Consider the following 110,164-nt stretch of genomic DNA (forward strand, 5'->3'; position numbering starts at 1 on the left):
GCGCAGCGGCGGGGGCGGGGGCGATGGCGGTTTCCGCAGCCCTTATGGCGCCGGCCCGCGTGGCGGCGGCCGCAGTGGTGGTGGCGGAGGCGGCTACGGCGGGGGCAGCAGCAGCGGTTACTGAATCCCCCGGACATCCTGAAAAAGGCTCCCATGGGAGCCTTTTTGCTTTCCGGCCCCCGCAAGGTGGTATTTGTATGCTATCGAATCCGGAGCATCAAGGTTCGCTTTCGCGCCGCTTTCGAGGCCGCCCGGCCAGCGCCCTGTCGAACAGCGCGTTCGGCAGCAGGCGCAGCAGTTTGGCCGCGACGCCCATCTGCCATGGAATTACCCGGTAACGGACACCGGCCTCGATGGCCCTGAACGCCTGCCCGGCAAAGTCCTGCGGCGGCATCAGGAACGGCATGGCATAGCGATTCTTCTGCGTCAGCGGCGTGTCGATGTACCCCGGACAAAGCGTGACGACCTTGACGCCGCTGGCGCGCAGTTCGCCGCGCAGGCTCTCGCAGTAGGTGATGACGGCCGCCTTGCTCGCGCAGTACGCGCCGTGCCCGGGCAGGCCGCGGATACCGGCCACGCTGCCGATGCCGACCAGGGTGCCGCTGCCGCGCTGCACCATGGCGTCGATGAAGGGCTGGAACGTGGCGGCCATGCCGATGTTGTTGGTGGCAAAGGTGCGTGCCATCACGTCGATATCACCGCGCACGGCCGAGTCGATACCGATGCTGATGCCGGCGTTGGCGATCACCACATCGGGCACCCCCTGGGCCGCGATGCAGGCGTGGCCCGCGCTCACGATGCTGTCCGGCAGCGCCACGTCGGCACTATAGATTTGATAGCTGCCTGCGCTGATCCCTTGCCGGTTAGCCCATGATTCGATCTCTGAAGTGCGGCGCGCCACCAGCGCCAGCCGATAGCCCGCCCGGGCAAAGCGCGCCGCCAGCGCCTGGCCAATACCGCTGGAGGCGCCGGTGATGAAGACGAGTCCGGTCATGCCCTATTTCGCGACCGGGGGCCTGGCCGGACTCGGCACCAGCAGCCCCTTGACACGCCCCTTGAGATCGAGCACGCCTTCGTAGTTGTCGTAGTCCATCGAGTCGCCCGTGAACTGATCATTGCCCCGCGTCAGGGTGACGGGTTTGTTGGAGGAGACGCGCTCGCTGTTGGTGTAGGCGTTCAGGAATTCGCCGCGGAATTCCAGACGCGGCAGGACGTGACCGGCGGCGTCGGTAGCGGGCTCGCGCACCACGATGGCGTTGCCAAACAGCTGCACCTGCGAGGCGTCGCTGTTGCTCAGCGCGCGGTTGCCGGTAGCCACGGTGATGCGCCCCTGCGGGCTGATCGAGCGGATGCGCGCATTGCTGATTTCCAGCGTGTCGGTGTCGGGATAGTGGCGCCCCTCGGTGCCGAACACCTCGCTCTTGAGGTGGCCCGCGCCATCGAAGGTCTTGACCGCAAATTTGCGCATGAAATAGTCGGGCTCGTGGCGCACCGGCGCCGCAGGCTCGGGCGCGCCAAAAATGGGCGTGTTGCGCACCAGCCAGTAGGTGCCCAGCGCCAGCACCGTCATCAGGATGACGGGCAGGTAGATGGCCACGCGCTCCCACAGATCGCGCAAAACGGCAACCGGCCTGTTCACGCGCGCGGCTCCTGCCCCGCCAGCAGCGCCGCATACTGGCCGCTGGCGACCAGCAGCAGGTCACAAAATTCGCGCGCCGCGCCCTCGCCGCCGCGGGCCTGCGTCACATACTGCGCGGCGGCCCGCACCTCGATGTGGGCGTTCGCCGGGGCGCAGGCGAAGGCGCAGCCGCGCATCACCGCGAGATCCGGCCAGTCGTCGCCGATGGCGGCGGCCTGGGGCCAGTCCAGCCCGAGCGCGCGCAGCGTCGCCTCGGCGGCCGGGCGCTTGTCTTCCGTGCCGTAATGCACCTCGGTGATGCCCAGCGCCTGCAGCCGCGCACGCAGCGGCTTCGAATCGCGCCCGGTGATCACCACCGGCGTGATGCCGGCCCTTTGCAGCAGCTTGAGGCCGTGCCCGTCCAGTGTGTGGAAGCGCTTGAGGGTCTCGCCCCGATCGGAGAAATACAGGCCGCCGTCGGTCAGCACACCATCCACGTCGAAAAAGGCGACGCGGATGCCCTGCGCCAGCAGCAGCAGCCCGGGTGCGAAGGACAGCGTGGGGGTCATATCACTTTCGCGCGCATCAGGTCGTTGCTATTGAGCGCGCCGCACAGCCGGCCCTGCGCGTCCACCACCAGCACGCTGGTGATGCGGTGCTGCTCCATCAGCTCGACCGCGTCCACCGCCAGTGCATCGCCGCGGATGGTGCGCGGCGCGGGATGCATGACATCGCGCACGGCGGCGGTGCGCAGATCGGCACCTTTTTCGATCAGGCGGCGCAGGTCGCCGTCGGTGAAGATGCCCAGCACGCGGTCCTCGCCATCCACCACGGCCGAAGCGCCCAGTCCCTTGGCGCTCATCTCCCGCATCAGGTCGCTAAAGGTTGTGTGCAGGCCCACGCGCGGCACCGCGTCGCCCGTGCGCATCACGTCGCTCACATGGGTCAGCAGCTTGCGCCCGAGCGCGCCGCCGGGGTGCGAACGCGCAAAGTCCTCGGCCCGAAAGCCGCGCGCGTCGAGCAGCGCCACCGCGAGCGCATCGCCGAGCGCCAGCTGCGCCGTGGTGCTGGCCGTGGGTGCCAGATTCAAAGGGCAGGCTTCCTTTTCGACACCACAGTCCAGCGTCTCGTCGGCGTGCTGCGCCAGCGTTGACTGCAGGCCGCCGGTAATGGCCACCAATGGCACGCCGAGCCGCTTGAGCACCGGCAGGATCGAGATCAGCTCTTCACTCTCGCCGCTGTAGGAGATGGCCAGCACCAGGTCGATCGCCTTGATCATACCGAGGTCGCCATGCCTGGCTTCGGCCGGGTGCACGAACATCGCCGCGGTGCCGGTGGAGGCCAGCGTGGCGGCGATCTTGCGCCCGACATGGCCGCTCTTGCCCATGCCCATGACGACCACGCGGCCGCGCACCTCGAGCATCCTGCGCACGGCGCGCGCGAACGAGCCGTTCACGCGGGTCTTGAGGCCGAGCACGGCGGCGGCCTCGATGTCGAAGGTTTCGCGGGCCAGCCGGATCACCTGTTCGGTATCAAATGTCATAGCCTTCCATTATCCGCGGGCATCGTGCTTGCTAGTATCGGGACATGTCCGCGCTGCAACTCACGCTGTTATACCTGCTGGCCGCGGTGCTGGGGGTGGTGGCCTGCCGCTCCCTGAAGCTGCCGCCCATGCTCGGCTATCTGGCCGTGGGCGTGCTCATTGGCCCGCATGCGCTGGCGCTGGCGCAGGATTCGGAGGGCGTCAAGTACCTGGGCGAGTTCGGCGTGGTGTTCCTGATGTTCGTGATCGGGCTGGAATTCAACCTGCCCAAGCTGCGCGCCATGCGCCGCCATGTGTTTGGCCTGGGTCTGTTCCAGGTGCTGCTCACCATCGTGCTGGCGACGCTGGCCTCGCTGATGTTCGCCGCGATGGCGCCCACCCTGTGGCACATGCGCTGGCAGAGCGCGCTGGCGCTGTCCGGCGCCGTGGCGATGAGCAGCACCGCCATCGTGGTCAAGCTGATGGCCGAGCGGCTCGAGCTGGAATCCGAACACGGCCAGCGCGTGATGGGCGTGCTGCTGTTCCAGGACCTGGCCGTGGTGCCGCTGCTGGTGCTCATTCCCGCGCTCGGCTCCACCCCGGAAAGACTGCTGCTGGCCCTTGCTGTGGCTTCACTGAAGGCTATTGCTTTGATAGCGATCGTGCTGACCGGCGGGCAGCGCCTGATGCGCTGGTGGCTGACCCTGGTGGCGCGGCGCAAGAGCCAGGAGCTGTTTGTGCTGAACCTGCTGCTGGTCACGCTGGGGCTGGCCTGGCTGACCGAGCTGGCGGGGCTGAGCCTGGCACTGGGCGCCTTTATCGCGGGCATGCTGATTTCCGAGACGCAGTACAAACACCAGGTCGAGACCGATATCCGCCCGTTCCACGACGTGCTGCTGGGCCTGTTCTTCATCACCATCGGCATGCTGCTCGACTGGCACCCGGTCGTCGCACAATGGCCGCTGGTGCTCGTGCTGCTGACGCTGCCGGTGCTGTTCAAGCTGGTCATGATCACGGCCCTGGCCCGGGCCCTGGGCGCGACGGCCGGCACGGCCCTGCGCACCGGCCTGTACCTGGCGCAGGCCGGCGAGTTTGGTTTTGTGCTGCTCACGCTGGCCCGGGAAAACGCCCTGGTGCCACCGGCGCTGCTCGACCCGATCCTGGCCAGCATGGTGCTGTCGATGCTGGCCACGCCGTTGATCATCATGTACAGCAACCATATCGTGATGAAGCTGGTCAGCGGCGAATGGCTGCAGCAGTCGCTGCAGATGACCACGATTGCGCGCCAGTCGATCAACGCCAACCGGCACGTGATCATCTGCGGCTACGGACGCTGCGGCCAGAACCTGGCACGCATGCTCGAGCGCGAGAACATTCCCTACATGGCGCTGGATTTGGATCCGGACCGGGTGCGGCAGGCCGCCGCCGCCGGCGACTCGGTGGTATTTGGCGATGCCGGGCGCCTGCAGGCGCTGATCGCCGCCGGATTGGTGCGCGCCAGCGCCGTAGTGGTCACCTACCTCGACGTGCCGGCCGCCCTCAAGGTACTGGCCAACGCGCGCGCCCACGCGCCGCACGTGCCCGTCATCGTGCGCACCCAGGACGACCAGGCCCTGGACCAGTTGCGCCAGGCCGGCGCCACCGAAGTGGTGCCGGAATCCATTGAAGGCTCGCTGATGCTGGCCAGCCATGCGCTGGCGCTGGTCGGCGTGCCGATGCGCCGCGTGCTGCGCACGGTGCAGGACCAGCGCGATGCGCGCTACAACCTGCTCAAGGGCTATTTCCACGGCGCCGACGACGACACCGTGAACGAATTGAGGCAGGAGCGGCTGTCCACCCTGACCCTGCCGCCGGGCGCCCAGTCCATCGGCAAGGCGCTCGGCCAGCTGGCGCTGCAAGCCGTGGGCGTGCGGGTCGTCAGCCTGCGCCGCAGCAACGGCAAACCGGTGCCGCCCGACGACACGCTGGCACTGCAGGACAGCGACACGCTGGTGCTGTCGGGCACACCCGAAGCCCTTGCCCTGGCCACCGACAAATTTCTGAAAGGCTGAGACCCATGAGCTCCACTACCGATTTTCTGCGCGCCCACATCCGCACCGTGCCGGACTGGCCGGCGCCCGGCGTGCAGTTCCGCGACATCACGCCGCTGTTACAGGACCCCGCGGTGTTTCGCGTGCTGATCGAGGCTTTCGTGCAGCGCTACCGGGATGCCGCCCTGCATGTCGACGTGGTGGCCGGACTGGACGCGCGCGGCTTCATCCTGGGCTCGGTGGTGGCGTACCAGCTGGGGGTCGGCTTCGTGCCGATCCGCAAAAAGGGCAAGCTGCCGTTCACCACGGTGGAGGAAACCTACGAGCTGGAATACGGCAGCGCCACGGTGGAGCTGCATACCGATGCGGTCAAGGCCGGAGACCGGGTGCTGCTGATGGACGACCTGATCGCCACCGGCGGCACCATGATGGCGGGCAAGAAGCTGCTGGAAAAGCTCGGCGCCCACGTCATCGAGGGCGCCGCCATTGTCGATCTGCCCGAGCTTGGCGGCTCGGCCAAACTGCGCGCGAGCGGCATGCCTCTCTTTACGCTGCTGGATTTCGCCGGCCACTGAGGCAGATGCCCTCAGGTCACCGCCACGCGCCTGGGTTTGCTCGACATGCGCTTGGCGATGACCGCCCCCAGCGCCAGCGAGATTTCGAGCGCCAGCGCCGGCTGGCGGTTGGCCAGTTCGGCGAAGCGGATCGGGGTCAGGCACCACAGCTTGCAGGGGCCGGAGCCCACGGCGCTGGCGTTGCGCGGCTGACGCGAGAAGAACGCGCCTTCGCCCACCACCGAGCCGGCGCCGACCAGGGCCAGGCTCATGCGGCCTTCTTCATCCTCGTAATGCACGCTGAGCGTGCCGCTTTCGATGAAATACAGCGTGCGGTCCAGCGCACCCTGCTCGATCAGCACCTGGCCCTGGGCGAGCGCAAAGGGCTGCAGGTAGCTGCCCAGCACGTCCCATTGGGCCGTCGTCAGCGTCGGGTTGAACGCGTCATAGACCGAATCCAGGGCGATCGCCCGGATTAAATCCTGCACATTGAATTTGACGGAGGCAGACGGCGGAAAACTCATGGTGCGATGAAGTGGAACGTAAGTGTTGGGCCGGCAGGAAAACTAACGGGTTACAAATAATACGCCCGATTGTGCCATTGATGTGGCCGCCTACTTGCCGATGCAAAACTGCGAAAAGATCACGCCGAGCAGGTCGTCCGAAGTGAATTCCCCGGTGATTTCGCCCAGCGCGTTTTGCGCCAGCCGCAGCTCCTCGGCGAGCAGGTCCAGCGCCGGCGCGGCGGCTGCGAGATGGGCCGCCGCCTGCGCCAGATGCTCGTCCACCCGGCGCAGCGCCTGCACATGGCGCTCGCGCGCAATGTAAACCCCCTCGGGCGCCGACTGCCAGCCCGCGATGTCCAGCAGGGTGCGGCGCAGCGCGTCGAGCCCGGCGCCGGTTTTGGCGGACAGCTGCACGCCGTTGCGCGGCGCACCGTCACGCGCATGGGCCGGCACGGCGTCGAGCTTGTTCCAGACCTCGACCACCGGAATATGTTTCGAGAGTTTTGTGGCCAATGCCCTTGCTATGTCTGCATCGGCCGCTCTATATTCTGTAGCATCCGCACGCGTCAGGTCGTGCAGGAACAGCACGGCATCGGCGCCCTCGATCTCGGCCCAGGCGCGCGCGATGCCGATTTTTTCGACCTCGTCGGCGCTCTCGCGCAGCCCGGCCGTGTCGATCACGTGCAGCGGCACGCCCTCGATCTGGATGGTCTGCGTCACCTTGTCGCGCGTGGTGCCGGGCACCGGCGTGACGATCGCCAGCTCGGCGCCGGCCAGCGCATTCAGCAGCGAGCTTTTCCCCGCATTCGGTTGCCCCGCGATCACCACCTTGATGCCCTCGCGCAGCAGCGCGCCCTGGCGCGTGCGTTGCATCACGCGCACCAGCGTTTGCTGCAGTTTGACGAGCTGCCCATGCGCGTCGGCCTGAGCCAGGGCGTCGATGTCTTCTTCCGGAAAATCCAGCGTCGCCTCGACCAGCATGCGCAGGTGAATCAGCGCGTCGCGCAGCGCATGGATCTCGCTGGAGAATTCGCCAGCGAGCGAGCGGCTGGCGCTGCGCGCGGCTGCGGCGGTCGAGGCGTCGATCAGGTCGGCGATGGCCTCGGCCTGCGCCAGGTCGATCTTGCCGCCCAGAAAGGCCCGCTCGGTGAACTCGCCCGGCTGCGCCACGCGCAGGCCGGCGAGCCGCGGCCGACCGGTGGCCGGATCAACCTCGGCGCCGGCCGCCAGCACGCGCGCCAGCAGCAGCTGCAACACCACCGGTCCGCCGTGCGCCTGCAGCTCCAGCACGTCCTCGCCGGTATAGGAGTGCGGCGCCGGGAAGTGGATGGCCAGGCCCTGGTCGATGGCCGAGCCGTCCTGGTCGCGAAAAGCCAGGTACGTGGCTTCGCGCGCGCGCAAGGAGCGGCCGCACAGCGCTTCGATCACCGGCGCCAGCGACTTCCCGCTGAGCCGCACGATCCCCACGCCGCCGCGCCCGGGCGCCGTCGCGATGGCGGCAATGGGGTCCGAGTGGCGCGGCAGCGACACGGGCTCAGTCGCTGCCGGGCCGCCCCAAGGCGACTGCTGCCCCCTCGAGGGGCAGCGCAGTACGCGCAGCGACAAGCGTGGGGGCCATGTGATTTCAGAATTTGGGCAGGTGGAACTGCGGCGGCACGCCCATGCGGGTGTTGATGATCCACTGCTGCACGATCGACAGGGCGTTGTTGGTGATGTAGTACACCACCAGCCCGGCCGGGAAGAAGAAGAACATCACGGAGAACGCCAGCGGCATGATCCACATCAGCTTGGCCTGCATCGGATCGGGCGGCGCAGGGTTCAGCGCGGTCTGCAGCAGGGAGGTGGCCGCCATCACGAGCGGCAGGATGTAATACGGGTCGGGCGAGGACAGGTCGTGAATCCACAGGATCCAGGGCGCGCCGCGCATCTCGACGCTGGACAGCAGCACCCAGTACAGCGCGATGAACACCGGAATCTGGATCATGATGGGAAAACAGCCGCCCATCGGGTTGACCTTTTCCTCGCGGTAGATCTTCATCATCTCCTGCTGCATTTCCTGCGGCTTGTCTTTCAGCCGCTCGCGCATGGCCATGATCTTGGGGTTGATGGCCTTCATCTTGGCCATGCTCGCGTAGGCCTTGGCGTTCAACCAGTAGAACGCGGCCTTGAGCAGCACCACCAGCGCCACGATCGACCAGCCCCAGTTGTCCAGGAAGCGGTGGATGTTGTAGAGCAGCCAGTACAGCGGCTTGGCCAGGATCGTGACCCAGCCGTAGTCCTTCACCAGTTCCATCCCGGGAGCAATCGACTCGAGTTTCTTTTCTTCCTGGGGGCCGGTGAACAGCCGCGCCTGCACCGAGCGGCTGGCGCCCGGCGCGATACTGCCCAGCGGCGTGATCATGCCGACCGCGTACAGATTGGTATCGACCTTGCGCGCGAACAGGTCGCGCTGGATGCCATCGCCGAGCAGCCAGACGCTGGCAAAGTAGTGCTGCACCATCGCCACATAGCCGTTGTCCGACTCCTTCTCGATGTCGACCTTGTTCTCGTCGATTTTCTTGAAGTCGATCTTCTGGTACTTCTTGGCCTCGGTGTAGACGGCCGGCCCGGTGAAAGTGGAATAGAACTTCGATGACTTTTCGGGCATGTTGCCGTCGCGTACCAGTTGCAGGTACAGCTGCGGCGAGACGGCGGCCGTGCCGGTATTGACCACATCGAACTTGACCGACATGACGTAGGAGCCGCGGTGCAGGGTATAGGTCTTGACCAGCTTGACGCCGCCCACGTCGGGCGACTCGAACTGGATCACCACGTCACTGGCGCCGTCCTGCAGCGTGCGCGCGCCGGGCACGACCGTCATCAGGGTCTTGTGGGTCGGGAAGCTGCCGCCGCCGGCACCCGCGATCAGGCCGGTCTGGGCCACGTACACGTGCTGCGGATCGTCCTGCAGCAGCACAAAAGGCTTGCTCTTGTCCTCGTCGCCGGCATCCTTGAGCAACTCGGCACGAATTACCGAGCCGCCTTCGGTATCGAAGGTCAGCTTGAGCACATCGGTAGTCACAACGATCTGCTGGCGCGGCGCGGCGGCCGTGGTGGCAGCCGGCAATGGGGCTACAGTCCCCGGTACTTGTGCGACAGGCGCTACAGAACTCGTAGCGCCGCTGCTCGTGGGCAGGCTGTCATGCCCCGCAGGCGGGTTCCCCGACGCCGGTGCCCTGGCCGTGACGGCAGCGGGCGATGGGAAGAAGGTGGCCTTGTGGCCGTTGTAAACCTGCCATTGGTCCCACAGCAGAACCATGGAAAAACCAAAAATCACCCACAGGATGGTGCGGCGGATGTCGTTCATGAAGACTTCTTTTGTGAGGAGTGTTGCGCGGAGTGCACGGACAGTTGGGTAAACAACCGGAGTTTTGCCAGAGGCAAGGTCTTCAATGTGTCAGGCACCGGATCGTGCCCGCCTTCGCACCAGGGATGGCAGCGCACCAGCCGCCTGAGCGTGAGGTAGCTGCCGGCCGCCGCGCCGTGCTGTTGCAGCGCCTGCAGCGAATAGGCGGAGCAGCTGGGCTCGAAGCGGCACGACGAGCCCAGCCAGGGGCTGAGCAGCAAGCGGTAGCCCTTGACGAGGGAAATCAGCAAGGTTTTGATCATGCCGGCACCTGTGCCGCGGCGGAGGGCGCCAGCGCCTGGCCGAACAGCTGCTGCAGCTCAGAACGGACCGCCAGCTTGAGCTGCCTGGAGCTGGCGCTGATGAACTGCGCGCGGTCAAAGCCGGCGCGCAGCCGCACCACATGGGCGGCCAGGACCAGCCGCGGCTCGAAATCGGCACTCACGCTGTAGATCTGGCGCTTGATGGCGTTGCGGGTCACGGCACGCTTGGCCCAGCGCTTGGGCACCAGCGCCCCCATCCACACTTCGCGCCCGGGCACCGCTGCCGAAGAGGCTTCGGGCGCTGCGACAGGTGCGAGGATGGGGGGAGTGGGCATCAGGGACTCCAGGGCGCTGCGATGCAGCACAAAATGCGCCGTGCGGGAAACGGTGCCGCCTGCCATCACGGCCTGGAACTGCGCCCGCGTTTTCAGCCGCTGCACTTCGCCGCCAGGGCCTGGTTGCAAACGTGGCGCAAATTCGGGCAGGCGTGTAATTCGCGCCGGCTTAAACCGCCAGACGCTTGCGGCCCTTGGCGCGGCGTGCATTGATCACGGCACGGCCACCGCGGGTCTTCATGCGAACGAGGAAACCGTGGGTGCGCGCGCGGCGGACTTTGGAGGGCTGGTAAGTGCGTTTCATGTCAAATTCCTGTTGGGTTCAATAGAGCCTGTGCGGTGCACGCAGCAAGCCCTGCTTCGGTCATTAGCCCTGAACACAATCAGGGAAACCCGCGATTATCGCAAATTTTATGCGTCCCGGCAATGCGGTGCGGCTTCTTCACGCCCTGATACAGCAACTGCGCGGTGCATCTTGCGCGTTGTGGATAAGGGTTTGATAAATTACAATGGCAGGTTGCGAAAACCAAATCATATCCACAGAAGCCCACAAGAATAATGACCGAGGGACAAAACTCCAGTCTGGCCGGGCATGCCAGCCCGAACGCCGGCCCCAGCCTGTGGCTGGCCTGCATCGACCAACTGGCTCAGGAGTTGCCGGAACAGCAGTTCAATACCTGGATCAAGCCGCTGGTGGCGCAGGTGGCGGACGACCTCTCCAAGGTCACCATCTTCGTTGCCAACCGCTTCAAACTCGACTGGGTCCGGGCCCAATACTCCGGCCGTATTTCAGGCTTGCTGGAGAAGCTTTACGGCCAGTCGATCCAGGTTGAGTTAGCACTTGCTCCTCGGGAGATATCGAGCAAAAGGTACATTTCGACTACAACCCCTGAGTTGGGCAGCACGCCCGAGCCCGCCGGGCTGGGCGATGACGCCGCGCCGGGCCTGTTCAAGAACCGCCTCAATTCCGCGCTGACCTTCGACACCCTGGTGGAGGGCACGGCCAACCGCATGGCCCGCGCCGCCGCCATGCACGTGGCAACCACACCGGGCCAGCTGTACAACCCCTTGTTCATCTATGGCGGGGTCGGTTTGGGCAAGACCCACCTGATGCACGCGGTGGGCAACAAACTGCTGGCCGAGCGGCCCGACGCCAAAGTTCTCTACATCCATGCCGAGCAGTTCGTCTCGGATGTGGTTAAGGCCTATCAGCGCAAGACTTTTGACGAATTCAAGGAGCGCTATCACTCGCTCGATTTATTGCTGATCGACGATGTGCAGTTCTTCGCCAACAAGGACCGCACCCAGGAGGAATTCTTCAATGCCTTTGAGGCCTTGCTGGCCAAGAAGTCGCACATCGTAATGACCAGCGACACCTACCCCAAGGGCCTGGCCGATATCCACGAACGGCTGGTCTCGCGCTTCGACGCCGGCCTGACGGTGGCGATCGAGCCGCCCGAGCTCGAGATGCGGGTCGCGATCCTGATCAACAAATCGCGTGCCGAAGGCGCCGAAATGCCCGAAGAGGTTGCCTTCTTCGTGGCCAAAAACGTGCGCTCCAACGTGCGCGAACTGGAAGGCGCGCTGCGCAAGATCCTGGCGTACTCGCGCTTCAACCAGAAAGAGATATCGATCCAGCTGGCGCGCGATGCCCTGCGCGACCTGCTCTCGATCCAGAACCGGCAGATCTCGGTCGAGAACATCCAGAAGACGGTGGCCGACTACTACAAGATCAAGGTCGCCGACATGTACTCCAAGAAGCGCCCGGCCAGCATTGCGCGGCCGCGCCAGATCGCCATGTACCTGGCCAAGGAGCTCACGCAAAAGAGCCTGCCGGAGATCGGCGAGCTGTTTGGCGGGCGCGACCACACCACGGTGCTGCATGCGGTGCGCAAGATCGGTGGCGAGCGCCAGCAAATGACCGAGCTGAATCAGCAATTGCACGTGCTGGAGCAAACCCTGAAGGGTTGAAACCGATGACACAACACACTACACAGGCCCCCACGCTTGCCACTGCGTGTGCTGCGCTGCCCCCCGAGGGGGCTGAACTTGCTCGGGGACGGCCCTTCGCTGCATCTAACAACCCTGGGGACAGTTCTGGCACAACCATGCGCTTATCCACAGGCCGGCGCCAAACCCCGAAGTTGTTCATGCTGGCGAAGCATTCGGGGAGCAGGGCTGCGCACAGTCTTCAAAGCTATGCAAGTGCCTGATAAAAAAAGGGAAAATGGCGATATCCACAGCGTGCGGCTGCCCTTATCTACTACTACTAATCTAAATTAAAGAAATTAAGAAGAGGTTGACATGATCGTCCTGAAGGCAACACAAGACAAAGTGCTCGCAGTCCTGCAATCGGTCGCGGGCATCGTGGAGCGCCGCCATACCCTGCCCATTCTGGCCAATGTGCTGATCCGCAAGACCGGGAGCAGCGTACAGCTGACCACCAGCGATCTGGAAATCCAGATCCGCACCACCGCCGAGCTCGATGGCGACAACGGCAGCTTTACCACCACGGTGGGCGCGCGCAAGCTGATCGACATCCTGCGCACCATGCCGGCCGACCAGACCGTGTCGCTCGAATCGAACCAGAACAAGCTCATTCTCAAGGGCGGCAAAAGCAAGTTCACGCTGCAGACCCTGCCGGCCGAGGACTTCCCGCTGGTGCAGGAAGCCGCCAGCTTCGGGCCGACCTTCAGCGTGCCGCAAAAGACCCTGAAAGACCTGCTCGGCCAGGTCTCGTTCGCGATGGCGGTGCATGACATCCGCTACTACCTGAACGGGATTTTGTTTGTGGCCGAGGGCAAGCAGCTGAGCCTGGTGGCCACCGACGGCCACCGCCTGGCGTTTGCGTCGGCCACGCTGGACGTCGAGGTGCCCAAGCAGGAGGTGATCCTGCCGCGCAAGACGGTGCTGGAAATGCAGCGCCTGCTGTCGGATGCGGAAGGCGCGATCGAAATGCAGTTCGCCAGCAACCAGGCGCGCTTCAGCTTTGGCGGCATGGAATTCGTCAGCAAGCTGGTCGAGGGCAAGTTCCCCGACTACAACCGCGTGATTCCGCGCAACCACAAGAACAGCATCACGCTGGGCCGCCTGGCGCTGCTGGCCTCGCTGCAGCGCACCGCCATTCTGACCAGCGAGAAGTTCAAGGGTGTGCGGCTGAACATCGAGCCCGGCACGTTGCGCGTGGCGTCCAACAATGCCGAGCAGGAAGAGGCGGTGGACGAGCTCGACATCGACTACGGCGGCGACAGCATCGAGATCGGCTTCAACGTGACCTACCTGATCGATGCGCTGGCCAACATGCAGCAGGAGATGGTGAAGGTGGAGCTGTCCGATTCGAACAGCTCGGCGCTGCTGACCATTCCCGACAACGCGACCTTCAAGTACGTCGTGATGCCAATGCGGATTTGATGCTATTCAAAATATAGCGGATACCGACCAGAACCCGCGGACTTTCGCGGGTTTGGTCATTCAAGAGTTTGAGAAATGCAAGTCATGACCGAAGAAAACAAGCCCCTCCAGCCCGTCTCCATCGAAGCGGAGGTTGTCCACACGGGTGAGAGTGGCGAGAGCAGCTCCAACTTCCAGCCCACCATCGATGCACATCAGGCCGGGGCTTCCGAAGCGTATGGCGAAGGTTCGATCCAGATCCTGGAAGGGCTGGAGGCGGTGCGCAAGCGACCCGGCATGTACATCGGCGACACCTCCGACGGCACCGGCCTGCACCACCTGGTGTTCGAGGTGGTGGACAACTCGATCGACGAGTCGCTGGCGGGCCACTGCGACGATATTCTGGTGACCATCCATAGCGACAACTCCATCAGCGTGGTTGACAACGGACGCGGCATCCCGACCGGTATCAAGATGGACGACAAGCACGAGCCGAAACGCTCGGCCGCCGAAATCGCGCTGACCGAACTGCACGCGGGCGGCAAGTTCAACCAGAACAGCTACAAGGTCTCGGGCGGCCTGCACGGCGTGGGCGTCTCCTGCGTGAATGCCCTGTCGAAGACGCTGCGCCTGACGATCCGGCGCGACGGCAAGGTGCATGTGCTGGAATTTTCCAGAGGGGTTGTGCAAAACCGCATCATCGAGGTGGTGGATGGTGTCGAGGTGTCGCCCATGAAGGTCATCAAGGAGACCGAACGGCGCGGCACCGAGGTGCATTTCCTGCCCGACGCCGAGATTTTCAAGGAGAACAGTGATTTCCATTACGAAATCCTGTCCAAGCGTCTGCGTGAGCTGAGTTTCCTGAACAACGGCGTGCGCATTCGCCTGAAGGATGAGCGCACCGGCAAGGAAGACGACTTTGCCGGCGCCGGTGGCGTCAAGGGCTTTGTGAACTTCATCAACAAGGGCAAGACGGTGTTGCACCCCAACGTGTTCCACGCCATGGGCGACCGCGAGAGCGACCAGAACACCAACATCGGTGTCGAGGTGGCGATGCAGTGGAACAGCGGCTACAACGAACAGGTGCTGTGCTTCACCAACAACATTCCGCAGCGCGACGGCGGAACCCACTTGACCGGTCTGCGCGCGGCCATGACGCGTGTGATCAACAAGTACATCGACGAATCCGAGCTGGCGAAGAAGGCCAAGGTCGAGATCACCGGCGACGACATGCGCGAAGGCCTGTGCTGCGTGCTCTCGGTGAAGGTGCCCGAGCCCAAGTTCAGCAGCCAGACCAAGGACAAGCTGGTGAGCAGCGAGGTGCGCGGCCCGGTGGAAGACATCGTGAGCCGGCTGCTGGGCGACTACCTGCAGGAGCGCCCGAACGATGCCAAGATCATCGTCGGCAAGATCATCGAGGCGGCGCGCGCTAGAGAGGCCGCGCGCAAGGCGCGCGACATGACGCGGCGCAAGGGTGTGCTCGACGGCATGGGCCTGCCCGGCAAACTGGCCGACTGCCAGGAAAAAGACCCGGCGCTGTGCGAGATCTACATCGTCGAAGGGGATTCGGCCGGCGGCTCGGCCAAGCAGGGGCGCGATCGCAAGTTCCAGGCGATCCTGCCGCTGCGCGGCAAGATTTTGAACGTGGAAAAAGCCCGCTACGAGAAGCTGCTGACCAGCAATGAAATCCTGATCCTGATCACGGCGCTCGGCACCGGCATCGGCAAGGCGGGCGGCAGCACCGGCAACGACGACTTCGACGTGGCCAAGCTGCGCTACCACCGTATCATCATCATGACCGACGCCGATGTGGACGGCGCACACATCCGCACGCTGCTGCTGACCTTCTTTTACCGCCAGATGCCCGAGCTGGTGGAGCGCGGTCACATCTACATCGCGCAGCCGCCGCTGTACAAGGTCAAGTCCGGCAAGGAAGAGCTGTACCTGAAGGACGCCGCCGCGCTCGACAGCTTCCTGCTGCGCATTGCGCTGAAGGACGCCAGCGTGTTCACGGGCGGTGCGGCCGGCACCACCATCAGCGGCGACACGCTGGCCGAGCTGGCGCGCAAGCACCAGGGCGCCGAGGCCGTGATTGCGCGCCTGAGCCATTTCATGGATGACGAAGCGCTGCGCGCCATCGCCGACGGTGTGATCCTGAACCTCGAGACCGAGGCGGATGCGGCCGCGTCGGCGGCCGCCTTGCAGGCTGCGCTGCACAAGGCCGAAGTGGTGGGCGAGTTCGACACGCATCACGACAAACCCATCTTGCGCATCAAACGCCGCCATCACGGCAACATGAGAAGCAGTGTGATCACGCAGGACTTCGTGCATGGCTCCGACTACGCCGCACTGGCCGAGGCGGCGCACACCTTCCGCGGCCTGCTGAGCGACGACGCGCGCGTCATGCGTGGCGAGGGCGAGAAGCAGAAGGACGAACGCGTGAGCGACTTCCGCCAGGCCATGAAATGGCTGATCACCCAGGCCGAAAACGCCACCGCGCGTCAGCGCTACAAGGGCCTGGGCGAAATGAACCCGGCCCAGCTCTGGGAAACCACCATGGACCCCACCCAACGTCGCCTGCTGCGCGTGCAGGTCGACGACGCCATCGAGGCCGACCGCGTCTTCACCATGCTGATGGGCGACGAGGTCGAGCCGCGGCGCGAGTTCATCGAGACGAATGCGCTGCGGGCCGGCAATATCGACGTGTAGGGCACCGTCCTGCCGCCCCCGATGACGACTGCTGCGTCGCTGCTCCTGATCGTGCTGGCCGCCGGCCTGGCCAGCCAATGGGTGGCCTGGCGCATCAAGGTGCCGGTGATCGTGGTGCTGATCGCGGTCGGCCTGCTGCTCGGGCCGGTCACCGGTGTCGTCACGCTGCGCATGCCGCCGCAGGAGTTGACCGGCTTGATTGGCCTGGGCGTCTCCATCATCCTGTTCGACGGCGGCATGGCCCTGAAGCTGGGCGAGTTCAGGCGCGTCGGGCACGGCGTGGGCCGGCTGACCATTCTCGGGCCACCACTGGCCTGGCTCTTTGGCAGCATGGCCGCGCATTACTTTGGCGGCCTGAGCTGGCCGGTGGCGCTGGTGCTCGGCTCCATCCTGGTCGTCACGGGCCCAACCGTCATCCTGCCGCTGCTGCGCGGCGCGCGGCTCAACAAGGAGACCTCCTCGCTGCTCAAGTGGGAGGGCATCGTGAACGACCCGGTGGGCGTGCTGCTCACGGTGCTGACCTTTCAATACCTCACGACGGCCGGCAGTGGGCCTGCCAGGATACTCGCGGGTCTGGGCGGCGCCATTGCCGCCGCCGCGGTGCTCGGTGGGCTGGGCGGCTGGCTGACCGGCTGGCTGTATCGGCGCGGCGCGGTGCCCGAACACCTGAAGTCACCCATCCTCATGGTGCTGGTGCCGGTGGTTTACTGGGTCAGCAACCTGGCGCAACACGAGGCCGGACTGCTCAGCGTCACGGTCATGGGGCTGGTGATGGGCAACATGAAGCTGCCCGACCGCGAGACCCTGCACCAGTCGCAGGAGAACCTCAGCATCATTTTGCTGTCGGTGCTGTTCATCGTCATTCCGTCCCGGCTGGATGCGAGCCACCTGCACCTGCTGAACTGGCACACGGCGTTGTTCGTGCTGGCCATCGTGCTGCTCGTGCGGCCACTCACGATCGCTCTGGCCACGCTCGGTGCGCCGGTGCGCCGCAACGACAAGTTGCTGCTCGCCTGGATTGCGCCGCGCGGCATCGTTGCGGCCGCCACGGCCGGCATCTTCGGGCCGGCGCTCGTCGCGGCCGGCTACAAGGACGCCGACCAGTTGCTGCCCGTCACGTTCCTCGTGATTGTGGTGACGGTGCTGGCGCACGGCTTCACCATTGGGCGCATGGCGCGCCGCCTCGGCCTGGCCGCCAAAAATGACAACGGCCTGCTGATCGTCGGGGCGTCCCCCTGGAGCGTCGCGTTTGCCAGTGTGCTGAAAAAGCTGGACGTCGATGTGCTGCTGGTCGATGGCGCCTATCACCGCCTCAAGGAGGCCCGCATGGCCGGCATCGAGGTCTATTACGGCGAGATCCTCTCCGAACATGCCGAGCACACGCTGGAGTCTCAGCACGTGAATCACCTGCTGTGCGCCACCGACAACGATTTTTACAATGCGCTGGCCTGCAAGGCCCAGGGGCACAGGTTTGGCGTGCACCGCGTGTTCCAGCTCGCCACCGATGAGGCTTCCTCCCAGGAACTCAAACGCCTCACGCTGCAGCAGCGCGGCTACTTTGCGTTCGACGCGGTGGCGACGTTCGTCTTTCTGCACCAGCGGCTGCAGGAGGGCTGGACGGTGAGCACCTCGAAGTTCACCGCCAGCTATGGCTGGAGCGAATTCACGCAACGCATGGGTGAACGTGGGCGTGACTGGCTGCTGCTGGGCGGGATTTCTTCTGACGGCATGCTGCGCCTCTATGCCGCGGAGCAGTCCTTCAAGCTGGAAGCCGGCTGGACCGTCCTGTACTTCGCGCCGGCGCCGGCTCCGGTGGCTGCGCCGGAGGAGGTCAAGGGTGGGGTGAAGGGCGAGGTGGCCCATTGAGCGCCAGCGCCCCGCGGACCCCCATCGCCGTCATCGACTTCGAAACCACCGGCATCTCGCCCGAGCGCGGAGACCGCGCCACCGAGGTGGCCATCGTGCTGGTGCAGGACGGCCGGGTGGTGAACCGCTTCCAGAGCCTGATGAACGCGGGCGTGCGCATTCCCGCCTTCATCACCGGCCTGACCGGCATCACCAACGCCATGCTGGCCGCCGCGCCCGATGCCGCCACCGTGATGGGCGAGGCCAGCCGCTTCGTCGGCGACGCGCCCATGGTGGCGCACAACGCATCGTTCGACCGCCGGTTCTGGGCCGGTGAGCTGGCGCGCCTGGGCCAGCCGGCGCCGCAGCCCTTTGCCTGCACCATGCTGCTGTCGCGCCGGCTCTACCCCGAGGCGCCCAACCACAAGCTCGGCACGCTGGTGGACTACCACCACCTGCCGCGCGCCGGCCGGGCGCACCGGGCGCTGGCCGATGCCGAAATGGCGGCTGCGCTGCTGGCGCAGATTGAGCATGACCTGCGCACCCACCACGGCGTGGCCCGCCCGCACCATGCCCTCTTGATGGCGCTGCAGCGCTGCGCCAGGCCGGCGATGCGCGGGCTCGTGGCGCAATATGCGCGCATGTGAAGCGTGCTGGGTTGTGGCGTCCGCGCAAAGACGTCCATTCAAATTACTATCGATCTGATAGCTACCAGCGCAGATGGGATATGGGCTACAGGCCAAAAAGACTGAAAATATCAGCCTGTGCTCGGCGACGTGGAAAACTGCGCCTGCGTCCGTTATCGGATGAACCCGAAGCGCCGAGCGTGTGAGGCCAGAAACTCGGGCGAAGGCCGGAAACGCTCGGGTAATTGAATCGGTTGGTCGTCAAAGCGCAGCAACGACTCTGCAATGAAGCCATCGCCCGCGCTGGGCTTGAGTTGTTTCGACACGCGCACCTTGAAGTCGGGCATGACCGTAATCAAGCCTTGGTCATAAGCGCGGTCGTGCAGGGCCGACAGGCACAGTCCGTTTTGCGGGTTCAATCGGTTCTTGGTGTCTTCACTCCACGGAACGATGTGGCTGGCAATCACCAGCTTTTCGTGGCACAGGCCGCTGATGCAGCAGGTGGCGTTGTAGCTGGCGAGCACAGCCTTGCGAAAACGCGCTTGGTTCACGCGTACCTGCACGGTGGCGCTGCGGGTTCTGCCTTCTTCCAGCGGCGGTGCTTCCTCCAGTAAGTCTGCATCGGCCTCGACGCCATGGCTTGAGGCTAACTGCGCATACTCGGCGGCGGCTTCCAGCGCTACGGCATCCCAATTTTGTTGTAGCTCAGTCCAGATGGAACGGTCCAGCGCCGATGCCCCCTTCAAGCCAGCGCGCCCGCTGGCGACGATCAGCGGGTCCAAGCTGGCCAAGTTGGTCAACTTCATGGCGACCGAGCTGGGCGTGCGTCGCATCCACTCGGCCAATTGCTTGATCTTCGGATTGCCACGATGAAGCTGACCAAACGGCAACTGCATGTAGATGTGCAGTGCAGCCAGCGTTTGCGGGCGAGTCCAGTTAATGTGGGCGGCGGCTTCTGTGGCCATGGGTTCTCCCTCGGATATGAGGCTTGAGTATGCCCGCCGCACGAAGAGGCCTCAATGCTCAGGGAAAGAACTTGCGGTGTGCAATGAAGTCGTTTACTCGCGTGGTCTCGCGGAAGGTGTCGGCCGGCCGCTCGCAATTTTCGGGCGGGACGTAATAGACCGTCCAGTCGCCGTAGTACATGCCACCGAAAACCAGCAGGTCGGCATCCACCGACAATTCGAACGGATCTTGCGCGACGCCGAAATAGTTAACGGCATCGGCAGCACTTTCAAACTCGATCTTGATAATGGACGCGTAGGTGGTTTGGCACCATTTGAGCGGACCAATGGCCGGCCCATCAAAACCCCAGTCGCTCATTTGTTCGCGTCGGTCATGTCGGCCATGAAACAACCCGAGGTACAAGCCGGGCTTCTTGGGTTTGCTGCCGTATTGCGGCAGTGTTGAGTTGGCGGCTTCGGTCTCTATGTCGGCGGGAGTTTGCATCGTTAGCTCCTGTTGAAAAGTGGAGCCAAGCGTAGGCGCTGCGATGCGGGTTGTAACCCAGGGCATTGCCTGGGGTGACACGTGAAGCGCGCTTGGGCATGATAGGGCGCGGGGCGGCACATTGATGAGACCGAACGTAAGATCGATCAGTAGCCCTTTATTTGTAGGGACACTTTGCTATTAAAAGTGTAGTGATTGCGTCATTGAGCCGGGCAACCCAAGCGGGTTAATTCCTGATCTTGCGCGACGCTTTGCATTGGCTTCGTTTTCGGCGAGCGCCACCTTCCGTCGTGTGGAAGTCAGCGCCCCCCAGCGCGCGAAACTTGATCGATGAAAGCTGGCTCCGGCGTGCCGACCTCGCTGGTCTTGGCCACGATGCGGCCTTCGGCGTCGAGCAGCACGATCTCGACGTTGTGGTCGAAGTCGCCATCGGGGCGCTTGCGGTACGACACGCCGAGCGTGGCGGCAAAGGCGCGCACGTCGCCCTGATCGGGCCGCGCCAGACGCCAGGTGGGGGCATCCACGTGGTGCATCGAGGCCATCATGGCCAGTGCCGCAACGGTGTCGCGCGCCGGATCGAAGCTGACCAGCACGACCGGTGGTGCGTCGCGTCCGCTGCGTTTACTGACGGCAGCGCGGATGCCCTTGACGGTCTCCACCGTGATGGGGCACACCTCCTGGCAGGAGGCGTAGATCATGCTGACGAGCACGGGATGCCCGCGCAGCGAGGCGAGCGCAAACGGGTGGCCGGCCTGGTCGCGCAGCGCGAGCGGGGTCTGGTAGACCGAGTCGGGCAGCAGGGCCTTGTCGCTGGCCGCGGCCGGGGCCGCGCCGGCGCTGACGCTTATCGTCAGCAGGAGCATGAGGGTGAGTCGGCGGATCATGGGGTATCTCCTGGGGTGATGGGGCGCACGCAGCGGAAACCGATGCTGCCGGCCGCGCCCACCGGCGTCATGGCGGACAGCGCCGCCACGCGCATGATGAGGGGATAGGCGTCGCGGTTGCCGAATGCCAGTGCGGCGCCGCCGCAGAGCTTGAGCAGGTTGGTCTGGCCCGGGTTGCGGGCGTCGGCGTTGACGAACATCGCCGCGTAGTCGTCCACCCATTCCCACACGAGCGCGTTCATGTCGTGCAGGCCATGCAGGTCGGCGGCGTCCTGTCCCACCGCGCCGGGGGGCCGCCCGGTGCGTGCCAGCAGGGTTTGCTGGATTTGAATGTCCCAGGCCGCGTCACTGCGGGCATCGGCGCGGGTGGTATCTGCGGCCGCGGCGTATTCCCACTGGTACCAGGTGGGCAGCTGTGCGTTCTCGCCGGCGCAATAGGCCCGCGCGGCGAACCAGCTGACCTCGGTGGCGGGGCGTTGCGGGTCGATCGCGGGCCCCGGGTTCGCCGGCGTGGCCCAGGAAGCGAGGTAGCCGCTGCCCGCATACAGGGCCGGCACGCGATCGCGCCGCCATTCGGGATGGGTCTGGACGAAGGCGAGGTAGTCGCGCACGGTGACGGGGGTGGAGCGCATCGTGAAGCCGTCGAGTTGCACCGGCGTGCGCGCGCCATCGAAGTTCAGGGCGCTGGTGAACGAGCCCGCCGGAACTGGCAAATAGTCTGCGCCGCCCTCGGCATGCACGCCGGCGCCGAGCATGAATAGGATCGCCAGAGCGAACGTGCGCATCGGATCCTCTTCAAAGCCCGTACTACTGGCCCTTCGGCCCGGCGGCGCGAACCGCCTTGACCTCGGCCGGCGCGATCGTGCCGCCCTTGTTGTTGAAGTTGTTGAGCACGTAGGTCAGCACGTTCGCGACGTCGTCGTCGCTGAGCTGCGAGGCGAATGCCGGCATGACGGACTCGTAGCCCGTGCTGTTCACCGTGATCTTGCCGCTCAGGCCGTGCAGCACGATGCCGATGGCGTTTTTCGGATCAGCGTTGAGGTAGTCCGACATGGCCAGGGGCGGGAACGCACCGGGCAATCCCGTGCCGTCCGCCTGGTGGCAGGCCACGCAGACCTGTGCGAACACGCGCCTGCCATTGCCCATGGCGTCGACCAGCGCGGGTGCTTCGGCCTGTTTCGGCTGGGGGATATAGCTGGCGCCGGGAGCAATGGGTCCGCTCGACACCTTGCTGTAGATCGCCGCTGTCGGCGCCGGCCCCTTGACCACCAGCTCACCCAGCGCGCCCTTGAGGAAGGTGCGTGTGATCGAATGGTCCACCAGCAGGTAGGTGCCGGGCACCAGGGTGCGCATCTCGATCTGGGCTGCGCCGCCGGCCGGGATCAGCGTGGTCTGCACGTTGTGGTTGACCATGGTGCCGCCTTCGACGTCCACGCTCTCGAAGATCTGGCCGATCGCGTGGAAGCTGGACACCAGGTTGGGCCCGCCGTTGCCGACGAACAGGCGCACGGTATCGCCCACGCTCGCCTGCAGCGCGTTCGGGCCGGTGAGCGCGCCTTCGCGGCCGTTGAACAGCACGTAGGTGGCCTGCTCGTTGATCATCTTGTCGCGGTCGAACGGCTGCAGGCCGGGCGCGTGATTGGCGCCGACGGTGTAGAAGTCGCCCTGCACCACGTAGTACTCGCGATCGACCTTGGGCAGCCCCTGCGGCGGCTCGACCAGGATGAGCCCGTACATGCCGTTGGCGATATGCATCGGCACCGGGGGCGTGGCGCAGTGGTAGATATACAGGCCCGCGCGCATCGCCTTGAAGGTGAACACGCTCTCATTGCCGGGCGGCGTCATGCTCACCGCAGCACCACCGCCCGGCCCCATGACGGCGTGCAGGTCGATGTTGTGCGCCATGTGCGAGTGCGGATCGTTTTGCAGGTGCAGCTCGACGGTATCGCCCTGGCGCACGCGGATCATGGGTCCGGGCACCGAGCCGTTGAAGGTCCAGAAGTCGTAGCGCACACCATCGGCGATCTCTTTCACCACTTCGGTGGTGAACAGGCGCACGACCACGCGCGCCGGATAGTCGCGGTGGATGGGCGGCGGGACGTTGGGCGCCGCGACCAGTTTTTGCTCGATCGGTGCGCCACGCGGGGGGCCGAAGTCGCCGGGTTCGCTGCCGGCCGCGACCCCCGGCGCATGGCGCTCGGCGGAGAGGGCAGGCAGGGACGATGCGGTCAGGACACTGGTGCCAATGACGATGGCGATGAGCGCGAGCAGGGGGTTTTTCATGATGTTTTTTTGGTTCCGTTTGCGGGCTCAGTTTAAAGAGCGCGGTGGTGGCGACCCTTGATCTGCATCATGGTTTTGCGTTGCCGTCGTCGGCCCTCATAATCGCCCCACACAATGGTCTGGAGACAACGCTATGGGCCTGCTGGTTTTGGGACTGGTGATTTTTCTGGGCGTGCACTCCGTACGCATCGTTGCCGACGGCTGGCGCACGGCCATGATCGCGCGGCTCGGCGAGAAGCCGTGGAAGGGCCTGTACGCGCTGCTGTCGCTTGCGGGCTTCGTGCTGATCGTGTGGGGCTTCAACCAGGCGCGGCAGTTGCCCGGGCTGCTGTGGGAGGGCTCCATGGGCATGCGCCATGTGACGTCGGGCTTGATGCTGATTTCTTTCGTGCTGCTGGTGGCTGCCTATGTGCCGCGCAACGGCATCAAGGCGCGGCTGCACCACCCGATGGTGCTGGCGGTCAAGGTCTGGGCGCTCGCGCACCTGCTGTCCAACGGCAGCCCGGCCGATGTGCTGCTGTTCGGCGCCTTTCTGGTGTGGGCGGTGTTCAGCTTTCGCGCAGCGCGCGCGCGTGATCGTGTGGCGCAGACGGTTTACCCGGCCGGCACGACCTCGGGCACCGTCGTCACTGTGGTGGTGGGGGTGCTGGCGTGGGCGGTGTTTGCGTTCTGGGCGCATGGCCTGCTGATTGGCGTGCGCCCGCTCGGCTGAGCGAGCGGGTGGTGGCGCTCTTGCGTTCCCCGCATACTCGGTCTCATGAAGATCGCCGCCGCCCAGCGGCTTTGCGCTGGTCGACATGCAGGACGAATTGTCAAGTGGCGCCTGAGGTCCTGTTCAAGACCGTTACTGCCGATTGGCCGGCGCTGGAAACAGCGCTCAGTCAACGGGTAGACGCCATCGGCCCCGCCTGAATGGCCGCCGTTTGAACAAAATCAACCGCCAGCCCTTATTCCGTCTGCGCAAGCAGCTACTGTTTCTGTAGCGCCTACTTCGCGTCCGGCAGCTCGATCTTGACCTCCAGCACTTCCAGGTTGTCCTGGCGCTCCAGGTTGACCTTGATGTCGTCGGGATTGATCTTGATGTATTTGCTGATCACGGCCACCAGGTCGCGCTGCAGCGCCGGCAGGTAGTCGGGCTCGGGGTGGCGGCCGCTGCGCTCATGCGCCAGGATGATCTGCAGCCGCTCCTTGGCGACGCTGGCGGTCTTTTTCTTCTCACCGAGCAGGAAGGACAAAAACGAGATGGCCATGCCTTATTTCCCTCCGAACAGGCGCTTGAGGAAGCCGCCCTTTTGGGGGTCGACGAAGCGCATGGGCTTGTCGGCGCCGAGAAAGCGGTCGATCACGTCCTTGTAGGCTTCCGACACATCGCTGCCCTGCAGGTGCACGGCCGGCAGGCCCTGGTTGGAGGCCTGCAGCACCGCCTCGGATTCGGGGATCACGCCGATCAGCTTGATGCGCAGGATGTCCTGGATGTCCTGCAGCGACAGCATCTGGCCCTGGTCCACGCGGCTCGGGTTGTAGCGCGTGATGAGCAGGTGTTCCTTGATTGGATCCTTGCCGTCGATCGCGCGTTTGGTCTTGCTCGACAGCATGCCCAGGATGCGGTCGGAGTCGCGCACCGACGAGACCTCGGGATTCGTGACCACCAGCGCCTCGTCCGCGAAGTGCATGGCCATCAGCGCGCCGGTCTCGATGCCGGCGGGCGAGTCGCACACGATGTACTCGAAGCCCATGCCGGCCAGGTCGTGCAGCACTTTTTCCACGCCGTCCTTGGTCAGCGCTTCCTTGTCGCGCGTTTGCGAGGCGGCCAGCACGAACAGGTTGTCGCACTGCTTGTCCTTGATGAGCGCCTGGTGCAGGTTCGCCTCGCCGTGGATCACGTTGATGAGGTCGTACACCACGCGGCGCTCACACCCCATGATGAGGTCCAGGTTGCGCAGGCCGACGTCGAAGTCGATCACGGCGGTCTTGTGGCCGCGCAGGGCCAGCCCGCTGGCGAAGCTGGCGCTGGTGGTGGTCTTGCCGACCCCGCCCTTGCCGGAAGTCACGACGATGATTTTTGCCATGGGAATAATTCCTTTAGAAAAGAGGGGCTCAGGCCTTTATTGGTTCCATCACCAGCTTGCCGTCGCCGGGTCCGCCCACCAGGCGTACCTGCGTGGGCCTGGACCACACGTCGGGTGGCAGCGCGACCTCGCTGGTACGGTAGATGCCGGCGATGGAGATCAGCTCGGGCTCCATGCACAGCGCGAAGATGCGCGCCTCGGCATTGCCGCGCGCGCCCGCGATGGCCTTGCCGCGCAGCGGCGCATACACGTGGATGTGGCCGTCGGCAATGACTTCGGCGCCGGCGTTGACCATGCACAGCAGCACCAGGTCGCGCCCTCTGGCATAGACCTGCTGGCCCGAACGCAGCGGCTTGTCGATGACCAGGGCCGAAGCCGGGGCGGCCACCTCGACGGGTGCCGGCGGCGCAGCGGCCTCATGGTGTACCGGACTCGGTGTTGCCACCGTGGCATCCGGCGCGGCGGCCAGCCCGGCCGCCTGCGCGGCCTGCATTTGCGCGGCGCTGCCGCCCCTGGCGGCGATCGGCATCACGCGGTATTCGCGCAAGAGTGCCAGCAGCGCGGGGAAGTCCACGGTCGCGTCATCGGCATCGGCGGCGCCCTGCAGCGGCGACAGGTCAATGACCAGCGGGTCGTGGTCGAAAAAATTCGGGAGCTCGCCGTAGTGCCGCGCCATTTCATCGGACAGGGCGGCGAGGTTGGTGGACTTGAGCAGCAGCGCGACCAGAGGCAGGTTGGCGCTTTTGATCTCGAACGTGGCAGGGGCGCGTCCTGCGAGGGCAACGGTCATGGACAGGAGGGAGCTTTTCGGGGGCGGGAGGAGGCGAGGAGTCGCATCTTAACAGCCGCAGGTGACGCCTTTGTGTGCTTGTGAAACACGGCGCTTACATCCTTACAAACTGACGCAGCGCCGGCGCGCCGGCGACGCTACTTGATGTTCAGCACCCACTGGATCAGGTATTTGGCCAGGAAGCCGACCATGCCAAAGGCCAGGCCCAGAAAGATCACGAAGGTGCCGAACTTGCCGGCCTTGGACTCCCAGGCCAGATGCCCGATGATGAACAGCATGTAGAGAATGAACGCGCCCACGCCGAAGGTGAGGCCGAACCCGGCGATCTGCGCTTCCGTGAGGCCAAAGATCATGGGCCGGCCTCCGTGGTGGGCGCCGGCGCCGCGCCGCTGCTGCGCTCGGGCAGGGCCGAGGCGTCGACCAGATCGCGGTAGGCGTGCCAGCTTGCGTGGCCGAGCACCGGCAGCAGCGGCACCAGCGCCAGCAGCGCCGTGCCAAAGCCGAGCAGGCAGCACAGCATGATCAGGGCGGCCCACAGCGCCATCGGCAGCGGATTCGCCAGCACCGCCTGCCAGCTCGTGAGCACGGCCTGCAGCAGGGACACGCGCCGGTCCAGCAGCAGCGGCAGGGCCACGGCGCTGGAGGCGAACACCGGCGCGGCCAGTGCGCCGCCCAGCGCCAGCCAGAGTTCGAACAGGCGGCTGTCCTGCGCCAGCACCACATGGCGCACGAAGTCGAGCGGCGTGCGGATGGGCAGCGGGGCCAGCAGCGTGATGAGCGCTGCCGAGGTCAGCACCCAGCCGGTGCCGGCCAGCGCCAGCAGCAGGCCGAAGCGCACCAGCCGCCAGTCCTTGCCGCCCGCCCGCGCATCGCTGCGGCGCCAGCTCAGCCAGGTCTGCAGTACCAGCCGCGCATCGGCCGGCTCGCCGCGCTCCAGCGCGCGACTGAGCGCGTACAGGCTGGTGGCCAGCACGGGCGCCACCACCAGAAAACCCGAAAATGCGCCGGCCAGCAGCCAGAACCGGTCGCGCGCCAGGGCCAGCAGCACGCCGCCGAACAGCGCGAGCGCCAGCCCGTGGGCCGCGCTGACCCAGCCGCAGCGCCACAGGTCGCGCCAGCCCCGCGCCAGCCACTGCAGCGGCCGGCCGATCGGGATACCGCGCAGCGGGGGAAGGGAAGTGCCGGATGCCATGGCCTGCGAGCATACGGGCGCGGGGCGCGGGCCGCCTTGATGCCGGTCAAGAGCGCAGGCCGCGACCGCGCGCCCATAATCGGCGGCTTGTTGTCCACCGGAGTTTCCGATGCCGCGTCCGATTCTTGACGAAGCCCAGATCCACCCCGCGATTCGCGAAAAAATCGCCACGCACCAGCAGGCCATCGTGCGCGAGGTGCAGGCGGCCGTGGCGCAGCATGCGGTCGTGGTGGTGGGCATGGGCATGAACCCGTTCCCGAAAAAGGCGCGCCGCGCGCTGGACGCCGCCGGCGTGCCCTACCACTACCTGGAATACGGCAACTACTTCAGCCACTGGCGCCAGCGCAATGCGCTCAAGCTGTGGACCGGCTGGCCGACCTTGCCAATGGTGTTCGTGCGCGGCACACTGATCGGCGGGGCGGGCGATCTGCAGCAGCTGATGGCCAGCGGCGAGCTGAAAGTCATGCTGACTTGACGCCATCGGCCGGCGGGCCGCGCCCCTTTACAACAAAGGGAGGAGCGCCCCATGAGCCGTCACCCAACACCGTCCGCCAGCAACGCCGACTGGCGCCAGCTGGAGGCCACGCGCCTGCAATGGCGGCGCAGCGTGCTCGGGCAGGAGCCCGCGGCGATTAGCACCGGGCTGGCGCTGTCGGGCGGCGGCATCCGCAGCGCCACGCTGTCGCTGGGGATGCTGCAGGCGCTGGCCCGGGCCGGCATGCTGGAGCGTTTTGATTACTTGTCCACGGTCTCGGGCGGCGGCTATGCGGGCAGTTTTTTGGGCAGCCTGTTCACCCCGGCCAGTGTGCGCGATGCGGCGGGCCATCCGCCCACGCCCGGCGAGCAGGCGCAGGCGCGCGAGCAGGCGCTGATCCAACTGTGTGCGACCGAGCAGCGGGCCGATGATGCGGGCGACCCTGCCCAGGCCGGCAGCGCCCGTCCGCTCGAATGGCTGCGCGACAGCGGCCGCTACCTCGCGCCGAACGGTGGCGGCGACTATTTTTATGCGCTGGTGCTGTGGCTGCGCAACCTGCTCGCGGTGCATTACGTGGTGGGCATTTCGCTGCTGTTGCCGCTGGCGCTGCTGGGCGTGCTGAATCATGCGGCGCAGCCCTGGGCGCACGCGTATGCGCCGTGGGCCGACCCGCTCTGGACGCTGGCCGCGCCGTGGCGCGCCGGCGGGCTGTACCTGGGCCTGTCGCTGATGGCGCTGCTGCTGGCGGTGCTGCCGCTGGGCGTGGCGTACTGGTGCACCGACCTGCCCTCGCGCCGCAGCTCGCCGGCGCTGGCGCGCTGGCTTGCGGGCGTGCTGACCGTGCCTTCCGTGCTCGGGTTCCTGGTCGGCCCCCTGATTGCCGTGGCGGGCTGGGGCCAGCCCTGGCTCGGCTGGACGATGACGGCCGGCGCCATTGCGTGGCTGGCCTGGGTCTGGTTTGTTGTCGCCTGGAGCCGCGGCTTTTTCCCGCCCAACAAAAGCCGCGCCGCGGCGCTGATGCTGGTGACCCGCACGCGCCTGACGCAGTGGCTGGCACGGGCCACCCAGATCACGCTGGGCCTGCTGGGGGTGGCGGCGGTGCTGATGGCGACCGCGTGGCTGGCGCAGTGGATGCAGCAGGGGCATGCCGTGCCCGGTATCACCGTGGCCGGTTTTGTCGCCGCCGTGCTAAGTCTGGGCAAGCTGATGCCCGCTGCCGGGCTGCACCCGAACCCCGCGGAGAAGCGGCTGCTGATGCGGGCCCTGCCCATGCTGCTGGCGCTGCTGCTGGGCAGCGCGGTGGTGCTGTTCTGGGGCGTCTGGGCTGCGTTGCTGGTGGGCGCGGACCTGGCCGCCGTGCCCTGGCTGGCGCTGGCCGGTCTGGTGCTGCTGGCGCTGATCACGGGCGTGTCGTTCCAGTTCCTGAATCTGTCCACGCTGCAAAACCTGTACACCGCGCGCATCGTGCGCGCCTACCTGGGCGCGAGCAATCCGGCGCGGGCCAAAGACAGCCGCTGGGACGCGATCACCGAGCCGCATCCGCGCGACGACATGTCGCTGGAGCAGTATTACGGCGCCGAGCCGCAGCGGCCCGCGTCGCTGGCGCCGCTGCACCTGATCAACGTTACCATCAACGAGACCGTGGAGGCCCACAGTGCGCTGGTGTACCAGGACCGCAAGGGGCGCCCGCTGGCGATCACCCCCGACGGCTACCTGGTGGATGGCCAGTTCCAGCGGCGCCAGCCGGATAACGGCGACCCTTTTGAGCACCTGTCGCTGGGGCGCTGGGTCGGGATTTCCGGCGCGGCGTTTGCGCCCGGGCTGGGCCGCGGTACCACGCCCGAGCGTGCCCTGCTCACGGGCCTGGCGAATGTGCGGCTCGGCTACTGGTGGCAGACCACCCAGGCCCGCATGCGCGATCTGGGCGACTGGTTGTTTTCGACCCAGATCCATTTGTACCGCGAACTGCGCGGCCAGTTCTTCGGCACCGGGGAGCGCTACTGGTACCTCACCGACGGCGGCCATTTCGAGAACACGGCGGTGTACGAACTGCTGCGCCGGCGCGTGGGTTTTATCCTGGCGCTGGACAATGGGGCCGACCCGGATTACCAGTTTGCCGACGTGGCGAATCTGATGCGGCTGGCGCGCGTCGATTTTGGAGCGGTGTTCGAGCCTTTGGTGCCGCCCGCCGCGCTGGCGGACCTGTTCGGCAACCCGGGCGGCTTTGCGCGCGGCGCGCGCGAGGGAACGCATTTTTTGCTGGGCTACCGGGTCCTGCTGCCCGCGGCCGGGGGTGTGGCGGCGTCGATCAGCACGCTGGTCTTCGTGAAGCCGCGGCTGACCCAGGGCGCCAGCCTGGACCTGGTGCAATACCAGGCGGCCCATAGCGACTTTCCGCAGGAGCCCACGGCGGACCAGTTCTTTGACGATGAGCAGTGGGAGAGCTACCGCAAGCTGGGCATGAGCCTGGGCGAGACGCTGTTCGAGCGGATCACGCCAGGCCCCGACGCGTGGCAGGGCCTGGGCGCGTAGCGACGGTCTACTCGTGATGGCCGTGCCAGCCCTTGTGGCTTTCGCGATGCATCATGCGCAGGGTGGTGGCATCAAACACCTTTTGCTGCTCGGGCGAGAGCGCGGCGTAGAAGGTCTTGGTGGCCTCGGCGCGCTTGTCCATCCGGGCTGCGCGCTCGGCCTGCAGGGCGCGCATCTTGTCGATGCGCTCGGGTGTGGTCATCCTGGCAAACTCGGCGCGCATTGTGGCGCGGTCCGCGCCCATGTGACCCATACCGGCCGGCGGTTGCATCGCGGCGGTGAAGCTGGTCCAGGCGCCTTCCTGCGCTGGCGTCAGTTTCAGCTTGGCCTTGAGTTCGGCCTCGTGTTTGGCCCGGCGCTGCGCCATCCTGGCCTGCCATTTGGCCGGGTCGTGGTGGTCCATGTGGGTGGGTGCGGCCTGGCCGGACTGGGGCGCCGGTGCGGGCGGTGGTGGCGTCTGGGCCATGGTGGCGAAGCCGGCGCCGGCGAGCACGCCGGCGAGCAACATGCGTTTGGAGAGTAGTTTCATAAAGCCTTCCTTGTTGAAGAAGCCCGATACCACGATATGTGCTCAGGTTGAAGCGAAGTTTGCGCGGACCGTGTAACTGCACCATGGCGCGCAGATGAGGCTTTGTAAAGTTGGGGGGTGATCGCCCATGTGCCCGGCGCAGGCCCGCTTGCACCGACAATCGGGCTTCAATTCAACCGTCGAAAAGGCTAGCAGTGTTCAAGAATGTGATCGTGTATCGGATCGGGCCCGGGTGGTCTTTGCCCGTGGCGCAAATGGAGGCGGCGCTGGAGCCCGCGCGCTTTGTGGCGTGCGGGGCCAGCCAGGAACAGTCGGCAGGATGGGTGGAGCCGCGCGGCGAGGCGCATGGCCCGCTGGTGGAGGCGGTCGGTGGCCAGTTGCTGCTGAAGTTCATGACCGAGGCCAAGGTGCTGCCCGGCTCGGTGGTGAATCGCAAGGCGCAGGAGCAGGTGGCGCACATCGAGGCCACCACGGGCCGCAAGCCCGGCAAAAAAGAAACCCGCGAGATCAAGGAGGACGTGCGCCAGGCGCTGCTGCCGATGGCGTTTACCAAGCAATCGCGCATCAATGTGTGGATCGACCCGGTGGCCTCGCTGCTGCTGGTCGATGCCGCCAGCCAGGGCAAGGCCGACGAGGTGGTGACCGCGCTGGTGAAGTCGTTAGAGGGCCTCTCCCTGACGCTGCTCAACACCAAAACCTCGCCCACGGCGGCGATGTCGGAATGGCTCACGAGCCAGGAGCCGCCGGCCGGTTTCAGCGTGGACCGCGAGTGCGAACTGAAGGCGGCGGACGAGAGCAAGTCGGTGGTGCGCTATGCGCATCACGCGCTCGACATCGACGAGGTGCGCCAGCACATCGAGGCCGGCAAGCTGCCGACCAAACTGGCGCTGACCTGGGAGGGCCGCGTGTCGCTGCTGCTGACCGAGAGCCTGCAGATCAAGAAGATCGCGTTTTTGGAGGGCGTGTTCGACGGCACCTCGCAGGAGAAGGAAGACGGCTTCGACGCCGACGCGGCGATTGCCACCGGCGAGTTGCGCAAGCTGATGCCGGACTTGCTGCTGGCGCTGGGCGGCGAGGTCGTTCCGGGGTGACGGCGTGGTCGCACTATTTGACGGAAAATCAGGCTGAAGTCCTTGTCAAATAAGGGCTTCTTGCTACCAATCAAGTAGCAAACAGCGGGCGCTCAGGCCTTGTTGTTCGTGGCGCAGGTGCTGAACCCGAAGAGGGCATAAGGCGGGCACCAGCCAATGGCGCCCGTGACCAGCGGGATAACGCCGAGCCAGCCCCACCAGCCAACGGTGCCGGTGGCGGCCAGCCCGATCAGGACCAGCCCGACGAGGATGCGTAGTGTGCGGTCGATGCCGCCAATATTGATCTGCATATGCTGCTCCTGGGGTGAATCGGGTGACCTTGATTGAACGCCGTATCGCGGCCTTCGTCATTGACCTGCGTCAAGGGCGCTACGGGACGCGAGATCGTCCAGGATCGGGCAGTCGGGCCGCTCGTCGCCATGGCAGTGCTGCAGCAGGTTTTGCAGCGTGCGCTGCATGGATTGCATCGCCTCGATGCGTACGGTCAGCTCGTGCACATGCTGCTGTGCGATGCGCTTGACGCTGGCGCTGGCGCGGCGCCGGTTGCGCCACAGGCTCACCAGTTCTCCGATTTCCGCCATCGAAAAGCCGAGGTCGCGCGAGCGCTTGATGAAGCGCAGCGTGTGCACGTCGGCCGCGCTGTACTGGCGGTAGCCGGCGTCCGTGCGCGCGACGCGGCCCAGCAGTCCGAGCGATTCGTAGTGGCGCAGCATCTTGGCCGACACGCCCGACGAAGTCGCTGCCTGGCCGATGTTCAAAGGGTAGCTGGCCCCCACGCTTGTCGCTTCTCGGGCGGGCTCAGGCTTTGATGCCATAGCCTTCTGCGGCAATCGCCCGCGCCAGCGCGTCGCGCGGCTGCTGCGACTGCACTTCGACCTTGCCGCTGGGCAGGTCGATCTTGACCTCGGCCTGCGGGTCGAGTTGCCGGATGGCGCGGGTCACGGCCTTTTCGCAGTGGCCGCAGGTCATGCCGGTGACGGTGAAGGTCTGGTTCATGGGGTGTCCTTGGTGTGGAAGGTGAGTCGAGAGCATAGTCTGAACCCTGCCATGGTGGGAAGGTCAAGCGAATCCGTTGACCTTGAGTCGGGCAGGGTTGATCTGCCGCAAGGCTTGACCTTGCCATCGGGGCAAGGATTACGCTATCCACCATGAACACCAACACGACTCTTTCCGCGCCCACGCTGGACATCGGCATCGGCGGTATGACCTGCGCCTCGTGCGTGGCGCGCGTCGAGAAGGCCCTGAAGAAGGTGCCCGGCGTGCAGGATGCGAGCGTGAACCTGGCGACCGAATCGGCACGCGTCGTGTATCTGCCGGACGCGCAGATGGAGGCGCGGTTGCGCCGTGCCGTGCGCGACGCGGGCTACGAGCCGCGCACGCCCGCCCAGGGCGAGGCGACGCTTGCCGCCTCGCCCTGGGCCGGCTTCGGGCCCGTGGCTCTGGGCCTGTTGTTGTGCGCGCCGCTGGTGCTGCCCATGGTAGGGGATCTGTTCGGCTGGCACTGGATGCTGCCCGCGTGGCTGCAGTTTGCGCTGGCCACGCCGGTGCAGTTCATCCTGGGCGCGCGCTTTTACAAGGCCGGCTGGCATGCCGCACGGGCCCTGACCGGCAACATGGATTTGCTCGTCGCGATCGGCACCACGGCGGGCTGGGCGCTGTCGGTCTGGCTCTGGCTCAGCGCCGCGCCTGGCACCATGCCGCACCTGTACTTCGAAGCCTCGGCCGTGGTGGTGACGCTGGTGCTGCTCGGCAAGTGGCTGGAGGCGCGCGCCAAGCGCCAGGCCACGGCGGCGATCCGCGCGCTGCAGGCGCTGCGGCCCGAGGTGGCGCACCTGATTGCGCCGGATGGAGTCGCCGCCGCGACGGGCCGCCCCGAGCAGGGCACGACCACGGATGTGCCGGTGGCCGAGGTGCTGGTCGGTGACCGTATCGTGGTCCTGCCGGGCGAGCGCTTCCCGGTGGACGGCACGCTCTTGCAGGGCCGCACGCAAGTGGACGAATCCATGCTGACGGGCGAGCCGCTGCCGGTGGCGAAGGACGCGGACAGCCGGCTCACCGGCGGCTCGATCAACGGCGAAGGCCGCGTGGTGATGCGGGTGGACGCGGTGGGCGGCGAGACCGTGCTGGCGCACATCATTCGCCTGGTGGAGGACGCGCAGGCCGCCAAGGCGCCGATCCAGCGACTGGTGGACCAGGTCTCCAGCGTGTTCGTGCCGGTGGTGTTGGCGCTGGCGCTGCTCACGCTGCTGGGCTGGCTGTGGGCCGGGGCGCCGTTCGAGGCGGCCGTGATTGACGCCGTGGCGGTGCTGGTGATTGCCTGCCCGTGCGCGCTGGGCCTGGCGACGCCGGCCGCCATCATGGCCGGCACGGGTGTCGCGGCGAAGCACGGCATTTTGATCAAGGACGCGCAGGCGCTGGAGCTCGCGCACAAGGTGGACGTCGTGGCCTTCGACAAGACCGGCACCTTGACCGTGGGCCGGCCGCGGCTGACGGAGCTGGCGGTGGCCGAGGGCACCATGGAGGCGGCGCTGCTGGCGGCGGCCGCCAGCCTGCAAAGCGGCAGCGAGCATCCGCTGGCGCGCGCCGTGGTCGCGGCGGCGCAGGCGCGCGGCATGGCGATCGAGGCGCCCGACGACGTGCGCGCCGTGCCGGGACGCGGCAGCGAAGGCGAGGTGCGCGGGCGCAGTTACCGGATCGGCAGCCTGCGCTGGCTGGAGGAGCTCGGAGTCGATCTCGGCGCGCTGGCCGCGCGCGCGGCGGCGCTGCAGGCGCAGGGCGCGACCGTGTCCGCCATGGCGGAAAAAATCTCAGAGCGGTACGTGCTGCGTGCGCTGATGGCCTTCGGCGACGAGCCCAAGCCCGGCGCGCGGCAGGCGCTGGCGCTGCTGCGCGCGCGTGGTATCCGCACGGTGATGATCTCGGGGGACAACCGCGGCGCGGCGCACGCCATGGGCGCGCGCCTGGGCCTGGCGCCCGGAGACGTGATGGCCGAGGTGCTGCCGGGCGACAAGGCCGCACGGGTGCTGGAACTCAAGCAGGGGGGCCACGGCCGCGACGCCGGGCCGCCCCAAGGCGAGGCCAGCCCCCTCGGGGGGCAGCGCCGCACACGCAGTGGCAAGCGTGGGGGCCACGTGGTGGCGATGGTCGGCGACGGCGTGAACGACGCGCCCGCACTGGCCGCGGCCGACGTCGGCCTGGCGATGGGCAACGGCACCGACGTGGCCATGCACGCGGCCGGCATCACGCTGATGCGCGGCGACGTGGCGCTGGTGGCGGCGGCGTTCGACATCTCGGACCGCACGGTGGCCAAGATCCGGCAGAACCTGTTCTGGGCCTTTGCCTACAACGCGGCCGGCATTCCGCTGGCCGCATTCGGCTACCTGAACCCGATGCTGGCGGGCGCGGCGATGGCGCTGAGTTCGGTCAGCGTGATCAGCAATGCGCTGCTGCTCAAGCGCTGGATGCCCCGCGCGGTCGATGGAGCAGCCTCACCGCCCGCGACGCCGGCAGCACGGCCGGTTTGACCTGCATCAACACGCGGCATGGCAAGCTGCGGCATGCTTAAATGCAGTATTCAGCAGGAGAGTTGCCATGATCCATGAGAGCATTCGCGTGATTCGGGACGAACATGCCGCGCTGGCGGCGATGCTGCGCTCGCTGCAGATGATGGTGGAGCGCGGCCCGGTGGACGAGCCCGCGGCATTTTTCGACGTGCTGCGCGCCATGCTGTTCTACATCGACGAATTTCCCGAACGCCTGCATCACCCGAAGGAAACCCTGCTGCTGTTTCCGAAGGTGGCGCGCGCTTCGCCCGCGACGGCCGAGGCGATCGAACGGCTCGATGCGGAGCACCACCGCGGCGAAGCGGCAGTGCGCGAACTGCAGCATTTGCTGCTGGCCTGGGAGTTGCTGGGCGAGTCGCGCCGGGCGGCGTTTGAAGAAGCGGCGCGCAAGTATGTGACGTTTTACCTGGAGCACATGCGGCTGGAGGAGTCGTTGATCCTGCCGGAAGCGGAGCACGCGCTGACCGAAGCCGAGTGGCAGGAGCTCGATGCCGCCTTTGCCACCAACCGCGACCCGCTTACCGGCAAATACCCGCCCGACCCGGGTTATGACCGCCTGTTCACGCGCATCGTGATGAAGGCGCCATCGCCGATCGGGCTCGGACCCTCATCCGTTTGAAGCGAGCGCCGGATAGTCGGTGTAACCCTTGGCGCCGCCGCCGTAGAAGGTGCTGCGGTCCGGCTCGTTGAAGGGCGCTCCCTGGCGCAGGCGCTGCACCAGATCGGGGTTGGCGATAAAGGTTTTGCCAAAAGCGACCAGGTCGGCCCCCTCCTTGAGGGAGCGCTCGGCCAGCGTCTTGTCGTAGCCGTTGTTCACCATCCATGCCGCCGTGCCGCCGGCGCTGCGATAGGCCGCGCGCAGCGCGGCGTAGTCGAACGGCTGGTCGCCCTGCATGTAGTCGCGCGCGCCGCCGGTCTGGCCCTCGATGAAGTGCAGGTAGGCCAGCTGCAGCGGCGCCAGTTGCCGCACCACGTACTCGAACAGCGGTTGCGGATGCGGGTCGCTCGCATCGTTGGCCGGCGTCACGGGCGACAGGCGCAGGCCCGTGCGCGCGCCGCCGATCTCCTGGGTGATGGCCTGCATGACTTCCAGCAGCAGGCGCGCGCGGTTTTCAATCGGGCCGCCATAGGCGTCCGTGCGCTGGTTCGAGCCCGAGCGCAGGAACTGGTCCAGCAGATAGCCGTTGGCGCCGTGCACCTCGACACCGTCAAAGCCGGCGTCGATCGCGTTGCGCGCGGCGCGGCGGTAATCCTGCACGATGCCGGGCAGCTCATCGATGCCGAGCGCGCGCGGCGCCGAGGTGTCGACGAACGCGCCGACACCGTCCCGGATCAGGTAGGTCTTGGTTTTGGCGGTGATGGCCGAGGGCGCGACCGGCGCCTGGCCGCCGGGCTGCAGGTCGTTGTGCGAGACGCGGCCCACATGCCAGAGCTGCACCACGATCTTGCCGCCTTTGGCGTGCACCGCGTCGGTGACTTTTTTCCAGCCCGCCACCTGCTCGGCGCTCCAGATGCCGGGCACGTCGGCATAGCCCTGGCCCTGGTGGCTGATGGCGGTGGCCTCGGTCACGATCAGGCCGGCCGTGGCGCGCTGGCTGTAGTAGGTGGCCATCAATGGCGTGGGCAGCGCGCCGGGTGCGCGGTTGCGCGTGAGCGGCGCCATCACGATACGGTTGGCCAGATGCAGGGCGCCGGCCTGCACCGGATCAAATAGGGAAGACATAAATCAGGGCTCCAGGAAAAGGTCGACAGGAAGGCACATGGGGGCAAGCCTTGCGTTTGCAACGCTGCCCCACAAGCCCCCTGCGCGGGCGTGCAGTGACTTGGATGTGTGGCTTACTTGAGCAGGCCCTCGGCCTTCATCGCTTGCTGCACACCGGGGCGCGCCGCAACGCGCGCGCGCCAGGCCGTGAGGTTGGCCAGCGGCGACAGGTCGATGTTCATGGGTGCGGCCCAGTTGGTGATGGCGAACAGGTAGCCGTCGGCCACGCTGAACTGGTCGCCCATCAGGTATTGCTTGCCGGCCAGCTCGCCATCCACCCACTTCAGGCGCGACTGCAGGCGCTCGATGACCGCGGTCTTGTACTCGGCGGGCGTGGCGGGATTGAACAGCGGCGAGAAGCCCTTGTGCAGCTCGGTGCCGACGAAATTGAGCCACGACTGCAGCTGGTAGCGTGCCAGCGTGCCGTTCGCGGGCGCGAGCTTTTTGGCGGGCGCCTGATCGGCGATGTACTGCACGATGACCGGGCCTTCGCGCAGCAGGGTGCCATCGTCGAGTTGCAGCAGCGGCACGTAGCCGAGCGGGTTGATGGTGTAGTAGTCGGTGCCGTCGGGCAGTTTGTGGGTCTTGGTCGGCGCGGCGATCGCCTCATAGGCCAGGCCCGCCTCTTCCAGCGCGATGTGGGGGGACAGCGAGCAGGCGCCGGGGGAGTAGTAAAGCTTCATGAAATTCCTTTGAATAAAAAATGGGTTGATCCGCCGGACCAACCCACGATGCTAGCCGCTGGGACTTTTTCTTGCAGCGGCGAGGTCTCAGGTCTTGTAGCTGGGGTCCAGCCGCTCGGCCTTGCGCAGCAGCGCGGGCCAGACGAAGGCGCCGCCCAGGCCGCCGGTCTGCACACGCATGGCCTCGGCCACACCCTTGATGATCAGCGGGTTGACCTCGGTGAGCGCGCCGCCGGCCTGCGCGGCAATCTGGATCTGGCAGGCGCTCTCGAAGGTGTACATCGACAAAAACGCGTCGGCAATGGTCTTGCCCACGGTCAGGAGGCCGTGGTTGCGCAGCATCAGGAAGTTGGCCTGCCCGAGGTCGGCCTGCAGGCGCGGTGTTTCCTCGTCACGGAAGGCCACGCCCTCGTAGCCGTGGTAGGCCAGCGAGCCGAGCACAAAGGTGGACTGCTGACTGATCGGCAGCACGCCGCCCTGCTGCGCACTGACGCCCACGCCCGCGCGGGTATGCGTGTGCAGCACGCAGCCGGCCTCGGGCCGGGCCGCGTGCACGGCGCTGTGGATCACGAAGCCGGCCGGATTCACCGGGAAGGGTGACTCGATGACTTTATTGCACTGCATGTCGACCTTGACCAGGCTGGACGCCGTGATCTCGTCGAACATCAGCCCGTAGGGGTTGATCAGGAAGTGGTGCGCGCCAGCGGGCGTGATGGACTCGGGCAGCTTGGCGCTGATGTGGGTGAACACCAGATCGCTCCAGCCGTACGCCGCCACGAGACGGTAGCAGGCGGCCAGGTCAACGCGCAGCGCCCATTCTTCGGCGCTGACGACTTCTTTGAGAGAGGGGATGTGCATGAGGGGCCTCCAGGGTGATAGCGCTCAAGCTTACCGCGCGGCACCTCCGCTGGCCAGTCGCGCAGGGCACAGCGGTGCCTGCGGAAAATCGAACACTATTAAAACAATAGCTGAAAACCCTTGTTCAACAAGGGCTGCAGCCCGATTTGACTTGATAAAGCGTCAGGCGCCCGCGAGCCGCGCGCCGGCCCACAGCACCTGGTCGATCACGGCCTGCACATGCCTGCGATGTGCTTCGTCGATCAGTGCGCCCTCGGCATCGAAGGCCTCGGCGGCATGACTCAGTGCGAAGTTGACGGGTGCCACCCAGCACTGCACGTTGAGCAGCAGCGGTGCCAGGTGGCTTTGCGAACGCAGTCCGCCCAGCGCACCCGGCGAGGCGCTCAGCACGCCGACCACCTTGCCGCGCGAGAACTTGAAGCCGTCCGTCCAGGCCGGGTCGGACTTGACCGGACTGGAAGCCCAGTCGATGGTGTTCTTGAGCAGGGCGGGGTAGCTCGCGTTGTACTCGGGCGAGCAGATGATCCAGGCCGGATGCTCGTACATGATCTGTTTGAGCCGCATCACGTCGGGCGGCGTGCCGCGCGCCTCGAGGTCGGCGTTGTACATCGGGATGTCGAAGTCGGCCAGTTCGAGGTGCGTGACCTCGGCGCCGCTGGCGCGCGCCATGGCAGCGGCCTCGCGGGCGAGTTTGCGATTGTGCGAGTGCTGGCGGGTGCTGCCCGCAAAGATCAGGAGTTTCATGGCCCGTATTGTGACGCGGCCGGGCGGGCGGCATTCGGCAAAATTCGCTGCGCCGGATAAAATCAGGCGCTGCGCGCGCACCTCCGGAACCTCCATGCTCTACCCTCAAGAATTCGACGTCATCGTGGTCGGCGGCGGCCACGCCGGGACCGAGGCCGCGCTGGCCGCGGCGCGCATGGGCTGCAAGACGCTGCTGCTCACGCACAACATCGAGACGCTCGGGCAGATGAGCTGCAACCCGTCGATCGGCGGCATCGGCAAGGGGCATCTGGTCAAGGAAGTCGATGCCATGGGCGGCGCCATGGCGGCAGCGACCGACGAGGCCGGCATCCAGTTTCGCATCCTCAACAATTCCAAAGGCCCGGCCGTGCGCGCCACGCGGGCCCAGGCCGACCGGATGCTGTACAAGGCGGCGATCCGGCGCCGGCTGGAAAACCAGCCCAACCTGTGGCTGTTCCAGCAAGCCGTGGACGATTTGATTGTCGAGGGCGACCGCGTGGTGGGTGCCGTGACGCAAGTAGGCATTCGCTTCCGGGCGCGGACCGTGGTGTTGACGGCGGGTACATTCCTGGACGGCAAGATCCATGTCGGACTGAACCACTACGCGGCCGGCCGCGCCGGCGACCCGCCGGCGGTGTCGCTCAGCAGCCGTCTGAAGGAGCTGCAGCTGCCGCAGGGGCGGCTCAAGACCGGCACGCCACCGCGCCTCGATGGCCGCACCATCGATTTTTCCAAATGCCTTGAGCAGCCCGGCGACGGCATGCCGGGCGCGGCGCGGGTCGGCGGCAGCGCGGCCATGCCGGTGTTCAGCTTCATGGGGCAGGCCTCGCAGCACCCGCGGCAGGTGCCGTGCTGGATCACCAACACCAACGCGCGCACGCACGACATCATCCGCTCGGGGTTCGATCGCAGCCCCATGTTCACGGGCAAGATCGACGGCGTGGGCCCGCGCTACTGCCCGAGCGTGGAAGACAAGATCAACCGTTTTGCCGACAAGCAAAGCCACCAGATTTTCCTGGAGCCCGAGGGCCTCACGACGAATGAGTTTTACCCCAACGGCATCTCGACCAGCCTGCCGTTCGACATCCAGTACGCGCTGGTGCGCTCGATGGCCGGACTGGAAAACGCCCACATCCTGCGGCCCGGTTACGCGATCGAATACGACTATTTCGACCCGCGTGCCCTGAAGACCAGCTTCGAGACGCGCGCCATCCAGGGGCTGTTTTTTGCCGGGCAGATCAACGGCACGACCGGCTACGAAGAAGCGGCGGCGCAGGGCCTGTTTGCCGGCATCAATGCCGCGCTGCAATGCCGCGGCGAAGAGGCGTGGTTACCGCGCCGCGACCAGGCCTATCTGGGTGTGCTGGTGGACGACCTGATCACGCAAGGCGTGACCGAGCCGTACCGCATGTTCACCAGCCGGGCCGAGTTCCGGTTGCAGCTGCGCGAAGACAACGCCGACGCGCGCCTGACCGAGCCGGCGCGCCGCATGGGCCTGGTTGACGATGCGCGCTGGGACGCTTTCAACCGCAAGCGCGATGCTGTTTCACGTGAAACAGAGCGGTTGCGGTCGATCTGGGTGAGCCCCAAGAATCTGGCGGCCGCCGAGTCCGAGCGCGTGCTGGGCAAGACCATCGAGCATGAATACAACCTGGCCGATCTGTTGCGCCGCCCGGATGTCCATTACGCGGACCTGATGTCGCTGGACGGTGGCAAGTACGCCAGCCCCGAGCTTGCAGACGATGTTTCACGTGAAACCGATTTTGGCAAAACCGTAATCGAGCAGGTCGAAATTACCGCCAAGTATTCCGGTTACATTGACCGGCAGAAGGATGAGGTGGAGCGCGCCGCGCACTTCGAGAGCCTCAGGTTGCCCGCCGACCTGGATTACATGCAGGTCACGGCCTTGAGCATCGAGGCGCGGCAGAAACTCAACAAGCACCGGCCTGAGACGCTGGGCCTGGCCTCGCGCATTTCGGGCGTGACCCCGGCGACCATCTCGCTGCTGATGGTGCATCTCAAAAAGGGTGGCTGGAAAGGCCTGGCCGACGATGCCGCAAGCAATGACAAAGTCCTCGCGGCGTGAGTGTGTCGAAAAATACCCGAGCCACCTCATTCATGCCACTTGTGGCTGACGGATCTTCAAACCGGCAGCGTCCTCCTGCCGGCCCGCAAGTGTCTTTGCCCCGCAGTGCGCTGGCGCTCGGCGTCGAACTCAGCGCCGCCCAGGCCGATCGGCTGCTGCGCTATCTGGACCTGATCCAGAAGTGGAACAAGGTCTACAACCTGACCGCGTTGCGCGATCCCGCCGAGATGCTCACGCACCATCTGCTGGACAGCCTGGCGGTAGTGGCGCCGCTGCGCCGGCAGACGTTGGGGCAGGGCGGACGCCTGCTCGATGTGGGCGCCGGTGCCGGCCTGCCCGGCGTGGTGATTGCGATCTGCTGCCCCGAACTGGCGGTCACCTGCGTGGACACCGTGGCCAAAAAGGCGGCATTTGTGCAGCAGGTGGCGGCCGAACTCAAGCTGCCCAACCTGCGCGGACTGCACGCGCGGGTGGAGTCTTTGAGCGAGCCGTATGACGTGATCAGTTCGCGCGCCTTTGCCTCGCTGGCCGACTTCACGGCCTGGTCGGTCAGTGCGCTCGCACCGCAAGGCGTCTGGCTCGCCATGAAGGGCAAGCGCCCGGACGACGAAATCGCGGCGCTGCCGGCGGCGGTGGAGGTGTTTCACGTGGAACAACTCGGCGTGCCGGGGCTGGATGCCGAGCGCTGCATCGTCTGGCTGCGCAAAAAGACGGCTTAAAAATGGCGTAGAGGGCTGGCGGCGCGTCAAGGCGTCGTAAACTCACCGCCTTGTCTTCGGGGAATTTTTCATGTTCGGCATTGCTGATTACGGCGCGTTTGTCGCCGCCGATATCTTTTTGACGGCTCCCGGTCCGGGCGACATGGCCTTGATCACTTTCATCCGCAAGGGGGTGTTCCCGGTCGGCTTTGGTGTCAAGCTGGCCTTTTCCAGATAAGCCGCCATCACAATAACAAGAACAGGAAACTTCGAATGGCCAAAATCTTCTGCGTCGCGAATCAAAAAGGCGGCGTTGGCAAGACCACCACCACGGTCAATCTGGCGGCCGGTCTGGCCAAGGTCGGCCAGCGCGTGCTGATGGTCGACCTCGACCCGCAGGGCAATGCGACCATGGGCTCGGGCGTGGACAAGCGCCAGCTGGAGCTGACCATCTATGACGTGCTGCTGGAGTCAGCCTCGATCGGTGAGGCTCGCGTGCGCAGCGAGAAGTGCGGCTACGATGTGCTCGGCGCGAACCGCGAGCTGGCCGGCGCCGAGGTCGAGATGGTCGACATCGAGCGGCGCGAAAAGCGCCTGAAGACCGCGCTGGCTGAAGTGCAGGCGCAGTACGACTTCATCCTGATCGACTGCCCGCCGTCCCTCTCCATGCTGACCCTCAACGGCCTGTGCGCGGCGCATGGCGTGGTGGTGCCCATGCAGTGCGAGTACTTTGCGCTCGAAGGCCTGACCGACCTGGTCAACACCATCAAACAGGTGCACGCCAACCTGAATCCGGATCTGGCTATCATCGGCCTCTTGCGTGTGATGTTCGACCCGCGCATCACGCTGCAGCAGCAGGTCAGCGACCAGCTGAAAAGCCATTTCGGCGACAAGGTGTTCAATACCGTGATCCCGCGCAATGTGCGGCTCGCCGAGGCGCCCAGCTACGGCCTGCCCGGCGTGGTGTTCGATCCGGCGGCCAAGGGCAGCCAGGCCTATGTAGAGTTTGCGCGCGAAATGGTGGAGCGCATCAAGACGCTGTGATGACGAATGAAATCGGCCTTTAGCCCTTATCCCATCTGCATAGATAGCTACTGAGTTCATAGCATGAAACCCTCTAACGTCTTGATCCTGCCGGGCTGGCAGGGCAGCGGCCCCGAGCACTGGCAAAGCCGCTGGGAGCGCGCGCACGGGTACCAAAGGGTGGAGCAGCACGACTGGATGCGCCCGCTGCGCGGCGACTGGATCGCGCGGCTCGAAGACGTCGTGCTCTCGTGCGACGAGCCGGCCGTGCTGGTGGCGCACAGCCTGGGCTGCATCCAGGTCGCGGCCTGGGCGGCGCACTCGCGCAGCACGCACCACGTCAAGGGCGCGCTGCTGGTCGCGCCCGGCGACGTCGAGCGTGATGACATCGACCCGCTGCTCTGGAGCTGGCCGCCGATCCCGCTGCAAAAGCTGCCGTTTCGCAGTGTGCTGCTGGGCAGCCGCAACGACCCGTGGTGCGACTTCGACCGGGCCCGGCGCTTTGCCACGGCCTGGGGCGCGCAGTTCATCGACTACGGCGACGCCGGCCACATCAATGCCGAAGCCGGCCTGGGCAGCTGGCCCGAGGGCTACGTGCTGCTCGACGATTTAATGAAAGACTGAGAATGGTGACCAAAAAACCCAAGGGCCTCGGCCGTGGACTCGAAGCCCTGCTGGGACCCAAGGTGTCCGAGGGCGCGGCCGACGCGCCAGCGCCCAGCCCTGGACTGCCCACGACATTGTTGTTGACCGAGCTGGTGCCCGGCCAGTACCAGCCGCGCACCCGCATGGACGAGGGTGCGCTGTACGAGCTGGCCGAGTCGATCAAGGCGCAGGGCATCATGCAGCCGATCCTGGTGCGTCAACTGCTCAACGGGGATGCGGCGGGCAGCAACGCCGGCAAGTACGAGATCATCGCGGGCGAGCGGCGCTTCCGTGCGGCCCGGCTGGCGGGACTCGACAGCGTGCCGGTGCTGGTGCGCGACGTGCCCGACGAGTCGGCTGCGGCCATGTCGCTGATCGAGAACATCCAGCGCGAAGACCTGAATCCGCTGGAAGAAGCTCAGGGTCTGCAAAGGTTAATCAAGGAGTTTGGGCTCACTCACGAAACCGCCGCGCAAGCGGTGGGACGCTCCCGCAGCGCCGCCAGCAACCTGCTGCGCCTGCTGAATCTGACCGGACCGGTGCAGACCATGCTGATGGCCGGCGACATCGACATGGGTCATGCGCGGGCCCTCTTGGCGCTGGAGCAGGCCACCCAGATCACGGCGGCGAACCAGATCGCGGCCAAGAAACTCTCGGTGCGCGAGGCCGAACGGCTGGTCAAGAAGCTCAGCGTCGAGTTCAGCCTGGTCTCGTCGAAGGCGTCGAACGCCGCCAAAAAAGAGAAATCGCGCGACCTGCAGCGGCTGGAAGAAGAGCTGTCGGACCTGCTCACGGCCGCCGTCGAGGTGCGCGTGAAAAAGCGCGTCAAGCGCGCGGGCCGCACCGAGGAGATGGGCGAACTCGCGATCCAGTTCGGCTCGCTCGATGAACTCAACGGCCTGATCGAGAAACTGCGCAAGGCGTAGGCACGAGCCCCCAGCGGGGGCCGGGCGCGTTGCGCTGATCGGTACTATTGCTGCGGGTAGGGCTGCGGATATTGCGGTTGCTGGTATGGCTGCGGGTACTGAGGCTGCTGGTATTGCGGGTATTGCGGTCTGGCACCGGGCACCTGGTTGCCTTTGGAATACATGCACTGCACGTAGGCGTTGTTGTACTGCGCCTGGATCGAGCCCTGCGCGTAGGCCGAAGAGTTCGCGCCGGCGCTGGTCCCGGCAATGGCCCCGACGCCGGCGCCGATGCCCGCGCCCTGGTGGTTGCCGATGGCGGCGCCCAGCAACCCGCCGAGCACCACGCCCGTTGCGGCGGCGCCCGCCGCGCCGCGGTTCACCGCCTCCGCCTGGCCGGCCACCTGCGACTGCGCATACTGCTTGCAGTCGAACTGATCCTGCTGGAACACCTGGAACGGCTTGTTCGGGCTGGGGAGCACCTGCACGGTCGGGCCCATGGGCGGCGAAGCGCAGGCCGCCAGCCATAACAGCGGCGGCAGGGCGATGAGTGAGAGCTTGCCAGTTTGCACGTTAGTCCTTTGATTGACGATAAAAATTAAGATCGGTACGGGACACTCCAGGTTCCCTCGGGCGCGCCGGCGCCACTCGCTCAATGCGGCGGTGGCTGCTGCACCTGCCGGAACTGCGTGTTGCAGGTCTGGACATTGGGGAAGTAGCCTTGGGGGTTGTCGCAGTAATACCAGAACTGCGGCGCCGGGGCGATGGTCGTGGGCTGCGGCATGGGCGGCGCGGTGATCACCGCGGGCCCGGGTCCCACCATCGCCGGATCGACATACTGGATGCCCGAGACCACCAGCGGATAGGGATACACCGGCTGGTCGTAAAAATACCATAGCCCGCCTGTGAACCACCACCAGCCGCAGCGCCCGCCGAAGCAGCTGTTGCGCCAGTGTCCGCCGCTCCAGCGGAGCTGCTCGCCGCGGTCAAAGCGGCCCACGTCGCGGCCATGAAATGCATAGCGCTCATGCGCCACATCACGATGCGCGCCCGGTCCGCGATTGTCGTGCGCCGGCTGGGCCCAGGCTGCGCCCACCAGCAAGGCCGCCAGCAACGGCGCAAGCGTTTTACAGGTTCGTCGCAATAAAGCCAGGGCCACGGTATTTTCCTTGCGTTGGGTAATGCTCAAGGGCGGCACAACCACGACAGTCCAGCCCGCCGTCCTCTTGAATTCATCCTAGCAGGCCCGTCTTTACTTTTTGTAAAGCTAGATGGCGCGATCCGCGGCAGTTGTAATGATTGGCATCCGGCTCGTGCCGGCGCGCAGGGAACGGCAAAAACCAAACGCTCAGAGCGTAAAAATCTTGCCCGGGTTCATGATGTTTTTCGGGTCGAGCGCGCGCTTGATGGTGCGCATCATGTCCACCGCGCCAGCGCCGGCCTCGGTTACCAGGAAGTCCATCTTGTGCAGGCCCACGCCGTGCTCCCCGCTGCAGGTGCCCTCCAGGCTCAGCGCGCGCATCACCAGCTTGTGGTTCAGGTCTTCGGCCACCTCGCGCTCTCGCGGGTCGTTCGGGTCCAGCAGGTAGCCGAAGTGGAAGTTGCCATCGCCCACGTGGCCGACCAGGAAGTAGGGAATGCCACTGGCCTCGGCCTCGGCCACCGAGTCGAGCAGGCAGTCGGCCAGCCGCGAGATCGGCACGCAGGTGTCGGTGGAGATCGCGCGGCAGCCGGGCCGGGACTGGATCGCGGCAAAGTAGGCGTTGTGCCGCGCCGCCCACAAACGCGTGCGCTCCTCGGGCGTGGTGGCCCACTCGAAGGCCTTGCCGCCATGTTCGCTGGCAATCTCCTGCACGGTTTCGGCCTGTTCCTTGACGCCAGCCGGCGAGCCGTGGAATTCCATCAGCAGCATCGGCTCCTCGCGCAGATGCAGCTTGCTGTGCGCGTTGACCATGCGCACGGTGTGGTGGTCGATCAGCTCCACGCGCGCGATCGGCACGCCGAGCTGGATCACCGCAATGGTGGTGCGCACCGCCGCCTCGATGCTCGGGAACGAGCAGATCGCAGCCGAGATCGCCTCCGGCAGCGGGTACAGCTTGACGGTCACTTCGGTGATCACGCCCAGCGTGCCTTCCGAGCCCACCAGCAGGCGCGTCAGGTCGTAGCCGGCGCTGCTCTTTTTGGCGCGCGTGCCCGTGCGGATCACCTCGCCGCTGGCGGTGACGACTTCCAGCGCCAGCACGTTCTCGCGCATGGTGCCGTAGCGCACGGCGTTGGTGCCGGACGCGCGCGTGGCCGCCATGCCGCCGATCGAGGCATCGGCGCCCGGGTCGATCGGGAAGAACAGGCCGGTGCTCTTGATCTCCTCGTTGAGCTGCTTGCGCGTCACGCCCGGCTGCACCGTCACGGTCAGGTCGTCGGCGTTGACCGCGAGCACACGGTTCATGCGGTTCAGGTCGATGCTGATGCCGCCCTGCACCGCGAGCAGATGGCCTTCCAGCGAGGAGCCGACGGCAAATGGAATCACCGGCACCTCGTACTGGCTCGCGAGCTGCACCGCATCGGCCACGTCCTGTGTGCTCTGCGCAAAAATCACGGCGGCGGGCGGCGGCGCCTCGAACGACGATTCATCGCGCCCGTGCTGCTCGCGCACCACCAGCGCCGTGGAGCACTGCGCGCCAAAGCGCGCCTGCAGCGCCTCGATCAGCGCAGGCGGCACGGGGCGCAGCTTGATTTCCGGAACCAGGTGGGCGATGGCGGTGGGGGCGTTCATGCAATGTCTCCAAACTGACTTGCCAGTTTAATCCCTGCCGCCTATTTCGACGACCGCGCCGCACGAGCGCCAAAAGCACAGCGTCCCCGAAGGCGGCCGGGATCGACCACCTTCGGGGACGCCGGGCATTAACGGCCCGCGGCTACTTCATGATCTTGTCATCCTGCGCGCGCGAGATGAAGCCGTCGTGGCTGGCGCCGACCCTGGATGGGTCCATGGCGCCGGAGGGCGTCGTCATTGGCGCGCCCCGACGTGGCGACGGCGAGTAAGGGGTCTGTGCATGCACGGCGGCGGCGCTGCCCAGGGCCCAGGCGGCAATGATCATCACGCTGCGGGCTTCGAAGTTGGGGATGCATCGTCGTTTGGCTTTCATGGAAGGGGCTCCAGTGAAGTTGAACAGGACTTCATTGCAACGCAGCAACGGCCATCAGGCCAGCATTCTTGCCCGGTGTTTCGTCCCTCACAAAACACTTGCCTCAGATACATTTCCCTGCTTCGCGAAACACTTCTAAAGACGGCGCACAATCCACTCGGTACAGCAACGACAAGAGAGCTTTATGGGCAAACGACTGACTCAAATCGCCACGCGCACCGGCGACAACGGCACCACCGGCCTGGGCGACAACACGCGCGTGTCCAAGAACAGCTTGCGCGTGCACGCCATGGGCGACGTGGACGAGCTCAATTCCCACATCGGCCTGTTGCTGTGCGAGGACATGCCCGCCGCGGTGCGCACCCTGCTGGTGGAGATCCAGCAGCAGCTGTTCAACCTGGGCGGCGAGCTCTCCATCCCCGGCTACGAACTGCTCAAGCCCGAGGCGCTCCTGGCGCTGGACCAGGCGCTGGCCGGGCACAACCAAGCGCTGCCGCGGCTGCAGGAGTTCATCCTGCCGGCCGGCACGCGCGCCGCCGCGCAGGCCCATGTGTGTCGCACCGTGGCGCGCCGCGCGGAACGCGCGGTGGTCGCGCTGGGCAGTGAAGAAACACTGAAAGACACGCCGCGCCAGTACCTGAACCGCCTGTCCGATCTGATGTTCGTGCTTGCGCGCGTGCTGAACCGCTATCGCACGGACGGCACGGTGGGCGACGATGTGTACTGGAAGAGCGAGAAGCTGGCCAGGTCGCAGGCGCAGTAGAGCAGGCGCACGGCGATCGCTACGGGCGTGCAGCAAGGCACTCCAATGCAACGCCGCGGAGCCTCCCGCTCCCTCCCCCGCTGGGGGAGGGCAGGGGTGGGGGCCAGCAGCGACCGCACCGCACCTCGTTTCGTCTCAGATCCAGTTACCCGAGCTCGGCATCTGTATCGTCGTCGCCGGGTTGCCTGTGCCGAGCAGCGAGCCGATCGCCGTGCTCAGGATCGAGATGAACAGACTCGCGAACAGCGCGGTCCAGAAGCCCGAGATGCGAAAGCCGCGCACCATTGCCGCGACCAGCAGCAGCGTCAGCGCATTGATCACCAGCAGGAACAGCCCGAAGGTCAGCAGCGTCAGCGGCAGCGTGAGCACGATCAGCAGCGGCTTGACCAGCGCGTTCACGAAGCCGAGCAGCAGCGCCGACGCCGCGAGCGCCGAGCGGCTCTCGAAACGCAGCCCCTTGAACACAAGGCTCGCAACCCACAATGAGAGCGCGATGATCGCCCAATAGAACAGAAACGGGATCAGGTTGTCAAGCATGGTTGCTACTTAATTAGGAGCATAGTGTGCATATATCATAAAGGCTTGCGCGTGATTTAGCTCGAAATTCCGGGCGGCGCCAGCAGCGCGGGCCGCGCCCGCTCGTCCTGTTCGCGCACGGACGCTGCGCGAGCCCAGCGCAGCGCACGCAGTGGCAAGCGTGGGGGCACTACCTCGGCGCCAGCACCGCCATCGTGATGCGCGACACGCAGGTCAGCTCGCCGGCGGCGTTGGACAGGTCGATCTGCCAGACCTGCGTGGTGCGCCCGATGTGCACCGGGCGCGTGATGCCGGTGACCCAGCCGCTGATGGCGCCCTTGAGGTGATTCGCGTTGATGTCCAGGCCGACGGCGCGGTAGCCCTCGGGGCAGCAATACGCCGCGCCGCACGAGCCCAGCGTTTCGGCCAGCACCACGCTCACGCCGCCGTGCAACAGCCCGTAGGGCTGGCGCGTGTGGGTGTTGACGGGCACGCGCGCGCGGATGAAGTCGTCGCCGACTTCGAGAAATTCGATACCCAGGTGCTGCACCGCCGTATCGACATGGATGGCGGTGAGTTCTTCGGTCGAGATCGGTTTTTTCCAGATGCGCATGCAACAGCTTTCAGGTTTTGCGATTCAGCAAAGCGTACAACAGAATCGCGCCAAACGTGGCGGTGCCGATGCCGCCCAGCGCGAAGTCGCCGAACTTGAGCGTGAAGTCGCCGGTGCCGATGATCAGCGTGATGGCGGCCACGATCAGGTTCTTGTTCTGCGAAAAATCCACCTGATTACTGACCCAGATGCGGGCCCCCGCGATCGTGATCAGGCCGAACACCACGATGCTGACGCCGCCCATCACCGGCAGCGGAATGGCCTGGATGACAGCACCGAACTTCGGTGAAAAACCGAGCACGATGGCGATCAGCGCGGCCGTCACGAACACCGCGGTGGAGTAGATCTTGGTCGCCGCCATCACGCCGATGTTCTCGGCATAGGTGGTCACACCGGTGCCGCCCACGCCGGCGCTGAGCACGGTGGCGATGCCGTCGCCCATGAAGGCGCGACCCAGGTAGGGGTCGAGGTCTTTGCCGGTCATCGCGGTCACGGCCTTGAGGTGGCCTAGGTTCTCGGCCACCAGGATGATGACCACGGGCACGATCAGCAGCATGGCGTTGGCGCTGAACACCGGCGCGGTGAAGTGGGGCAGGCCGACCCATGCGGCGTTGCCGATGCCCGAAAGGTCCAGCGGCTTGCCCAGGCCCATGCCATTGGCAAACACCGCGTAGATCAGGCTCGCCAGCACCAGCCCGATCAGGATCAGGAGACGCTGTACCATGCCGCGCGTGAACACGGCGACCAGCCCCACGCTGACGAAGGTGACCGCCTGCATCCACGAGTCGAAGTTGCTGGACGCCATGTTCTTGATCGGCACGCTCGCCAGGTTCAGCCCGATCACGGCCACGACGGCGCCGGTGACGACGGGCGGCATGACGCGCTCGATCCAGCCCGTGCCGATGGCGTGCACGATGGCGCCGATGAGGATGTACACCGCGCCGCAGGCGACGATGCCGCCCAGCGCGACCGCGATGTTGGCGTTCGGCCCCTTGCCGGCGAAGCCCGTGGCCGCAATCACCACGCCGATGAAGGCGAAGCTCGAGCCCAGGTAGCTCGGCACCTTGCCGTTGGTGATCGCGAAGAAGATCAGCGTGCCAATGCCGCTCATCAGGATCGCGATGTTGGTGTCGAACCCCATCAGGATCGGTGCCAGCACGGTGGCACCGAACATCGCGATCACGTGCTGCACGCCCATCGCGGCGGTCTGCGGCCAGGGCAGCCGCTCGTCGGGGCCGATGACCCCGCCCTGCTGCAGAACCGCCGCATTTTTCTCTGTCCAGTCGAACATTCCCATGCCTCACTCCTTGTTAAAAGTGCCGCGATGCTAAGGGCAATGGTCGTGCCGCACAAGCGGCGCGGCGCTTCAGGCGACGCGGAAGAAGCTCATTTCGACGCGGTCCGGATAGCGTGCACCGGTGCCGACGAACAGACTTTCCGTCAGCCATGCCAGCGCCGGCGATGACACCTCGAATGCCGGCACGCAGCGGAAATAAATGGCGGCAGGATCGACCGGCTCGCCGCGCACCAGCTTTGCGATGTCGTCGGCCGCGCCGCGGCGCAGTGCGCGGTTCTGCACAAAGATGTGCTCGCCGCCAAATTCGGGCCCCTCCAGCGCGAGCAGGTAGCGTGCATCGAGGTCGGCCGTTGTGCTGGAGACTACGAGCTGGAAATCGGCACCGCCCGGCAGTACCCGGCCGTGCAGCCGCGGGCCGGTCAGCAGGCCGCCCGTGATCGGAATGATGCGGCGCCGGCCGCGGCTGTTCAGTCCGGCCACCTGGCCGGCTTCGATCGGCGCGGCAACCTGTACCGTGAGGTCGGCGATGTGTTCGAGCTGGGGAGCTGGCAGTGGTGTCATGGTGATTTTGATTGATGGGTGCTTCGTGCCATTATGGAGGCCATGAGCGAGACAAAAACACCCCCCTACACTCCCCAGATCCGCCTGTACCAGAACTGGTTGCGCGAGCAGCGCGGCCTGTCGTTCGGCTCCTACGACGCGCTGTGGCGCTGGTCGGTCACCGACCTCGACGCCTTCTGGCAAAGCATCTGGGATTACTTCGAGCTGCGCTCGCCCACAAAGCACAGCGCCGTGCTGGGCAGCAGCAAGATGCCGGGCGCCCAGTGGTTTCCCGGCGCCCAGTCCAACTACGCGCAGCAGGTGTTCCGTCATGCCGATGCGGCGCACGCCGCGGGCATGCCGGCCATCATCAGCCGCAACGAAAAGGGCATGCCGCGCGAGCTGAGCTGGCCGGAGCTGCGCCGCCAGGTCGCCTCGCTGGCGTTGCACCTGAAGGCGCTGGGCGTGCAGCCGGGCGACCGCGTGGCGGCGTACCTGCCCAACATTCCCGAGGCCATGATTGCGTTCCTGGCCGTGGTCAGCATCGGCGGCGTGTGGAGCATCTGCGCGCCCGACATGGGCAGCCACGCCGTGCTGGACCGCTTCAGGCAGATCGAACCCAAGGTGCTGATTGCCTGCGACGGCGTGAGTTACGGCGGGCGCGATTTCGACCGCACGGCGGTGGTGGCCGAGCTGCGCGCGGCGCTGCCCACGCTGCAACATGTGGTTGCCTACAACAACCTGTCTGCTACCAATGTGATAGCTGATAGTGAAATGTTCACGCGGGTTACAGCGCGAAACGATGCCGAAGTGGAGGCATTCGAACCGATGTGGCTGGCGTTCGACCATCCGCTGTGGATCGTCTATTCGAGCGGCACCACGGGCCTGCCCAAGCCCCTCGTGCACGGCCACGGCGGCCTGGTGCTGGTGGGGCTGCTGCTGAACGTACTGCACAACGACGTGGGCTGCAGCTATGCGGCCAACTCGTGGGGCGAGCGCTTTCACTGGTACAGTTCGACCGGCTGGGTCATGTGGAACGCGCAGACGGCCGGCCTTTTGAGCGGCACCACGCTGTGCCTGTACGACGGCAGCCCGGGCGGTACCCAGCCGGCGAGTGCCGGCGGCCCCGACTGGACCACCCTGTGGCGCTTCGCGGCCGAAACCGGCGTGACCTTCTTCGGCGCCGGTGCCGCGTTCTACGCCAACTGCATGAAGGCCGGCATCGACCTGCAAGCCTGCGGCGACCTGAGCCGCGTGCGCGCGCTCGGCACCACCGGCTCACCGCTGAGCGAGGACGTGCAGCGCTGGGGCACGGCGCAGTTCCGCCGCATTCGGCAGAGCGACATGAGCGCCGCCGGGCCGTCCCAAGGCGCGAAGGCCCCCTCGGGGGGCAGCGAACCACACGAAGTGGGCGAGCGTGGGGGCGACATCTGGTGGTGCAATATTTCCGGCGGCACCGACTTTGCGGGCGCGTTCATCGGCGGCAACCGCGAACTGCCGCAGGTGCCCGGCGAGATGCAGTGCCGCCAGCTCGGTTGCGCGGTCGAGGCCTGGAACGAGCAGGGCCAGCCGGTCATCGGCGAGGTCGGCGAGCTGGTCTGCACCCAGCCGATTCCGTCCATGCCGCTGTACTTCTGGGGCGACGAGGGCAACCGGCGTTATCTGTCGAGCTACTTCGACACCTACCCGAACGTCTGGCGCCACGGCGACTGGCTCAAGATCGGCGCCAATGGCGGCTGCATCATCTATGGCCGCAGTGACGCCACCATCAACCGCCACGGCCTGCGCATGGGCACCAGCGAGCTTTACAGCGCGGTCGAAGCGCTGCCCGAGGTGCTGGACAGCATGGTGGTCGATCTCGAATACCTGGGCCGCGAGAGCTATATGCCGCTGTTCGTGGTGCTGCGCGCTGGCGTGACGCTGGACGACGCGCTGCGCGCCAAAATCAACAACGCGATCAAGACCGCACTGAGCCCGCGCTTTGTGCCGAACGACATTTTTCAGGTGGCCGAGATTCCGCGCACGCTCTCCGGCAAGAAGCAGGAGCTGCCGATCAAGAAGCTGCTGCTGGGCCAGCCGATCGAGAAGGTGCTGAACCGCGACGCGATGGCGAATCCGGGGTGCCTGGACTGGTATGTGGCATTTGCCGCGCAGCGGCTCGCATAGTGGGGCGCAGGCCGCGCCGCGCTAGGCCTTGCGCGTGTGCGACCAGCGCTGGCACAGCTTTTGCGCCAGCCCGTCGAGCGCAAAACCGAGCGCGCCGATCAGCACAATGACCGCCATCAGCTCGGAATACGCGAGCCGGTCGCGCGTGTCCAGAATGAAGTAGCCCAGGCCCGAGCTCACGCCCAGCATTTCGCACGGAACCAGCACGATCCAGACGATGCCGATGGCCAGCCGCAAGCCGGTCAGGATGTGCCCCAGAATGCCGGGCAGCACGATCTTGAACAGCATTTCGCGGCGCGTGGCGGACAGGCTCTTGGCGAGCATCAGCCATTTCGGGTCGAGCTGGCGCACGCCAGCGGCGGTATTCAGGATGATCGGCCAGACCGCGGCGAAGGTCAGCAGGAAGTAGATCGGGCCGTCGCCGATGCCGAACATCATTACCGCGATGGGCATCCATGACAGCGGCGAGATCATGCGCAGGAACTGGAACGCGCTGCTGGTGCTGTTCTCCAGCGCGCGCGAAGTGCCAATCGCCAGGCCGATCGGGATGCCCAGCACGAGCGCCAGCGCCAGGCTGACCAGTACCCGTTTCATGCTGGTGAGGGTGTGCAGCGTCAACTGGTTCTGCACCACGAGATGGTACAGGCTCTCGAAAGTCTCACGCGGGCTGAGCAGGCTGGCGAGCGCGCTGCTTTGCTGCAGCCAGTGCGCGCCCAGCCCCCATGCCAGGATCAGCGTCGCCAGGCCGCCCAGACTCAGCAGCAACTGCATGCTGCGGGGGGAGGCGCGGGACAGTTTGAGAATTTTTTCCATGACGGGGGTCCTGATGCGGCGGGGTCGAATTCAGCGCCGTTTCAATTCTTCGAAATCGTTTCGCGCCGCGTGAACGAGTTCGGCAGCCCGAAGGCGGACATGCCGCCCAGATCCGCGATCGCCTTTTTGACAAAGCGGTCGTCCACCAGATCGCGCGCGACGAAGGCCGGGTCCAGCGCCTGCAAGAACTCGTTGCGGCCGGAGACGATGGTCTGCTTGAGCATCTTCACCAGCTCCTCGGTGTAGCTGGGGAAAGGGTAGGGCTGAAAGTCGATGCGCTTTTCCTTCCAGTCGGCGTGCTCCACCGCCCCCGAAGCCTTGTACCTGGCGGCCAGCTCCTCGTGCGGCGCCATCACCTGGGCCAGCGTCTCGTAAGTGTGCGGCGTGTAGTGGGCGGGATTGTCCTTGGCCAGCATGTGCGCCGCTTCGTCGCGATGGTCCCGAATCCAGGCTTGCGCCTGCACGATGCTGCTTACCACCTTTTGCGACCATTGCGGACGCTGCTCCAGATCACGCTCATGCATGAAGACGACGCAGCAGGCGTGGTCCTTCCAGACGTCGCCGGTAAAGCGCCAGATTTTCCCGACCTTGAGCGTTTCCGCCAGCGCATTGAACGGTTCGGCCACGGTATAGCCGGCAATTTGTTTGGTGCCCAGCGCCGGCAGCATGTCGCCCGGGGACATGACCACCAGCTTGACCTGCTTCGGGCCGGGATTGCCCTCGCTGATAGCTTGCAGGCCCTGGCCTCTGAGCAGGTACTGCAGCACCACGTTATGCACCGAGTACCAGAACGGAATCGCCACCGTTTTGCCGCCCAGGTCGCTCAGCCGGTTGATTTCGGGCAGCACCGTCAGGCTCGATCCTTCCATGTGGTTCCAGGCGACGACCTTGGCGGGCGCCTTGCTGCCATAGCGCGCCCAGATGGTCATCGGCATCAACAGGTGGACCACATTCACCTGCCCGCTTAAAAACGCTTCGGCAATCTGCGCCCAGCTGCGAAACAGGCGCGGCTTCTCGACCTCGAGCCCCTGCGCCTCATACGTCTTGTTGCCGTGCGCAATCAGCAGCGGTGCGGCGTCCGTGACCGGCAGATAGCCGATCCGCACCGGCGCACCCTGCTCGGCGGCCAGCGCGCGGCCGGCGGTTTGCAACAAGGGCAGCGCACCGATGGCGCCAACCGCCGTTGACAGTTTGAGGAATTGGCGGCGGCCCTCTGGTGCGGGGGTGCGCGAGGTCGGCGCGGACGGGGTGACTTTCATGGTGCTCTGCTTTAGGAATGAAGGTGATTCGGGGTCGGTATGCCGCGCCGCGCCTGGCGCAGCGCCTGCACGATTTCGACGCGCATGCCGGTCAGTTCGGCCGCGACCTCGTCGCGCGGGTGCGGCAGGTCGATGCGCCACTCGTCAATCAGGCGCCCCGGCGTCAGCCCGATCAGCAGGATGCGGTCGGCCAGAAGCAGGGCCTCGTCGATGTCGTGGGTCACGAGGATCGCCGAAGTCTGGTGCCGCGACGTGATCTGCAGCAGCAGCGCCTGCATCTCGCTGCGCGTGATTTCATCGAGCGCGCTGAACGGCTCGTCCAGCAACAGGATCTCCGGCTGCCGCGCCAGGCTGCGTGCCAGCGCGGTGCGTTGCGCCATGCCACCGGACAGCTCGGACGGGTAGCGCGTGCGTGCGCGTTGCAGATCGACTTCCGCGATCGCCGCCGCGACCCGCTCCTGCTTTTCGGCGTTGCTGATGCGTGCCTGGTGCGTGAAGTCAAGGCCAAAGCCGACGTTTTCTTCCAGCGTCAGCCAGGGCAGCAGGCTCGGGTCCTGGAACACGAAGCCCAGGCGCGGATGCGGCCCGTGCAGCGGCTCGCCCTTGACATGCACCGTGCCTTTATCGGGCACCTGCAGTCCGGCCAGCACGCGCAGCAGCGACGACTTGCCGACACCGCTCGGCCCCAGCACGGCAACTATCTCGCCCGCCGCCAGCTGCAGCGAGAAGTCGCGCAGCACGGGATTCACGGACTTGTGCCCGTAGCTCAGCTCGATCTGCTGTGCATCCAGAACGATCGTCTGCTGGGGTGCCGCCGTTGCGCTCGCCGGAGCCATGGTCAATCCGGAACCCGAAAGAAGTCGGCCTTGCCGACGCCGCAATCCGGGCATTCCCAATCGTCCGGAATCGATTCGAAAGGCGTGCCGGCCGGAATGCCGTCCTCCGGCATGCCGACCGTCTCGTCGTAAATGAAGCCGCAGGGGCTGCACATCCATTGCGCCGCTTGTGCCATCACGCCGCCTGTGCCTGCAGTTGCTCCAGATCGTGGATTTCCTTGCGCAAATGCTTCAACGCCGGCGTCACGATGGCGACGAACACCGCTTCGCGCAGCCGGCGCTGCGCCGGATGCCGCATCAGGTAACCCTTGGCGCCCGCGTGCAGGACCGCCGAATTTGCTGCCCGCAGGGTCAATTCGGAGGTGCGCGCGCGCAGCTTCAGCGCCTCGATGATCGGCGCATGGCCGGTTTGCGCCTGATGCGCCAGCAGCGCCGCGCGGGCTTTCAGCTGCGCCAATTCGGCCGCCAGCTCGCTGCCTTGATCATCCAGGAACGCATTCACGCCGGCGTTGCTGGCGTTGCTTTCACGAATCGTTTTGAGCGAGCCCTCGATCACGCCAAAGCCCATGCCGGCCTGCCCGAGCACAAAGCCGGCCTTGATGCGCGCCATATACGCTTCAAACTGATGCGGATGCGCCAGCACATGGTCGCTGCTGACCTGAACCTCCTTGAAGCGCAGGTTCAGGGTTTGGGTGCCTTCCAGGCCGGAAAATTCCGGGCATGGATGCAGATGCAAGCCCGCTGCGTCGCCGCGCACCGCAAACATCACATAGCCTGCGTTCTCGACGGCGGCCGTGACGATGACCAGGTGATCGGCGCCGACATTTGAGACCCAGGGCAGGTTGCCGCTCACGACATAGCCACCGTCCCTGCGCGCCGCATGCAATTGAATTTTTTCGAGTCCGGCCAGGTGCTTGACCGCATTCGACATGCCGGTGCCTGCAAACAGCGTTCCCTGCGCCACGGGCTGCAGATAGCGCTCGCGCACCGCCGGATTCGGCGCGTGCTGCAAATACCAGGCGCAGGTCGATTGGCACCAGACCAGAAAGGCCGTGGCGCCGCACTCGCTGCCGACCTGCGTGGTCACGTCGATTTGTGTGGCCAGCCCCAGCCCCGAGCCGCCGTGCTCGACCGGTACGCTGGCGCCAAACCCACCCAAAGCGCCCAGGTGCTGCAGATACTCTGCGGGATACAGGCCTTCCTGGTCGATGGCGCCCACGAGCGGCGCCAGTTCCGTCCTGGCTTGCGCGCGCACGGCATCCAGCAACGCAACGGGGACATCCAGCTGACTCATGACAGTCATTCCTTCCAGGGTAAATCAATGAAAATCGAGCTGATGCCGCCGCTCGATCGCGGCCCCGGGACAGGCGTAACGCCGTTGCTCAGGAGAGAAATGCGGGCCTAGGCAAACGCCTGCAGCTCCTGATTGATGGGGGTTTGCGCCAGGTTGTTGGCGTAGTTGCACAAGGTCGCCAGGCTCACGCCGAGCACCACTTCCAGCACGCTGGCCTGGCTGTAGCCGGCCTTCAAAAACGCGCCCAGTTCGGCGTCCGAGACGCGCCCCTTTTGCTCCAGCACCGCCAGCGTGAACAGCGCGAGCGCGTTCAGCTTGGGGTCGCGCAAGGCTTGCGTGTTGCGCAGCGCCACAATCACCTCTTCGGGCAGCGCCAGTTTTTTGCGCGCAATGGCCGTATGACCGGCGACGCAAAAGCCGCAGCCGTTGCGCGTCGCCGCCGTGATCTGGATCACTTCACGCTCGGTAGCCGACAGCCCGTTGCGCGCGTTGATCGCGCTAACCACCTGATAGGTCTCGAGCGCCGTTGGCGCATTCGCCAGTACGCCGAGAAGGTTGGGCAGGAACCCGTTGTTCTTTTCAGCATTGACCAGGCGTTCCCTGGCTTCTGCGGGCGCTGATTCCGCCGTCTGGATGGCGAGGCGACTCATGGAGGGCTCTTCTAAGGAGTTAATGATGTATCTAATATATTGGTTTTGCTTTTAATCCAAAAATAATATAAAGAAATATGCTTATGCCTTTTCAGGCCTGCGGCTTACCAGCACGATTCCCCCCGCCACCAATACCAGGGCCGCTATCAAATTGAGAGTCACCGGCTCTTTCAGCCAGAGCGCGCCAAACAGCAGCGCAAACAGGGGGGTGAGAAACACGAACACCGAGATCTTGGTGGCCGGGTAACGCCCGAGCATCCACATCCAGGCCAGATAGCTGACGAACGCGCCAATCACGGTTTGCACGGCCAGCGAGGTGATGGCGAATGCGCTGAAGTGCCAGACCCAGGGTTCGCCCAGCGCCAGCGACAAAAAGGGCAGCGCCAGCGCGCTGACGGCGACCTGGTAGAACAGCATTTTTTCGGCCGACACCCTGATCAGCGAGGTGGTGCGGATCACCACGGTCGTGAGGCCCCACATCATGCCGGCCGCAAGTCCGAGCAGGTCGCCCAGCCACGTGTCGGGGGTGCCGGCGCCCAGTCCTTCCTCGAAGGCAAAGACCACCGCGGCGAAGGCGCACGCCATGCCGAGCCATTGCGCGGGCCGCATTCTTTCGGCGCGAGCCCAGATCGGCACCAGCGCGGCGACCCAGAACGGCGAGGTGTAAAGGAACACCGTGAGCCGCGATGCGGTGGTGAACTGCAGCCCGATGTAGATGCAGGCGAACTCCGCGGCAAACAGCACCCCTGCCACCAGCCCCGCCTGCAGGGTGCCATCGCTGTCGAACAGCTTGATGCCGCGCGCCACGCACCACAGCCACAACAGGGCAGTGGCGCCGACGAAACGGATGCCGGCCTGAAACACCGGGGGCACCTCGGGCAGCGTGGCCTTGAGCAGCACCTGCTGAAAACCCCAGAACACGCAGCAGCCGAGCAGCAGGGCAATGGCGAGGGTGTCGAGATGTGTTTTGCGTGAGGTCATGAGGGATGAGGGTGTCAGGGTTGGCGCACGTCGTAGCGCGGTTTGCCGCTGGTGCCGAGCATCAGCATGGGCACGACGATTTCGACGTCGGGCACGGCCTGGGCGGCCTGCTCAAGCGCCGTGACCTGCTCCGGCGTCGTCACGCAGCCTTGCAGGAACACCCAGCGCCGCTGGATGGTGACCCAGACGCTGCCGGTCTGCACGCCGGGCACGGCGGCCAGCGCGGCGGCGACCGGCGCTGCCAGGCCCTTGTCGTAGAGGTAGGAATTGGGCAGCCGGCACTTGCCGGCCTGGAAGCAGCTGGTGCCGCGTTCGACGCGCCAGTGTTCCACGGCGCGCGCCTCGTCCTGCGTGAGCAGCGGCCCTTCAGGCACTGGACAGGCGGCCAGGCCCGACGAGATTTGAAAAAACGGATCGTTGAACCAGTTCTTCTTCTCGGGCGGCGCCTGCGCTTGCGCCAGGCCGGCCCATGCGCCGAGCAGCCAGAGCAGGGCCGGTGCGGCTTTCATGCCAGTTTCCCCAGCAGTTTCTTGAGTGCTACGGTTTCGGTAGCGCTCAGTGCACGCAGCGCCTGGGCTTCATGCTGTTTTGCCTTGTCAATCAGGGGCTTGACCATGGCCTGACCGGCGGCCGTGATGGCCACCAGCGTGCGGCGCTGGTCGCCCGGATCGACCGCGAGCCGGAGCCAGCCCTGCTCGCTCATGCGCTGCACCAGCTTGGTCACGGTGGGCTGCTTGCTCAGCACTTCCAGCGCCAGCTGGCTCACCGCCAGCGGCACACTGTCGTGCAGCGTGGCGAGCACGCGCCACTCGATCGAACTCAGGCCCGCCGCGCGCACCTCGCGGTCGAAATCCTTGTACACGGCGTGATTGGCCTGGCCCAGCAGGTAGCCCAGGTAGCCGTCGACAAAGCGCCGCGCCGTCATGGCTTGAGCGCCGACGGGCCGCCCCCAGGCGCGAAGGCCCCCTCCGGGGGCAGCGAGGACACGTCAGTGCCGAGCGTGGGGGCCATATTTATAGCGGGTGCTCGGTGTAGTACCGGGCACCGTGAAACAGCAGCGGCGAGGCGCCCGCACGGTGCGTGCAATGCTCCACCTCGCCGACGAAAATGACGTGGTCGCCTTCTTCGTAGCGGCTGCGGTTGAAGCACTCGAAGGTGGCCGCCGCGCCCGTCAGCACCGGCGTGCCGCCGACGCCCTCGGTGAAGGTGACGCCGGCCCAGCGGTCCACGCCCTTGCTCGAAAAACGTTCGGCCAGGATTTTCTGGTCGGCGGCGAGGATGTTGATGGCGTAGTGCGTTGCGTGGGTCAGCACGGCCATGGCACCTGCGGTGCGGGCCAGGCTCCACAGCACCAGCGGCGGCTGCAGCGACACCGAATTGAACGAGTTGGCCGTCAGCCCCAACAGCTCGCCCGTGGCGGTGCGCGCGGTGACGATGGTCACGCCGGTGGCGAACATGCTCAGCGAGGCACGGAATTCACGCTGGGAAAAATTGGGCGGAGAGGCTTTGCGCGGTGCCATGGTTGGAATTTACATGAAAATTCATGAATAATGGACTGCCATGTTGCAACAGCGAACCGAGCCCGCCTGGATCGATGCCTTCGAGGCGGTGCTGCGCCGCTGCGCGCTGCAGAGCGGCGATACCGTGGCCATTCTCTGCGAAAGCCAGAGCCGCCCGGTGCTGCCCGAGCTGGCGCGGCTCGCGGCGGCGCGGCTCGGTGCGCGCAGCTTCACCCTCGTGCTGCCCAGCGTATTTGAATCAAAACAACCTGTAGCCCGCTCCACGGGGGCATCTAACGCTATTCAAAACATAGCGCCCGTGATCGCGGCGCTGGCGGGCAGCACGCTGGTGGTGGACTGCACGGTCGAGGGCCTGATGCACGCGAGCGAGCTGCCGGCCATTCTGCAGGGTGTGGGCGGCCAGCAGCCGCGCATCGTCTACGTCAGCAACGAACATCCCGAGGCGCTGGTGCGGCTGCTGCCGGACGAGGCGACCGAGGCGCGGGTCAAAGACCACGTCAAGCGCCTGCGCGCCGCGCGCACGATGCACGTGACTTCCGCCGCGGGCACCGACCTGAGCATCGCGCTGCAGGGCGCGCATGGCAAGGCGGTGGTCGGCGGCAACTGGGGCAGCACCACCCGGCCCGGCACGCTGACGCACTGGCCGGGTGGGCTGGCGCTGGCGTTTCCGGCCGCGGGCAGCGTCAACGGGTGTCTGGTACTGGCCGAGGGCGACGTGAATCTGACCTTCAAGCGCTACATCGAGCGCCCCATCACGCTGACGATTGAGAACGACTACGTGACGAAGATCGAAGGCGCGGGCGTGGATGCCGAGCTGATGCGCAGCTACATCGCAGCGTGGTCCTCGAAAGAAGGCGACCGGGACGCGTATGCCGTGAGCCACGTCGGCTACGGCCTGAACCCGGCCGCGCGCTGGGACAGCATGGCGCTGTACGACAAGCGCGACTTCAACGGCACCGAGCTGCGCGCCTTTGCCGGCAATTTTCTCTACAGCACCGGCGCCAACGAGGTGGCCGGGCGCTATACGCAGGGGCATTTCGACCTGCCCCTGCGCCACTGCACCGTTGTGCTGGATGGCGCCATCGTGATCGATCAGGGACAAGTGGTGGCATGACCCCGATACCGACCTTCGCCACGCTGGGCGCCGGCCCCACCATCCTCATGCTGCACGGCATCGGCGGCGGCAACCTGGCCTTTGCGCCGCAGGTGGAAACCTTCGCCGCGGCGGGCTACCGTGCCGTGGCCTGGGACATGCCCGGCTACGGCCACAGCGCGCCAATCGAGCCCTACACCTTCAAGGGGCTGGCGCAAAGCTGCATCGTGCTGATCGAAGGCCTGATGCACGGACAAAAATCCGCGAGCGTGATTCTTTTGGGCCACAGCATGGGCGGCATGGTGGCACAGGAGGTGCTGGCGCGCCGGCCCGAACTCGTGAACCGGCTGATCCTGTGCGGCACCTCGCCCGCGTTCGGCAAGCCCGATGGCGACTGGCAGCGTGATTTCGTGGCGCAACGCACGGCCCCGCTGGATGCCGGCCAGAGCATGGCCGAGATGGCCGATTCTCTGGTGCCGCAGATGATCGGCCCGGGCTCGCTGCCCGAAGGCGTGAAGCTGGCCAAGCACTGCATGGCGCAGGTCAGCCCCGCCACCTACCGGCGCGCGCTGCAGGCGCTGGTCACGTTCGACCGCAAGGCGAACCTGCCGAACATCCATGTGCCCACGCTCTTGGTGGCCGGCGAGTTTGACAAGAACGCGCCGCCCGCCGTGATGAAAAAAATGGCCGGCCAGATTGCCGGCAGCCGCTACGCCGAGCTGGCGGGCGTCGGCCACCTGCAGAACCTCGAAGCTCCCGACGAGTTCGATGCGCTGGTGCTCGACTTTCTCGCGAGTTCACATAAAAACCTTCACTAGCCCTTATGGGGCCGGAACTGTCAGCTATGAACGTTGTAGCAAGCCTGTCTTTCACGCCGGCCGTGGGCGACCTGCCCTTTACCGCCCAGCAGCGCACGCTGCTGACGCTGGCGCACGCGCTGGGCCGCGACAAGTTCGCGGCGCGCGCGCCGCAGTGGGATGAGTCGGCGAGCTTCCCGTTTGCCAATTACGACGACTTGCGCGAGACCGGCCTGCTGGGCCTGTGCATCCCCGAAGCGCATGGCGGCCTGGGCGCGGACTACGCCACCTACATGATGGTGGCGGCCGAGATCGGGCGCTTTTGCGGCGCCACCGCGCTCACCTGGAACATGCACATCTGCTCGACCCTGTGGACCGGCGTGCTGGCCGACGGCATTCAGATGACCGAGACGCAGCGCGCGGAGCATGGGCGCCGGCGTGATCTGCACTTTGCGCGCGTCGTAAACGAGGGGGCGATCTACGCACAGCCGTTCTCGGAAGGCTCGGCGGCCGCGGCCGGGCGCGCACCGTTCGGCACCACGGCGCGCAAGGTCGAGGGCGGCTGGCTGATCAACGGCAAGAAAATCTTCGCGAGCCTGTCGGGCGCGGCGAACTACTACGGCGTGCTGTGCACGGAAGACAAAGGGGACCAGCACCCCGACGCGCACGACACGCTGTACATCTCGGTGCCCGCCACGGCCGGGGGCTTTTCCATCAGCGGCGACTGGAACCCGCTGGGCATGCGCGGCACGGTCAGCCGCAACCTCACGTTCAAGGACGTGTTCGTGGGCGACGACGAGCAGCTCATGCCGCGCGGCATTTACTTCAAGGGCGCACAGACCTGGCCGGCCATGTTCTTCACGCTGTCGCCCACCTACCTGGGCATCGCCAACGCGGCCTACGACTTCACGGTACGCTATCTGCGCGGCGAGGTGCCCGGCGAGCCGCCCGTGAAGCGCCGCCAGTACCCGACCAAGCAGATCGCCGTGGCGCAGATGCGCATCCAGCTGGAGTCCATGCGCAGCCTGTTCACGCGCGCCATTGCCGAGGCCAAACCGAACCCGAGCAAGGACGAGAAGCTGCGCCTGTACGCCGCGCACTACAGCGTGATGGAAGGCGCCAACGACATCGCGCGTCTCGCGCTGCGCACCTGCGGTGGCCAGAGCATGATGAAGCACCTGCCGCTGGAGCGCCTGTACCGCGACAGCCGCTGCGGCGCGCTGATGCTGCCCTGGACCGCCGAGCTGATCCTCGACCGCATGGGGCGCGAAACCCTGTACGAGGCGGGCGAGCGCGACGAGTGACGGCGCTAAGGCGGGCGTTATGGCGTTGCGGCGGGTGTCAGGGCGCCCGTCTGTAGCTCCAGGTGCCGGACCCAGGAGTCGTAGCCGCCCTTGAGCGGGCGCACCGAGGTGTAGCCGAGCTTGCGCAGACCATGCGCCGCGCGCACCGCCGTGGCGTCTCCGGGGCAGGCGCACAGGGTCACGATGTCACGGCCCTTGGCCCAATGGCTGACGGCCTGGGGTAAATCGTCCAGGCTGGCCTGCGCGGCGCCGGCCAGGGGCCCCGTCTGGGCGATCATGGCGGCGCCACGAAAGTCGAGCAGCAACGGCGGCGCGTCCGAGGCCAGCGCCGCCACCAGCTCCGATGGGGTGATGTGCGGGATGGTCTGCATTTGCCCAAAACGGTACTTCTGCCACAGCTTCCAGAGCAGCCAGGCCGCCAGGGCGAGCGCGATCACGGCGACGAGGCTCGCGCCGTGACTGCTCATGGCGTTGATGGCGATTTCCACCTGCGCACGCCACCACCACCCGACAAGAATCGCGAGCCCGGCCCACAGTGCCGCGCCCAGGCCCGCCGCCGCGAGAAAGCTCGGCAGCGGCATGCGCAGCGAGCCGGCGATGGGCGGCGCCACCGTGGAGAACCCGGGAACGAACTTGGCGATCACCAGCGACCACACGCCCCAGCGCATGAAGCGCGCCTCCGTTTCCGACACGCAGGAGCCCGGATTGATGGACAACCGGCACAAGCCCGACAGGATGCGATAGCCAAAGGCGCGCCCGGCCAGGAACCAGACGCCGTCGGCGAGCACCGACGCCAGCACGGCCGCCGCGAGCATTTGCATGGCCTGACCGGAGGAGGCGGCAAGGCTGCCGGCGACCAGCAGTGTCGGCACCGCCGGGACCGGCAGGCCCACTTGCTGCATCAGCACGCTGACGAACACGACCCACTCCGCGTGCTGCTGGATGGCCTGGATGATCGGCGTGATGTCCATGGATACTATTTATCCTTCAATTGCGTCCGGGATTATGCGGGGGTTGGCGGCTCGGCGCAGAGGCAGCACTCAGTGCGGTACTTCGACCGCGGCCGCGGCCTCGTCCGCATCGATCGCGCCAGCCGCCGCCGCCGCGTGGCGCGGGCTGCTCATGACCAGCAGCAGCGGGATGGCGGCCAGTGTCAGGACCGTCATGATGCTGAAGTCGTTGATGTAGGCGATCAGCGTGCCCTGGCGCGTGACCTCGGCGTTCAGGATCGCCAGTCCCGTGGTTGTGGCCGGGTCCAGCATCGAGGGCAGGTTCACGAGGCCGGGGTTGCCGGGCACGACGGTCGCCGCCAGTTGCGCGTGCGCGGTGCTCGCGCCGCGCGTCAAAAGGGCCTGCACGATCGAGATGCCGACGCTTGAGCCGATGTTGCGCAGCAGGCTGTAGATGGGCGTGCCCTGATGCCGCAGCACCGGCGCCAGCGTGGCGAAGGTCGCGGTGGACAGCGGCACGAAGGTGAAGCCGATGCCCAGCCCCTGGATAAAGCCCGAGACGATGATCAGGTTGGCGTCCATCTGCATCGTCAGGTGCGTCATCTGCCACAGCGCGAACGCCGTGAGTCCGAAGCCGACCGCCATGATCGCGCGCACGTCGATGCGGTGCACCAGCCGCCCCACCACGATCATCGCCAGCATGGTGCCGACGCCGCGCGGCGCCGTCACCTCGCCGGTGTAGACCACCGGGTAGTCCATCAGGCTTTGCAGCAGGTTGGGCAGCAGCGCCATGGTGCCGTACAGGATCATGCCGACGATGAACGCGAACAGCAGACCGGTGAGAAAATTGCGGTCCTTCAGCAGGTTGCGGTCGAAGAACGACACGCCCTGCGCGGTCCAGGTGTGCACCACGAAAAAGGCGAAGGCGACGAGCGCAGCGGCTGCCTCCAGCTTGATCTCCCAGGAGTCGAACCAGTCGAGCTGCTGGCCCCGGTCGAGGAACAGCTGCAGCATGCCGATGGCCAGCGACAGCGTGGCGAAGCCGAAGATGTCCAGCCGCTCGCGTCCGGGCCGGCTCTCGGGCAGGTAGCGGGCAATGCCCCACAGCGCAAACAGGCCGACCGGCAGGTTGATGAAGAACACCCACCGCCAGTTGTAGCTTTCGGTCAGCCAGCCGCCGAGCAGTGGGCCCAGGATCGGACCCACCATGATGCCGGCGCCCCAGATCGCCATGGCCTGGCCGACCTTCTCGCGCGGGTTGATGTCGAGCAGCACGGCCTGCGACAGCGGCACCAGCGCCGCACCGAACACGCCCTGCAGCAAGCGCGCGAGCACGATGCCCACGAGCGAGGTCGACAGGCCACACAGCGCTGACGCGACCGTGAACCCGATCACCGAGATGAGGAACACCTTGCGCCGGCCCCATTGGCCGCACAGCCAGCCGGTCAGCGGCAGCGTGATCGCGGAGGCCACGATATAGGAGGTGAGCACCCACATGATCTGGTCCTGCGAGGCCTGCAGGCTGCCCTGCATGTGCGGCAGCGCGACGTTGGCGATCGTGGTGTCGAGCGCCTGCATGATGGTCGCCAGCATGATCGACAGGGTGATCATGCGGCGGTGCGGCACGCCGGCGTGGGTCGGTGCGCCTGCGGCGCCGGGGATGCTGACGGCACTCATGCCGGCGCCTCCTCGTTCGTCGACAGGTTCACCAGGCCGCTGCGGGCCTTGCCGAGCAGGGCCAGCAGCTGCGCGCGTTCGGCCGGCGTGAGCGCGGCGAGCACGCGCGTGTTCAGCGTGTCGCCGATGCTCAGCGCGGCACCGAGCGCTTCCTGGGCACGAGGCTCCAGGTGCACTTCGTTGACGCGGCGGTCGGTCGCGCTGGGCTGGCGGCGGATCCAGCCGGCCGCGGCCATGCGGTCGCACAGCCCGGCCACGCCCATCGCGCTCAGGCCGAGCCGGTGCGCCAGCTCGATTTGCGACATCGGCGCCTCATCGCCGTGCATCGCCAGCGCGCCGAGCAGGCGGCACTGCGCACGCGACAGGCCGATGCGCTCGCGCGCCAGCCGGTCGAACTGTTCCCCGTAAAGCTTGGCCACGTCGTTGACCAGGAAGCCGAAGCGCTGGCTGAAGTCTCTTTTCATAAGTGGGTTGATTATAAATAGGCTTATGAAATGGTGCTGACGGCCGCGGCATGCTAGCCTTGTGGCATGAGCACGATAGAAGTGGCCATCATCGGCGCCGGCATCGGCGGCCTGTGCGCCGCAATCCGGCTGCGCGCGGCGGGCGTCGCCTCGCTGGTGGTGCTCGAGCGCGCAAGCGAGGTGGGCGGCACCTGGCGCGACAACACCTATCCGGGCTGCGCCTGCGACGTGCCCTCGCATCTGTACTCGCTCTCGTTCGAGCCGAACCGCGGCTGGACGCGGCCCTACTCGCAGCAAGCCGAGATTCAGGCCTATCTCCGGCGCGTGGTGAAGCAATACGGGCTGGACGCGGTGATCCGCTTCGGCCACGAGGTCGGCGCGCTGCGCTGGGACGCTGGCGCGCAGCACTGGCAGATCGAACGGGCGGGCCGGCCCATGCTGCAGGCGCGCCACGTCATCGTGGCCACCGGCCCGCTCAACAAACCGCTGCTGCCCAGCGTGCCGGGGCTGGACACGTTCGACGGCCCGGCATTCCACACGAGCCAGTGGCGCCACGACGTGAGCCTGCGGGGCAAGCGCATCGCCGTGGTCGGCACCGGCGCCAGCGCGGTGCAGGTCGTGCCCGAGATCGCGCCTGATGCCGCGCACCTCACGGTGTTCCAGCGCACGCCCGGCTGGGTGCTGCCGCGCCGGGACCGGCCCTACGGCCCGTTGCGGCGCTGGCTGTACGCCCATGTGCCGGGGCTGCAAACACTGGTGCGCTGGCGCATCTACTGGTTCAACGAATGGATCGGCATGGGCTTTCTGGGATCGGCCCGGATGCAGGCCCTGCTGCGCCGGCTCGCGCTGCAGCACCTGCGCCGCCAGGTCAGGGACGCCGCGCTGCGCGCCGCCCTCACGCCGGACTTCAACCCCGGCTGCAAGCGCCTGCTGTTCTCGAATACCTGGTTCCGTACGCTACAGCAGCCCAACGTGAGCCTGGTAACCCAGGCGGTGGCGCGCGTGACGCCGCAGGGAGTGGTCAGCAGCGACGGCAGGCTGCATCCGTGCGACGTGATCATCTGGGGCACCGGCTTTCGGGCCACCGAATTCATCACGCCCTTGCGCATTCACGGCGAGCGGGGCGAAGAGCTCTCCGAGCGCTGGCGCGCGCAGCCGGCGGCCACCCGGCTCGGTATCACGGTGGCAGATTTTCCCAACCTCTTCATGCTGGTCGGCCCCAATACCGGGCTGGGCCACAACTCCATCATCTTCATGATCGAGGCGCAGCTGAACTACATCGTGGGCGCACTGCGCAGCCTGCGCCAGCGCGGCCAGACCACGCTGCGCCTGCGCCCCGAAATTCAGGCCGACAACTACGCCGCGACGCAGCAGAAAATGAAAACGACGGTCTGGTCGTCGGGCTGCCATAGCTGGTACCAGAACGCCGACGGACGCATCGACACGCTGTGGCCCGGCTTCACCTGGGAGTATTGGCGCCAGACGCGCCGGTTCGATCCGGCGCACTACGAGAGCGCGCCGCGCTGAGGCGGGGCCCGCCTATTTGGCAAACAGCTGCGACGGATCGGCAAAGGCCTTGAATTCAATGGCATTACCGCACGGGTCCAGAAAGAACATGGTGGCCTGTTCGCCCACCTGGCCCTTGAAGCGCACGTGCGGCTCGATCACAAAGCGGGTGCCGGCCGCGCGCAGCTTGTCGGCCAACGCATGCCATTCGGTCATCGGCAGCACCAGGCCGAAGTGGCGCACCGGCACGTTGTCGCCGTCCACCGCGCTGGTGTTGTGATGGCCAGCCTCGGAAGGCGACAGATGCGCCACGATCTGGTGGCCATGGAAATCGAAATCAACCCAGTCGTCCGAGGATCGCCCTTCGGGGCAGCCCAGCAGGTCGCCATAAAAGGCGCGGGCCGCAGCCAGCGAAGTAACCGGGAAGGCCAGGTGAAACGGATACAAGGGGGACATTTCTTCTCCAGACGGCAGGGCTAGACGTGAGCGATCGGGCCAGTTTAGCGCGTCGGCGGATTTTGCGGACAACGTCTATAGTGGCTCCTTGCCGTTTCCGGGGTTGTGCGCACCTGCGAGGTCCATGCCGCTCCACCACGAACCACAACACACAAGGACGTCTACCGTGAATAACGACACCCATCCCACGCGCTTTGGCAGCGGGCAAGCCGTGCGCCGGCTCGAAGACGAAGGCCTGCTGACCGGCAAGGGCCGCTATGCCGACGATCTGATGCCTGCCAACCAGGCGTACCTGTGCTTTGTGCGCTCGCCGTATCCGCATGCGCGCATCGTCTCTACCGACGTGGCGGCGGCGCAGGGCATGCCGGGCGTGCTGCAGGTGCTGACCGGCGCGGACCTGGTGGCCGCGGGCGTCAAGCCGATTCCCGGTGTCGCCGGTTTCGTGCGCGCCGACGGCTCGGCCGGCGCCACGCCGCCGCGGCGCGCGCTGGCACATGAGCGCGTGCGCTTTGTCGGCGAGGCGGTTGCTGCGGTGGTGGCGCAAACCCTCAAGCAGGCGCGCGACGCGGCCGAGGCCATCGTCGTCGACTTTGAGGAGCTGCCCATGGTGGTGGACCTGGCGGATGCCACGGCGCCCGGCGCGCCGGTGCTGTGCGATGCGGCGCCCGACAACATCTCCGCCGAAATGCGCCACGGCGACGCGAAGGCCACGGCGGCCGCTTTTGCCAAGGCGGCGCACGTGGTGGCGCTGGACGTGACGAACCAGCGCGTGGCCGCACTCACGCTGGAGCCGCGCACCGTACTGGCCAGCTTTGACAAAGCCAGCGGGCGCCTGACGATCCACCTGAGCACCCAGATGCCCTCGGGGGCGCGCGACACGATCAGCGACGCGCTTGGTCTGCCGCACGAGCAGGTGCGCGTGCTGGTGGGCGACGTGGGCGGCGGCTTTGGCATGAAAACCGGCGCTTATCCCGAAGACGTGGTGGCGGCCTACAGCGCCCGCACGCTGCAGTGTGCGGTGAAATGGGCGGCCGAGCGCAGCGAGGAATTCCTCTCCAGCGCGCACGGCCGCGATGTGCAGAGCCACACCGAGCTGGCGCTCGACGAGCACGGCAAAATCCTGGCCTTGCGCATCGCCTCGCTGGCCAACGTGGGTGCCTACGCCACGGGTGTGGGTGTGGCCATCCAGCTGCTGATCGGACCCTGGGTGCAGACCAGCGTGTACGACATCCAGACCATCGACTTCGACTTCAAGGCGGTGCTGACCAACACCGCGCCGACCGGTGCTTACCGTGGCGCGGGCCGGCCCGAGGCGATCTTCATCATGGAGCGCCTGATGGACGAGGCCGCGCGCCAGACCGGCATCGACCGCGTGGAACTGCGCCGGCGCAACTTCATCCGGCCCGAGCAGATGCCGTACAAGAACCCGATGAACCAGACCTATGACACGGGCAAGTTCGAGCACGTTATGAATCAGGGCCTGGCGCTGGCCGACTGGAACGGCTTCGCGGCGCGTGCCGCCGATTCGAAAGCGCGCGGCAAGCTGCGCGGCCTGGGGATCTCGACCTTTCTGGAGTGGACCGGCGGCAATGTGTTCGAGGAGCGCGTGACCGTGTCGGTGCAGGCGGACGGCATCATCGAGGTGTATTCGGCCGTGAATGCGATGGGCCAGGGCATCGCCACCTCGCTGGCGCAGCTGGTGGTCGATGCGTTCGGTGTGTCGATCGACAGGGTGCGGGTGGTGCTGGGCGACACCGACCGCGGCGACGGTTTCGGCAGCGCCGGCTCGCGCTCGCTGTTCACCGGCGGCTCGGCCATGCGCGTGGGTGCGGACCGCACCATCGAGAAAGCCAAACAACTGGCGGCCAAGGAGCTGGAAGCCGCGGCCGAAGACATTCAATACGCCAACGGCACCTTCAAGGTCGCCGGCACGGACCTCAGCATCGACCTGTTTGCACTGGCCGCGCGGCAACCCGAGCAGCGCATCTTCATGGACTCCACCAGCAGCGTGGCCGGGCCGACCTGGCCGAATGGCTGCCACGTGAGCGAGGTCGAAATCGATCCGCAAACTGGCGTGGTCGCCGTGGTGGCCTATGCCTCCGTGAACGATGTGGGGCGCGTGGTCAACCCGATGATCGTGCGCGGCCAGCTCGACGGCGGCGCGGTGCAGGGCATCGGCCAGGCGCTGCACGAGCACATGGTGTACGACCGCGAGACCGGCCAGCTCGTGACCGGCAGCCTGATGGACTATTGCGCGCCGCGTGCCGACGACGTGCCTGCCTTCCGGCATGAGTTGGACGAATCCTCGCCCTGCCTGAACAACGCGCTGGGCGTCAAGGGCGTGGGCGAACTCGGCACCATCGGCGCCGCGCCCAGCGTGGTCAACGCCGTGGCCGATGCGCTGGCGCGCGGTGGTCACGCGAGCCAGGCGCCGGGCCTGCAGATGCCGCTGACTGCATCAAAGATATGGCAGTCCCTGCAGGCGGCTGGCTGAGCGTTCAGCGCGCGTGCGCGTAAGGCCCGCCGCGCTCGATGGCGCGGCGGTAGGCGGGCCGGGCCTGGAAACGTTCAACCCACGCTTGGATGTGCGGAAAGTTCTCGCGGTTGCCGCGACTGCCCGCCACTTCTCCGACAAAGCTCATCTGGATGTCGGCACCCGTCAGGTCGCTGCCCACCAGCCAGTCGCGGCCCTGCAGGGATTGATTGACGTAACCCAGGTGGTTGGCGATTTCGCTCTCGATGCGCGGAAACAAAGGCGCACCGGCGTCACCGAGCCGCGAGACGTACAGCTTGAGCATCAGCGGCAGCATGGCCGAGCCTTCCGCGTAGTGCAGCCACTGCTGGTAGGCGTCGTAGTCATGCGTTTGCGGCGCCGGCTGCAGGCGCCCGCCGCCATGGCGGCGGATCAGGTAGTCGACGATCGCGCCGGATTCGATGATGGTCTGCCCGTCGTCGGTGATCACCGGCGACTTGCCCAGCGGATGCACGGCCGTGAGTTCGGGCGGTGCCAGCCGGGTCTGGGTGTTGCGCTGGTAGCGCCGGATCTCGTAGGGCACGCCGAGCTCTTCAAGCAGCCAGAGTACGCGCTGCGAGCGCGAATCGTTGAGGTGATGGACGACGATCATGGAGCGCTCCTGGAGTGGGGGTGACGAGACCGACGCGGTTGACCCGGCACGCGGCAGAGCGCGAATTATGAACCTTGGCGCTCCGTGGCAAGGCGCCCCTCAAACGCCAGCGCGAACCGGCGGCCTGGCGGCGACAGCCCACCGCGCAATGTCGTCGTGCGCGGCGACATGCCGGAACAAAAAGTCCATGAAGCTCGTGGCGGCCGGCGATAGCGATTGCTCTTTGCGGCTGAAGATAAAGAAGCAACGACTGACCACCGGATCTCCCAAGGCGCGCATCTCCAGCTTGTACAGGCGCACCAGAGACGCCGCGTACGGGATGCAGATGGTGATACCGAGCCCGGCGTTCACCATGCTCAGCGCTGTCGACATGAAGGCCACCTCGTTGGCGGGCATCAGTTTCGGGCCGTACGCCGCGGCGCCCAGATCGATCGCGAGCCGGTCGGTGAACTGCCCTTGCAGGGAAACAACAGGGAAACGCATCAGATCGCCCCAGCGAATCTCGGGCAGCAGGCCCAGTGGATGCCCGGGCGGAAATACCGCCATGAACGGCGCTTCAAACAGGGGCGTCGCCGTGATGTCCGAGTTCGGGTCGCGTTCGGGCCCGATGCCGAAATCGACCTCCCCTGAAAAAACCCGTGACATGACAGTTTCCACCGCGCAGTCCACCAGCTTGATGCGGATGTTCGGATGTTGTGCCGTGTACGCCGCCATCGCTTCCGGGATCAGGGTGGACGCCATCAACTGCGGCGCAGCAACACGCACCATCCCCGTTCTGAGTGACTTGAGATGGGTGACGTCATCAAGAACACCATCGAGATCGTGAATGATCTTGTCCACCAGCGGATAGAGATCGCGTCCGACCTCTGACAGACGGGTCTTGCGCGTACTGCGGTCGATCACGCGCAGCCCGAGCGCCTGCTCCAGCTCCTTGATGAGTCCGCTCAGCGCCGATTGCGTGACGAAGAGGCTCTCGGCTGCCAGCGTGAAGCTGCCACTGCGGGCGACGGCCGCGAAGGCGCGCAATTGTCGAAGCGTCACATTCATTGGAAAGTCTCATAAATGCATCAACAAATCCCGTTTGTATTATGAATGCGGCGACGCTTTAATCAAGTTCATCCATTGCCCGTCACGCTGCGAACGGCCGGGGCGCTGGACACTTCCATCAACCCTGTCAACCGGAGAAAAGCCATGCAGATCATGAGAATTCATCACGTCGCCTACCGCTGCAACGACGCCAGGGAAACCGTCGAGTGGTACGCTAAAAACTTGAACATGAAGCTTATCCTCGCGATCGCCGAGGATCAGGTACCGTCGACCAAGGCGTCCGATCCGTACATGCACCCGTTTCTGGACGCCGGCGGCGGCAACGTGCTGGCATTTTTCGAAATCCCCAACTCGCCGCCTATGGGCCGCGATCCCAACACGCCGGCCTGGGTGCAGCATATCTCGTTCAAAGTCGAGAGCGAGGCGCACCTGCTCGAGGCCAAGGCCCAGCTCGAGGCCAACGGCATCAAGGTGCTCGGTGTGACGGACCACACCATCTTCAAGTCGATCTATTTCTTCGACCCGAACGGCCACCGGCTCGAACTCGTGGCCGACACCGCCACGCCCGGGATGCAGCGCAAGCTCGACGCGGTGAAGTGGGAGATGCTCGAGGAATGGTCGAAAACCAAGAAGGCGCCCAAACATGCCGCCTGGATGCACGATGGAAGCTACGACCTTGCGAGTGAAGCCGTTGCCGCGTAGCACGGGCCACCAGAGCTACGCGTGCAAGCGCCCTTTCTTGTGGCACACAGGAGATCTCTCATGAGCATAAGCAGGACCATCGACATCCCCGCGGTGATCGATGCGAACAAGGTCGGCGGCTTCCAGAAATGGATTCTCATCCTGGTCGGCCTGACGGTGGTGATGGACGGCTTCGACGTGCAGGCCATGGGCTACGTGGCGCCGGTGATCATCAAGGAGTGGGGCGTCAACAAGGCCATGCTCGGGCCGGTATTCGGCGCCGGCCTGCTGGGCATGTTGGTGGGGTCGCTGGCCTTGAGCGTGCTGGCCGACAGGATCGGGCGCCGCCCGGTGCTGATCTGGGCCTCCGTGTTCTTTGCGGTGTTCATGATCTGGACGGCGCACGCCACCAGCATCAGGGAGCTCGAGATCCTGCGCTTCATTGCCGGCCTGGGTCTGGGCGCCATCATGCCCAACGCGATGGCGCTGGCCGGTGAATACAGTCCCAAGCACCGGCGCGTCACGCTGATGATGCTGGTTTCCTGCGGCTTCACGCTCGGCGCCGTGCTCGGCGGGCTGGTCTCTGCCGCCCTGATCTCGGCGTTCGGCTGGCGCTCCGTGTTCTGGGTCGGCGGGATCTTTCCGCTCATCATGGCGGCGCTGATGTACCTGCGCATGCCCGAGTCGCTGCAGTTCCTCGTTTTGCGCGGCAAGCAACTGGATCGTGTCGGGGCGTGCCTGAAGAAGATCGACCCGAGCGTGCGCATCGACCGCGATACCGAATATGTGGTGCCCGAGCCCAAGGGCAAAGGCACACCCGTCGGGGAGTTGTTCCGGCACGGCCGGGCCAAGGCCACCCTGCTGCTGTGGGTCGTCAACTTCATGAACCTGCTCAATCTCTACTTCCTGTCGAACTGGCTGCCGACGATCGCCGCCAGTTCTGGACTGTCCACCACCAGCGCCGTGCTGGTGGGCACCGCACTGCAGGCCGGTGGCGTGTTGGGAACGGTGTTGATGGGGCCAGCCATCGATCGTATCGGCTTCTACCGCGTATTGGTGCCGTGCTTCCTGGTCGCCGCAGTCACCATCGCGCTGATCGGGCAGCCGGGCGTCTCGCTGGCGGTGCTGTTCATGGTGGTGACGATCACCGGCTTTTGCATCATCGGCGGCCAGCCCGCGGTGAACGCGCTCGCGGCCACCTATTACCCGACCGCGGAGCGCTCTACCGGCGTCGGCTGGAGCCTGGGAATCGGCCGCTTCGGCTCGATCGTCGGCCCGGTTCTCGGCGGGATATTGATCCAATACCAGTGGTCGACCGCCAGTATCTTTTTTGCGGTTGCCGCGCCTGCCGTGATCTCAGCCCTGATGTTGTGGCTGATGAGCCGCGAAACGCGCACCAGCCCCAACCTGGCGGCGGCCGCGGTGGGACACTGAGGTCTGCTTTTTGGAGGTGAAAAATGACTGCGCTTAAGGAAAAATCACAACTGGCGGCCGCCCTGCCAGCCGGGTCCGATCTGCACTACCAGGCCGGCTTCGGCAACGAGCACGCCAGCGAAGCCGTGGCCGGCGCGTTGCCGCGGGGGCGCAACAGCCCGCAGCGCGCACCGCTGGACCTGTACCCCGAGCTGATTTCCGGCACCGCCTTCACCGCGCCGCGCCACGAGAACCGGCGCTCGTGGCTGTACCGGCGCCAGCCCTCGGTGGTGTCGGGTCGCTACCAGCCCTATGCGCAAACCGGCTGGAGCACCGGCGCCGACCGCGCCATCGCGCTGCCGCCCGAGCCGCTGCGCTGGCACCCGATCCCGCTCGATGGCGCTGAAACGGCTGGGGCGGATTTTGTCGACGGCATGTGCACGCTCGCCGCCAACGGCGATGCCCAAGCGCAGGCCGGCATCGGCTCGCTGGTCTATCGCGCCAACCGGTCCATGCAGCGGCGCGCCTTCGTCAACGCCGATGGCGAGCTGCTCATCGTGCCGCAGCAGGGCCGCCTGCTCCTCACCACCGAGATGGGCGTGCTCGACATCAAACCCGGCGAGATCGCGCTGGTGCCGCGCGGCGTGGTGTTCAAGGTGGCCTTGCCGGACTCCGATGCGGGCCAGGGCCCCTCGCGCGGCTATGTCTGCGAGAACTACGGCGCCCAGTTCCGTCTGCCCGAACTCGGCCCCATCGGCTCCAACGGCCTGGCCAGCGCGCGCGACTTCCAGGCCCCCGTGGCCGCCTACGAAGACAGCCCCGGCGCGTACGAGCTCGTGAAGAAATTCGGCGGCCGCTTCTGGTCCGCGCCGATGAAGCACTCGCCCTTCAACGTCGTCGCCTGGCACGGCAACCTCGCGCCGCTGAAGTACGACACCGCCAATTTCATGACCATCGGCTCGATCAGCTTCGACCACCCCGACCCGTCGATCTTCACCGTCCTCACCTCGCCCAGCGACACGCCTGGCACCGCCAACTGCGACTTCGTCATCTTTCCGCCGCGCTGGCTGGTGATGGAAGACACCTTCCGTCCGCCCTGGTACCACCGCAACCTGATGAGCGAGTTCATGGGCCTGGTCTACGGCGAGTACGACGCCAAACCCGGCGGCTTCAAGCCCGGGGGCGCGTCCCTGCACAACGGCATGGTGCCGCACGGCCCCGACGAGGAAGCCTTCGAGCGGGCCAGCCATGCCGACCTGAAGCCGCAAAAGCTGGACAACACGCTGGCCTTCATGTTCGAGAGCCGCTACCGTCTCGTTCCCACCGCCTGGGCGCTGCAAAGCCCGGCGCTCGACACCGACTATGCCGACTGCTGGGCCGGCCTCAAAGACAGGTTCAAGCCATGAACACCCTCAACCAAACCCACGACCCGAAACTGCGCAGCTGGGTCGCTTCGGCCAACCAGGGCGGCTGCGACTTCCCCATTCAGAACCTGCCGTTCGGGCGCTTTCGCACCGCGGGCAGCGGTGCTGCCCTGCGCATCGGCGTCGCGATCGGCGACCAGGTGCTGGATCTGCGCAGCACCGGCCTGATCCACACCGATGACATGAACGCGCTGATGGCCGCGAGCCCGTTGGATCGCCAGGCGTTGCGCGCCGCGATCTCCGCCGGCCTGGCCGAAGGCAGCGGCCAGCAGGGGGCCTGGCAGGGCGCCTTGCTCGCGCAATCGGCGCTCGAGATGGCCGTGCCCTGCCACATCGGCGACTACACCGACTTCTACACCGGCATCCATCACGCCACCACGGTCGGCAAGCTGTTCCGCCCCGACAACCCGCTGATGCCCAACTACAAGTGGGTGCCGATCGGCTACCACGGCCGCGCCTCGTCGATCGGCGTGAGCGGCCAGCACTTCAAGCGCCCACAGGGCCAGACCAAGGCGCCCGATGCCGCGGTGCCCAGCTTCGGCCCCAGCAAGCGGCTGGACTACGAACTGGAACTGGGCTACTTCATCGGCCGCGGCAACGCGCTTGGCGAGCCGATCCCGATCCAGGAGGCCGAGCAGCACCTGTTTGGCGTGACGCTGTTCAACGACTGGTCCGCGCGCGACCTGCAGGCCTGGGAATACCAGCCGCTCGGCCCCTTCCTGGCGAAGAACTTCGCCTCCACGGTCTCGCCCTGGATCGTGACCATGGAAGCGCTGGCACCGTTCCGCAGCGCCGCCTATGCGCGCGACGCCGGCGATCCGCAGCCGCTGCCGTACCTGGATTCAGCGGCCGACCGCGAAGCCGGGGGGCTCGACGTGGTGCTGGAAGTCTGGCTGCAGACCGCCCAAATGCGCGCCGCTGGCCAGGGCTCCGTGCGCCTGACGCGCGGCCTGAGCAAGCAGGCGGCCTACTGGACAGCCGCGCAACTCGTCACCCACCACACTGTGAACGGCTGCAACCTGCAGCCGGGCGACCTGCTTGGCTCGGGTACGCTCTCGGGCCCGAAGCCGGACGAGGCGGGCTCGCTGCTTGAACTCACGCTGGGCGGCAAGAACCAGATCACGCTGCCCAATGGCGAGAGCCACACTTTCCTGGAGGACGGCGACACGCTCACGCTGCGCGGTTACTGCGAGCGCGCGGGCGCCGTGCGCATCGGGCTCGGGGAATGCGCCGGCACCGTGCTGCCCGCCGTTGCTACACCGGCCGCTTGAACTCTGCTCTCGCAGCCAGCGCCGCCTCGCGCGCATGGCAGCCTTCAAGGTGGTCGTTGACCAGCCCCATGGCCTGCATGAAGGCGTACATCGTGGTCGGACCGACAAAGCTCCAGCCGCGCTTGCGCAGGTCCCTGGACAGCGCGTGCGACGCGGGCGAGGTCGGCATCGCCTTGACCGCCTCGTGCGTGAGGCGTTCGGGCCGGCCGGCCGGCTCGGGCTCGAAGCGCCAGACATAGGCCGCGAGAGAGCCGAATTCCGCACGCAGTTCGAGCATGCGCCGGGCGTTGTTGATCGTGGAGCGGATCTTGCCGGCGTGGCGCACGATGCCGGCGTCGCCCAGCAGGCGCTGGACATCGCTCTCGTCAAAGGCCGCGACCCGCTCGGCGTCGAACTCGGCGAAGGCACGCCGGAACGCCTCGCGTTTGTTCAAAATGGTTAGCCAGGACAGGCCGGCCTGGAAGCCCTCCAGGCACAGCTTTTCGAACAGCCGGCGGTCGTCGGCCACAGGCCAGCCCCATTCGTGATCGTGGTAGTGCCGGTACAGCGGCGTGGCCTGGCACCAGGCACAGCGCGTGGTGCCGGCGTCGTCGGCAAAAAGTCCCTGGACATCAGTCATATCGGCCTGTAGCCCCTATGGGTCGTGCACATACAGCTATCAATTTTGTAGTGAAAGAGCTTGGGTGACGGCGTCGGCTTGGCATGGCGTTGATCAGGGCTCAAGTCGCTTTCTCCTTGGGCGTCTGGCCCGCGCCGAGGTCCCAGTACAGGCCGGTCATGATGCACAGGGCCTCGCGCAAGAGCGCGGGCGGCAGGTGTTCGTTGGGCGCGTGCTGCGCGCAGCCGGGGTAGGAGTGCGGCACCCAGACCGTGCGCAGGCCCAGCACGTCGGTGAAGATGTCGTTGGGCAGCGAGCCGCCCAGGTTCGGCAGCAGCGCGGGCTTCTGGCCGCTGGTCTGCGCGATCGAGGCCACGGCCCAGCGCACCCAGGCGTCGTCGGGATCGATGCGCGTGGCGCGGAACATGTCCTCGGGCGGGGCGGAAATCTGCACCATGGGGAAGCCCTGGCGGTCCAGATGGCGGCGCAGCGCGGGCACAAAGCGGTCCGGGTTCGGGCCCACCACAAAGCGCAGCTGGCAGCGCGCCCAGGCGCGCGGCGGAATGGCGTTGACCGGCGTTTCGGGATTGCCGGTCTTGTAGGCCAGCACCTCGAACGAGCACCAGCCGAACACGCGCTCGGCGGGCGACAGGCCGGGCTCGCCCCACCACGGCTCGATCGCCGGGCCGTCGGCGCCGCCATCGACCTCGCAGTCGGCCAGCGCGCGCCGCACCGAGTCCGGCACTTCCGTGGGCACCCATTCGGGAATGCGGATCTGGCCGGTGGCCGAGACGATGCAGGCAATTGCATGCGCGAGCTGGATGCCCGGGTTGGAGATCAGCCCGCCCCAGTTGCCCGAGTGGTGGCCGCCCGCGCGTGCGTTGATGCTCAGGTCGAAGTTCATGCTGCCGCGCGAACCCAGGAACACGGTCGGGCGCTCGGCGCGCAGGCGCGGCCCGTCGGAGGCTATGAGCAGGTCCGCGGCGAACAGGGCCTTGTGGGCCTCGCACAGTTCGCGCAGGCCGGGCGAGCCGGTTTCCTCGCCCATTTCGATCAGGTACTTGGCGTTGAAGCCCAGACGCCCGCGCGTGTGCAGCACGTTGGCCAGCGCCTGCAGGTTGACCGAGTGCTGGCCCTTGTTGTCGGCGATGCCGCGGCCATACCAGCGGCCATCGACCTCAGTGAGCGTCCAGGGCGACAGGCCCGGCGCCCATTCCGATTCAAGTCCGCGGATCACATCGCCGTGGCCGTAGCCGAACACCGTCGGCAAGGCCGGGTCTTCGAGGCGCCGGGCAAACAGGAAGGGGGCACGCGCCCTGGGGTGCGTCAGCGTCTGGCAGGCAAAGCCCATGGCCTCGAAGGCGGGGCGCATTTCGCTTTCGAGGTACTCGGCCAGCACGGCACCGCGCTGCGGGTTCTGGCTCTCGGTCGGGATCGCGATGCGCCGCGCCAGCGTTTGCCGGAACGCGCCCGAATCGAACTGCTGCCGGGCTTGCGCAATGGCTTGTGTACGCGTCATGATGGTTGTCCGCAACTTGTGCGCTCTTCAGGCCGGCGTTGCCGTCATGCGCCCGCGCGGCGCATCAAACCCGTAAAACCCGAACGCCATCCCTGGCTGTTCGCCGCTGATCAGCTCGGCAAGCGCCTTGCCGGATCCCGCACCGTGCGTCCAGCCCAGGGTGCCGTGGCCGGCGTTGACCCACAGCCTGCGCACTTTGGTCTTGCCGATGTAGGGGATGTTGGTCGGCGTGGCGGGGCGCAGGCCGGCCCAGAAATGCGGCGCGCCGCCTTCGCTCGCGCTGCGCGTGTCGCACACGCCGGGCAGCACGGCCCGGACGCGCTCGGCCAGCATGCGGCAGCGGGCCCTGGCGAGCGGCGTGTCCAGCGACAGGTCGTAGCCACCCAATTCAATCGTGCCGGCCACGCGCAACTGGTCGCCAAGCCGGGTGAAGGCGCATTTGACCTCGTCGTCGATGGTGCTGACCGTGGGCGCGTGCTGCGGCTGCAGGATCTGGAAGGTGGCGCTGTAGCCCTTGCCGGGGTAGATCGGCAGGTCCACGCCCACGATGCGCAGCAGCGGTGCGGTGTACGAGCCGCACGCAGCGACCACCGCGTCGGCCTTCAGGTTGATGGATTCTGAGGCTGTAGCCCCCGCCCCGCAGGGACGTACAGCTATCGATTCAATAGCGTCACCGGATTTGACGAGGTGCTCGACGTCGTGCCCGTACAGGAACTGCGCACCGCGCGCCACGCAGTGCCGCGCCAGCGCCTGGGTGAATACGCGCGCGTCACCGCTCTCGTCGCTGGCGGTGTAGGTGGCGCCCACGATGCGTGAGGCGAAGGGCTTGAAGGCGGGCTCGATTCTCAGCAGCTCGGCCGTGTCCACCACCCGGCGCTCGACGCCAAATTTGCGCATCAGCGCGGCGGCTGTGGCTGCGCCGTCAAGCGATTTGGGGTCGGTGAAGTAGTGCGCGATGCCGCGCTCCAGCCGATGGTATTCGATGCCCGTGGTGCGCACCACATCCTTCAAGGCGGCGTGGCTGTAGGCACCCAGCGCCACGATTTGCTGCACGTTGCGCTCGAACGCCGCGTCGTTGCACTGGCTCAGAAAACGCAGGCCCCAGTGCCATTGCTGCCAGTCCAGTTGCGGGCGAAACAGCAGCGGCGCGTCGTTCCTGAACATCCACTTGAGCAGCTTCAGCGGCGCATCCCGGCTGGCCCAGGGCTCGCAGTAGCTGACAGAAATCTGCCCCGCGTTGGCGAAGCTGGTCTCCAGCGCCGCGTCGCCCTGGCGCTCCACCACGGTGACCTCGTGGCCGCGCTCGAGCAGATGCCAGGCGGTGCTCACGCCGATAATGCCGGCACCCAGTACGATAATTTTCATGTTGCCCAGTTTGCGGGAAGTTGCCGGTAATTAAAAGAAGAATTAAATGCCCAGTGAAAACACCAGCACCGCTAATCATGAACACCTTTGACCCCGACGCCCTCGAATGCCTGGCCGCGATCGTGGAAGAGGGCGGTTTCGAGCGCGCCGCCCAGCGCCTGTGCATCACGCAGTCGGCCGTGTCGCAGCGCCTGCGCTCGCTCGAAGCCCAGGTCGGCACCGTGCTGATCGTGCGCAGCCGCCCGCTGCACCCTACGCCGGCCGGGCAGTTGCTGCTCAAGCACACGCGCCAGCTGCGCCTGCTGCGCGCCGACATGGAGCGCGACCTGCAGGAGCTGGCACCGGGCAACGCAGGCGGCGCGCGCGAAGAGGAGCGCATCGCGATTGCCATCAATGCCGACAGCATCGCCACCTGGGCGCTGCCGGCGCTGGATGCGCTGGCGCGCCAGGGCCTGCCGATGGAGATCATCACCGACGACCAGGATTTCACGCAGGAATGGCTGCGCGAGGGCAAGGTGCTCGGCTGCGTCACCACGCTCGACTCGGCGCTGCGCGGCTGCAGGCTGGTGCCGCTGGGCGCCATGCGCTATGTGGCGGTGGCGCAGGCGGCCTATGCGGCAGCGCAGGCGCCGCAGGGCCTGGGGCCGCATAACTTTGGCAACCTGGGATTCGTGGCGTTCAATCGCAAGGATGACATGCAAAGCGAGTTTGTGGCCAAGGCCCTCGGCCTCAAGCACGTCACCCTGAAGCAGTTGTTCGTGCCCAGCTCCGAAGGCCAGGTGCGGGCCGTGCGGGCCGGCTGGGGCGTGAGCGTGCTGCCGGAACTGCTGGTGCAGGACCTGATGGCGCAGGGCGAGCTGGTCAACATGGCGCCCGGCCATGCGCTGCCGATCCAGCTCTACTGGCATTGCTGGAATCTGGAATCACAGGTGCTGGATGCCCTGACCAGCGCACTCACGGCAGCGGCCGCGGCGACGCTGGCCTGATCGCTGGAGAAATTGGGGCTGCCATGCCCGCTTACGGCGCACTTGAGCGCAGGGTTTCCAGCAGCGCCTGGGCCTTGTCGGGGTCGAACTTCCCTTGCGCCCGCGCCAGTACCTCGCCATTGCGGTCCAGCACCAGCACCACCGCCTGATCCGTGCCTGTGATGCCGGTGGCGCGCACGAAGGCGTCGCGGTCGGTGAACACCGGCAGCAGGCTGGCCCGCTCCGACTCACTGGGATAGCGCGAGAGCAGGCGGGTTTCCACCGCGCTGCGGTGCGCCGGGTCGCCCGTGTCGTTGATCACGGGCATGCGGACCCACGCGATGGAGGAGTCCTTGCGCAACTGCAGGCCGTTGATCCAGCTCTCCAGTTCCGCGTTCTGGTTATGCCGGAACGCGACCAGCGCCAGCGTGCGCCCGGCGGGCAGGCCTTCGGGCAGGCTGACCGGCTCCTGTTTGTGCCCCAGCCGATTCGCGACCAGTGACGGCAAACGCCCCATGACATTGGTTTCGTTGGGCGTGACCACGGCCAGGGTCAGGGCGAGCAGCGTCGCCGCTCCCCACGCCAATCCATACACCCAAACCTTTTTCATGGCAGCCTCCGAGTTCATACCATTCGAGCCACTTTAGACAGCAAGCAAGATGCGTGCAAGCGGCCCTCAGGATTGATTGTTTCATACTGTGTAGTAACTTATTAACTTCCCGGTTGTAAATTAACCGGAGACTATGTTTTCAGATGCAACTGGCTAAAATTGGCGCATGAGCAGTCCCGTCGTTGCCCGCGTGTCGTTCAAGGAGCAGATGCTCCGCGCGCGTGAAGAGGCCATCGTGAAGGCCGTGATCCGGCTGCTGGCCGAAAAAGGTTTCGAGGCCATGACGGTGGATGAGGTCGCTGCGGAAGTCGGTATCGCGAAAGCGAGCCTTTACAAACATTTCCCCAGCAAGGAAGACCTCGCGGCCGCCGCAATGGTGCGCGTGCTGCGCCGTGCCCAGGATTTCCTGCGCTCGCTGCCCGCGGGCGACGCGCCGCTCGACAAACTGCGCGCGGCGGCACGCTGGACCCTGGCGCTGCAGCTGGCCGGCGAAATGCCCTCGCTGCCGGGCCAGGGCTCGTCGCTGCGCAGCACGCTGATGTCGTGCCAGCCCTATCTCGATGGCTTGCTGGAAGTGCGCGAGCAGCTCGGCGGCTGGATCGAAGCGGCCCAGGCCAGCGGCGCGCTGAACCCGCGGCTGCCGGCCGTCGCCGTGCTCTACACGCTGTATGCGCGTGCCTGCGATCCGGTGCTGGAGTTTCTCAAGGCTGGCGGCCGGCACAGCGACGCCGAGATCGTGGAACTGGTGCTGAGCACCTGCTTTGAAGGGTTAAATGCCAGGTAGCCCATGTCTGAACTGGATTGTTTGCTCTTAAAAATGTAGCAAACGGGCTCCCGCGCAAACGCCTGCGCGGGACAGGCCGTATCAGCGCACCAGCAGCACCGGCACGCTGCAGTGCGCCAGCACCTGGGTGGCCACCGAGCCCATCACCAGGCTTTTCAGGGCGCCATGGCCGCGCGAGCCCATGACGATCAGGTCGTATTTGCCGGCCTCCGCCATACGCGCGATCGTCTCGCCGGCGGGGCCGATTTTCGACACGGGTGTCGGATCGATGTCGTGACGCCGCAGGAATTTGCAGACCGGGTTCAAAACCTTGCCCGACTCGTCGGCGTAGTAGTTGTCGACGATCTCCTTGCCGACGGCCCCGCGCACGCGTGGCGGCAGTTGCGGCTGCACCGTGAGCACGGTGTACTTGTTGGTGCTGCTGAGCAACTCGTCGTGCGCGGTCAGGTAGGCCAGCATTTTCTTGGTGTAGATACTGCCGTCAACGGCCAGAAGAATTTTCACGGCGTTCCCCAGAATAAAAGGCCAGTCTAGCGCCCGCGGGGGCGGCATCCTTGACGGACATCAAACAAACCAAGGCGGCGCCGCGCCGGGCGCCCCTACACCACAAGGCACAACTGCTCGCGAAAGGCGGCCTGCTCATTCTTGCGCGCGTACCCCAGCGGATTGGCGACGACACGGCAGCCCGCGCGGGTGTAATCGCTCGGGGCGTGCAAATGGCCGTGCAGCCACAGGTCGGCGTGTGGCAGCAGCTCATCCAGCGCATTGCAAAAACCCGCCGTGCCGGGGCTGCGGCCATAGCGCGGATCGGCGCTTTGCAGGCTCGGCGCGAAATGTGTGACCGCCACGGTTTTCCCCTCGAATGGACTGGCCAGTGCCGTGCGCAGCCAGTCCTGGCAGATCAGTGATTGCTCACGTACAGCCGGCGCCAGCATGGGTTCACCGCGGTAGCGGATGCCGGCTTTTTTCAGATAAAAGTTGGCGGCCCGAAAGGCCTTTTCGCGCGCCATGAGCTGCTGCCCCACCGTGGCATGGGGATCATCGGCACGCGGGCCGAGCGCGTCGAAGTCGCTCCACAGCGTGGTGCCCACGAAGCGCACCGTGTCCAATATCACGACCTCGCGCTCCAGCCAGATGATGCCCAGACGCTCGCACGTGGTGCGCAGCCTGGCATGCGCCACCTCGAAATCCAGTCCGTCGTACTCGTGATTGCCGGGGACAAACAGCACGGGTGTGGGCCAGCCGCCCAACCGGGGCAGCGGCGAGAAGCGCGCCAGGCCGAAATCGGGGTCTGTCAGCAGCGAGCCGGCCTGGTACGAGCCAATGTCGCCCGCCAGCACCAGCACGTCGGCGCCCGGTGCCGGCCGGGGCTGAAACTGCGGATGCACCTCCAGGTGCAGGTCGGACAGCAGCTGGATCTTCATGCGGCGCCCGCCTGCTCGAACGCCTTGTGCGCCGAACGTGCAATGGCCTGGCGCAACCACTGGTGGGCAGCGCTGTGCTCGAGCCGGCTGTGCCACAGCGACGCGACCTGCACGGGCGGCACTTCAAAGGGCAACTCGCGCTGCACCAGATCCTCGGCCGGCCCGGCAATGCCCACGAAATGGCGCGGCAGCACGGTGAGCAGGTTCGATTGGGCGACCACCTGGCCCGCCGTGAAGAACTGGTTGACCGTGAGCACGACGCGGCGCGCCCGTCCCTGCGAGGCCAGCGCTTCGTCGACAAAGCCGAACGGGAGCCCGGAAAAACTCACCAGCAAGTGGCGTGCGGCGCAAAAGCGGTTCAAGGTCAACGGGCCGCTGGCCAGCGGATGGCCGCGGCGCATCACGCACACATACTTGCCTTCATACAGGCGCTGGTGCGCGAACGCGACTGCCTTGCCCACCTGAGCGCGCGCCGTCAGGTCGGCCAGCACAGCAGGGAAATAACCCACGGCGAGATCGGCCGACTCGTCGTCGAGCATGCGGCGCGGGTCGCGCGTGGTCAGCGGCAGCACCTGGATGGAGACGCCGGGGGCCTCGGTTTCAAGAATCTCGACCAGGCCCGGGATCAATTCGGCGCCGGTGGCGTCGGCCATGGCCAGCATGAAGGTGTTGTCGGCGGCGGCCGGCACAAACGTGCTGGGCGCCAGCGACTCCTGCAACTGGCGCAGGGCCTCGCGCACCGCCGGCCACAGCGCGACGGCGCGCGGTGTGGGCACCATGCCCTGGCCACCGCGCCGCACCAGCTCATCGCCCAGCGTCTCGCGCAGGCGCCGCAGCGCGTTGCTCACGGCGGGCTGGGTCAGCGACAGGTTGCGCGCGGCACGGGTCAGGCTGCGCTCGGCCATGACCTCGTCGAAGACGCGCAGCAGATTCAGGTCCAGTGTGCGGAAGTTGGGAATGTTCATGAGGGGTCTATGGACACATAGCTATCACTATTGTGAATATACATAATCATAAATATAAAGTTGAGCAACACTAGTATTTACCCTAGTATTGCATCAGGAGTTTTCAAGAAGGGAATTACCATGATCAACTTTGTACACGCAGCTTATCCAGCGCAACATTCCAATGTTGCGCGTGTTCAATCCGCCGCGCCGGCCGTGCGGCAGCCCGGTCGGGGGATCGAAAATCGCAAGGCTCTGGTGGCCCTGCTGCTGGCAGCGGTCGTTGCTGCACTGCTGGTCGCGGCGAACCAGATGATCGACACCTGGTCGGACGACCATGTGCTGGCCGCCTGGGTCATTCTGTGGGCCATCGGCTTTGCCGCGCTGGGCTTGCTGGCCGGCACTGCCCGCAAGCTGGCCTCCCGCGTGGTCGCCCGGCTCGATGCCTGGTCATACCGCGTGGCCCGTGCGCGCGCCGATGCCCGTTTCCTGGAAGCGGCGCAAAACGATCCGCGCGTCATGGCTGATTTGCGGACAGCAGTGTCGCGCCAACGCGATAACGAAGTGCAAGACACCCATGGCGCCGTGGCCCGCAGCGCGCACCGCCCGGAGACCGGCCTGATCGCCCACTACGAGTCTTTGGCGCGCAATATCCCGGTCGCGCACTTCGCTTCCTCCTGGTAAGGACAGGTGCTGGCCGACGGCCCGCAGCACCCGCAAAGAAGCCACCCATCGGGTGGTTTCTTTGTTTTTCGGCCCATCGCGGCGCTGTCGGTGATGGCGGTCGCCAGTTTTTTTTGAATTGACTTATCACAAACGTGAATGTGTCAAATCACCAATATAAAGTTGAACATCACTGGTGTTAACCCTAACATTGTCACAAGAGCTTTCAAGAAGGGAAATTATCATGACCAGCTTCGTTCATACGGCCTATCCGGCGCAACACCCTGGCGTTGCGCGAGTCGAGTCCACCATCCGCGCTGCACGGCAGTTCCGCAAGGGGTTTGACAGCACCAAGGGGTTGGCGGCCATGTTGCTGGCGGCCGTGGTCGCCGCCTTGCTGGTGGTGGCCAACCAGATGGTTGACAACTGGTCCGACGGCCACTTGCTGGCGGCCTGGGTCATGCTGTGGGCCATCGGCTTTGCCGCGCTGGGCCTGTGTGCCGGCACGGCGCGCAAGCTGGCCGCCCGCATGGTGGCCGGGCTCGATGCCTGGTCGCAACGCGTGGCGCGCGCCCGCGCCGACGCCCGCTTCATGGAAGCGGCGCAAAACGATCCGCGCATCATGGCTGAATTGCAGGCTGCTTTGTCGCGCCTGGACGCGGACGTGGAACTGCCAACGCAGGCGCCCCAGGCCGGCTGGCTGTCGCAGTACAAGCATGTGATGGACTGGCGCGATGGCGAGCAGGTGGCTCCAGCCCGCAGCGGCAGCTGGCTGGCACAGTACGAGCCCGCATTCAATATGCTGCGCGGAGCGCCCAACGACTGAGCCGTTCCGGTAAACCACGCCCGCTGCCAGCCAGTGGGTCATTAAAAAACCGCCCTTGGGCGGTTTTTTTAATTGAAGCGCGGCAAGCCGCTCAGGCCGCGAGACGCCGCTCGATCGCCGCCTTGGTTTCCTGCAGTTCTTTCGGCAGGTGGTGTTTGAGCCGCTGGAACAGCTCTTCGTGCAACTTGAGTTCGGCAACCCAGGCCGCCTTGTCGATGCTGGTCACGGTCCTGAACTGCTCGGCCGTGAACTCCAGTCCGGTCCAGTTGAGTTCCTCGAACGCCGGGCTCACGCCGAACACGTTCTCATCGCCCCGCGCCGTGCCTTCGATGCGGTCGATCATCCACTTCAGCACGCGCATGTTCTCGCCGTAGCCGGGCCAGACGAATTTGCCGTCCTCGCCCTTGCGGAACCAGTTCGTGGTGTAGATTTTCGGGATTTTGGCGCCGGACTTCGCCAGCTTGTCGCCCATGCCGAGCCAGTGCTGGAAGTAGTCGGCCATGTTGTAGCCGGTGAACGGCAGCATGGCGAACGGGTCGCGCCGCACCACGCCCATCTGGCCCGCGGCCGCGGCGGTGGTCTCGCTGCCCATGGTCGCGGCCATGTACACGCCTTCGACCCAGTTGCGCGCCTCGGTCACCAGCGGCACTGTGGTCGAGCGCCGGCCGCCGAAGATGAAGGCGTCGATCACCACGCCCCTGGGATCATCCCAGGCGGGATCGAGCGCCGGGTTGTTGGTGGCCGCCACGGTGAAGCGCGCGTTCGGGTGCGCCGCCGCACGCGGTTTGCCGTCCACGGCGTTTTCCCGGGCGATCGCCGGCGTCCAGTCCCGGCCCTGCCAGTCGATCAGGTGCGCCGGCAGGCTGCCGCTGTCCTTTTCCATGCCTTCCCACCAGACGTCGCCGTCGTCGGTCAGCGCCACATTGGTGAAGATCACGTCGCGGTTCAGGCTGGCCATGCAGTTCGGGTTGGTGTGGAAGTTGGTGCCCGGCGCCACGCCGAAGTAGCCGGCCTCGGGGTTGATGGCACGCAGCGAGCCGTCGGGCTGCGGCTTGATCCAGGCGATGTCGTCGCCGATGGTGGTGACCTTCCAGCCCTCAAAGCCCCTGGGCGGCACCAGCATCGAGAAATTGGTCTTGCCGCACGCGCTGGGGAAGGCCGCGGCCACGTGGTATTTCTTGCCATCGGGCCTGGTCACGCCCAAGATCAGCATGTGTTCGGCCAGCCAGCCCTGGTCCCGGCCCATGTTCGAGGCAATGCGCAGCGCAAAGCACTTCTTGCCCAGCAGCGCGTTGCCGCCGTAGCCCGAGCCATAGCTCCAGATCTCGCGCGTCTCGGGGTAGTGCACGATGTACTTGGTCGTGTTGCACGGCCACTTCACATCCTGCTGGCCGGCCTGCAGCGGCGCGCCCACGCTGTGCACGCAGGGCACGAACTCGCCGTCCACGCCCAGCACGTCGTACACCGCGCGGCCCATGCGCGTCATGATCTTCATGTTGACCACCACGTAGGGGCTGTCGGAGAGCTCGATGCCGATATGGGCGATCGGCGAGCCCAGCGGGCCCATGGAGAACGGCACCACGTACATGGTGCGCCCGCGCATGCAGCCGTCGAACAGGGCGGGCGGGCCGCCGGCGCGGCCATGCTGCAGCAGGGCGCGCATCTCGGCCGGGGCCATCCAGTTATTCGTCGGGCCGGCGTTTTCCTTGTGCTCGCTGCAGATGAAGGTGCGGTCCTCCACGCGCGCCACATCGGTGGGGTCGCTGCAGGCCAGGTAGCTGTTCGGGCGCTTGGCTTCGTTGAGTTTTTTGAAGGTGCCCGCCGCCACCAGCTGCTGGCACAGACGCGTGTATTCCTCGTCGCTGCCGTCGCACCAGTGAATCTGCGCGGGCTTGCACAGGGCTGCCATGTCGGCCACCCAGGCGATCAGTTTTGCGTTTTTGACGTAGCCGGGGGCATTGAGATTCAATCCCTGCATGGCGGGTGAGTTCATCGAGTCGCTTCCTGAAGTTGAAAATCGTTTTTTCAAAAGCGGGGGGCCTTTGAAAAAACGGCTTGGCGCATGAAGGCAGGGTGTGAGGTTTTTTTGGGGGTGGGGGAAAGAAGTGGGAAAGGCGGCGGGCCGAGCGCGGCGTGGCCGGGAAGTCGATTTTATGAAACCCGAACCCCGTTACCAACCCGTTACCGGTGAAAGTAATGCAAAACTTGCATGAGGTTATGCATGAGTCTCCTGTGTTTGAAGCCGCGCGGGCGCCCGCCGCGGCATGCATTTTCAGGACGGGAAACGGCCTCTGGCCGGCTCGGGGCCAGCGCAGTTCGCTATGAAATTTGGGGGGTCATCAGCCGGCCGGGGATGACGGCCGCGGCGTTGGCAAAGAGCGCATCGCCGGCGCGTTGCGAGGGGTCTCGCGATCTGTCAGCGCTATTGAATTTACAGCGGCAAGTGAAGTGCCAGTAAGGGCTGCAGCCTGTTCAGGCCATGGATACGGCGATGAAGGCGAGCAGGAAGATCAACACGCCGCCGACCAGCGGGATCACCAGCGGAATCTTCGGGACAATGCCTTCGATCGGATCTTGCTCCAGCGTGGCGGGCTCGTGACTGGCGGGTGTATTGGGTGTGGTCATGGGGCGCTCAACTCTCGTAATTATCAGATTTTACCTTGGCAATCGCCGCCGGGCACGGCGTGCGCCGGCGCGCTCATTCATTTCTGCTCCTGCGCCGACAGTCCCGCGGCGTGCAGCGCGGCCAGCACGTCGGCAATGTGCTCGCGCCCGCGCGTCTGCAACACCAGCTCGATCTCCACGCTTTGCGCCGACAGCGTGGTGAAAGCGCGCTGGTGATGCACTTCGTCGATGTTGGCGCCGGCATTCGCCACCACGCTGGTAATGCTCGCCAGCACGCCGGGAATGTCGCGCGCGCTGACCCGGATGCGCGCCAGCCGCCCGGCGCGCGCCATGCCGCGCTCGATGATGGCGGCCAGCAGCAGCGGATCGATATTGCCGCCACACAGCACCAGCCCGACGCGCTTGCCGCGAAACCGCTCGGGGTACTTGATCAGCGCGGCCAGCCCGACCGCGCCCGCGCCCTCGACCACCGTCTTCTCGATCTCCAGCAGCATCAGCACGGCCTGCTCGATGTCGCCCTCGTCCACCAGCAGCAGGTCGTCCACGCGCTGCGCGATGATGGCCCGTGTGACCCGCCCCGGCGCGCCCACCGCAATGCCCTCGGCAATGGTGCTGTTGCCCTGCGGGTGATGGCTGCCCGTGATGGCGTTGACCATGGCCGGAAAACGCGAGGTCTGCACGCCGACGATCTCGATGTCCGGCTTGAGCGCCTTGGCCGCGGTGGCAATCCCCGAGATCAGCCCGCCGCCGCCCACGGCCACGATCAGGCTGTCGAGATCGGGCACGGCGTCCAGCATCTCCAGCCCCACGGTGCCCTGGCCGGCCACGATGGCCTCGTCGTCGTAGGGATGGACGAAGGTCAGGCCCTGCGCGCTGGCCAGTGCCAGTGCGTGGGTGCTGGCCTCTTCCAGCGTGTCGCCATGCAGCACCACCTCGGCGCCAAAGCCGCGCGTGCGCGCCACTTTCACGCCCGGCGTGGTGCGCGGCATCACGATCACGGCGCGCAGGCCCAGGCGCTGCGCGTGGTAGGCCACGCCCTGCGCGTGGTTGCCGGCGCTCATGGCCACCACGCCGTGCCGGCGCTCCTCGGGGGACAGCTGCGCCAGCTTGTTGCAGGCGCCGCGCTCCTTGAAGGAGGCGGTGAACTGCAGGTTTTCGAATTTCAGAAATACCTGCGCGCCCGAAATCTGCGACAGTGTCTTCGATTCCACGCAGGGGGTGTTGAGAACCTGGCCTTGCAGGCGCGCGGCGGCCTGGCGAATATCGTTGAGTTCAATCATTTCCGGATTGTCTGCGGTAAAGGCGCGGAATCGTGCTAATGTTTTCAGCATTATTGTCTTCCAAAGCCCTGCAGTCTGCGTTATCGTGGAACTGCGCATGTCGTTGCTGGAGGCCTTTCCATGACCAAGCGTTCGGTTGACTTGAAAGATTCGCAGCTCATCGCGTCCCCGGGCCTCAAGAGCGCGCCCGTGCTGGACCTGATGTGCTCGCACTTCGTGTTGACGCTGGCCGCCAAGCAGGGGCCGAAATTCAATGTGCGGCGCGATCTGAACGGCCTGCTGTCGCTCTCGGGCCGGCACCTGGTGTGGCCCGTGCATGTGTTCAATCGCGTGCGCGAGTTTCTGGTGCGGCGCTGCAAGGACAACGAATTCTGGCGCGGGCACGAGGCGCTGGGCAACGCCGAATTCCTGGAGCGCCACGCCGTCTGGCGCGGCCCCTACGAAGAGGGCACGCTGTTCTTCTACCTCGACGAGTACGCCAAGGACCAGCCGAAAGACCTGCTGTCGGTGCTGGCCGTGACCGGCGACTGGCTCACGCACGCGCTCAAAAAACAGAGCACGCTGGTCGAGAAAAACATCGATGCGCTGTCGAACCTGCTGCAGCTCAATCGCGCCGAGCGCGCGCTGCTGCTGTACGGCACGCTGGCGCGCTACCAGCGCGACCTGCGCAGCCTGCTGGTCGAGTTCAAGGTCAACAACGCGCCCGAGGCCTACGCGGCCATCGCCGACATCGCCGGCGTGAACGCCTCCGAGGTCGGCGAGGCGCTGCGCGCGGGCTCGCGGCTCGAGCGCATCGGCCTGGTGGAAAACCTGATCTCCGAGCACAACATCACGGACCTGGCCGACCTCATGAAGGTCAGCGAAAAACTGCCGCCCGTGCTGATGCGCGAGTACCGCGACCAGAACGAGCTGATGGCGGTGTTCACGCGGCCCGCCGCGAAATCCACGCTGACGCTGAACGACTTTTCGTTCGCGCAGGAAGACGCGCAGGTGCTGTGTGCGCTCCTGCGCAACGCGGTCGAGCGCAAGGAGCCCGGCGTCAACGTGCTCTTGTACGGGCCGCCCGGCACCGGCAAGACCGAACTGGCCAAGGTGGTGGCACAGGCGGCCGGGCTGGACCTGTTCGAGGTCGAATACGCGGACCGCGACGGCAACTCCCTCTCGGGGCGCGACCGCTACCGTTCGCTGCAAATCGCCCAGGTGTTTTTAAAAGGCAGCCAGCAGGTGGCGCTGCTGTTCGACGAGGTGGAGGACGTGTTTCCCTCGGTCAGCGTGGACGCCGCCAACCTGATGGCGCGACAGGAGCAGCAGGCGCTGGCCGCCGCCGTCGGCCACAGCGTGAACGGCAAGGCCTGGGTGAACCAGATCCTGGAGTCCAACGCCGTACCCACGCTGTGGGTGACGAACCGCATCGAGCAGATCGACCCGGCGTTCCGGCGCCGCTTTGCGTACCACCTGGAGCTCAAGTCGCCGCCGCCGGGCGCGCGCGAGCAACTGGTGCGCAAGACGCTCGAGGGCGTCGAGGTCAGCGACGGGTTTGTCGCCAAGCTGACCGAGCGCAAGGGCCTGACGCCGGCGCAAATTCGCACCGCGGTGCGCTTTGCCGGACTCGCCACGAGCGAGGCGCTGGGGCTGGAGGCGCTGATCGAGCGCCAGCTCAAAAACGCCGATGCCGCGCTCGGCAACAAGGTCGAGACGGCGCCGGGGCGCCCCGCGGTCACCACCTACGACCTGGCCATGCTGAACGTGGAGTCGCGCTTCGAGATCGAGCGCATCGTGCAGGCGCTGCGCGCGCGCGGCCACGGCACGCTGTGCTTTTATGGCGCGCCCGGCACCGGCAAGACCGCGCTGGGCGAGTACATCGCGAAGGCGCTGGACAAGCCGCTGATCATCAAGCAGGCGAGCGACCTGATGAGCAAGTACGTGGGCGAGACCGAGCAGAACATGGCCGCCATGTTCAAGGAAGCCGAGGCCGAGAAGGCGGTGCTGCTGCTCGACGAGGTCGACAGCTTTTTGCAGGACCGGCGCGGCGCCCAGCGCACCTACGAGGTGACCGAGGTGAACGAGATGCTGCAGGGCATGGAGCGCTACCACGGCATTTTCATCTGCACCACCAACCTGCTGGACCGCATCGACCAGGCGGCGCTGCGCCGCTTCACCTTCAAGATCAAGTTCAAGCCGCTCAGCAGCGCGCAGCGCGAGGCCATGTTCGTGACCGAGGCGCTGGCGGGACAGGCCGCGCAACTCAGCGAGGCGATGCAGTCCCGCCTGCGCAAGCTCGAGCAGCTCTGCCCCGGCGACTTCGCCGCGGTGAAGCGCCAGACCGACATTCTGGCCACCGAGTTCAGCGCCGAGGAATTCCTCGAACAGCTCGAGGCCGAACACCGCATCAAGCCCGAGGTGCGCGATGCGCGCGGCATCGGGTTTATGCAGTAAAACGTCCGCCAGCCCTTGAGCGGCAAGCGCAAGGCGCTATCTATTTCATAGTATTCAGGCTGGCGCGCCCATCGCGGGCGCGCGGCCCGCACCGCGCCGGTACAGCGCCAGCGTGGCGATCAGGCCGCACACGGCGGCGGCCGTCATCCACCAGCCCGGCGCTGCCTTGTCGCCGGTCAGCTGGATCAGCCCGGTCGCGATGGCGGGCGTGAAGCCGCCGAAGATCGCCGTGGCCAGGCTGTAGGCCAGCGAGAACCCCGCGGTGCGCACGTTCACCGGCATCACCTCGGTCAGCGCCACCACCATGGCGCCGTTGTAGCTCGCGTAGAGGAACGACAGCCACAGCTCCACTTCGAGCATGTGGCCAAAGCTCGGCGCGGCGACCAGCCATTTGAGCGACGGGTAGGCGGTCAGGATGGTCAGCACCGTGAACAAAATCAGCAGCGGCTTGCGCCCCACGCGGTCCGACAGCGCGCCCATGATCGGCAGCCAGATGAAATTCGAGATCGCCACGAACAGCGTCACCACCAGCGCGTCGTTGGTCGACAGGTGCAGTACGCTCTTGCCGAAGGTCGGGGTGTACACCGTGATCAGGTAGAACGACACCGTGGTCATCGACACCAGCATCATGCCGGCCACCACGATGCCCCAATTGGTGATCATCGAGCGGAAGATTTCGCGCACGTCGGGCCGGTGCTTGCGCGCCATGAACTCTTCGGTTTCCTGCAGCGAGCGGCGGATGATGAACAGCACCGGCACGATCAGGCAGCCTACAAAGAACGGCACGCGCCAGTAGAAGTCCGCGATGTCGCCGGCGCTGAAAGTGGCGTGCAGCCAGTAGCCCAGCGCCGCCGCCACCATGATGGCGACCTGCTGGCTGGCCGACTGCCAGGCCACGTAAAAGCCCTTGTGCCCGGGCGTGGCCATCTCCGACAGATAGACCGACACGCCGCCCAGTTCCACGCCGGCCGAGAAACCCTGCAGCAACCGCCCCGTCAGCACCAGCAGCGGCGCTGCCAGGCCGATGGTGCCGTAGGCCGGCACGCAGGCGATCAGGAGCGTGCCCATGGCCATCAGCGCTAGCGTGACGATCAGCCCCTTGCGGCGCCCGACGCGGTCCACATAGGCACCGAGAAAAATGGCGCCGAGCGGGCGCATCAAGAAGCCCGCGCCGAAGGTCATGAAGGTCAGCATCAGCGAGGCGAACTCGTTGCCTGCGGGGAAGAACGCCTGGGAGATCTGCGTGGCGTAGAAGCCGAACAGGAAGAAGTCGAACATCTCCATGAAGTTGCCACCCGTCACGCGCAGCACGGTGACGAATTTGGAGGAGGCCGGCTGGGTCGGGATGGCTGGATTCATGGCGGAGCCCTGATCGCGTGGTCGTCGTTCACTGTAGGCCGAAAGCCGCTTCGGAGCCAGTCCGCGCCGCCTTTTTTTGAACCTAGGGGAAACACCTAGACGACGGCCCCGGCGCGCCCATGTCTGCAGAGCGCCCCGCCCGAATCAGAACGGTCCCGCGCACACGCGCAGCACCTCGTTGCCATAGGCCTCGAGCTTCTTCGCACCAATGCCGCTGATGCCCTGCAGGTCGGCCAAAGTGGCGGGCGCGCGTTCGGCAATCGCGGCCAGCGTGGCGTCGTGAAAGATCACGTAGGCCGGCAGGTTGTGTTCGCGCGCGACTTCGCCGCGCCAGGCCCGCAGCGCCTCGAAGCGGGCCTGGCCGGCGGCGTCCAGCGCGGTGGCAGCGGGTGATGCAGCGCCGCGCGCGGTTTTCCCGGCCGCGCCGCCGCGGCGCGGCTTGCGTGCGGCGGGCGCCGTGACCGATTCGCGCAGCTGTACGTTCTGCTCGCCGCGCAGCACGGCGCGCGAGCCCTCGGTGAGCTGCAGCGTGTTGAAGGCCTGCGCATCGACGCTGAGCGCACCGGTGGCGATCAGCTGGCGCAGCACGCCGCGCAGCTGCGTCTCGCTGAACCCGGCGCCGATGCCGAAGGTGCTGAGCGAGGCATGGCCGAACTGCGTGATCTTCTCGGTGGTCTTGCCGCGCACGATGTCCATGATGTGGCCGGCACCGAAGCTGATGCCGCTCATCTGCTGCACGCGGTAGATGGTGGACAGCAGCTTGCGCGCGGCATCGGTGCCGTCCCAGACGTCAGGCGGGTTCAGGCAGTTGTCGCAGTTGCCACATGTGGCCCCCACGCTCGGCACTTCGTGTCCTCGCTGCCCCTCGAGGGGGCCGTGTCCGCCTGGGGGCGGCCCGGCGTCGGACGAGGCGCGCTTATAGGTTTCGCCGAAGTAACCGAGCAGGCGCACGCGCCGGCAGTCCACGGCTTCGGCCAGCGACAGCAGGGCGTCCAGCTTGCCGCGCATCACGCGCTTGAAGTCCTCCCCGGCCGGGCTCTCGTCGATCATGCGGGCCTGGTTCACCACGTCCTGCAGGCCGTACACCATCCAGGCGTCGGCCGGCAGGCCGTCGCGGCCCGCGCGGCCGGTCTCCTGGTAGTAGCCCTCGATGTTTTTCGGCATGTCCAGGTGCGCAACAAAGCGCACGTCGGGCTTGTCGATGCCCATGCCGAATGCGATGGTGGCGACCATCACGATGCCCTCTTCACGCAAAAAGCGGTCCTGGTGCCTTTGCCGCACGGCGGCGTCGAGGCCCGCGTGGTAGGGAAGCGCGTTGATGCCCGCGTCCTGCAGCGTCTGCGCCACGTCTTCCACGCGCTTGCGCGACTGGCAATACACCACGCCGGCCTCGCCCTCGTGCTCGCCCTCGATGAAGCGCAGCAGCTGCGTGGTCGCGTCCTTCTTCTCGACGATGCTGTAACGGATGTTCGGCCGGTCGAAACTGCTGATGAACAGGCGCGCTTCCTCCAGCTGCAGCCGCTCGATGATGTCGGCGCGCGTCAGCGCATCGGCCGTGGCCGTGAGCGCAATGCGCGGCACACCGGCGTAGCGTTCGTGCAGCACCGTGAGCGCGCGGTATTCGGGGCGGAAGTCGTGGCCCCACTGGCTCACGCAGTGCGCCTCGTCGATGGCGAACAGGCTCAACTGGCCGCGCGCGTGCAGCGCGTCGAGCTGCGACAAAAAGCGCGGCGTGGTCACGCGCTCGGGCGCCGCGTAGAGCAGCGTGATCTCGCCGCGCAGCAGGCGGCGCTCCACGTCTTGCGTCTGCTCCCAGTCGAGTGTGGAATTGAGGAAGGCGGCGGCCACGCCGGCCTCGCGCAGCGCGCCGACCTGGTCGTGCATCAGCGCGATCAGCGGCGACACCACCACCGCGATGCCCTGGCCGGCACGCTGGCGCGCGATCGCCGGAATCTGGTAGCACAGGCTCTTGCCGCCGCCCGTGGGCATCAGCACCAGCGCGTCGCCGCCCGCCACCACGTGCTCGACGATGGCCTGTTGCGGGCCGCGAAACGCCTCGTAGCCGAACACCTCGCGCAGGATGGCGCTGTTTTGGGAAGTCATGCGGACAGGGAGTTTTTCAGGGCGCTATCAAATAAATAGCTGACAGTGCATGCCACTCATGGATTTGAGGCTGATTTGATGCGGAATCGAACGGTTCATGCCCTCTATTGTCCGGGCAAACCGGCGGCGGCAGGTGCGGGGCCGTAACCCCCCTACATCTGCTCCCACGGCAAGTTGTCATGGCGCCAGCCATTGAGCACGGAGCGGCGGAAGTGCGCGTCCAGATCACCCTCGAAGCCATGCACCACGTGCGCCACGTTGGTAAAGCCCGCGGCCTCCAGCGCCTGGCCGGCATGCTGCGTGCGCGTGCCGCTGCGGCAGATCAGCAGCAGCGGGCGGTCCTTGCGGCCGGCCTCGCGCGCCACGGCGGCCGCGAAGTGGGCCGGGTCGGGCGTCATGTCGGGGTATTCGTACCAGGGAATGTTTTCCACGCCGGGCGGGCGGCCCACATAGAGCGACTCGATTTCCATGCGCACGTCCACAAACAGCGTGTCGGGCTGCTGCTGGAGCAAGGCCCAGGCCTCGTGGGGGAGCAGGTTTTTCATGCCGGTATTGTCCGGGGAAAATCCCCGCGCGAGCCCGGCCGGGCCACACTTTCTACAATACAAACCTTATGAAGCCTCTCCAATACACCCGCGCCCAAGCCCTGCCAGCCCTGCTGGCCCAACGCATTGTCATTCTGGACGGCGCCATGGGCACCATGATCCAGCGCTTCAAGCTCAGCGAGGAGCAGTACCGCGGCGAGGGCTATGCCGGCCCCGGCAGCGTCGGCGACCGCTTCAAGGACTTCCACAAGCACGTCAAGGGCAACAACGAGCTGCTGAGCCTGACGCGCCCGGACGTGATCCGCGACATCCACGAGAGCTACCTCGCGGCCGGCGCCGACCTGATCGAGACCAACACCTTTGGTGCCACCAGCATCGCGCAGGCCGACTACGACATGGCGAACCTGGCGCGCGAGATGAACCTGCAGTCGGCCAAAATAGCACGCGCCGCCTGCGACAAGTTTTCCACGCCCGAGAAGCCGCGCTATGTGGTCGGCACGCTGGGCCCCACACCCAAGACCGCGAGCATCAGCCCCGATGTGAACGACCCCGGCGCGCGCAACGTGAGCTTCGAGGCGCTGCGCGCCGCCTACTACGAGCAGGTCGAAGCGCTGGTGGAGGGCGGCGCCGACGTGCTGATGGTGGAAACCATCTTCGACACGCTCAACGCCAAGGCCGCGCTGTTTGCCATCGACGAGTTTTTCGACCACTCCGGCGAACGCCTGCCGCTGATCATCAGCGGCACCGTGACCGACGCTTCGGGCCGCATCCTGTCCGGCCAGACGGTCACCGCGTTCTGGCACAGCGTGCGCCACGCCCGCCCGCTCGCGATCGGGCTGAACTGCGCGCTCGGCGCGGCGCTGATGCGCCCCTACATCCAGGAACTGCACCGCGTGGCGGGGGACACCTTCATCAGCTGCTACCCCAACGCGGGCCTGCCGAATCCGATGAGCGACACCGGCTTCGACGAGACCCCCGACGTCACGGCGCGGCTTCTGCGCGAGTTTGCGGCCGAGGGCCTGGTGAACATCGTGGGCGGCTGCTGCGGCACCACGCCCGAGCACATCGGCGCTATCCGCGAGGCGGTCGCGCCGCTGGCCGCGCGCACGCTCCAGCGCGATTTTTTCTACAAGGAAGCGGCTTGAGGGCAAGAAGCCCGGCCGGGACAGACTGAGCGGCGCGCCATGCAGGGCCTCAAGAGAAAAGTGGTGTACGTCACGCTGTACGAGCTCATTGCCATCGTCTGCTCCACCTGGGCGCTGGCCGCGATGTCGGGCCATGGCCTGGGCGACTCGGGCGGGGTGGCGGTGGCGGCGTCCTGCATCGCCGTGGCCTGGAACCTGGTCTTCAACACCCTGTTTGAGGCCTGGGAGGCGCGCCAGCGCGTGCGCGGGCGCAGCGTGGCCCGGCGCGTGGCGCACGCCATCGGCTTCGAGGGCGGGCTGATCGCGGCACTGGTGCCGTTGATTGCCTGGTGGTTCGATATCAGCCTGCTGCAGGCCCTGCTGCTGGACCTGGGCCTGGTGGTGTTCTTCCTGATCTACACCTTCGTCTTCAACTGGGGCTTCGACCGGGTGTTCGGCCTGCCGGCCTCGGCCATGGGTGATCCGGTGCGCGGTGTTTGAGGTCGGCCCCGACCCGCGCTACTGCACCGTCGGCTGGTTGATTTCCTGCTGCATGGCTTGCGTGAGCTGGGTGTACATCTTGAGCTTGTCGGTGCTCTCGCGCAGGCGCACGGCCAGGCGCAGCGAGATCGCCATCATGAGCTTGGCGGCGGTGCGCGGGTCGTCGTCCAGCAGTTGGGCCAGGCCGCCGCGCGTGAGGATCGCGCCGTGCACGTCGGTGGTGGCCGTGCACGAGGCCGCGCGCGGCTCGCCATCCAGCAGGCCCATCTCGCCGATCACGCGCCCCGGCCCGAGCACGGTCAGCGTGATCGGCTCGGAGCGGCTGACCACGATGGTTTCCACCGTGACTTCGCCGTCGAGCACCAGCAGCATGAAGTCGGTTTTGTCGACATCGCCTTCGCGGATGAAGATGGTGCCCTGATCGATCCGGTGCGGGCGCATGTAGCTCACCACGATGCGGGCCTCTTCGTGGCTCAGCTGCATCAGGGCGGCCGGGCCGATCAGCATGGCCGCGGCCTTGTCCGCGCTGGCCGAGCCCTCGAGCGCGCGCAGCCGCGCACTGTGGTTGTTGGAATGGCTGGAGCTCGCCGGATTTCTGCCAAAAAGGGTCTTGAACATGGTTACGCCAGTGGTGCCGCGAGCCCAAACCTTCGGACCCGATTAAAATCATGGTAACTCAAGGAGCGTTGCAGCGACCCGGCACCATGGCCGGCCCGCCAGGCTTGAGCAGGATCCAGCCGATCAACGACGCTCACCGGTATCAACGGCTGGCCCTGCAACCTGAGGGTCAGCGCAGACACAAGGTGAGCCATGTTAGATGCACAAATTTCCCCCATGAAACTCTCGGGCCTGGAGCCCGTGACCATCGATGCGGCCTCGCTGTTCGTGAACGTCGGCGAGCGCACCAACGTGACCGGCTCCAAGGCCTTCGCGCGCATGATCCTGAACGGCGAATACGAGAAGGCGCTGGCCGTGGCGCGCCAGCAGGTGGAGAACGGCGCCCAGGTGATCGATATCAACATGGACGAGGCCATGCTCGACAGCAAGGCGGCCATGGTGCGCTTCCTGAACCTGATCGCCAGCGAGCCCGACATCGCGCGCGTGCCGATCATGATCGACTCGTCCAAGTGGGAGGTGATCGAGGCCGGCCTGCGCTGCATCCAGGGCAAGGGCATCGTGAACTCGATCAGCATGAAGGAGGGCGTCGAGCCCTTCAAGCAGCAGGCCAGGCTGCTGCGCCGCTACGGTGCGGCCGCGGTGGTGATGGCCTTCGACGAGCTGGGCCAGGCCGACACCTACCAGCGCAAGATCGAGATCTGCGAGCGCGCCTACCACGTGCTGGTCGACGAGGTGGGTTTTCCGCCCGAAGACATCATTTTCGATCCCAACATCTTCGCCATCGCCACCGGCATCGAGGAGCACAACAACTACGCGGTGGACTTCATCAACGCGACGCGCTGGATCAAGCAGCACCTGCCGGGCGCCAAGGTGTCGGGCGGCGTCTCCAACGTGAGCTTCTCGTTCCGCGGCAACGACCCGGTGCGCGAGGCGATCAACACCGTGTTCCTGTACCACGCGATCAAGGCCGGCATGGACATGGGCATCGTGAACCCCGCCATGATGGGCGTGTACGACGACCTCGAACCGGAGCTGCGCGAGCGCGTGGAGGACGTGGTGCTGAACCGCCGGCCCGATGCCGGTGAACGGCTGGTCGAGGTCGCCGAAAACGCCAAGGGTGCGGCCCGCGACGACAGCAAGAAGCTGGAGTGGCGCGGCACGCTGGAGCACCCGGTCACGGTGGGGCAGCGCCTGTCGCATGCGCTGGTGCACGGCATCACCGACTTCATCACCGAGGACACTGAAGAGGCGTACCAGGGCATCCTGGCCAAGGGCGGGCGCCCGCTGCACGTGATCGAAGGCCCGTTGATGGACGGCATGAACGTGGTGGGCGACCTGTTCGGCCAGGGCAAGATGTTCCTGCCGCAGGTGGTCAAGTCGGCGCGCGTGATGAAGCTGGCGGTGGCGCACCTGATTCCCTACATCGAGGAAGAAAAGCGCCAGGACGAGGCGGCCGGGCGCGACGTGCGCACCAAGGGAAAGATCGTCATCGCCACCGTGAAGGGCGACGTGCACGACATCGGCAAGAACATCGTGACCGTGGTACTTCAGTGCAACAACTTCGAGGTCATCAACATGGGCGTGATGGTGCCCTGCCACGAAATCCTGGCGCGCGCCAAGGTGGAGGGCGCCGACATCGTGGGCCTGTCCGGACTCATCACGCCGAGCCTCGAAGAAATGCAGTATGTGGCCGGCGAGATGCAGAAGGACGACCATTTCCGCATCAAGAAAATCCCGCTGATGATCGGCGGCGCCACCACCAGTCGCGTACACACCGCGGTGAAGATTTCGCCGCACTATGAAGGCCCGGTGGTTTACGTGCCCGATGCCTCGCGCAGCGTGGGTGCGGCGCAAAACCTGCTGTCGGATCAGGCCGCCCAATACGTGGCCGAGATCAACGCCGACTACGAGCGCGTGCGCATCCAGCACGCCAACAAGAAGCAGGTGCCGATGTGGCCACTGGCGAAGGCGCGCGCCAACAAGACGCCGATCGACTGGGCGGCGTACAAGCCGACGCGGCCGAAGTTCATCGGGCGGCGCGTGTTCAAGAACTTCGACCTGACCGAGGTCACCCGCTACATCGACTGGGGCCCGCTGTTCCAGACCTGGGACCTGGCCGGGCACTTCCCCGAGATCCTGAAGGACGAGGTGGTGGGCACCGAGGCGGTGCGCGTGTACGCCGATGCCAGGCGCATGCTGCAGCGCCTGATCGAGGGCCGCTGGCTCTCCGCCAGCGCCGTGCTCGCGCTGTACCCGGCGAACAGCGTGAATGACGACGACATCGAGTTCTACACCGACGAGAGCCGCACCGAGGTCGCGCTGACCTGGTACGGCCTGCGCCAGCAGACCGAAAAGCACGTGATCGACGGCGTGATGCGCCCGAGCCGCTGCCTGGCCGACTTTGTCGCGCCCAAGTCCAGCGGCATTGCCGACTACGCCGGGCTGTTCGCCGTCACGGCGGGCCTGGGCATCGAGAAGAAGGAAAAGTACTTCACCGACGACATGGACGACTACTCGGCCATCATGCTCAAGTCGCTGGCCGACCGCCTGGCGGAGGCGCTGGCCGAGTGCATGCACCATCGCGTGCGCACCGATCTGTGGGGCTACAGCGAGCACGAGGCGCTCAGCAACGAGGACATGATTGCCGAAAAATACACCGGCATCCGCCCCGCGCCCGGCTACCCGGCCTGCCCCGACCACAGCGTCAAGCGCGACATGTTCGAGCTGCTGCAGGCCGGCGAGATCGGCATGTCCGTCACCGACAGCATGGCCATGATGCCGGCCGCCAGCGTCAGCGGCTTTTACCTGGGGCATCCCGAGAGCACGTATTTCAACGTCGGCAAGATCGGCGAGGACCAGGTGCAGGACCTGGCGCGCCGGCGCGGCATGGTGCAGAAGGAATTGCAGCGGCTGCTGTCGCCGAATCTCTAGGCGCGTGCGCCGGCCGTTGTGGCTAGGCCGGTGTACCGGCCAGGGCGCGCCGCTGCGCCAGCAGCAGGGCCAGCACCGCCACCGCGCTGGCCACCAGCAGCAGCCACAGGCCGTAGGTGTAACCCACGCCGGGGCGCCACAGCAGGCCCAGCGCCAGCGGCGCCAGCGCCCGCGCGATGGCCTGCGGCACGCCCAGCGCGCCGTTCAGCGAGGCCACATGCTCGCGGTTCACGTACTGGGCGACGGCCGTGCCCTTCACGATCGTGAGCATGCCGTTGCCGATGCCGTAGAGCGCCACAAACAGCATGACCAGCAGCAATGCGGCCGTGCCGTGGCCGCCGCCGGCCAGCGGCGCCGCCAGCAGCGCCGCGAGGCCCAGCGGCACCAGGCAGGGAATCAGCCGGTTCGCCAGATGCAGGTCGAAGTGGCGCTCGAAAAAATACAGCAGCAAGCGCCCCAGCACCTGGATCAGCCCGATGGCGGCGGGCACGGCCACGACCCAGAACTCGCTCATGCCGTTGTCGCGCAGCAGGCTCACCATGTGGGCCGGCAGCGCGGCGGTCACGCCCATCATCAGCATCACAAAAAGGCCGATCAGCAAAAACGGCGCGCTGCGCAGGTAGTGCCCGAGCGGCGCGGGCGGCGTGCCGCGGCTTGACGCCGCGACCTGCCTCGGTGCGCCGCGCAGCACCACGGCATGCAGCGGCGCGCACAGCAGCAGGTGAAAGGCGGCCAGCACCCACAGCGCGTGGCGCCAGCCCAGGTGTGCGATCAGCGCGTCCGTGAGCGGGATGAACACCGTGCTGGCGAGTCCGCCCAGAAAGGTCAGCGTGATGATGGCGCGGCGAAAATCATGCGGAAAGCGCCGCGTCACCACCGCAAAAACCGGTGTGTACAAGGTGGCCGACAGGCCCGCGCCCAGGCCGATCCACACCGCATAAAAGGCCGCCATGCCGGTCACGAAACTGTGCAGCAGCAGGCACCCGGCCATCAGCAGCGAGCCGCCGGTCATCACGATGCGCTCGTGGCCGCGGTCGATCCAGCGGCCCACCGGGTAGGCCAGCAGCCCCTCGGCCATCAGCGCCAGGCTGAACGCCAGCGAGGTCTGGGCGCGCGTCAGCCCCAGGTCGCGCTCCACCGGCTCCAGCAGCAGCGAGAAGCCGTAGAACACGCTGCCCCAGCTGACCAGTTGCGCCAGCGACAGCCAGCCGACCAGGCGGCGGTCGTAGGGGAGGGCGGCGGCCGTGGTGCTCATCGCCTCATTATGGCAAAAGGGCCTGTAGCCCTTGGTCGGTATACGCAGGCAGCTATTGATTTGGTAGCGGTGAGATGAAGCAGGCGACCACTGCAGGCCCTCTGTCCTGCGCCCGGCGGGAGCGGGCCGGCGCTTGAAAAGACGCGAAACAACCGCATCTGTATTCTTTGCGAACCTCCTGCCAAGAAAGCGCCCTCGTCATGTCCGCCAGCCCCATCCTGCACCTCAAGCCGCTGGGTTTCCCGTGGGAAACCATCGACCCCTTCCTGTTTTGCGTCTACCACGACGACGCCTACCCGCGCGCCAATGCGCAGATGGGGCCGGCTGCGTCGCTGGCGGGGCGCGACATCGGGCAGGACTTCAGCCGCAAGGACGGCTGGAGCATGTACCACGGCAGCACGGTGCCGGGCTTTCCGCCGCACCCGCACCGCGGCTTCGAGACCGTGACGATCGTGCGCAAGGGCCTGATCGACCATTCCGACTCGCTCGGCGCCACCGCGCGCTTTGGCCGGGGCGATGTGCAGTGGCTCACGGCCGGCCGCGGCGTGGTGCATTCCGAAATGTTTCCGCTGCTGGAGCAGGACCAGCCCAATCCGCTGGAGCTGTTCCAGATCTGGCTGAACCTGCCCGCCCGCAGCAAAATGGCCGACCCGCACTTCACCATGTTCTGGTCGCAGGACATTCCGCGCCTGATCGCGAAAGACGCCGAAGGCCGCACGACCGAGGTCGCCGTGATCGCGGGCCGGCTGCAGGACCCGGACGCGGGCGCCGCCGTGGCGGACCCGCTGGCGCCGCCGCCCGACTCCTGGGCCGCGCAGGCCGATGCCGACGTGGCGATCTGGACCCTGCGCATGGCGCCCGGCGCGCGCTGGACCGTGCCCGCCGCGAGCGGTGAGGGCACGCGGCGCAGCCTGTACTTCTTCAAGGGCGCGTCCATCACCGTGGCGGGCCAGGCGGTGGCGAGCCACGCGGCCATCGAGGTGCGTGCCGATGCGGCGGTCGAACTGGTCAACAGCGGCGGCGAGATCGCGGAGTTGCTGCTGCTGCAGGGCCGCCCGATTGGCGAGCCGGTGGTGCAGTACGGCCCGTTTGTGATGAACACCCAGGCCGAGATTGCGCAGACCATGGACGACTACCGCCGCACACAGTTCGGCGGCTGGTCGTTTGCCGACGACGCCCCGGTGCATGGGCGCGATCCGGCGCGCTTTGCGAAACACCCCGGCGGGCGCGAGGAACGGCCGTAACGCCTGCGCGCGCGCCGTGCACCGGCGAGGGACTACAGTTTTCATAGCTGATTGTGCAGGCCACATAAGGGCTGCAAGGACTTTTTTCGAAAACAAAATGTGCTGGCAACGCGATATTGCGTGCTACAACACCTCCTGCGCCATCTCCAGCATGCCCCCCATCCCGAAGGCCTCGCGGTACTGGCTGGGTGTCATGCCGGACATTCTCGTGAACAGGCTGCGGAAGTGCGCCACGTCGCCGTAGCCCACGAAGCCCGCGACCTCGTCCACGCCGTGCACGGTGGAATCCAGCAGATGCCGGGCGCGCTGCATGCGCACTTCCTGCAGGTAAGCGAGTGGCGAATAGCCGGTCGCTGCCCGGAAGCGGCGTTCGAAGGTACGGCGCGTCATGGCCGCCTTTTCCATTGCATCCGCCAGCGCATCGGCATGCTCGAAATTGCCGGCGATGGCGCGCTGGGCGCGCAGCACCTGGGCGTCGCCGTGGTCGCTGGGGGGCACAAAACCGGGACAGCCACGCCTGCCCTGGTCGGCCAGGGATTGGGTCGAGAACAGGCGCGCCAGTTCGATCGACTGCTGCGCGCCGGCGAACCTCGCGACCAGCAGCAGCACAAGGGATTGCCAGGCGGTGCCCGCCGCGGTGGTCACCAGCCGGGAGCCTGGCCCGGCGGACTGCAAGCCGTTCTGGTGCACGAATTCGATGCGGCGGTAGTTGGTTGCCATGGCTTCCATCATCGCCCAGTGCGTGGTCGCCCTGTGGCCGTCCAGCAGCGCGGTCTCCGCCAGCAAGGCGACGCCGGTGGAAATCGCCGCCACGAAGGCGCCGCGCGCGTGCCGCGCCTTGATCCATTCGACGAAGGGGCGCCAGGGCGTGGACCAGCCCGAACGCCCGAAGCGCACCGATTCTTCGAACAGCGCCGGCACGATGATGACATCGGGCTCGTAGCCGGCATCGCCGAGCAGGATATCCGGCATCAGCCGCAGGCCCCGGAAGCAGACCACGGGCTGACTCGAGCGGCCCACGATGGCCACTTCGAAACGGTTTACCGCATCCGGTTCGCCCTGCAGCGAGGCCCACAGCGTGCCCGCGCTGTGGAGCATGTCGGCCGGGCCCATGATGGTCCAGCCCAGGGCATGCTCGGGTGCCAGGATGGCCACCCGGACGCGGCGGCCCGCGGGTGCAACGGCCGACTTCATTGCCAGCGCAGCAGGCGCCTCTCGAGGGCGGTCATCAACCAGATCACGCCCATGCCCAGCAGCGACAGCACCAGCAGCACACCCATCACGCCATTCATGTTGAAGGTGGAGCCGAGATAGGCCAAGGTCTGGCCCAACCCGTGTTCGGCGGCGATGATCTCGCCGCCGACCACGCCCAGCATCGCGTAGATCAGCCCCAATCGCAGGCCGGAGAAGATCACCGGCACCGCCCCCGGCAGGGTGACAAAGACGAACATCTGGAACGGCTTCGCGCCCAGCGTGCGCGTGAGGGTCAGGTGGTCCTGGTTCAGACCCCGCATGCCGGCCACCGTGCTGGACAGCACGATGAAAAAGACCAGCGAGAAGCCGATCGCAATCTTGGAGGACACGCCCAGCCCGAACCACAGGATGAACAGCGGCGCCAGCGCAATGCGTGGCATGGCGTTGATGGCCGACAGGTAGGGATCGACGAAGCGCTCCACGCGCGGCATCGAGACGAACAGCAGCCCCGTCAACAAGGCCGCGATGCTGCCCAGCACGAAGGACGCGAAGGTGCCCAGCAAAGTCCAGCCGAGTTCTATCCAGAGCTTGGGCGACACCACCACGTTGGACCACAGGAACTGCGCGATGCCGGAGGGCTGGCCGAAGAAGGAGGGGTCGACCTTGCCGTTGCGCGCAGCGTATTCCCACAGCCCGAGCAGCACGGCCAGCAGGCAACCGTGCTGGACCACACCGGTGAGCATTCTCGGGCCAGCCGACCGTTTGATTTCATTCGTCATCGGAGTGCCTCCATCCTTGTTCCAGGGTTTGCCAGATCTTGGCGTAGAGCTCGTGGAAATGCGGTTCCTTCTGCAGCTCGCGCACGCTGCGCGGGCGCGGCAGATCGATCGGCAGGTCGGCCACGATGCGGCCGGGGCGCGCGCCCATCACGACCACACGGTCAGAGATGGCGATGGCCTCGGCCAGGTCGTGGGTGATGAAGACGACGGTTCGCCGCTCCTGCTGCCACAACTCGACCAGCAGTTCCTCCAATTGCAGCTTGGTCTGTGCGTCCAACGCGCCAAAGGGTTCGTCCATCAGCAGGAAAGGCGCGTCGAGCGCGAAAGTGCGGGCCAGGGCACAGCGCTGGCGCATGCCGTGCGAGAGGTGCTTGGGGTAAGTGTTCTCGAATCCGGCCAGACCCACGCGCTTGAGCAAATCGCGTGCGCGGGCTTCGCGCGCCTGGGGCGGCACGCCGCGGATTTGCATGCCGTAGCTGGCGTTCTCCAGTGCGGTGCGCCAGGGCAGCAGCGAGTCGCGCGCCAGCATGTAGGCAATGCGCTCGTCGCCCAGCCGCGGCGCCGCGCCGCCCAGCCGCAGCGTGCCCAGGTAAGGCGCGTCGATCAGGCCAGCCAGCAGGTTGAGGAGGGTGGTCTTGCCGCAGCCGCTCGGACCGACGATGGACAGGAATTGGCCTTCGGGAATGTCGAGGGACACGCCGTCGATCACCTTGCGCTCGCCGAAGGCGAGTTCGAGCTTGTGCACTGCGATGGCGGTTCTTGGCACGGGTGACTCCGCGCCTGCTGCGGGCGCCGCGGAGCCGTAGGCGGCGGGGAAACGCGAAATGGGATGGACTTTAGCCATAAGGGGATTCCTGCTGCGCTCAGAACAGGCGGGCGGCGTCGAAGGTCTTTTCAAGCTGCCCCGTCTGCTGCAGGTAGTCGGCTGCGGCCTGCACGGCCTCCTTCTTCACGGCCACGACCATGTTGGGGCGGAAGCGCTCGAGCGAACTCTTGAGAATTTCGTCGCCCTTGGGCATGTCGATGCGGTAGTGCTTCAGCGTGATCTGCAGCAGCTCGGCTCCGTTGGCCGGGTCCGCGGTGAATCGCTCGGCCTCGTGCAGCGCCTTGACGAAGGCCGCAACGGCGACTGGGCTCTTTTCCGTGTAGTCGCGCCGCATCACGTAAAGGCCGCCCGCACCGTTCAGGTCGGTCAGCACCTTGGGCCCCTCGCCCTTGGCGGGAAAGACGGAAATGCGGCAAGTCTTGAGCACGTCGCAAAAGCCATCGAAGGGCACGAAGCTCATCACGGCATCCACCTGCTTGTTCAGCAGCGCGGGGTAACCGGTATTGGGCGAACCGACCGCGACGAAGGTGACGTCATCCTCCTTCAGTCCGGCCGACCGCAGCATGGTCTTGATTTGGAATTCCGGCCCGGCGCCGCGCGACGTGACACCAATCTTCTTGCCCTTGAGGTCCTGCATGATCGCGGGGTAGCCCTTGTCGGCGCTGGCGAGCAGACCCGGGCCGACGATCAGCATGAAGGGGTTGACATTGAACGTGCCGCCCACGATCTTGAGATCCGCACCCCTGGCCACCGACTGGATCGCCACTTCCGAAGGCGCCAGCGCGACTTCGATGCCGCCGGCCATCAACGTCTGCACGCCGAGCGGCGCGGCGGGGATGGTGGTGAGCGTGCACTGGATGCCGTTCTTCGCGCAGTAGCCCTTTTCGACAGCCACGCGCGCCAGCGTGCCGATGACGCCGGGGTAGTCCTGGATGCGAATGGTGGGTGCCTGGGCCTGTGCGGCGGTGCAGGTGGCGAGGGTGATTGCGGTGGCCAGCAG

At 66.3% G+C, this 110,164-nt stretch carries 109 protein-coding genes, 1 pseudogene and 1 riboswitch (1 of these 111 cut by a window edge); of the genes and pseudogenes, 39 read left to right on the forward strand and 71 right to left on the reverse strand.

The features are described from left to right. Positions 1 to 217: 217 nt before the first annotated feature. The 4 genes from B0E49_RS09955 to B0E49_RS09970 are packed head-to-tail and all read right to left on the reverse strand — an operon-like array spanning position 218 to position 3,161. Positions 218 to 994, reverse strand: a complete 777-nt coding sequence (locus tag B0E49_RS09955) for an SDR family oxidoreductase (RefSeq protein ID WP_077562050.1) — start codon at positions 992 to 994, stop codon at positions 218 to 220. 3 nt (positions 995 to 997) lie between these two features. Continuing rightward, positions 998 to 1,639: an LPS export ABC transporter periplasmic protein LptC gene (gene lptC / locus B0E49_RS09960; protein ID WP_286137915.1), complete on the reverse strand. Its 642-nt coding sequence runs from the start codon at positions 1,637 to 1,639 to the stop codon at positions 998 to 1,000. Continuing rightward, a complete protein-coding gene (locus B0E49_RS09965; RefSeq protein WP_077562051.1) occupies positions 1,636 to 2,187 on the reverse strand; it encodes a KdsC family phosphatase in 552 nt (183 codons plus the stop codon). The genes lptC and B0E49_RS09965 overlap by 4 nt, the downstream gene beginning before the upstream one ends. Continuing rightward, positions 2,184 to 3,161, reverse strand: coding sequence for a KpsF/GutQ family sugar-phosphate isomerase (locus B0E49_RS09970; RefSeq protein ID WP_077562052.1), 978 nt, complete (start codon positions 3,159 to 3,161; stop codon positions 2,184 to 2,186). The genes B0E49_RS09965 and B0E49_RS09970 overlap by 4 nt, the downstream gene beginning before the upstream one ends. Positions 3,162 to 3,205: 44 nt before the next feature. On the opposite strand from B0E49_RS09970, the gene B0E49_RS09975 reads away from it, so the two are divergent. Beyond that, on the forward strand, positions 3,206 to 5,191 hold the full coding sequence (locus tag B0E49_RS09975; protein ID WP_077562053.1) for a monovalent cation:proton antiporter family protein: 1,986 nt from the start codon (positions 3,206 to 3,208) through the stop codon (positions 5,189 to 5,191). A gap of 5 nt (positions 5,192 to 5,196) precedes the next feature. Next, positions 5,197 to 5,745, forward strand: coding sequence for an adenine phosphoribosyltransferase (locus tag B0E49_RS09980; protein WP_077562054.1), 549 nt, complete (start codon positions 5,197 to 5,199; stop codon positions 5,743 to 5,745). Positions 5,746 to 5,756: 11 nt separating this feature from the next. Here the strand turns inward: B0E49_RS09980 and B0E49_RS09985 are convergent, their stop codons facing one another. The 6 genes from B0E49_RS09985 to rpmH form a co-directional block, all read right to left on the reverse strand. Next, positions 5,757 to 6,248: a Crp/Fnr family transcriptional regulator gene (locus B0E49_RS09985; protein ID WP_077562055.1), complete on the reverse strand. Its 492-nt coding sequence runs from the start codon at positions 6,246 to 6,248 to the stop codon at positions 5,757 to 5,759. Positions 6,249 to 6,338: 90 nt separating this feature from the next. Then, complete coding sequence (mnmE, locus tag B0E49_RS09990; protein WP_077562056.1) at positions 6,339 to 7,760, reverse strand: tRNA uridine-5-carboxymethylaminomethyl(34) synthesis GTPase MnmE; 1,422 nt, start codon at positions 7,758 to 7,760, stop codon at positions 6,339 to 6,341. A 94-nt stretch (positions 7,761 to 7,854) separates the two neighbouring features. Beyond that, the gene (gene yidC / locus B0E49_RS09995) at positions 7,855 to 9,576 is read right to left on the reverse strand and encodes a membrane protein insertase YidC (protein WP_077562057.1); all 1,722 of its coding nucleotides are present in this window, start codon (positions 9,574 to 9,576) and stop codon (positions 7,855 to 7,857) included. Beyond that, complete coding sequence (gene yidD, locus B0E49_RS10000) at positions 9,573 to 9,878, reverse strand: membrane protein insertion efficiency factor YidD (RefSeq protein ID WP_077562058.1); 306 nt, start codon at positions 9,876 to 9,878, stop codon at positions 9,573 to 9,575. Before yidD ends, yidC begins: the two co-directional genes overlap by 4 nt. Further along, complete coding sequence (locus tag B0E49_RS10005) at positions 9,875 to 10,318, reverse strand: ribonuclease P protein component (protein ID WP_077562059.1); 444 nt, start codon at positions 10,316 to 10,318, stop codon at positions 9,875 to 9,877. Before B0E49_RS10005 ends, yidD begins: the two co-directional genes overlap by 4 nt. Positions 10,319 to 10,382: 64 nt before the next feature. Continuing rightward, positions 10,383 to 10,517 carry a 50S ribosomal protein L34 gene (gene rpmH, locus B0E49_RS10010; RefSeq protein WP_027101598.1) on the reverse strand — a complete coding sequence of 45 codons (135 nt, stop codon included), beginning with the start codon at positions 10,515 to 10,517 and terminating at the stop codon, positions 10,383 to 10,385. Positions 10,518 to 10,771: 254 nt separating this feature from the next. On the opposite strand from rpmH, the gene dnaA reads away from it, so the two are divergent. The 5 genes from dnaA (at position 10,772) to B0E49_RS10035 (ending at position 18,804) form a co-directional block, all read left to right on the forward strand. Further along, a complete protein-coding gene (gene dnaA, locus B0E49_RS10015) occupies positions 10,772 to 12,184 on the forward strand; it encodes a chromosomal replication initiator protein DnaA (RefSeq protein WP_077562060.1) in 1,413 nt (470 codons plus the stop codon). Positions 12,185 to 12,517: 333 nt separating this feature from the next. After that, the gene (gene dnaN / locus B0E49_RS10020; protein WP_077562061.1) at positions 12,518 to 13,624 is read left to right on the forward strand and encodes a DNA polymerase III subunit beta; all 1,107 of its coding nucleotides are present in this window, start codon (positions 12,518 to 12,520) and stop codon (positions 13,622 to 13,624) included. Between the two features lie 84 nt (positions 13,625 to 13,708). Next, positions 13,709 to 16,312 carry a DNA topoisomerase (ATP-hydrolyzing) subunit B gene (gene gyrB, locus B0E49_RS10025; protein ID WP_077562206.1) on the forward strand — a complete coding sequence of 868 codons (2,604 nt, stop codon included), beginning with the start codon at positions 13,709 to 13,711 and terminating at the stop codon, positions 16,310 to 16,312. A 21-nt stretch (positions 16,313 to 16,333) separates the two neighbouring features. Next, entirely contained in the window at positions 16,334 to 18,178 is a 1,845-nt protein-coding gene (locus B0E49_RS10030) for a cation:proton antiporter (RefSeq protein ID WP_077562062.1), read from the forward strand. Next, the gene (locus tag B0E49_RS10035; protein ID WP_077562063.1) at positions 18,175 to 18,804 is read left to right on the forward strand and encodes a 3'-5' exonuclease; all 630 of its coding nucleotides are present in this window, start codon (positions 18,175 to 18,177) and stop codon (positions 18,802 to 18,804) included. The genes B0E49_RS10030 and B0E49_RS10035 overlap by 4 nt, the downstream gene beginning before the upstream one ends. A 152-nt stretch (positions 18,805 to 18,956) precedes the next feature. On the opposite strand, the gene B0E49_RS10040 is transcribed toward B0E49_RS10035, so the two are convergent. From B0E49_RS10040 to nirK, 5 genes are all read right to left on the reverse strand, one after another. Then, complete coding sequence (locus B0E49_RS10040) at positions 18,957 to 19,748, reverse strand: HNH endonuclease (RefSeq protein ID WP_077562064.1); 792 nt, start codon at positions 19,746 to 19,748, stop codon at positions 18,957 to 18,959. 58 nt (positions 19,749 to 19,806) lie between these two features. Continuing rightward, the gene (locus B0E49_RS10045) at positions 19,807 to 20,232 is read right to left on the reverse strand and encodes a hypothetical protein (RefSeq protein WP_077562065.1); all 426 of its coding nucleotides are present in this window, start codon (positions 20,230 to 20,232) and stop codon (positions 19,807 to 19,809) included. A 299-nt stretch (positions 20,233 to 20,531) separates the two neighbouring features. After that, positions 20,532 to 21,116 (reverse strand): SCO family protein, encoded by a 585-nt coding sequence (locus tag B0E49_RS10050; protein WP_077562066.1) that lies wholly within the window; start codon positions 21,114 to 21,116, stop codon positions 20,532 to 20,534. Then, the gene (locus tag B0E49_RS10055; protein WP_077562067.1) at positions 21,113 to 21,901 is read right to left on the reverse strand and encodes a formylglycine-generating enzyme family protein; all 789 of its coding nucleotides are present in this window, start codon (positions 21,899 to 21,901) and stop codon (positions 21,113 to 21,115) included. The genes B0E49_RS10050 and B0E49_RS10055 overlap by 4 nt, the downstream gene beginning before the upstream one ends. A 22-nt stretch (positions 21,902 to 21,923) precedes the next feature. After that, on the reverse strand, positions 21,924 to 23,399 hold the full coding sequence (gene nirK / locus B0E49_RS10060; protein WP_077562068.1) for a copper-containing nitrite reductase: 1,476 nt from the start codon (positions 23,397 to 23,399) through the stop codon (positions 21,924 to 21,926). Between the two features lie 133 nt (positions 23,400 to 23,532). Between nirK and B0E49_RS10065 the strand changes: the two genes are divergently transcribed. Further along, positions 23,533 to 24,111 (forward strand): NnrU family protein, encoded by a 579-nt coding sequence (locus tag B0E49_RS10065; RefSeq protein ID WP_077562069.1) that lies wholly within the window; start codon positions 23,533 to 23,535, stop codon positions 24,109 to 24,111. 274 nt (positions 24,112 to 24,385) lie between these two features. On the opposite strand, the gene minE is transcribed toward B0E49_RS10065, so the two are convergent. The 5 genes from minE to B0E49_RS10090 form a co-directional block, all read right to left on the reverse strand. Then, on the reverse strand, positions 24,386 to 24,649 hold the full coding sequence (gene minE / locus B0E49_RS10070) for a cell division topological specificity factor MinE (RefSeq protein ID WP_174571089.1): 264 nt from the start codon (positions 24,647 to 24,649) through the stop codon (positions 24,386 to 24,388). A gap of 3 nt (positions 24,650 to 24,652) precedes the next feature. Beyond that, the gene (minD, locus tag B0E49_RS10075) at positions 24,653 to 25,468 is read right to left on the reverse strand and encodes a septum site-determining protein MinD (protein WP_077562070.1); all 816 of its coding nucleotides are present in this window, start codon (positions 25,466 to 25,468) and stop codon (positions 24,653 to 24,655) included. Between the two features lie 28 nt (positions 25,469 to 25,496). After that, positions 25,497 to 26,258, reverse strand: a complete 762-nt coding sequence (minC, locus tag B0E49_RS10080; RefSeq protein ID WP_077562071.1) for a septum site-determining protein MinC — start codon at positions 26,256 to 26,258, stop codon at positions 25,497 to 25,499. A 137-nt stretch (positions 26,259 to 26,395) separates the two neighbouring features. Continuing rightward, positions 26,396 to 26,611: a DUF2788 domain-containing protein gene (locus tag B0E49_RS10085; RefSeq protein WP_077562072.1), complete on the reverse strand. Its 216-nt coding sequence runs from the start codon at positions 26,609 to 26,611 to the stop codon at positions 26,396 to 26,398. Beyond that, positions 26,608 to 27,450 (reverse strand): DUF2189 domain-containing protein, encoded by an 843-nt coding sequence (locus B0E49_RS10090; RefSeq protein WP_077562073.1) that lies wholly within the window; start codon positions 27,448 to 27,450, stop codon positions 26,608 to 26,610. Before B0E49_RS10090 ends, B0E49_RS10085 begins: the two co-directional genes overlap by 4 nt. A gap of 109 nt (positions 27,451 to 27,559) precedes the next feature. On the opposite strand from B0E49_RS10090, the gene B0E49_RS10095 reads away from it, so the two are divergent. Next, entirely contained in the window at positions 27,560 to 27,925 is a 366-nt protein-coding gene (locus B0E49_RS10095) for a glutaredoxin domain-containing protein (protein WP_077562074.1), read from the forward strand. A 51-nt stretch (positions 27,926 to 27,976) separates the two neighbouring features. Then, complete coding sequence (locus B0E49_RS10100) at positions 27,977 to 30,457, forward strand: patatin-like phospholipase domain-containing protein (protein WP_077562075.1); 2,481 nt, start codon at positions 27,977 to 27,979, stop codon at positions 30,455 to 30,457. 7 nt (positions 30,458 to 30,464) lie between these two features. Here the strand turns inward: B0E49_RS10100 and B0E49_RS10105 are convergent, their stop codons facing one another. Next, a complete protein-coding gene (locus tag B0E49_RS10105) occupies positions 30,465 to 30,986 on the reverse strand; it encodes a Spy/CpxP family protein refolding chaperone (protein WP_077562076.1) in 522 nt (173 codons plus the stop codon). Positions 30,987 to 31,180: 194 nt separating this feature from the next. Here B0E49_RS10105 and B0E49_RS10110 point away from each other — a divergent pair, with 194 nt between their 5' ends. Further along, positions 31,181 to 32,077: a recombination-associated protein RdgC gene (locus B0E49_RS10110; RefSeq protein ID WP_077562077.1), complete on the forward strand. Its 897-nt coding sequence runs from the start codon at positions 31,181 to 31,183 to the stop codon at positions 32,075 to 32,077. 92 nt (positions 32,078 to 32,169) lie between these two features. Here B0E49_RS10110 and B0E49_RS10115 read toward each other — a convergent pair whose 3' ends face one another. From B0E49_RS10115 to B0E49_RS10125, 3 genes are read right to left on the reverse strand one after another with little or no spacing between them, the layout of a single operon-like run. Beyond that, positions 32,170 to 32,367 carry a YgaP family membrane protein gene (locus B0E49_RS10115; protein ID WP_077562078.1) on the reverse strand — a complete coding sequence of 66 codons (198 nt, stop codon included), beginning with the start codon at positions 32,365 to 32,367 and terminating at the stop codon, positions 32,170 to 32,172. 57 nt (positions 32,368 to 32,424) lie between these two features. Beyond that, on the reverse strand, positions 32,425 to 32,892 hold the full coding sequence (gene cueR, locus B0E49_RS10120; RefSeq protein WP_077562079.1) for a Cu(I)-responsive transcriptional regulator: 468 nt from the start codon (positions 32,890 to 32,892) through the stop codon (positions 32,425 to 32,427). Next, complete coding sequence (locus B0E49_RS10125; RefSeq protein ID WP_077562080.1) at positions 32,876 to 33,073, reverse strand: heavy-metal-associated domain-containing protein; 198 nt, start codon at positions 33,071 to 33,073, stop codon at positions 32,876 to 32,878. Before B0E49_RS10125 ends, cueR begins: the two co-directional genes overlap by 17 nt. Before the next feature lie 152 nt (positions 33,074 to 33,225). Here B0E49_RS10125 and B0E49_RS10130 point away from each other — a divergent pair, with 152 nt between their 5' ends. Continuing rightward, complete coding sequence (locus B0E49_RS10130) at positions 33,226 to 35,601, forward strand: heavy metal translocating P-type ATPase (protein ID WP_217349234.1); 2,376 nt, start codon at positions 33,226 to 33,228, stop codon at positions 35,599 to 35,601. A 67-nt stretch (positions 35,602 to 35,668) separates the two neighbouring features. After that, entirely contained in the window at positions 35,669 to 36,259 is a 591-nt protein-coding gene (locus tag B0E49_RS10135) for a hemerythrin domain-containing protein (protein ID WP_077562082.1), read from the forward strand. Here B0E49_RS10135 and B0E49_RS10140 read toward each other — a convergent pair. From B0E49_RS10140 to B0E49_RS10155, 4 genes are all read right to left on the reverse strand, one after another. Beyond that, complete coding sequence (locus B0E49_RS10140; protein ID WP_077562083.1) at positions 36,248 to 37,363, reverse strand: alkene reductase; 1,116 nt, start codon at positions 37,361 to 37,363, stop codon at positions 36,248 to 36,250. The two genes, B0E49_RS10135 and B0E49_RS10140, sit on opposite strands and share 12 nt — an antisense overlap. 113 nt (positions 37,364 to 37,476) lie before the next feature. After that, positions 37,477 to 38,085, reverse strand: a complete 609-nt coding sequence (gene gstA / locus B0E49_RS10145; RefSeq protein WP_077562084.1) for a glutathione transferase GstA — start codon at positions 38,083 to 38,085, stop codon at positions 37,477 to 37,479. Between the two features lie 87 nt (positions 38,086 to 38,172). Next, positions 38,173 to 38,943, reverse strand: a complete 771-nt coding sequence (locus tag B0E49_RS10150; protein WP_077562085.1) for a class II aldolase/adducin family protein — start codon at positions 38,941 to 38,943, stop codon at positions 38,173 to 38,175. Between the two features lie 162 nt (positions 38,944 to 39,105). Then, positions 39,106 to 39,687 carry an NADPH-dependent FMN reductase gene (locus B0E49_RS10155; RefSeq protein WP_077562208.1) on the reverse strand — a complete coding sequence of 194 codons (582 nt, stop codon included), beginning with the start codon at positions 39,685 to 39,687 and terminating at the stop codon, positions 39,106 to 39,108. Positions 39,688 to 39,781: 94 nt separating this feature from the next. Here B0E49_RS10155 and mnmG point away from each other — a divergent pair, with 94 nt between their 5' ends. The 6 genes and pseudogenes from mnmG (at position 39,782) to B0E49_RS10180 (ending at position 45,065) form a co-directional block, all read left to right on the forward strand. Next, positions 39,782 to 41,773, forward strand: a complete 1,992-nt coding sequence (gene mnmG / locus B0E49_RS10160) for a tRNA uridine-5-carboxymethylaminomethyl(34) synthesis enzyme MnmG (protein ID WP_077562086.1) — start codon at positions 39,782 to 39,784, stop codon at positions 41,771 to 41,773. Between the two features lie 89 nt (positions 41,774 to 41,862). Further along, positions 41,863 to 42,492, forward strand: coding sequence for a 16S rRNA (guanine(527)-N(7))-methyltransferase RsmG (gene rsmG / locus B0E49_RS10165; protein ID WP_286137918.1), 630 nt, complete (start codon positions 41,863 to 41,865; stop codon positions 42,490 to 42,492). A gap of 70 nt (positions 42,493 to 42,562) precedes the next feature. Continuing rightward, a pseudogene (locus B0E49_RS20155) lies at positions 42,563 to 42,664 on the forward strand (lysine transporter LysE); the annotation flags it as partial. Between the two features lie 80 nt (positions 42,665 to 42,744). Then, positions 42,745 to 43,515 carry a ParA family protein gene (locus B0E49_RS10170; RefSeq protein WP_077562088.1) on the forward strand — a complete coding sequence of 257 codons (771 nt, stop codon included), beginning with the start codon at positions 42,745 to 42,747 and terminating at the stop codon, positions 43,513 to 43,515. A 63-nt stretch (positions 43,516 to 43,578) separates the two neighbouring features. Beyond that, positions 43,579 to 44,118 (forward strand): RBBP9/YdeN family alpha/beta hydrolase, encoded by a 540-nt coding sequence (locus B0E49_RS10175; protein WP_077562089.1) that lies wholly within the window; start codon positions 43,579 to 43,581, stop codon positions 44,116 to 44,118. 2 nt (positions 44,119 to 44,120) lie between these two features. Beyond that, a complete protein-coding gene (locus B0E49_RS10180; protein WP_077562090.1) occupies positions 44,121 to 45,065 on the forward strand; it encodes a ParB/RepB/Spo0J family partition protein in 945 nt (314 codons plus the stop codon). Positions 45,066 to 45,109: 44 nt separating this feature from the next. Here B0E49_RS10180 and B0E49_RS10185 read toward each other — a convergent pair whose 3' ends face one another. From B0E49_RS10185 to B0E49_RS10200, 4 genes are all read right to left on the reverse strand, one after another. After that, on the reverse strand, positions 45,110 to 45,616 hold the full coding sequence (locus B0E49_RS10185; protein ID WP_174571090.1) for a glycine zipper family protein: 507 nt from the start codon (positions 45,614 to 45,616) through the stop codon (positions 45,110 to 45,112). A gap of 80 nt (positions 45,617 to 45,696) precedes the next feature. Then, positions 45,697 to 46,203: a hypothetical protein gene (locus tag B0E49_RS10190; protein WP_286137919.1), complete on the reverse strand. Its 507-nt coding sequence runs from the start codon at positions 46,201 to 46,203 to the stop codon at positions 45,697 to 45,699. 189 nt (positions 46,204 to 46,392) lie between these two features. Further along, entirely contained in the window at positions 46,393 to 47,817 is a 1,425-nt protein-coding gene (locus B0E49_RS10195; protein ID WP_077562091.1) for an FAD-binding oxidoreductase, read from the reverse strand. Between the two features lie 142 nt (positions 47,818 to 47,959). After that, positions 47,960 to 48,190, reverse strand: coding sequence for a hypothetical protein (locus B0E49_RS10200; RefSeq protein ID WP_077562092.1), 231 nt, complete (start codon positions 48,188 to 48,190; stop codon positions 47,960 to 47,962). Between the two features lie 184 nt (positions 48,191 to 48,374). Here B0E49_RS10200 and B0E49_RS10205 point away from each other — a divergent pair, with 184 nt between their 5' ends. Continuing rightward, complete coding sequence (locus tag B0E49_RS10205; RefSeq protein ID WP_077562093.1) at positions 48,375 to 48,953, forward strand: cob(I)yrinic acid a,c-diamide adenosyltransferase; 579 nt, start codon at positions 48,375 to 48,377, stop codon at positions 48,951 to 48,953. A gap of 135 nt (positions 48,954 to 49,088) precedes the next feature. Here B0E49_RS10205 and B0E49_RS10210 read toward each other — a convergent pair whose 3' ends face one another. The 4 genes from B0E49_RS10210 to B0E49_RS10225 all read right to left on the reverse strand — a co-directional run bounded on the left by B0E49_RS10210 (position 49,089) and on the right by B0E49_RS10225 (position 51,940). After that, complete coding sequence (locus B0E49_RS10210) at positions 49,089 to 49,490, reverse strand: phage holin family protein (RefSeq protein ID WP_077562094.1); 402 nt, start codon at positions 49,488 to 49,490, stop codon at positions 49,089 to 49,091. Positions 49,491 to 49,659: 169 nt separating this feature from the next. After that, entirely contained in the window at positions 49,660 to 50,082 is a 423-nt protein-coding gene (locus B0E49_RS10215) for a hotdog fold thioesterase (RefSeq protein WP_077562095.1), read from the reverse strand. Between the two features lie 10 nt (positions 50,083 to 50,092). Then, the gene (locus B0E49_RS10220) at positions 50,093 to 51,379 is read right to left on the reverse strand and encodes a solute carrier family 23 protein (protein ID WP_077562096.1); all 1,287 of its coding nucleotides are present in this window, start codon (positions 51,377 to 51,379) and stop codon (positions 50,093 to 50,095) included. A gap of 69 nt (positions 51,380 to 51,448) precedes the next feature. Then, positions 51,449 to 51,940 (reverse strand): DUF3237 domain-containing protein, encoded by a 492-nt coding sequence (locus tag B0E49_RS10225; RefSeq protein ID WP_077562097.1) that lies wholly within the window; start codon positions 51,938 to 51,940, stop codon positions 51,449 to 51,451. Positions 51,941 to 51,982: 42 nt separating this feature from the next. Here B0E49_RS10225 and B0E49_RS10230 point away from each other — a divergent pair, with 42 nt between their 5' ends. Then, positions 51,983 to 54,085, forward strand: a complete 2,103-nt coding sequence (locus B0E49_RS10230; protein ID WP_077562098.1) for an acetoacetate--CoA ligase — start codon at positions 51,983 to 51,985, stop codon at positions 54,083 to 54,085. A gap of 21 nt (positions 54,086 to 54,106) precedes the next feature. Here B0E49_RS10230 and B0E49_RS10235 read toward each other — a convergent pair whose 3' ends face one another. The 10 genes from B0E49_RS10235 to B0E49_RS10280 form a co-directional block, all read right to left on the reverse strand. Next, positions 54,107 to 54,898: an ABC transporter permease gene (locus B0E49_RS10235; RefSeq protein ID WP_077562099.1), complete on the reverse strand. Its 792-nt coding sequence runs from the start codon at positions 54,896 to 54,898 to the stop codon at positions 54,107 to 54,109. A gap of 41 nt (positions 54,899 to 54,939) precedes the next feature. Then, positions 54,940 to 56,157: an ABC transporter substrate-binding protein gene (locus B0E49_RS10240; RefSeq protein WP_077562100.1), complete on the reverse strand. Its 1,218-nt coding sequence runs from the start codon at positions 56,155 to 56,157 to the stop codon at positions 54,940 to 54,942. Between the two features lie 11 nt (positions 56,158 to 56,168). Beyond that, positions 56,169 to 56,993: an ABC transporter ATP-binding protein gene (locus B0E49_RS10245; protein WP_077562101.1), complete on the reverse strand. Its 825-nt coding sequence runs from the start codon at positions 56,991 to 56,993 to the stop codon at positions 56,169 to 56,171. Positions 56,994 to 56,995: 2 nt separating this feature from the next. Next, positions 56,996 to 57,169: a rubredoxin gene (locus B0E49_RS10250; RefSeq protein WP_077562210.1), complete on the reverse strand. Its 174-nt coding sequence runs from the start codon at positions 57,167 to 57,169 to the stop codon at positions 56,996 to 56,998. Further along, entirely contained in the window at positions 57,169 to 58,287 is a 1,119-nt protein-coding gene (locus B0E49_RS10255) for an acyl-CoA dehydrogenase family protein (protein WP_077562102.1), read from the reverse strand. Before B0E49_RS10255 ends, B0E49_RS10250 begins: the two co-directional genes overlap by 1 nt. Before the next feature lie 107 nt (positions 58,288 to 58,394). Next, complete coding sequence (locus B0E49_RS10260; protein WP_077562103.1) at positions 58,395 to 58,937, reverse strand: carboxymuconolactone decarboxylase family protein; 543 nt, start codon at positions 58,935 to 58,937, stop codon at positions 58,395 to 58,397. Positions 58,938 to 59,018: 81 nt separating this feature from the next. Further along, positions 59,019 to 59,918 carry a DMT family transporter gene (locus tag B0E49_RS10265; protein WP_077562104.1) on the reverse strand — a complete coding sequence of 300 codons (900 nt, stop codon included), beginning with the start codon at positions 59,916 to 59,918 and terminating at the stop codon, positions 59,019 to 59,021. A 14-nt stretch (positions 59,919 to 59,932) separates the two neighbouring features. Continuing rightward, positions 59,933 to 60,427 (reverse strand): BON domain-containing protein, encoded by a 495-nt coding sequence (locus B0E49_RS10270; RefSeq protein ID WP_077562105.1) that lies wholly within the window; start codon positions 60,425 to 60,427, stop codon positions 59,933 to 59,935. Next, entirely contained in the window at positions 60,424 to 60,843 is a 420-nt protein-coding gene (locus B0E49_RS10275) for a MarR family winged helix-turn-helix transcriptional regulator (protein ID WP_077562106.1), read from the reverse strand. Before B0E49_RS10275 ends, B0E49_RS10270 begins: the two co-directional genes overlap by 4 nt. Before the next feature lie 88 nt (positions 60,844 to 60,931). After that, positions 60,932 to 61,438, reverse strand: a complete 507-nt coding sequence (locus B0E49_RS10280) for a flavin reductase family protein (protein WP_077562107.1) — start codon at positions 61,436 to 61,438, stop codon at positions 60,932 to 60,934. A 40-nt stretch (positions 61,439 to 61,478) separates the two neighbouring features. Between B0E49_RS10280 and B0E49_RS10285 the strand changes: the two genes are divergently transcribed. From B0E49_RS10285 to B0E49_RS10295, 3 genes are read left to right on the forward strand one after another with little or no spacing between them, the layout of a single operon-like run. Then, positions 61,479 to 62,552 (forward strand): 2,5-dihydroxypyridine 5,6-dioxygenase NicX family protein, encoded by a 1,074-nt coding sequence (locus B0E49_RS10285; protein ID WP_077562108.1) that lies wholly within the window; start codon positions 61,479 to 61,481, stop codon positions 62,550 to 62,552. Continuing rightward, positions 62,549 to 63,349 carry an alpha/beta fold hydrolase gene (locus B0E49_RS10290; RefSeq protein WP_077562109.1) on the forward strand — a complete coding sequence of 267 codons (801 nt, stop codon included), beginning with the start codon at positions 62,549 to 62,551 and terminating at the stop codon, positions 63,347 to 63,349. Before B0E49_RS10285 ends, B0E49_RS10290 begins: the two co-directional genes overlap by 4 nt. A gap of 26 nt (positions 63,350 to 63,375) precedes the next feature. Further along, positions 63,376 to 64,632: an acyl-CoA dehydrogenase family protein gene (locus B0E49_RS10295; protein ID WP_077562110.1), complete on the forward strand. Its 1,257-nt coding sequence runs from the start codon at positions 63,376 to 63,378 to the stop codon at positions 64,630 to 64,632. A 17-nt stretch (positions 64,633 to 64,649) separates the two neighbouring features. Here the strand turns inward: B0E49_RS10295 and B0E49_RS10300 are convergent, their stop codons facing one another. The 3 genes from B0E49_RS10300 to B0E49_RS10310 all read right to left on the reverse strand — a co-directional run bounded on the left by B0E49_RS10300 (position 64,650) and on the right by B0E49_RS10310 (position 67,723). After that, the gene (locus B0E49_RS10300; RefSeq protein WP_077562111.1) at positions 64,650 to 65,603 is read right to left on the reverse strand and encodes a VTT domain-containing protein; all 954 of its coding nucleotides are present in this window, start codon (positions 65,601 to 65,603) and stop codon (positions 64,650 to 64,652) included. A gap of 69 nt (positions 65,604 to 65,672) precedes the next feature. Then, entirely contained in the window at positions 65,673 to 67,259 is a 1,587-nt protein-coding gene (locus B0E49_RS10305; RefSeq protein WP_077562112.1) for a DHA2 family efflux MFS transporter permease subunit, read from the reverse strand. Further along, positions 67,256 to 67,723: a MarR family winged helix-turn-helix transcriptional regulator gene (locus tag B0E49_RS10310; RefSeq protein WP_077562113.1), complete on the reverse strand. Its 468-nt coding sequence runs from the start codon at positions 67,721 to 67,723 to the stop codon at positions 67,256 to 67,258. The genes B0E49_RS10305 and B0E49_RS10310 overlap by 4 nt, the downstream gene beginning before the upstream one ends. Positions 67,724 to 67,789: 66 nt before the next feature. Here B0E49_RS10310 and B0E49_RS10315 point away from each other — a divergent pair, with 66 nt between their 5' ends. Beyond that, the gene (locus B0E49_RS10315) at positions 67,790 to 69,250 is read left to right on the forward strand and encodes a flavin-containing monooxygenase (protein ID WP_077562114.1); all 1,461 of its coding nucleotides are present in this window, start codon (positions 67,790 to 67,792) and stop codon (positions 69,248 to 69,250) included. Between the two features lie 12 nt (positions 69,251 to 69,262). Here the strand turns inward: B0E49_RS10315 and B0E49_RS10320 are convergent, their stop codons facing one another. Further along, positions 69,263 to 69,685, reverse strand: a complete 423-nt coding sequence (locus B0E49_RS10320) for a VOC family protein (protein ID WP_077562115.1) — start codon at positions 69,683 to 69,685, stop codon at positions 69,263 to 69,265. Between the two features lie 124 nt (positions 69,686 to 69,809). On the opposite strand from B0E49_RS10320, the gene B0E49_RS10325 reads away from it, so the two are divergent. Beyond that, positions 69,810 to 72,179, forward strand: a complete 2,370-nt coding sequence (locus tag B0E49_RS10325; protein WP_077562116.1) for a xanthine dehydrogenase family protein molybdopterin-binding subunit — start codon at positions 69,810 to 69,812, stop codon at positions 72,177 to 72,179. Between the two features lie 4 nt (positions 72,180 to 72,183). Here the strand turns inward: B0E49_RS10325 and B0E49_RS10330 are convergent, their stop codons facing one another. Both B0E49_RS10330 and B0E49_RS10335 read right to left on the reverse strand, forming a co-directional pair. Then, entirely contained in the window at positions 72,184 to 72,810 is a 627-nt protein-coding gene (locus B0E49_RS10330) for a glutathione S-transferase family protein (protein WP_077562117.1), read from the reverse strand. Between the two features lie 99 nt (positions 72,811 to 72,909). Next, complete coding sequence (locus B0E49_RS10335) at positions 72,910 to 73,857, reverse strand: LysR family transcriptional regulator (protein ID WP_077562118.1); 948 nt, start codon at positions 73,855 to 73,857, stop codon at positions 72,910 to 72,912. Between the two features lie 144 nt (positions 73,858 to 74,001). On the opposite strand from B0E49_RS10335, the gene B0E49_RS10340 reads away from it, so the two are divergent. From B0E49_RS10340 to fahA, 4 genes are read left to right on the forward strand one after another with little or no spacing between them, the layout of a single operon-like run. Next, positions 74,002 to 74,559, forward strand: coding sequence for a VOC family protein (locus B0E49_RS10340; protein ID WP_077562119.1), 558 nt, complete (start codon positions 74,002 to 74,004; stop codon positions 74,557 to 74,559). Positions 74,560 to 74,619: 60 nt separating this feature from the next. After that, a complete protein-coding gene (locus B0E49_RS10345) occupies positions 74,620 to 75,972 on the forward strand; it encodes an MFS transporter (RefSeq protein ID WP_077562120.1) in 1,353 nt (450 codons plus the stop codon). A 23-nt stretch (positions 75,973 to 75,995) separates the two neighbouring features. Further along, positions 75,996 to 77,357, forward strand: coding sequence for a homogentisate 1,2-dioxygenase (gene hmgA, locus B0E49_RS10350; RefSeq protein WP_077562121.1), 1,362 nt, complete (start codon positions 75,996 to 75,998; stop codon positions 77,355 to 77,357). Continuing rightward, positions 77,354 to 78,646, forward strand: a complete 1,293-nt coding sequence (gene fahA, locus B0E49_RS10355; RefSeq protein ID WP_077562122.1) for a fumarylacetoacetase — start codon at positions 77,354 to 77,356, stop codon at positions 78,644 to 78,646. The genes hmgA and fahA overlap by 4 nt, the downstream gene beginning before the upstream one ends. Here the strand turns inward: fahA and B0E49_RS10360 are convergent. The 3 genes from B0E49_RS10360 to B0E49_RS10370 form a co-directional block, all read right to left on the reverse strand. Beyond that, entirely contained in the window at positions 78,630 to 79,265 is a 636-nt protein-coding gene (locus tag B0E49_RS10360; protein ID WP_077562123.1) for a DNA-3-methyladenine glycosylase I, read from the reverse strand. The genes fahA and B0E49_RS10360 overlap by 17 nt on opposite strands. A 100-nt stretch (positions 79,266 to 79,365) precedes the next feature. Further along, on the reverse strand, positions 79,366 to 80,763 hold the full coding sequence (locus tag B0E49_RS10365) for a M20 family metallopeptidase (RefSeq protein ID WP_077562124.1): 1,398 nt from the start codon (positions 80,761 to 80,763) through the stop codon (positions 79,366 to 79,368). 27 nt (positions 80,764 to 80,790) lie between these two features. Continuing rightward, positions 80,791 to 82,128 carry a D-amino acid dehydrogenase gene (locus tag B0E49_RS10370; RefSeq protein WP_077562125.1) on the reverse strand — a complete coding sequence of 446 codons (1,338 nt, stop codon included), beginning with the start codon at positions 82,126 to 82,128 and terminating at the stop codon, positions 80,791 to 80,793. A gap of 77 nt (positions 82,129 to 82,205) precedes the next feature. Between B0E49_RS10370 and B0E49_RS10375 the strand changes: the two genes are divergently transcribed. Further along, on the forward strand, positions 82,206 to 83,114 hold the full coding sequence (locus tag B0E49_RS10375; protein ID WP_077562126.1) for a LysR family transcriptional regulator ArgP: 909 nt from the start codon (positions 82,206 to 82,208) through the stop codon (positions 83,112 to 83,114). A 31-nt stretch (positions 83,115 to 83,145) separates the two neighbouring features. Here B0E49_RS10375 and B0E49_RS10380 read toward each other — a convergent pair whose 3' ends face one another. Next, complete coding sequence (locus B0E49_RS10380) at positions 83,146 to 83,703, reverse strand: hypothetical protein (protein ID WP_077562127.1); 558 nt, start codon at positions 83,701 to 83,703, stop codon at positions 83,146 to 83,148. A gap of 166 nt (positions 83,704 to 83,869) precedes the next feature. Between B0E49_RS10380 and B0E49_RS10385 the strand changes: the two genes are divergently transcribed. Continuing rightward, a complete protein-coding gene (locus tag B0E49_RS10385; RefSeq protein ID WP_077562128.1) occupies positions 83,870 to 84,487 on the forward strand; it encodes a TetR/AcrR family transcriptional regulator in 618 nt (205 codons plus the stop codon). A gap of 81 nt (positions 84,488 to 84,568) precedes the next feature. On the opposite strand, the gene B0E49_RS10390 is transcribed toward B0E49_RS10385, so the two are convergent. From B0E49_RS10390 to B0E49_RS10400, 3 genes are all read right to left on the reverse strand, one after another. Next, entirely contained in the window at positions 84,569 to 84,991 is a 423-nt protein-coding gene (locus tag B0E49_RS10390; RefSeq protein WP_077562211.1) for a universal stress protein, read from the reverse strand. A 95-nt stretch (positions 84,992 to 85,086) separates the two neighbouring features. Continuing rightward, positions 85,087 to 85,911: a metallophosphoesterase gene (locus B0E49_RS10395; RefSeq protein ID WP_077562129.1), complete on the reverse strand. Its 825-nt coding sequence runs from the start codon at positions 85,909 to 85,911 to the stop codon at positions 85,087 to 85,089. Then, entirely contained in the window at positions 85,908 to 86,876 is a 969-nt protein-coding gene (locus tag B0E49_RS10400; RefSeq protein WP_077562130.1) for a LysR family transcriptional regulator, read from the reverse strand. The genes B0E49_RS10395 and B0E49_RS10400 overlap by 4 nt, the downstream gene beginning before the upstream one ends. Before the next feature lie 120 nt (positions 86,877 to 86,996). Here B0E49_RS10400 and B0E49_RS10405 point away from each other — a divergent pair, with 120 nt between their 5' ends. Both B0E49_RS10405 and B0E49_RS10410 read left to right on the forward strand, forming a co-directional pair. Next, complete coding sequence (locus B0E49_RS10405) at positions 86,997 to 87,539, forward strand: hypothetical protein (protein ID WP_077562131.1); 543 nt, start codon at positions 86,997 to 86,999, stop codon at positions 87,537 to 87,539. Positions 87,540 to 87,762: 223 nt separating this feature from the next. Beyond that, entirely contained in the window at positions 87,763 to 88,344 is a 582-nt protein-coding gene (locus B0E49_RS10410) for a hypothetical protein (RefSeq protein ID WP_174571091.1), read from the forward strand. A gap of 91 nt (positions 88,345 to 88,435) precedes the next feature. On the opposite strand, the gene B0E49_RS10415 is transcribed toward B0E49_RS10410, so the two are convergent. The 3 genes from B0E49_RS10415 to B0E49_RS10420 all read right to left on the reverse strand — a co-directional run bounded on the left by B0E49_RS10415 (position 88,436) and on the right by B0E49_RS10420 (position 92,249). Next, on the reverse strand, positions 88,436 to 90,337 hold the full coding sequence (locus B0E49_RS10415) for a phosphoenolpyruvate carboxykinase (GTP) (RefSeq protein ID WP_077562132.1): 1,902 nt from the start codon (positions 90,335 to 90,337) through the stop codon (positions 88,436 to 88,438). Between the two features lie 479 nt (positions 90,338 to 90,816). Continuing rightward, on the reverse strand, positions 90,817 to 90,969 hold the full coding sequence (locus B0E49_RS20510; protein ID WP_168175032.1) for a hypothetical protein: 153 nt from the start codon (positions 90,967 to 90,969) through the stop codon (positions 90,817 to 90,819). Positions 90,970 to 91,046: 77 nt separating this feature from the next. Further along, on the reverse strand, positions 91,047 to 92,249 hold the full coding sequence (locus B0E49_RS10420; RefSeq protein ID WP_077562212.1) for a threonine ammonia-lyase: 1,203 nt from the start codon (positions 92,247 to 92,249) through the stop codon (positions 91,047 to 91,049). Positions 92,250 to 92,369: 120 nt separating this feature from the next. On the opposite strand from B0E49_RS10420, the gene B0E49_RS10425 reads away from it, so the two are divergent. Next, positions 92,370 to 94,685 carry an ATP-binding protein gene (locus B0E49_RS10425; RefSeq protein ID WP_077562133.1) on the forward strand — a complete coding sequence of 772 codons (2,316 nt, stop codon included), beginning with the start codon at positions 92,370 to 92,372 and terminating at the stop codon, positions 94,683 to 94,685. A 54-nt stretch (positions 94,686 to 94,739) separates the two neighbouring features. Here the strand turns inward: B0E49_RS10425 and B0E49_RS10430 are convergent, their stop codons facing one another. The 3 genes from B0E49_RS10430 to B0E49_RS10440 form a co-directional block, all read right to left on the reverse strand. Beyond that, positions 94,740 to 96,044: an MFS transporter gene (locus B0E49_RS10430; RefSeq protein WP_077562134.1), complete on the reverse strand. Its 1,305-nt coding sequence runs from the start codon at positions 96,042 to 96,044 to the stop codon at positions 94,740 to 94,742. 144 nt (positions 96,045 to 96,188) lie between these two features. Beyond that, entirely contained in the window at positions 96,189 to 98,147 is a 1,959-nt protein-coding gene (locus tag B0E49_RS10435; RefSeq protein ID WP_077562135.1) for a RecQ family ATP-dependent DNA helicase, read from the reverse strand. A 152-nt stretch (positions 98,148 to 98,299) separates the two neighbouring features. Further along, on the reverse strand, positions 98,300 to 98,692 hold the full coding sequence (locus B0E49_RS10440; RefSeq protein ID WP_077562136.1) for a rhodanese-like domain-containing protein: 393 nt from the start codon (positions 98,690 to 98,692) through the stop codon (positions 98,300 to 98,302). Between the two features lie 68 nt (positions 98,693 to 98,760). Here B0E49_RS10440 and B0E49_RS10445 point away from each other — a divergent pair, with 68 nt between their 5' ends. Both B0E49_RS10445 and B0E49_RS10450 read left to right on the forward strand, forming a co-directional pair. After that, on the forward strand, positions 98,761 to 99,837 hold the full coding sequence (locus B0E49_RS10445; RefSeq protein ID WP_077562137.1) for a homocysteine S-methyltransferase family protein: 1,077 nt from the start codon (positions 98,761 to 98,763) through the stop codon (positions 99,835 to 99,837). Between the two features lie 39 nt (positions 99,838 to 99,876). Beyond that, a complete protein-coding gene (locus B0E49_RS10450) occupies positions 99,877 to 100,317 on the forward strand; it encodes a PACE efflux transporter (RefSeq protein ID WP_077562138.1) in 441 nt (146 codons plus the stop codon). A gap of 18 nt (positions 100,318 to 100,335) precedes the next feature. Here B0E49_RS10450 and B0E49_RS10455 read toward each other — a convergent pair whose 3' ends face one another. Further along, positions 100,336 to 100,935 carry a Crp/Fnr family transcriptional regulator gene (locus tag B0E49_RS10455; RefSeq protein WP_077562139.1) on the reverse strand — a complete coding sequence of 200 codons (600 nt, stop codon included), beginning with the start codon at positions 100,933 to 100,935 and terminating at the stop codon, positions 100,336 to 100,338. Positions 100,936 to 100,989: 54 nt separating this feature from the next. Next, a riboswitch (S-adenosyl-L-homocysteine riboswitch) is annotated at positions 100,990 to 101,077 on the forward strand. A 74-nt stretch (positions 101,078 to 101,151) separates the two neighbouring features. On the opposite strand from B0E49_RS10455, the gene metH reads away from it, so the two are divergent. Further along, positions 101,152 to 103,866, forward strand: coding sequence for a methionine synthase (gene metH, locus B0E49_RS10460; RefSeq protein WP_077562140.1), 2,715 nt, complete (start codon positions 101,152 to 101,154; stop codon positions 103,864 to 103,866). 22 nt (positions 103,867 to 103,888) lie between these two features. Here the strand turns inward: metH and B0E49_RS10465 are convergent, their stop codons facing one another. Next, entirely contained in the window at positions 103,889 to 105,121 is a 1,233-nt protein-coding gene (locus B0E49_RS10465; RefSeq protein WP_077562141.1) for an MFS transporter, read from the reverse strand. 200 nt (positions 105,122 to 105,321) lie between these two features. Here B0E49_RS10465 and B0E49_RS10470 point away from each other — a divergent pair, with 200 nt between their 5' ends. After that, positions 105,322 to 106,365 (forward strand): pirin family protein, encoded by a 1,044-nt coding sequence (locus B0E49_RS10470; protein WP_077562142.1) that lies wholly within the window; start codon positions 105,322 to 105,324, stop codon positions 106,363 to 106,365. Positions 106,366 to 106,488: 123 nt separating this feature from the next. Here the strand turns inward: B0E49_RS10470 and B0E49_RS10475 are convergent, their stop codons facing one another. The 4 genes in view from B0E49_RS10475 to B0E49_RS10490 are tightly spaced (at most 19 nt apart) and all read right to left on the reverse strand, a layout consistent with a single transcriptional unit that may run on beyond the window. Then, positions 106,489 to 107,559, reverse strand: a complete 1,071-nt coding sequence (locus B0E49_RS10475; RefSeq protein WP_077562143.1) for a GlxA family transcriptional regulator — start codon at positions 107,557 to 107,559, stop codon at positions 106,489 to 106,491. After that, positions 107,556 to 108,338, reverse strand: a complete 783-nt coding sequence (locus tag B0E49_RS10480) for an ABC transporter permease (protein ID WP_286137920.1) — start codon at positions 108,336 to 108,338, stop codon at positions 107,556 to 107,558. Before B0E49_RS10480 ends, B0E49_RS10475 begins: the two co-directional genes overlap by 4 nt. Then, positions 108,328 to 109,182: an ABC transporter ATP-binding protein gene (locus B0E49_RS10485; RefSeq protein WP_077562145.1), complete on the reverse strand. Its 855-nt coding sequence runs from the start codon at positions 109,180 to 109,182 to the stop codon at positions 108,328 to 108,330. The genes B0E49_RS10480 and B0E49_RS10485 overlap by 11 nt, the downstream gene beginning before the upstream one ends. A gap of 19 nt (positions 109,183 to 109,201) precedes the next feature. Further along, positions 109,202 to 110,164, reverse strand: partial view of an ABC transporter substrate-binding protein gene (locus tag B0E49_RS10490; RefSeq protein WP_077562146.1) — the 3' portion only. It continues 24 nt past the right edge of the window; only the last 963 of its 987 coding nucleotides appear in the window; the start codon falls outside the window, past its right edge — the gene reads right to left on this strand; its stop codon occupies positions 109,202 to 109,204.

Origin of the sequence: Polaromonas sp. C04 (assembly GCF_002002705.1) — a bacterium.
Lineage (GTDB): Bacteria > Pseudomonadota > Gammaproteobacteria > Burkholderiales > Burkholderiaceae_C > Rhodoferax_A.

Excerpts from the sequence above, each read along its gene's own strand:
- B0E49_RS10475 (WP_077562143.1), bottom strand. The coding sequence starts at position 107,559 with ATGAAGTCGGCCGTTGCACCCGCGGGCCGCCGCGTCCGGGTGGCCATC.
- B0E49_RS10400 (WP_077562130.1), bottom strand. The coding sequence starts at position 86,876 with ATGAACATTCCCAACTTCCGCACACTGGACCTGAATCTGCTGCGCGTC.
- nirK (WP_077562068.1), bottom strand. The coding sequence starts at position 23,399 with ATGAAAAACCCCCTGCTCGCGCTCATCGCCATCGTCATTGGCACCAGT.
- B0E49_RS10280 (WP_077562107.1), bottom strand. The coding sequence starts at position 61,438 with ATGGCACCGCGCAAAGCCTCTCCGCCCAATTTTTCCCAGCGTGAATTC.
- B0E49_RS10040 (WP_077562064.1), bottom strand. The coding sequence starts at position 19,748 with ATGGCCACAGAAGCCGCCGCCCACATTAACTGGACTCGCCCGCAAACG.
- B0E49_RS20510 (WP_168175032.1), bottom strand. The coding sequence starts at position 90,969 with ATGACCACACCCAATACACCCGCCAGTCACGAGCCCGCCACGCTGGAG.
- B0E49_RS10085 (WP_077562072.1), bottom strand. The coding sequence starts at position 26,611 with ATGATCTTTGGCCTCACGGAAGCGCAGATCGCCGGGTTCGGCCTCACC.
- B0E49_RS10240 (WP_077562100.1), bottom strand. The coding sequence starts at position 56,157 with ATGAAAGTCACCCCGTCCGCGCCGACCTCGCGCACCCCCGCACCAGAG.
- gyrB (WP_077562206.1), top strand. The coding sequence starts at position 13,709 with ATGACCGAAGAAAACAAGCCCCTCCAGCCCGTCTCCATCGAAGCGGAG.
- B0E49_RS10245 (WP_077562101.1), bottom strand. The coding sequence starts at position 56,993 with ATGGCTCCGGCGAGCGCAACGGCGGCACCCCAGCAGACGATCGTTCTG.
- B0E49_RS10430 (WP_077562134.1), bottom strand. The coding sequence starts at position 96,044 with ATGAATCCAGCCATCCCGACCCAGCCGGCCTCCTCCAAATTCGTCACC.
- minE (WP_174571089.1), bottom strand. The coding sequence starts at position 24,649 with ATGGCCATCTCGTTTTTGTCCTTCCTGCTCGGTGAGAAGAAAAAGACC.
- B0E49_RS10455 (WP_077562139.1), bottom strand. The coding sequence starts at position 100,935 with ATGTTCAAGACCCTTTTTGGCAGAAATCCGGCGAGCTCCAGCCATTCC.
- B0E49_RS10250 (WP_077562210.1), bottom strand. The coding sequence starts at position 57,169 with ATGGCACAAGCGGCGCAATGGATGTGCAGCCCCTGCGGCTTCATTTAC.
- B0E49_RS09975 (WP_077562053.1), top strand. The coding sequence starts at position 3,206 with ATGTCCGCGCTGCAACTCACGCTGTTATACCTGCTGGCCGCGGTGCTG.
- B0E49_RS10305 (WP_077562112.1), bottom strand. The coding sequence starts at position 67,259 with ATGAGTGCCGTCAGCATCCCCGGCGCCGCAGGCGCACCGACCCACGCC.
- B0E49_RS09970 (WP_077562052.1), bottom strand. The coding sequence starts at position 3,161 with ATGACATTTGATACCGAACAGGTGATCCGGCTGGCCCGCGAAACCTTC.
- B0E49_RS10420 (WP_077562212.1), bottom strand. The coding sequence starts at position 92,249 with ATGATTGAACTCAACGATATTCGCCAGGCCGCCGCGCGCCTGCAAGGC.
- B0E49_RS10335 (WP_077562118.1), bottom strand. The coding sequence starts at position 73,857 with ATGAATGTGACGCTTCGACAATTGCGCGCCTTCGCGGCCGTCGCCCGC.
- B0E49_RS10375 (WP_077562126.1), top strand. The coding sequence starts at position 82,206 with ATGAACACCTTTGACCCCGACGCCCTCGAATGCCTGGCCGCGATCGTG.
- yidD (WP_077562058.1), bottom strand. The coding sequence starts at position 9,878 with ATGATCAAAACCTTGCTGATTTCCCTCGTCAAGGGCTACCGCTTGCTG.
- B0E49_RS09980 (WP_077562054.1), top strand. The coding sequence starts at position 5,197 with ATGAGCTCCACTACCGATTTTCTGCGCGCCCACATCCGCACCGTGCCG.
- B0E49_RS10200 (WP_077562092.1), bottom strand. The coding sequence starts at position 48,190 with ATGAAAGCCAAACGACGATGCATCCCCAACTTCGAAGCCCGCAGCGTG.
- metH (WP_077562140.1), top strand. The coding sequence starts at position 101,152 with ATGAAACTCTCGGGCCTGGAGCCCGTGACCATCGATGCGGCCTCGCTG.
- B0E49_RS10180 (WP_077562090.1), top strand. The coding sequence starts at position 44,121 with ATGGTGACCAAAAAACCCAAGGGCCTCGGCCGTGGACTCGAAGCCCTG.
- B0E49_RS09955 (WP_077562050.1), bottom strand. The coding sequence starts at position 994 with ATGACCGGACTCGTCTTCATCACCGGCGCCTCCAGCGGTATTGGCCAG.
- B0E49_RS10310 (WP_077562113.1), bottom strand. The coding sequence starts at position 67,723 with ATGAAAAGAGACTTCAGCCAGCGCTTCGGCTTCCTGGTCAACGACGTG.
- B0E49_RS10380 (WP_077562127.1), bottom strand. The coding sequence starts at position 83,703 with ATGAAAAAGGTTTGGGTGTATGGATTGGCGTGGGGAGCGGCGACGCTG.
- B0E49_RS10155 (WP_077562208.1), bottom strand. The coding sequence starts at position 39,687 with ATGAAACTCCTGATCTTTGCGGGCAGCACCCGCCAGCACTCGCACAAT.
- B0E49_RS10330 (WP_077562117.1), bottom strand. The coding sequence starts at position 72,810 with ATGATCGTCGTCCATCACCTCAACGATTCGCGCTCGCAGCGCGTACTC.
- gstA (WP_077562084.1), bottom strand. The coding sequence starts at position 38,085 with ATGAAGCTTTACTACTCCCCCGGCGCCTGCTCGCTGTCCCCCCACATC.
- B0E49_RS10425 (WP_077562133.1), top strand. The coding sequence starts at position 92,370 with ATGACCAAGCGTTCGGTTGACTTGAAAGATTCGCAGCTCATCGCGTCC.
- B0E49_RS10325 (WP_077562116.1), top strand. The coding sequence starts at position 69,810 with ATGCCGCTCCACCACGAACCACAACACACAAGGACGTCTACCGTGAAT.
- B0E49_RS10370 (WP_077562125.1), bottom strand. The coding sequence starts at position 82,128 with ATGAAAATTATCGTACTGGGTGCCGGCATTATCGGCGTGAGCACCGCC.
- B0E49_RS10465 (WP_077562141.1), bottom strand. The coding sequence starts at position 105,121 with ATGAGCACCACGGCCGCCGCCCTCCCCTACGACCGCCGCCTGGTCGGC.
- B0E49_RS10440 (WP_077562136.1), bottom strand. The coding sequence starts at position 98,692 with ATGAAAAACCTGCTCCCCCACGAGGCCTGGGCCTTGCTCCAGCAGCAG.
- B0E49_RS10315 (WP_077562114.1), top strand. The coding sequence starts at position 67,790 with ATGAGCACGATAGAAGTGGCCATCATCGGCGCCGGCATCGGCGGCCTG.
- B0E49_RS10220 (WP_077562096.1), bottom strand. The coding sequence starts at position 51,379 with ATGGGAATGTTCGACTGGACAGAGAAAAATGCGGCGGTTCTGCAGCAG.
- B0E49_RS10210 (WP_077562094.1), bottom strand. The coding sequence starts at position 49,490 with ATGCTTGACAACCTGATCCCGTTTCTGTTCTATTGGGCGATCATCGCG.
- minC (WP_077562071.1), bottom strand. The coding sequence starts at position 26,258 with ATGACCGTTGCCCTCGCAGGACGCGCCCCTGCCACGTTCGAGATCAAA.
- B0E49_RS10235 (WP_077562099.1), bottom strand. The coding sequence starts at position 54,898 with ATGGAAAAAATTCTCAAACTGTCCCGCGCCTCCCCCCGCAGCATGCAG.
- B0E49_RS10395 (WP_077562129.1), bottom strand. The coding sequence starts at position 85,911 with ATGAAGATCCAGCTGCTGTCCGACCTGCACCTGGAGGTGCATCCGCAG.
- B0E49_RS10150 (WP_077562085.1), bottom strand. The coding sequence starts at position 38,943 with ATGCACATCCCCTCTCTCAAAGAAGTCGTCAGCGCCGAAGAATGGGCG.
- B0E49_RS10385 (WP_077562128.1), top strand. The coding sequence starts at position 83,870 with ATGAGCAGTCCCGTCGTTGCCCGCGTGTCGTTCAAGGAGCAGATGCTC.
- B0E49_RS10195 (WP_077562091.1), bottom strand. The coding sequence starts at position 47,817 with ATGAACGCCCCCACCGCCATCGCCCACCTGGTTCCGGAAATCAAGCTG.
- B0E49_RS10470 (WP_077562142.1), top strand. The coding sequence starts at position 105,322 with ATGTCCGCCAGCCCCATCCTGCACCTCAAGCCGCTGGGTTTCCCGTGG.
- B0E49_RS10320 (WP_077562115.1), bottom strand. The coding sequence starts at position 69,685 with ATGTCCCCCTTGTATCCGTTTCACCTGGCCTTCCCGGTTACTTCGCTG.
- B0E49_RS10255 (WP_077562102.1), bottom strand. The coding sequence starts at position 58,287 with ATGAGTCAGCTGGATGTCCCCGTTGCGTTGCTGGATGCCGTGCGCGCG.
- B0E49_RS10050 (WP_077562066.1), bottom strand. The coding sequence starts at position 21,116 with ATGATCCGCCGACTCACCCTCATGCTCCTGCTGACGATAAGCGTCAGC.
- minD (WP_077562070.1), bottom strand. The coding sequence starts at position 25,468 with ATGGCAAAAATCATCGTCGTGACTTCCGGCAAGGGCGGGGTCGGCAAG.
- B0E49_RS10345 (WP_077562120.1), top strand. The coding sequence starts at position 74,620 with ATGAGCATAAGCAGGACCATCGACATCCCCGCGGTGATCGATGCGAAC.
- B0E49_RS10125 (WP_077562080.1), bottom strand. The coding sequence starts at position 33,073 with ATGAACCAGACCTTCACCGTCACCGGCATGACCTGCGGCCACTGCGAA.
- yidC (WP_077562057.1), bottom strand. The coding sequence starts at position 9,576 with ATGAACGACATCCGCCGCACCATCCTGTGGGTGATTTTTGGTTTTTCC.
- mnmG (WP_077562086.1), top strand. The coding sequence starts at position 39,782 with ATGCTCTACCCTCAAGAATTCGACGTCATCGTGGTCGGCGGCGGCCAC.
- B0E49_RS10360 (WP_077562123.1), bottom strand. The coding sequence starts at position 79,265 with ATGACTGATGTCCAGGGACTTTTTGCCGACGACGCCGGCACCACGCGC.
- dnaN (WP_077562061.1), top strand. The coding sequence starts at position 12,518 with ATGATCGTCCTGAAGGCAACACAAGACAAAGTGCTCGCAGTCCTGCAA.
- B0E49_RS09965 (WP_077562051.1), bottom strand. The coding sequence starts at position 2,187 with ATGACCCCCACGCTGTCCTTCGCACCCGGGCTGCTGCTGCTGGCGCAG.
- B0E49_RS10225 (WP_077562097.1), bottom strand. The coding sequence starts at position 51,940 with ATGACACCACTGCCAGCTCCCCAGCTCGAACACATCGCCGACCTCACG.
- rpmH (WP_027101598.1), bottom strand. The coding sequence starts at position 10,517 with ATGAAACGCACTTACCAGCCCTCCAAAGTCCGCCGCGCGCGCACCCAC.
- B0E49_RS10295 (WP_077562110.1), top strand. The coding sequence starts at position 63,376 with ATGAACGTTGTAGCAAGCCTGTCTTTCACGCCGGCCGTGGGCGACCTG.
- B0E49_RS10140 (WP_077562083.1), bottom strand. The coding sequence starts at position 37,363 with ATGTCTTCCCTATTTGATCCGGTGCAGGCCGGCGCCCTGCATCTGGCC.
- B0E49_RS10415 (WP_077562132.1), bottom strand. The coding sequence starts at position 90,337 with ATGAACTCACCCGCCATGCAGGGATTGAATCTCAATGCCCCCGGCTAC.
- dnaA (WP_077562060.1), top strand. The coding sequence starts at position 10,772 with ATGACCGAGGGACAAAACTCCAGTCTGGCCGGGCATGCCAGCCCGAAC.
- B0E49_RS10105 (WP_077562076.1), bottom strand. The coding sequence starts at position 30,986 with ATGAAACTACTCTCCAAACGCATGTTGCTCGCCGGCGTGCTCGCCGGC.
- B0E49_RS10170 (WP_077562088.1), top strand. The coding sequence starts at position 42,745 with ATGGCCAAAATCTTCTGCGTCGCGAATCAAAAAGGCGGCGTTGGCAAG.
- B0E49_RS10215 (WP_077562095.1), bottom strand. The coding sequence starts at position 50,082 with ATGCGCATCTGGAAAAAACCGATCTCGACCGAAGAACTCACCGCCATC.
- B0E49_RS09985 (WP_077562055.1), bottom strand. The coding sequence starts at position 6,248 with ATGAGTTTTCCGCCGTCTGCCTCCGTCAAATTCAATGTGCAGGATTTA.
- B0E49_RS10365 (WP_077562124.1), bottom strand. The coding sequence starts at position 80,763 with ATGACGCGTACACAAGCCATTGCGCAAGCCCGGCAGCAGTTCGATTCG.
- B0E49_RS10030 (WP_077562062.1), top strand. The coding sequence starts at position 16,334 with ATGACGACTGCTGCGTCGCTGCTCCTGATCGTGCTGGCCGCCGGCCTG.
- B0E49_RS10410 (WP_174571091.1), top strand. The coding sequence starts at position 87,763 with ATGACCAGCTTCGTTCATACGGCCTATCCGGCGCAACACCCTGGCGTT.
- B0E49_RS10205 (WP_077562093.1), top strand. The coding sequence starts at position 48,375 with ATGGGCAAACGACTGACTCAAATCGCCACGCGCACCGGCGACAACGGC.
- B0E49_RS10095 (WP_077562074.1), top strand. The coding sequence starts at position 27,560 with ATGCCGCGTCCGATTCTTGACGAAGCCCAGATCCACCCCGCGATTCGC.
- B0E49_RS10130 (WP_217349234.1), top strand. The coding sequence starts at position 33,226 with ATGAACACCAACACGACTCTTTCCGCGCCCACGCTGGACATCGGCATC.
- hmgA (WP_077562121.1), top strand. The coding sequence starts at position 75,996 with ATGACTGCGCTTAAGGAAAAATCACAACTGGCGGCCGCCCTGCCAGCC.
- B0E49_RS10300 (WP_077562111.1), bottom strand. The coding sequence starts at position 65,603 with ATGGACATCACGCCGATCATCCAGGCCATCCAGCAGCACGCGGAGTGG.
- B0E49_RS10090 (WP_077562073.1), bottom strand. The coding sequence starts at position 27,450 with ATGGCATCCGGCACTTCCCTTCCCCCGCTGCGCGGTATCCCGATCGGC.
- B0E49_RS10450 (WP_077562138.1), top strand. The coding sequence starts at position 99,877 with ATGCAGGGCCTCAAGAGAAAAGTGGTGTACGTCACGCTGTACGAGCTC.
- B0E49_RS10445 (WP_077562137.1), top strand. The coding sequence starts at position 98,761 with ATGAAGCCTCTCCAATACACCCGCGCCCAAGCCCTGCCAGCCCTGCTG.
- B0E49_RS10340 (WP_077562119.1), top strand. The coding sequence starts at position 74,002 with ATGCAGATCATGAGAATTCATCACGTCGCCTACCGCTGCAACGACGCC.
- B0E49_RS10405 (WP_077562131.1), top strand. The coding sequence starts at position 86,997 with ATGATCAACTTTGTACACGCAGCTTATCCAGCGCAACATTCCAATGTT.
- B0E49_RS10115 (WP_077562078.1), bottom strand. The coding sequence starts at position 32,367 with ATGCAGATCAATATTGGCGGCATCGACCGCACACTACGCATCCTCGTC.
- fahA (WP_077562122.1), top strand. The coding sequence starts at position 77,354 with ATGAACACCCTCAACCAAACCCACGACCCGAAACTGCGCAGCTGGGTC.
- cueR (WP_077562079.1), bottom strand. The coding sequence starts at position 32,892 with ATGGCATCAAAGCCTGAGCCCGCCCGAGAAGCGACAAGCGTGGGGGCC.
- B0E49_RS10260 (WP_077562103.1), bottom strand. The coding sequence starts at position 58,937 with ATGAGTCGCCTCGCCATCCAGACGGCGGAATCAGCGCCCGCAGAAGCC.
- B0E49_RS10480 (WP_286137920.1), bottom strand. The coding sequence starts at position 108,338 with ATGACGAATGAAATCAAACGGTCGGCTGGCCCGAGAATGCTCACCGGT.
- B0E49_RS10435 (WP_077562135.1), bottom strand. The coding sequence starts at position 98,147 with ATGACTTCCCAAAACAGCGCCATCCTGCGCGAGGTGTTCGGCTACGAG.
- B0E49_RS10290 (WP_077562109.1), top strand. The coding sequence starts at position 62,549 with ATGACCCCGATACCGACCTTCGCCACGCTGGGCGCCGGCCCCACCATC.
- B0E49_RS10045 (WP_077562065.1), bottom strand. The coding sequence starts at position 20,232 with ATGCAAACTCCCGCCGACATAGAGACCGAAGCCGCCAACTCAACACTG.
- B0E49_RS10175 (WP_077562089.1), top strand. The coding sequence starts at position 43,579 with ATGAAACCCTCTAACGTCTTGATCCTGCCGGGCTGGCAGGGCAGCGGC.
- B0E49_RS10135 (WP_077562082.1), top strand. The coding sequence starts at position 35,669 with ATGATCCATGAGAGCATTCGCGTGATTCGGGACGAACATGCCGCGCTG.
- B0E49_RS10065 (WP_077562069.1), top strand. The coding sequence starts at position 23,533 with ATGGGCCTGCTGGTTTTGGGACTGGTGATTTTTCTGGGCGTGCACTCC.
- B0E49_RS10055 (WP_077562067.1), bottom strand. The coding sequence starts at position 21,901 with ATGCGCACGTTCGCTCTGGCGATCCTATTCATGCTCGGCGCCGGCGTG.
- B0E49_RS10230 (WP_077562098.1), top strand. The coding sequence starts at position 51,983 with ATGAGCGAGACAAAAACACCCCCCTACACTCCCCAGATCCGCCTGTAC.
- B0E49_RS10485 (WP_077562145.1), bottom strand. The coding sequence starts at position 109,182 with ATGGCTAAAGTCCATCCCATTTCGCGTTTCCCCGCCGCCTACGGCTCC.
- B0E49_RS10275 (WP_077562106.1), bottom strand. The coding sequence starts at position 60,843 with ATGACGGCGCGGCGCTTTGTCGACGGCTACCTGGGCTACCTGCTGGGC.
- B0E49_RS10265 (WP_077562104.1), bottom strand. The coding sequence starts at position 59,918 with ATGACCTCACGCAAAACACATCTCGACACCCTCGCCATTGCCCTGCTG.
- B0E49_RS10285 (WP_077562108.1), top strand. The coding sequence starts at position 61,479 with ATGTTGCAACAGCGAACCGAGCCCGCCTGGATCGATGCCTTCGAGGCG.
- B0E49_RS10100 (WP_077562075.1), top strand. The coding sequence starts at position 27,977 with ATGAGCCGTCACCCAACACCGTCCGCCAGCAACGCCGACTGGCGCCAG.
- B0E49_RS10270 (WP_077562105.1), bottom strand. The coding sequence starts at position 60,427 with ATGAAAGCCGCACCGGCCCTGCTCTGGCTGCTCGGCGCATGGGCCGGC.